Origin of the sequence: Algoriphagus vanfongensis DSM 17529, assembly GCF_000429465.1 — a bacterium.
GTDB lineage: Bacteria > Bacteroidota > Bacteroidia > Cytophagales > Cyclobacteriaceae > Algoriphagus > Algoriphagus vanfongensis.
The window spans coordinates 230,687-346,029 of record NZ_KE386906.1; the positions used below are offsets into that span (position 1 = coordinate 230,687).

At 43.3% G+C, this 115,343-nt stretch carries 101 protein-coding genes, 1 tRNA gene, 1 other RNA gene, 1 pseudogene and 1 riboswitch (1 of these 105 cut by a window edge); of the genes and pseudogenes, 48 read left to right on the forward strand and 56 right to left on the reverse strand.

What is annotated here, in order from left to right; all coding sequences use genetic code 11:
* The first annotated feature begins 82 nt into the window (after positions 1–82).
* Positions 83–1,423: pseudogene (locus tag G460_RS22335) on the forward strand (Gfo/Idh/MocA family protein).
* Positions 1,424–1,489: 66 nt separating this feature from the next.
* Positions 1,490–2,119 (forward strand): hypothetical protein, encoded by a 630-nt coding sequence (locus tag G460_RS22340; RefSeq protein WP_051316153.1) that lies wholly within the window; start codon positions 1,490–1,492, stop codon positions 2,117–2,119.
* 26 nt (positions 2,120–2,145) lie between these two features.
* Here the strand turns inward: G460_RS22340 and G460_RS0119890 are convergent, their stop codons facing one another.
* Positions 2,146–3,312: a serine hydrolase domain-containing protein gene (locus G460_RS0119890; RefSeq protein WP_026956982.1), complete on the reverse strand. Its 1,167-nt coding sequence runs from the start codon at positions 3,310–3,312 to the stop codon at positions 2,146–2,148.
* A gap of 150 nt (positions 3,313–3,462) precedes the next feature.
* Here G460_RS0119890 and G460_RS0119895 point away from each other — a divergent pair, with 150 nt between their 5' ends.
* The 11 genes from G460_RS0119895 (at position 3,463) to G460_RS0119950 (ending at position 17,221) form a co-directional block, all read left to right on the forward strand.
* The gene (locus G460_RS0119895; RefSeq protein ID WP_026956983.1) at positions 3,463–4,719 is read left to right on the forward strand and encodes a M14 family metallopeptidase; all 1,257 of its coding nucleotides are present in this window, start codon (positions 3,463–3,465) and stop codon (positions 4,717–4,719) included.
* 40 nt (positions 4,720–4,759) lie between these two features.
* Positions 4,760–5,800, forward strand: coding sequence for a zinc-binding alcohol dehydrogenase family protein (locus G460_RS0119900; protein ID WP_026956984.1), 1,041 nt, complete (start codon positions 4,760–4,762; stop codon positions 5,798–5,800).
* Positions 5,801–5,813: 13 nt separating this feature from the next.
* The gene (locus G460_RS0119905; protein WP_026956985.1) at positions 5,814–6,443 is read left to right on the forward strand and encodes a carbonic anhydrase; all 630 of its coding nucleotides are present in this window, start codon (positions 5,814–5,816) and stop codon (positions 6,441–6,443) included.
* 300 nt (positions 6,444–6,743) lie between these two features.
* The gene (locus tag G460_RS0119915) at positions 6,744–8,387 is read left to right on the forward strand and encodes a TldD/PmbA family protein (RefSeq protein ID WP_026956986.1); all 1,644 of its coding nucleotides are present in this window, start codon (positions 6,744–6,746) and stop codon (positions 8,385–8,387) included.
* 15 nt (positions 8,388–8,402) lie between these two features.
* Complete coding sequence (locus tag G460_RS0119920; protein ID WP_026956987.1) at positions 8,403–9,719, forward strand: TldD/PmbA family protein; 1,317 nt, start codon at positions 8,403–8,405, stop codon at positions 9,717–9,719.
* Between the two features lie 111 nt (positions 9,720–9,830).
* Entirely contained in the window at positions 9,831–10,448 is a 618-nt protein-coding gene (locus G460_RS0119925; protein ID WP_026956988.1) for a DUF4159 domain-containing protein, read from the forward strand.
* A 7-nt stretch (positions 10,449–10,455) separates the two neighbouring features.
* On the forward strand, positions 10,456–11,448 hold the full coding sequence (locus tag G460_RS0119930) for an AAA family ATPase (RefSeq protein WP_026956989.1): 993 nt from the start codon (positions 10,456–10,458) through the stop codon (positions 11,446–11,448).
* A complete protein-coding gene (locus tag G460_RS0119935) occupies positions 11,438–12,304 on the forward strand; it encodes a DUF58 domain-containing protein (RefSeq protein ID WP_026956990.1) in 867 nt (288 codons plus the stop codon). The genes G460_RS0119930 and G460_RS0119935 overlap by 11 nt, the downstream gene beginning before the upstream one ends.
* Complete coding sequence (locus G460_RS0119940) at positions 12,304–13,434, forward strand: BatA domain-containing protein (RefSeq protein WP_026956991.1); 1,131 nt, start codon at positions 12,304–12,306, stop codon at positions 13,432–13,434. Before G460_RS0119935 ends, G460_RS0119940 begins: the two co-directional genes overlap by 1 nt.
* Complete coding sequence (locus G460_RS0119945) at positions 13,431–15,611, forward strand: hypothetical protein (RefSeq protein ID WP_026956992.1); 2,181 nt, start codon at positions 13,431–13,433, stop codon at positions 15,609–15,611. The genes G460_RS0119940 and G460_RS0119945 overlap by 4 nt, the downstream gene beginning before the upstream one ends.
* Positions 15,611–17,221 (forward strand): hypothetical protein, encoded by a 1,611-nt coding sequence (locus G460_RS0119950; RefSeq protein ID WP_026956993.1) that lies wholly within the window; start codon positions 15,611–15,613, stop codon positions 17,219–17,221. Before G460_RS0119945 ends, G460_RS0119950 begins: the two co-directional genes overlap by 1 nt.
* Here the strand turns inward: G460_RS0119950 and G460_RS0119955 are convergent.
* The 16 genes from G460_RS0119955 to G460_RS0120025 form a co-directional block, all read right to left on the reverse strand.
* Entirely contained in the window at positions 17,218–17,622 is a 405-nt protein-coding gene (locus G460_RS0119955) for an acyl-CoA thioesterase (protein WP_026956994.1), read from the reverse strand. The genes G460_RS0119950 and G460_RS0119955 overlap by 4 nt on opposite strands.
* 3 nt (positions 17,623–17,625) lie before the next feature.
* A complete protein-coding gene (locus G460_RS22785) occupies positions 17,626–18,150 on the reverse strand; it encodes a PAS domain-containing protein (RefSeq protein ID WP_051316154.1) in 525 nt (174 codons plus the stop codon).
* Positions 18,151–18,166: 16 nt separating this feature from the next.
* Complete coding sequence (locus G460_RS23115; RefSeq protein ID WP_084421468.1) at positions 18,167–18,304, reverse strand: hypothetical protein; 138 nt, start codon at positions 18,302–18,304, stop codon at positions 18,167–18,169.
* 151 nt (positions 18,305–18,455) lie between these two features.
* Positions 18,456–18,669, reverse strand: a riboswitch (cobalamin riboswitch).
* A 158-nt stretch (positions 18,670–18,827) separates the two neighbouring features.
* Positions 18,828–19,217, reverse strand: a complete 390-nt coding sequence (locus tag G460_RS0119965) for a hypothetical protein (protein WP_026956995.1) — start codon at positions 19,215–19,217, stop codon at positions 18,828–18,830.
* The gene (locus tag G460_RS0119970; protein WP_026956996.1) at positions 19,214–19,606 is read right to left on the reverse strand and encodes a hypothetical protein; all 393 of its coding nucleotides are present in this window, start codon (positions 19,604–19,606) and stop codon (positions 19,214–19,216) included. Before G460_RS0119970 ends, G460_RS0119965 begins: the two co-directional genes overlap by 4 nt.
* Positions 19,607–19,613: 7 nt before the next feature.
* Positions 19,614–20,120: a hypothetical protein gene (locus tag G460_RS0119975; RefSeq protein ID WP_026956997.1), complete on the reverse strand. Its 507-nt coding sequence runs from the start codon at positions 20,118–20,120 to the stop codon at positions 19,614–19,616.
* A 101-nt stretch (positions 20,121–20,221) separates the two neighbouring features.
* Entirely contained in the window at positions 20,222–21,772 is a 1,551-nt protein-coding gene (locus G460_RS22350; protein ID WP_051316155.1) for a glycoside hydrolase family 99-like domain-containing protein, read from the reverse strand.
* Positions 21,773–21,813: 41 nt separating this feature from the next.
* On the reverse strand, positions 21,814–22,365 hold the full coding sequence (locus G460_RS0119985) for a GNAT family N-acetyltransferase (protein WP_051316156.1): 552 nt from the start codon (positions 22,363–22,365) through the stop codon (positions 21,814–21,816).
* Between the two features lie 63 nt (positions 22,366–22,428).
* Positions 22,429–23,391 carry a transketolase family protein gene (locus G460_RS0119990; protein WP_026956999.1) on the reverse strand — a complete coding sequence of 321 codons (963 nt, stop codon included), beginning with the start codon at positions 23,389–23,391 and terminating at the stop codon, positions 22,429–22,431.
* Between the two features lie 23 nt (positions 23,392–23,414).
* On the reverse strand, positions 23,415–24,266 hold the full coding sequence (locus tag G460_RS0119995; protein ID WP_026957000.1) for a transketolase: 852 nt from the start codon (positions 24,264–24,266) through the stop codon (positions 23,415–23,417).
* Between the two features lie 7 nt (positions 24,267–24,273).
* Positions 24,274–24,723 (reverse strand): thioredoxin-dependent thiol peroxidase, encoded by a 450-nt coding sequence (bcp, locus tag G460_RS0120000; protein WP_026957001.1) that lies wholly within the window; start codon positions 24,721–24,723, stop codon positions 24,274–24,276.
* Between the two features lie 27 nt (positions 24,724–24,750).
* On the reverse strand, positions 24,751–26,628 hold the full coding sequence (locus tag G460_RS0120005; RefSeq protein ID WP_026957002.1) for a M23 family metallopeptidase: 1,878 nt from the start codon (positions 26,626–26,628) through the stop codon (positions 24,751–24,753).
* Entirely contained in the window at positions 26,615–27,226 is a 612-nt protein-coding gene (locus G460_RS0120010; protein WP_026957003.1) for a fumarylacetoacetate hydrolase family protein, read from the reverse strand. The genes G460_RS0120005 and G460_RS0120010 overlap by 14 nt, the downstream gene beginning before the upstream one ends.
* A 125-nt stretch (positions 27,227–27,351) precedes the next feature.
* On the reverse strand, positions 27,352–28,035 hold the full coding sequence (locus G460_RS22790) for a DUF4377 domain-containing protein (protein WP_051316157.1): 684 nt from the start codon (positions 28,033–28,035) through the stop codon (positions 27,352–27,354).
* The gene (locus G460_RS22360; RefSeq protein WP_051316179.1) at positions 28,032–28,664 is read right to left on the reverse strand and encodes an SGNH/GDSL hydrolase family protein; all 633 of its coding nucleotides are present in this window, start codon (positions 28,662–28,664) and stop codon (positions 28,032–28,034) included. Before G460_RS22360 ends, G460_RS22790 begins: the two co-directional genes overlap by 4 nt.
* An 83-nt stretch (positions 28,665–28,747) precedes the next feature.
* A complete protein-coding gene (locus tag G460_RS0120025; RefSeq protein WP_026957005.1) occupies positions 28,748–29,788 on the reverse strand; it encodes a S66 peptidase family protein in 1,041 nt (346 codons plus the stop codon).
* Positions 29,789–30,162: 374 nt separating this feature from the next.
* Here G460_RS0120025 and G460_RS0120035 point away from each other — a divergent pair, with 374 nt between their 5' ends.
* Entirely contained in the window at positions 30,163–30,684 is a 522-nt protein-coding gene (locus tag G460_RS0120035) for a hypothetical protein (protein ID WP_026957006.1), read from the forward strand.
* A 189-nt stretch (positions 30,685–30,873) separates the two neighbouring features.
* Positions 30,874–31,455 (forward strand): hypothetical protein, encoded by a 582-nt coding sequence (locus tag G460_RS0120045; protein ID WP_157366984.1) that lies wholly within the window; start codon positions 30,874–30,876, stop codon positions 31,453–31,455.
* Positions 31,456–31,976: 521 nt separating this feature from the next.
* Here the strand turns inward: G460_RS0120045 and G460_RS22795 are convergent.
* From G460_RS22795 to G460_RS0120070, 4 genes are all read right to left on the reverse strand, one after another.
* Complete coding sequence (locus G460_RS22795; RefSeq protein WP_051316158.1) at positions 31,977–32,441, reverse strand: hypothetical protein; 465 nt, start codon at positions 32,439–32,441, stop codon at positions 31,977–31,979.
* A 547-nt stretch (positions 32,442–32,988) separates the two neighbouring features.
* On the reverse strand, positions 32,989–34,194 hold the full coding sequence (locus G460_RS0120060; RefSeq protein WP_245578771.1) for a D-alanyl-D-alanine carboxypeptidase: 1,206 nt from the start codon (positions 34,192–34,194) through the stop codon (positions 32,989–32,991).
* A 76-nt stretch (positions 34,195–34,270) separates the two neighbouring features.
* Entirely contained in the window at positions 34,271–34,666 is a 396-nt protein-coding gene (locus G460_RS0120065) for a DUF423 domain-containing protein (protein ID WP_026957009.1), read from the reverse strand.
* A gap of 164 nt (positions 34,667–34,830) precedes the next feature.
* On the reverse strand, positions 34,831–35,505 hold the full coding sequence (locus tag G460_RS0120070) for a YggS family pyridoxal phosphate-dependent enzyme (RefSeq protein ID WP_026957010.1): 675 nt from the start codon (positions 35,503–35,505) through the stop codon (positions 34,831–34,833).
* A 48-nt stretch (positions 35,506–35,553) separates the two neighbouring features.
* Here G460_RS0120070 and G460_RS0120075 point away from each other — a divergent pair, with 48 nt between their 5' ends.
* Together G460_RS0120075 and G460_RS0120080 are read left to right on the forward strand one after the other, a co-directional pair.
* Positions 35,554–37,104: a GH3 family acyl-acid amido synthetase gene (locus G460_RS0120075; protein ID WP_026957011.1), complete on the forward strand. Its 1,551-nt coding sequence runs from the start codon at positions 35,554–35,556 to the stop codon at positions 37,102–37,104.
* Entirely contained in the window at positions 37,104–37,724 is a 621-nt protein-coding gene (locus G460_RS0120080) for a LysE family transporter (RefSeq protein WP_035464816.1), read from the forward strand. Before G460_RS0120075 ends, G460_RS0120080 begins: the two co-directional genes overlap by 1 nt.
* 21 nt (positions 37,725–37,745) lie before the next feature.
* Here the strand turns inward: G460_RS0120080 and G460_RS0120085 are convergent, their stop codons facing one another.
* Entirely contained in the window at positions 37,746–38,432 is a 687-nt protein-coding gene (locus G460_RS0120085; RefSeq protein WP_026957013.1) for a DUF502 domain-containing protein, read from the reverse strand.
* Positions 38,433–38,685: 253 nt separating this feature from the next.
* Between G460_RS0120085 and G460_RS0120090 the strand changes: the two genes are divergently transcribed.
* Positions 38,686–39,675: an SH3 domain-containing protein gene (locus G460_RS0120090; RefSeq protein WP_026957014.1), complete on the forward strand. Its 990-nt coding sequence runs from the start codon at positions 38,686–38,688 to the stop codon at positions 39,673–39,675.
* A 2-nt stretch (positions 39,676–39,677) separates the two neighbouring features.
* Here the strand turns inward: G460_RS0120090 and G460_RS0120095 are convergent, their stop codons facing one another.
* Positions 39,678–40,523, reverse strand: coding sequence for a DUF2490 domain-containing protein (locus tag G460_RS0120095; protein ID WP_157366985.1), 846 nt, complete (start codon positions 40,521–40,523; stop codon positions 39,678–39,680).
* Between the two features lie 224 nt (positions 40,524–40,747).
* Complete coding sequence (gene ald, locus G460_RS0120100) at positions 40,748–41,860, reverse strand: alanine dehydrogenase (RefSeq protein ID WP_026957016.1); 1,113 nt, start codon at positions 41,858–41,860, stop codon at positions 40,748–40,750.
* A 431-nt stretch (positions 41,861–42,291) separates the two neighbouring features.
* Here ald and G460_RS0120105 point away from each other — a divergent pair, with 431 nt between their 5' ends.
* Positions 42,292–44,706 (forward strand): alpha-ketoacid dehydrogenase subunit alpha/beta, encoded by a 2,415-nt coding sequence (locus G460_RS0120105; RefSeq protein WP_026957017.1) that lies wholly within the window; start codon positions 42,292–42,294, stop codon positions 44,704–44,706.
* A gap of 60 nt (positions 44,707–44,766) precedes the next feature.
* On the opposite strand, the gene G460_RS0120110 is transcribed toward G460_RS0120105, so the two are convergent.
* Positions 44,767–45,447, reverse strand: coding sequence for a hypothetical protein (locus G460_RS0120110; RefSeq protein ID WP_035464818.1), 681 nt, complete (start codon positions 45,445–45,447; stop codon positions 44,767–44,769).
* Between the two features lie 64 nt (positions 45,448–45,511).
* On the opposite strand from G460_RS0120110, the gene G460_RS0120115 reads away from it, so the two are divergent.
* Positions 45,512–46,507 carry an acyltransferase gene (locus G460_RS0120115; protein ID WP_026957019.1) on the forward strand — a complete coding sequence of 332 codons (996 nt, stop codon included), beginning with the start codon at positions 45,512–45,514 and terminating at the stop codon, positions 46,505–46,507.
* A gap of 186 nt (positions 46,508–46,693) precedes the next feature.
* Here the strand turns inward: G460_RS0120115 and G460_RS0120125 are convergent, their stop codons facing one another.
* The gene (locus tag G460_RS0120125; RefSeq protein WP_026957020.1) at positions 46,694–47,851 is read right to left on the reverse strand and encodes a sigma-54-dependent transcriptional regulator; all 1,158 of its coding nucleotides are present in this window, start codon (positions 47,849–47,851) and stop codon (positions 46,694–46,696) included.
* Between the two features lie 16 nt (positions 47,852–47,867).
* An RNA gene (rnpB, locus tag G460_RS22825) (RNase P RNA component class A) lies at positions 47,868–48,270 on the reverse strand.
* Positions 48,271–48,525: 255 nt separating this feature from the next.
* Between rnpB and G460_RS0120135 the strand changes: the two genes are divergently transcribed.
* Positions 48,526–49,089, forward strand: coding sequence for a DUF3109 family protein (locus G460_RS0120135; RefSeq protein WP_026957021.1), 564 nt, complete (start codon positions 48,526–48,528; stop codon positions 49,087–49,089).
* Between the two features lie 10 nt (positions 49,090–49,099).
* Here G460_RS0120135 and G460_RS0120140 read toward each other — a convergent pair whose 3' ends face one another.
* From G460_RS0120140 to G460_RS0120155, 4 genes are all read right to left on the reverse strand, one after another.
* On the reverse strand, positions 49,100–51,376 hold the full coding sequence (locus tag G460_RS0120140) for a S9 family peptidase (protein WP_026957022.1): 2,277 nt from the start codon (positions 51,374–51,376) through the stop codon (positions 49,100–49,102).
* Between the two features lie 102 nt (positions 51,377–51,478).
* Positions 51,479–52,012: a DUF5655 domain-containing protein gene (locus G460_RS0120145; RefSeq protein WP_342667621.1), complete on the reverse strand. Its 534-nt coding sequence runs from the start codon at positions 52,010–52,012 to the stop codon at positions 51,479–51,481.
* Between the two features lie 32 nt (positions 52,013–52,044).
* Positions 52,045–53,037, reverse strand: coding sequence for an endonuclease/exonuclease/phosphatase family protein (locus tag G460_RS0120150; protein WP_026957024.1), 993 nt, complete (start codon positions 53,035–53,037; stop codon positions 52,045–52,047).
* A gap of 71 nt (positions 53,038–53,108) precedes the next feature.
* On the reverse strand, positions 53,109–54,242 hold the full coding sequence (locus G460_RS0120155) for an acyltransferase family protein (RefSeq protein ID WP_051316159.1): 1,134 nt from the start codon (positions 54,240–54,242) through the stop codon (positions 53,109–53,111).
* An 89-nt stretch (positions 54,243–54,331) separates the two neighbouring features.
* Between G460_RS0120155 and G460_RS0120160 the strand changes: the two genes are divergently transcribed.
* From G460_RS0120160 to G460_RS22800, 4 genes are all read left to right on the forward strand, one after another.
* Entirely contained in the window at positions 54,332–55,213 is an 882-nt protein-coding gene (locus G460_RS0120160; RefSeq protein WP_026957026.1) for a PPK2 family polyphosphate kinase, read from the forward strand.
* Positions 55,214–55,527: 314 nt separating this feature from the next.
* Entirely contained in the window at positions 55,528–60,504 is a 4,977-nt protein-coding gene (locus G460_RS0120165; protein ID WP_245578772.1) for a translocation/assembly module TamB domain-containing protein, read from the forward strand.
* Positions 60,485–62,776 (forward strand): translocation and assembly module lipoprotein TamL, encoded by a 2,292-nt coding sequence (gene tamL / locus G460_RS0120170; RefSeq protein WP_245578773.1) that lies wholly within the window; start codon positions 60,485–60,487, stop codon positions 62,774–62,776. The genes G460_RS0120165 and tamL overlap by 20 nt, the downstream gene beginning before the upstream one ends.
* A 142-nt stretch (positions 62,777–62,918) precedes the next feature.
* Positions 62,919–63,725 (forward strand): helix-turn-helix domain-containing protein, encoded by an 807-nt coding sequence (locus tag G460_RS22800; RefSeq protein ID WP_084421493.1) that lies wholly within the window; start codon positions 62,919–62,921, stop codon positions 63,723–63,725.
* Here G460_RS22800 and menD read toward each other — a convergent pair.
* The 3 genes from menD to G460_RS0120190 are packed head-to-tail and all read right to left on the reverse strand — an operon-like array spanning position 63,703 to position 67,015.
* Positions 63,703–65,388 carry a 2-succinyl-5-enolpyruvyl-6-hydroxy-3-cyclohexene-1-carboxylic-acid synthase gene (gene menD, locus G460_RS0120180; protein ID WP_026957029.1) on the reverse strand — a complete coding sequence of 562 codons (1,686 nt, stop codon included), beginning with the start codon at positions 65,386–65,388 and terminating at the stop codon, positions 63,703–63,705. The genes G460_RS22800 and menD overlap by 23 nt on opposite strands.
* Complete coding sequence (locus G460_RS0120185; RefSeq protein ID WP_035464821.1) at positions 65,385–66,596, reverse strand: chorismate-binding protein; 1,212 nt, start codon at positions 66,594–66,596, stop codon at positions 65,385–65,387. Before G460_RS0120185 ends, menD begins: the two co-directional genes overlap by 4 nt.
* Positions 66,593–67,015 (reverse strand): hotdog fold thioesterase, encoded by a 423-nt coding sequence (locus G460_RS0120190; RefSeq protein ID WP_026957031.1) that lies wholly within the window; start codon positions 67,013–67,015, stop codon positions 66,593–66,595. The genes G460_RS0120185 and G460_RS0120190 overlap by 4 nt, the downstream gene beginning before the upstream one ends.
* Positions 67,016–67,067: 52 nt before the next feature.
* On the opposite strand from G460_RS0120190, the gene G460_RS0120195 reads away from it, so the two are divergent.
* Positions 67,068–67,691 (forward strand): histidine phosphatase family protein, encoded by a 624-nt coding sequence (locus G460_RS0120195; protein ID WP_026957032.1) that lies wholly within the window; start codon positions 67,068–67,070, stop codon positions 67,689–67,691.
* Position 67,692: 1 nt separating this feature from the next.
* On the opposite strand, the gene G460_RS0120200 is transcribed toward G460_RS0120195, so the two are convergent.
* The 3 genes from G460_RS0120200 to G460_RS0120210 form a co-directional block, all read right to left on the reverse strand.
* Positions 67,693–68,094, reverse strand: coding sequence for a hypothetical protein (locus G460_RS0120200; RefSeq protein ID WP_026957033.1), 402 nt, complete (start codon positions 68,092–68,094; stop codon positions 67,693–67,695).
* A gap of 89 nt (positions 68,095–68,183) precedes the next feature.
* Positions 68,184–68,954, reverse strand: coding sequence for a zinc ribbon domain-containing protein (locus G460_RS0120205; protein WP_026957034.1), 771 nt, complete (start codon positions 68,952–68,954; stop codon positions 68,184–68,186).
* A gap of 3 nt (positions 68,955–68,957) precedes the next feature.
* On the reverse strand, positions 68,958–70,058 hold the full coding sequence (locus G460_RS0120210) for a Nif3-like dinuclear metal center hexameric protein (protein ID WP_026957035.1): 1,101 nt from the start codon (positions 70,056–70,058) through the stop codon (positions 68,958–68,960).
* 41 nt (positions 70,059–70,099) lie between these two features.
* Here G460_RS0120210 and lpxK point away from each other — a divergent pair, with 41 nt between their 5' ends.
* From lpxK to G460_RS0120230, 4 genes are all read left to right on the forward strand, one after another.
* Complete coding sequence (gene lpxK / locus G460_RS0120215) at positions 70,100–71,158, forward strand: tetraacyldisaccharide 4'-kinase (protein ID WP_026957036.1); 1,059 nt, start codon at positions 70,100–70,102, stop codon at positions 71,156–71,158.
* Entirely contained in the window at positions 71,151–73,094 is a 1,944-nt protein-coding gene (locus tag G460_RS0120220) for a putative porin (protein WP_245578774.1), read from the forward strand. Before lpxK ends, G460_RS0120220 begins: the two co-directional genes overlap by 8 nt.
* Before the next feature lie 2 nt (positions 73,095–73,096).
* Positions 73,097–73,708: a MiaE family protein gene (locus G460_RS0120225; RefSeq protein ID WP_026957038.1), complete on the forward strand. Its 612-nt coding sequence runs from the start codon at positions 73,097–73,099 to the stop codon at positions 73,706–73,708.
* A gap of 119 nt (positions 73,709–73,827) precedes the next feature.
* The gene (locus G460_RS0120230; protein WP_026957039.1) at positions 73,828–75,072 is read left to right on the forward strand and encodes an ABC transporter permease; all 1,245 of its coding nucleotides are present in this window, start codon (positions 73,828–73,830) and stop codon (positions 75,070–75,072) included.
* A gap of 21 nt (positions 75,073–75,093) precedes the next feature.
* Here the strand turns inward: G460_RS0120230 and G460_RS22375 are convergent, their stop codons facing one another.
* On the reverse strand, positions 75,094–75,930 hold the full coding sequence (locus G460_RS22375) for a glycerophosphodiester phosphodiesterase (protein ID WP_035464822.1): 837 nt from the start codon (positions 75,928–75,930) through the stop codon (positions 75,094–75,096).
* A 127-nt stretch (positions 75,931–76,057) separates the two neighbouring features.
* Here G460_RS22375 and G460_RS0120240 point away from each other — a divergent pair, with 127 nt between their 5' ends.
* Entirely contained in the window at positions 76,058–77,749 is a 1,692-nt protein-coding gene (locus tag G460_RS0120240) for a GMC oxidoreductase (protein ID WP_035464823.1), read from the forward strand.
* A gap of 108 nt (positions 77,750–77,857) precedes the next feature.
* Positions 77,858–79,153 (forward strand): prolyl oligopeptidase family serine peptidase, encoded by a 1,296-nt coding sequence (locus tag G460_RS0120245; RefSeq protein ID WP_035464824.1) that lies wholly within the window; start codon positions 77,858–77,860, stop codon positions 79,151–79,153.
* Between the two features lie 29 nt (positions 79,154–79,182).
* Here G460_RS0120245 and G460_RS0120250 read toward each other — a convergent pair whose 3' ends face one another.
* Together G460_RS0120250 and G460_RS0120255 are read right to left on the reverse strand one after the other, a co-directional pair.
* Positions 79,183–79,389: a helix-turn-helix domain-containing protein gene (locus G460_RS0120250; protein WP_026957042.1), complete on the reverse strand. Its 207-nt coding sequence runs from the start codon at positions 79,387–79,389 to the stop codon at positions 79,183–79,185.
* Positions 79,390–79,392: 3 nt separating this feature from the next.
* A complete protein-coding gene (locus G460_RS0120255) occupies positions 79,393–79,926 on the reverse strand; it encodes a DUF2975 domain-containing protein (protein WP_157366986.1) in 534 nt (177 codons plus the stop codon).
* A gap of 167 nt (positions 79,927–80,093) precedes the next feature.
* On the opposite strand from G460_RS0120255, the gene G460_RS0120260 reads away from it, so the two are divergent.
* Together G460_RS0120260 and G460_RS22380 are read left to right on the forward strand one after the other, a co-directional pair.
* The gene (locus tag G460_RS0120260) at positions 80,094–81,149 is read left to right on the forward strand and encodes a PA0069 family radical SAM protein (RefSeq protein WP_026957044.1); all 1,056 of its coding nucleotides are present in this window, start codon (positions 80,094–80,096) and stop codon (positions 81,147–81,149) included.
* Positions 81,150–81,236: 87 nt separating this feature from the next.
* Positions 81,237–82,790 carry a M61 family metallopeptidase gene (locus G460_RS22380; RefSeq protein ID WP_051316161.1) on the forward strand — a complete coding sequence of 518 codons (1,554 nt, stop codon included), beginning with the start codon at positions 81,237–81,239 and terminating at the stop codon, positions 82,788–82,790.
* A 16-nt stretch (positions 82,791–82,806) separates the two neighbouring features.
* Here G460_RS22380 and G460_RS0120270 read toward each other — a convergent pair whose 3' ends face one another.
* The 3 genes from G460_RS0120270 to G460_RS0120280 form a co-directional block, all read right to left on the reverse strand.
* Positions 82,807–83,184 carry a hypothetical protein gene (locus G460_RS0120270; protein WP_157366987.1) on the reverse strand — a complete coding sequence of 126 codons (378 nt, stop codon included), beginning with the start codon at positions 83,182–83,184 and terminating at the stop codon, positions 82,807–82,809.
* 3 nt (positions 83,185–83,187) lie between these two features.
* A complete protein-coding gene (locus G460_RS0120275) occupies positions 83,188–83,520 on the reverse strand; it encodes a hypothetical protein (protein ID WP_026957046.1) in 333 nt (110 codons plus the stop codon).
* 142 nt (positions 83,521–83,662) lie between these two features.
* Complete coding sequence (locus G460_RS0120280; RefSeq protein WP_026957047.1) at positions 83,663–85,825, reverse strand: glutamine synthetase III family protein; 2,163 nt, start codon at positions 85,823–85,825, stop codon at positions 83,663–83,665.
* 233 nt (positions 85,826–86,058) lie between these two features.
* Between G460_RS0120280 and mtaB the strand changes: the two genes are divergently transcribed.
* The 8 genes from mtaB (at position 86,059) to G460_RS0120320 (ending at position 94,892) form a co-directional block, all read left to right on the forward strand.
* Positions 86,059–87,378 (forward strand): tRNA (N(6)-L-threonylcarbamoyladenosine(37)-C(2))-methylthiotransferase MtaB, encoded by a 1,320-nt coding sequence (gene mtaB, locus G460_RS0120285; protein WP_026957048.1) that lies wholly within the window; start codon positions 86,059–86,061, stop codon positions 87,376–87,378.
* Positions 87,379–87,509: 131 nt separating this feature from the next.
* Positions 87,510–89,525, forward strand: coding sequence for an alpha-amylase family glycosyl hydrolase (locus G460_RS0120290; protein ID WP_026957049.1), 2,016 nt, complete (start codon positions 87,510–87,512; stop codon positions 89,523–89,525).
* Positions 89,526–89,628: 103 nt separating this feature from the next.
* Entirely contained in the window at positions 89,629–90,192 is a 564-nt protein-coding gene (locus G460_RS0120295) for a Crp/Fnr family transcriptional regulator (protein WP_026957050.1), read from the forward strand.
* Positions 90,193–90,420: 228 nt separating this feature from the next.
* On the forward strand, positions 90,421–90,750 hold the full coding sequence (locus G460_RS0120300; protein WP_026957051.1) for a DMT family transporter: 330 nt from the start codon (positions 90,421–90,423) through the stop codon (positions 90,748–90,750).
* A gap of 11 nt (positions 90,751–90,761) precedes the next feature.
* Positions 90,762–91,283: a GNAT family N-acetyltransferase gene (locus G460_RS0120305; protein WP_035464826.1), complete on the forward strand. Its 522-nt coding sequence runs from the start codon at positions 90,762–90,764 to the stop codon at positions 91,281–91,283.
* A gap of 45 nt (positions 91,284–91,328) precedes the next feature.
* On the forward strand, positions 91,329–91,679 hold the full coding sequence (locus tag G460_RS0120310; protein WP_026957053.1) for a DUF2200 domain-containing protein: 351 nt from the start codon (positions 91,329–91,331) through the stop codon (positions 91,677–91,679).
* 17 nt (positions 91,680–91,696) lie between these two features.
* On the forward strand, positions 91,697–92,074 hold the full coding sequence (locus G460_RS0120315) for a nuclear transport factor 2 family protein (protein ID WP_035464827.1): 378 nt from the start codon (positions 91,697–91,699) through the stop codon (positions 92,072–92,074).
* Between the two features lie 163 nt (positions 92,075–92,237).
* A complete protein-coding gene (locus tag G460_RS0120320; protein ID WP_026957055.1) occupies positions 92,238–94,892 on the forward strand; it encodes a DUF7133 domain-containing protein in 2,655 nt (884 codons plus the stop codon).
* Positions 94,893–94,997: 105 nt separating this feature from the next.
* On the opposite strand, the gene G460_RS0120325 is transcribed toward G460_RS0120320, so the two are convergent.
* The 3 genes from G460_RS0120325 to G460_RS0120335 form a co-directional block, all read right to left on the reverse strand.
* On the reverse strand, positions 94,998–95,846 hold the full coding sequence (locus G460_RS0120325) for an OmpA family protein (protein ID WP_026957056.1): 849 nt from the start codon (positions 95,844–95,846) through the stop codon (positions 94,998–95,000).
* Between the two features lie 184 nt (positions 95,847–96,030).
* Entirely contained in the window at positions 96,031–96,621 is a 591-nt protein-coding gene (locus G460_RS0120330; RefSeq protein ID WP_026957057.1) for a DUF4136 domain-containing protein, read from the reverse strand.
* 181 nt (positions 96,622–96,802) lie between these two features.
* On the reverse strand, positions 96,803–97,489 hold the full coding sequence (locus tag G460_RS0120335) for a DUF2490 domain-containing protein (RefSeq protein WP_026957058.1): 687 nt from the start codon (positions 97,487–97,489) through the stop codon (positions 96,803–96,805).
* Positions 97,490–97,517: 28 nt separating this feature from the next.
* On the opposite strand from G460_RS0120335, the gene G460_RS0120340 reads away from it, so the two are divergent.
* Complete coding sequence (locus G460_RS0120340) at positions 97,518–98,114, forward strand: uracil-DNA glycosylase family protein (protein WP_035464828.1); 597 nt, start codon at positions 97,518–97,520, stop codon at positions 98,112–98,114.
* Between the two features lie 80 nt (positions 98,115–98,194).
* Positions 98,195–99,346 carry a hypothetical protein gene (locus tag G460_RS0120345; protein WP_026957060.1) on the forward strand — a complete coding sequence of 384 codons (1,152 nt, stop codon included), beginning with the start codon at positions 98,195–98,197 and terminating at the stop codon, positions 99,344–99,346.
* A gap of 7 nt (positions 99,347–99,353) precedes the next feature.
* On the opposite strand, the gene G460_RS0120350 is transcribed toward G460_RS0120345, so the two are convergent.
* The gene (locus G460_RS0120350; protein WP_026957061.1) at positions 99,354–100,277 is read right to left on the reverse strand and encodes a cation diffusion facilitator family transporter; all 924 of its coding nucleotides are present in this window, start codon (positions 100,275–100,277) and stop codon (positions 99,354–99,356) included.
* A 67-nt stretch (positions 100,278–100,344) separates the two neighbouring features.
* Positions 100,345–101,256, reverse strand: a complete 912-nt coding sequence (locus G460_RS0120355) for a DMT family transporter (RefSeq protein ID WP_026957062.1) — start codon at positions 101,254–101,256, stop codon at positions 100,345–100,347.
* A gap of 117 nt (positions 101,257–101,373) precedes the next feature.
* Between G460_RS0120355 and G460_RS0120360 the strand changes: the two genes are divergently transcribed.
* Entirely contained in the window at positions 101,374–103,947 is a 2,574-nt protein-coding gene (locus tag G460_RS0120360; RefSeq protein WP_026957063.1) for an alkaline phosphatase D family protein, read from the forward strand.
* A gap of 171 nt (positions 103,948–104,118) precedes the next feature.
* Entirely contained in the window at positions 104,119–105,027 is a 909-nt protein-coding gene (locus G460_RS0120365; RefSeq protein WP_026957064.1) for an NAD(P)/FAD-dependent oxidoreductase, read from the forward strand.
* Between the two features lie 7 nt (positions 105,028–105,034).
* Here the strand turns inward: G460_RS0120365 and G460_RS0120370 are convergent, their stop codons facing one another.
* Positions 105,035–106,147, reverse strand: a complete 1,113-nt coding sequence (locus G460_RS0120370; protein WP_026957065.1) for a site-2 protease family protein — start codon at positions 106,145–106,147, stop codon at positions 105,035–105,037.
* Positions 106,137–106,769, reverse strand: coding sequence for an HAD family hydrolase (locus G460_RS0120375; protein WP_026957066.1), 633 nt, complete (start codon positions 106,767–106,769; stop codon positions 106,137–106,139). Before G460_RS0120375 ends, G460_RS0120370 begins: the two co-directional genes overlap by 11 nt.
* Before the next feature lie 139 nt (positions 106,770–106,908).
* Between G460_RS0120375 and G460_RS0120380 the strand changes: the two genes are divergently transcribed.
* Positions 106,909–106,982 (forward strand) — tRNA-Ile (locus tag G460_RS0120380).
* Between the two features lie 199 nt (positions 106,983–107,181).
* Complete coding sequence (locus G460_RS0120385) at positions 107,182–108,108, forward strand: hypothetical protein (protein ID WP_157366988.1); 927 nt, start codon at positions 107,182–107,184, stop codon at positions 108,106–108,108.
* A 62-nt stretch (positions 108,109–108,170) separates the two neighbouring features.
* Here the strand turns inward: G460_RS0120385 and G460_RS0120390 are convergent, their stop codons facing one another.
* From G460_RS0120390 to G460_RS0120415, 6 genes are all read right to left on the reverse strand, one after another.
* Positions 108,171–108,467, reverse strand: coding sequence for a rhodanese-like domain-containing protein (locus G460_RS0120390; protein WP_026957068.1), 297 nt, complete (start codon positions 108,465–108,467; stop codon positions 108,171–108,173).
* A 2-nt stretch (positions 108,468–108,469) separates the two neighbouring features.
* Positions 108,470–110,305, reverse strand: coding sequence for a T9SS type A sorting domain-containing protein (locus G460_RS0120395; RefSeq protein ID WP_026957069.1), 1,836 nt, complete (start codon positions 110,303–110,305; stop codon positions 108,470–108,472).
* Between the two features lie 6 nt (positions 110,306–110,311).
* Positions 110,312–111,076, reverse strand: a complete 765-nt coding sequence (locus G460_RS0120400; protein WP_026957070.1) for a PASTA domain-containing protein — start codon at positions 111,074–111,076, stop codon at positions 110,312–110,314.
* 117 nt (positions 111,077–111,193) lie between these two features.
* The gene (locus G460_RS0120405) at positions 111,194–114,268 is read right to left on the reverse strand and encodes a T9SS-dependent choice-of-anchor J family protein (RefSeq protein ID WP_245578775.1); all 3,075 of its coding nucleotides are present in this window, start codon (positions 114,266–114,268) and stop codon (positions 111,194–111,196) included.
* 12 nt (positions 114,269–114,280) lie between these two features.
* The gene (locus tag G460_RS0120410) at positions 114,281–114,529 is read right to left on the reverse strand and encodes a NifU family protein (RefSeq protein ID WP_026957072.1); all 249 of its coding nucleotides are present in this window, start codon (positions 114,527–114,529) and stop codon (positions 114,281–114,283) included.
* A gap of 3 nt (positions 114,530–114,532) precedes the next feature.
* Positions 114,533–115,343, reverse strand: partial view of an Mrp/NBP35 family ATP-binding protein gene (locus G460_RS0120415; protein ID WP_026957073.1) — the 3' portion only. Its footprint extends 284 nt past the window's final position; 811 of the gene's 1,095 nt are visible here — the last part of the coding sequence; its start codon lies beyond the right edge, outside the window; its stop codon occupies positions 114,533–114,535.

Consider the following 115,343-nt stretch of genomic DNA (forward strand, 5'->3'; position numbering starts at 1 on the left):
TGTCCACAGTCCACAGCCCACGGTCGTCCGTCGTCAGTGGGCTGTGGACCTTTTAACCAATAACCCAAAAACCATTCGAAAGATGTCTTCACGAAGAAAATTTATCCAAAACACCATGTTGCTGGGGGCGGGACTGAGCATGCCTTCTGTACTAACAGCATCAGATTTCGGGACTTTTACCCGGAAAATTAAGCCCTCAGACCAGATCAATTATGGCCTTATTGGTTGTAAGGGGATGGGGTGGTCCAATATGAATGCGCATCTCAAAATTCCCAATGTCAACTGTGTTGCTTTGGCGGATATCGATCAATCTGTACTCGATCAGCGCAGTGAAGATGTGTTTAAAATCAGGGGTACAAGACCCAAGTAATACAAAGATTACCGCAAGCTCCTCGAAGATCCTGACATCGATGTAGTAATCATCGGAACACCGGATCACTGGCATTGTCTCAATATGGTGGATGCAGTATCTGCCGGCAAGCATGTCTATGTCGAAAAGCCCATCGCCAACACCATCGAGGAATGCCAAATTATGGTTAAGGCTCAGGAGCGCTATGGCAAAGTCGTGCAGGTAGGACAGTGGCAGCGCTCAGGGTCCCAATACGATCAAGCCATCCAATATGTCAAATCAGGACAATTGGGTCAGATTCGTCTGGTAAAATGCTGGGCTTATCAGGGCTGGATGAAGCCAGTTCCGGTTTTGCCGGATGGTACTCCTCCGGCTGGAGTCGATTACGATATGTGGTTGGGTCCAGCTCCAAAACGACCTTTCAATGCCAATCGCTTTCACTTCAACTTCCGATGGTTTTGGGACTATGCGGGTGGCTTGATGACTGACTGGGGAGTACACGAAATAGATATTGCATTGTATGCAATGGGTGTGAGCGCTCCAAAGTCTGTAATGGCTTCCGGTGGGAAATTTGCCTATCCTGATGATGCCTCAGAAACTCCTGATACCTTGCAGACAGTCTATGAATACGAGGGTTTCAATATGCTTTGGGAGCATGCCACAGGCATAGATGGAGGCAACTATGGTACCACGGAAGGGATTGCTTTCATCGGAAACAATGCCACTTTGGTGGTGAACAGAGGAGGTTGGAAAGTGATACCTGAAACCGAAACAGTCGATGGAGCGAGAAGAAACAAGGTAGAGGAAGTGGCCCATATCAAGCCCGAGGGCAATGCGCTGGATCATCACGCTACGAATTTTGTGGAATCTGTCATGGCCAACGATCCAAGTAAGCTCAAGTGCGCGATTCAAACCGGTTCTGTAGCTGCGATCAATGCTCAGATGGGGAATATAGCCTATAAGACAGGTAAGAAGGTTTATTGGGATGCGACGAAGAATCAGTTTACGGATTCAGAAGCAAATCAGTTGATGAGAGCGCATTATCATAATGGCTGGCAAGTGCCGAAGGTTTGAGGAGATTAGAAATTTGAAGTTTGAGATTTGAAATTGCCCTCCGAAGAGATTTGGAGGGTTTTGTTTATGAAAAAAGTAGAATTTTTATTGTTTATTCCTAAATCAAATGGTCAAATAGATAGAGATCTTTTGCTTTTTACATTTTTGGCTATAGGAGGGACAATGGTTGGTTTAGGTGGAAATGAATATTTGGCTTGGGGAGCCTTCGAAATTATTGGAGAAGTAATTTTAGCTTGTGCAGGATTAGCTTGTTTGGTGTTCAGTTTTAATTCTGTAGGTGATAAAGAGAAATTGAATGGAAGTTTTAAAGGTAATTTGATTTTTTCTGAATCGTTGATTTCTGTTGAAGACAAAGAATTCCGCTTAAATGATGTTTTAAAAATGGAATTTTTTCTCCATGATTATGATGGAATGGATCGTGGTTATGCTAGATATCATTCTATACCTTATATTTCAAATGGAGTAGGGAATTCCATTAGTTTGAAAATGAATGACGGAACTGAGGAGAAATTCAATTTTCAATTGAACTATAAAAATGAATTTCAGAAGAAAATGAGAGACATTTTGATTTCTTATCACCTTCAGGACAAAATCTCCTTTCTGGCCTTAATCCAATACATTGGGATTTCAGATAGCTATGAGCTGATTCAGGAGTTTAAAAAGGAACTTGAGGTCTTGAAACGAAACGGCGCATAATTCAATAATCATGCGCCGTTTCAATTCTAAAACTGATCTATATCCTGAAAAACAGGGTTTTTTGCTAAGATATTCCACATCATCGCATCGAGATCATTGGTCTCAGTGCCAGTTCGGGTGTTGGTGATGATTGCCCATGAGTAGCCATTGCTGGCTCTGACCCAGATTGACGAGGTGCCTGGCAAAGAACCCAAGTGCCACCAATTGTTAGCATCGTTGACTCCCCAGCCGGCAGCATAATAGCTCCTCACGGCTAGGTTGGGTTCATTGGTCATTTGCTGGATTGCGGATGCGCTCAATAAATCAGATTTGGAAGCAAATCCATCTACATAGACAAGCAATTTTAAGAGTTCTGACGGGCTGGCAATCCATCCTCCATGGGCATCCATTCTGGCTATCTGATAGGCATAGGGATCAGATCCACCTGTGGAAGTGCCATAGTATTTGCTTTCCATAGTCTTCCGTTGCGCGAGTGTGTTTCCTCCGATTTTCATCTGAGTGATTCCGATGGGATTCAAGATTTCCTCTTTGACGAAGTTCTCATAAGTTTTACCAGTGATTTCTTCGATAACTCTACCAAGGATGCAATAGCCAAAGTTTGAGTAGGCGTAGGTATTGCCGGGTGTAGATGTCACTGGATAGGTGTCCAGTGTCCAAGTCATCAGTTCATCAGCAGTCATGTTGGGATTGGAAAACATCGGATCATTTGCGGAATTTGCCCATGCTCCAACAGTATGGTTGAGTAAGTGGCGGACGGTAATGGCCTGAAGATGGGAAGAGTAAGGTTTGGTACCATAGGTGGTGCCCAAGATGGCACCTTCACCGAAAACTTTGTCATCCATATTGACCTGACCATTATCCAGCAGCTTCATCATGGCTATACCCGTAATGGATTTGGAAATACTGGCTATGCGGAAAAGTGTTTCTGTCGAGACAGCTTCATTTGCCTCCTTGTCCGCCAGACCATAACCTTTGGCATAGACCAGTTTTTCGTTTTTGGAGATGGCTAGAGAAAGTCCTGGGACATTGTATTTGCTCATAAAGGCCTGTGCCGCATCGTCAATGATAGAAATGTCCTCCTGCAAATCTGAAGGAGGAAAAACTGGATCAGGATCGCTTTCAGAACCACAACTGGAACCAATGGAAACTAAAAGGGCAAATATGCCAACTTGTAAAAGTTTGTTCAATTTCATAATGATTAGGATTAAAGTGTAGTAAATCATTATCAAGGCAATTGGGAAAAGTGAACAGGATAGGAGTGTTTTTTTTCGATACACTAGGGCTTTTCCAAATTTGAAAAAAATGTGCTTCAGAATTGGACTCAGATTACTTTATCTTTCACCATGAAATCATTCCTGCCACGTATCCTGATTTTGCTCTTTACTATCCTGATGGCATGCAAGTCCGTCTCTCAATGGGAAGGGCAAGGCCCAATTCAGATCATTGAAACCACAGACAAGCCCATTGCCATCCAAACCAAGCAGACTTTTGATGCTGGAGATGGTGTGTTTTTCTCAAATGAACTCGAAGGAGCTCGGTTAAATGAAGTAGAAAGACTCAATGATACGCTGATTCAGGTGAGCATTTTGCCAGAGAATCAGCCAATCAACCCCAGTCCATGGTATGGGTTTAAGCTTTGGTCAGAGCAAGCCAAGGAGTTTTGGATTCAGTTCAGCTATGGGGGAATTGGCTTTCATCGCTACTTTCCAAAAACCAGCAAAGATGGAGTTGACTTTGTGAATGTTGACTCGGCGAATTTTTTCCAACCTAAGACCGAAGAAAGAAGACCTGAAATGGGCTTTTTGAAAGTGAAGAGTTCGAAAGATACACTGTGGATTGCGGCTCAGGATAGAATCGGCACAGCACATGTTCAGAACTGGAAAGAGGAGCTTTTGAAAAAGGATTTTGTGTCCAAAATAGCAATTGGAGAAAGTAAGCAGGGAAGGCCACTGGAAGTTTTGAAAATAGGAGAGGCTGATGATCGTCAAATGTTGATGGTGATTTCTATGCAGCATCCGCCTGAGTTAACTGGCTTTTTGGCGATGGAAGCTTTTGTGGAGGAGCTAGTCAAGGATAGTCCAGAAGCGAGGAAGTTTCGTGAGAAATACAATCTCTATGTCATGCCTCAGATGAATCCGGATGGTGTTGCCAATGGACACTGGAGACATAATGCAAGAGGGATAGATCTCAATCGGGATTGGGTGAATTTCAATCAACCAGAAACGAAAGCCCTTTCTGACTTTATGGAGCAAAAAGTCGCTGAATCAGGAGGGAAGTTCGTTTTTGCAGCTGACTTCCATTCCACTTGGGAAGATATTTTTTATACCAATAATGAAGAGTTGGAAGGAAACTTTCCGGGCTTGATTCCCAAGGTCATCAAGCGATCTTCCAAGCGAATCCCAGATTATATTCCCAATATCCGTCCCAATGAGGGGAATCAACGAAGTGTTACTTCCAATTCCTATTTTTTCTTTGTTCATCAGGCAGAATCTATGACTTTTGAGGTAGGTGACAATACACCGAGGGAAGTCATCCAGATGAAAGGGCAGTATTTGGCTCAGGAACTGATGAAGATTCTCAATAAGAAGAAATGGAAGTGAATATGGACCTAAAGCAGGTAAACCAATAAAATCTGATTACATGAATGCATTGTTTTTGACCGATGTGGGTCAGGCAGAAGTACGCGAAACCGAAAGACCTTTCCTCCAATCTGGTGAGGTCTTGCTAGAAGTAAAACGAGTAGGTTTTTGTGGTTCGGATCTGAATGGCTTTAAGGGGCTTTTTCCACTTCAGGAATATCCCATTATCCTAGGCCATGAAGTGGGAGCACAAGTAGTGAGCGTAGGAGAGGGAGTGCCTTCAGCTATAAAGGTAGGGGACAAAGTGACCCTGTACCCTTATCAAAACTGCGGAACATGCATTGCATGTCGCAAGGATAGACCTCATGCCTGCCAATCCAATAAAACAATGGGTGTGCGGAGATCAGGGGCAATGACCGAATATGTTGCGGCTCCTTGGCAGGACGTTTTTCCATCAGATAAACTGACTTACGAAGAATTGGCTCTGGTCGAACCTCTCACAGTAGGCTTTCATGCAGTAGATCGTGGTAGAGTTGGGGCCAAAGATATAGTGGCAGTTTTGGGTTGCGGAATCGTGGGCTTGGGAGCCGTCGCCTCTGCGGTGGATCGTGGAGCGGAGGTGATCGCTGTGGATTTGGATAATGCTAAGCTGGAAATTGCCAAACAGATCGGGGTGAAGCATACCATCAATCCATTGGAAGTGGATCTGGCGGAGCGCTTGAGAAAATTGACTGATGGAGACGGGCCGAATGTGATCATCGAAGCTGCCGGAACTCAAGTTACTTATAGGGCAGCAGTGGATGAAGTTGCATTTTTGGGACGTGTGGTTTGTATTGGTTATGCAAAATCAGAAGTAGGCTTCAATACCTCACTTTTTGTACAAAAGGAAATAGAAATCCTGGGCTCGAGAAATTCCGTAGGAAGGAAGGATTTTCCAGCAGTGATTGCTTATCTTGAGTCAGGTAGTTTTCCGGTTCAGGAAGTGATTACAAAGAGAATCTCACTGGAGAAAGCTCCCAAGGCTCTGGAAGATTGGGCCATGCAACCAAAAGGAACTATCAAGATCATGCTAGATCTCACTCAAACTGAAAGAAACAATTAACAAAACCAATACTATGGACTTATCAAAAATCTTTGAAAACAATGAAAAGTGGATCCAATCCAAAACCCAAAATGATCCTGCTTATTTCGAGAATCTAAATAAAGGCCAAAAACCAGAAGTGCTGTACATCGGCTGCTCTGATTCACGTGTGACAGCTGAGGACCTGATGGGGATGCAGCCAGGAGAGCTTTTTGTCCACCGTAATGTTGCCAACGTGGTCAATGCCATTGATCTCAATGCACAAAGTGTGATCAACTATGCCGTTACTCATCTGGAGGTCAATCACGTCGTTGTCTGCGGTCACTATTCCTGTGGAGGTGTCAAAGCTGCGATGCAAGCTCAGGATTTAGGGATTCTGAACCCTTGGCTTCGCAATATTCGCGATGTGTACCGTTCGCACAAGGATGAACTCAATGCGATCTCCGATGAAGATAAGCGCTATGACCGCTTGGTGGAGCTCAATGTCAAGGAGCAGGCAATCAATGTGGTCAAAATGGCTGCTGTACAAAGAGCTATGCGAAAAAGAGGGATGCAGATCCATGGCTGGGTATTTGACATCAAGTCGGGGAAATTGATTGATTTGGAGATTGACTTCCAAAAAGCCCTCAGCGATATTATGGAAATTTATCGCTTGGAGGATTAGTAGCAATTCGAGCAATTTGATGAAAAAGCCCATTTTGGAATAAATGGGCTTTTTTTATGGTTCGAGAATTTCGGTCTATTATGTAGTCTTAAAAAGCCAATGTATCCAAAATCGGACATTATTATTGGAGAATATGGAGTTTTTTAAACCTAAAAATCAGGGATTGCTGGTTTCAAATCGAAAAAGCTCCCCAAAAACAACCAATTGACCACAACTGTAAGATTCAGGTTGAATCAACCGAAATATCCTCTTACATTTAAAAGAGAAAGAAATTTCCCATCACTATAAACCAAAAATCCATTGAAACGAAGAGATTTTATTCATCTATCGGGTCTGGGACTAGGAGCCATGATGGTTCCGGGACTAGCAGCCCATAGCAGGCCCGTTTCGGAGGAGCACTTGCTGTCACCGGGAATCGATGTGGCAGCCAAGAAGTTGCTCGCTGATGTGGCACTCAACACCTCCAAATCTTTGGGAGCTACCTATACAGATGTGAGAATCGGTAGATATCTCCAGCAGTTCCTTTTTACCAGAGAGCGCAATGTCCAAGGGATCACCAATGCCGAATCTTTTGGAGTCGGTATCAGGGTGATTGCCAATGGCACCTGGGGCTTTTCGGCCACTTCCGATGTGACTCCTGAAGGGATCAAAAAATGTGCGGAGACCGCCGTGGCTATCGCCAAAGCAAATTCCAAATTGCAAAAAGAACCTGTTGTACTCGCTCCAGTAGCGGCCTACGGCGAAGTAAGTTGGAAGACGCCTATCCAAAAGAACTCCATGGAGGTGCCAGTCAAAGAGAAAATCGATCTTTTGCTGGATGTAAACAATGCTGCTTTGGAAAACGGAGCTGCCTTTGTCAATTCCAACCTTTTCATGGTCAATGAGCAGAAATACTTTGCTTCCTCCGATGGATCCTACATCGATCAGGATGTGCATAGGATTTGGCCTACATTCAACGTGACTGCGGTCAATCGGGAAGAAGGACTTTTCCGTTCCCGTCAGGCACTAAGTGCGCCGATGGGCATGGGATATGAATACATGGATGGCTTGGAGTCTGAGAAATACCTCAACCCAGCCGGCTTCAATAGCTACAGAAATAGCTACGACATGGTAGAAGATGCCATTGCAGCTGCCAATCATGCCAAAGAAAAACTATCTGCCAAATCGGTATTGCCGGGTAAATATGACCTGATGCTGGATCCGGATCACCTAGGTCTGACTATTCATGAGTCTGTGGGCCACCCGCTAGAGCTTGATCGTGTCTTGGGTTATGAGGCCAACTATGCAGGTACCAGCTTTGCCACTATTGACAAGTGGGAAACCAAGTCTTTCCAATATGGCTCAGACAAAGTGAATATCGTGGCAGATAAAACTCAGCCACATTCATTAGGCTATGTAGGCTGGGATGACGAAGGGGTACAAACCAAAGAGTGGGATCTGATCAAAGACGGAGTTTTGGTCAACTATCAGGCTATCCGAGATCAAGCGCAGATCATCGGTGAAAAAGAGTCTCATGGATGCTGCTATGCGGACAACTGGGCTTCTGTACAGTTTCAGCGCATGGCTAATGTTTCTCTCAAGCCAGGGCCGGACAAACTGAGTCCTCATGATATGATCAAGGACATTGAAAAAGGAATCTATATCATTGGTCGAGGATCTTATTCTATTGATCAGCAGCGATACAACTTCCAGTTCGGGGGGCAGGTTTTCTACGAAATCAAAAATGGCGAAATCGCTGGGATGCTCGAAGACGTAGCCTACCAGTCCAATACCCAAGAGTTTTGGAATAGCTGCTCAGCAGTTTGTGACAAGGATGATTACCGTTTGTTCGGAACTTTCTTTGACGGAAAAGGCCAGCCTTCTCAGGTGAGTGCTGTGTCTCATGGTAGCTCGACTACCCGTTTTGACGGAGTCAATGTAATCAATACCGGTAGATCCATTTAATTCTAAATCAACATCATGGCTATACTAACGAAAGAAGAAGCGAAGGCAATCATAGACAAAGTATTGTCCTTTGCGACAGCAGATGAAACAGAAGTCTCCGTCCGTGGAGGCCGTACTGGTAATATTCGCTACGCCAGAAATACGGTCAATACGAGTGGGGAAACCAACGAAATCGGATTGAGCATTACTTCTGTATTTGGTAAAAAATCAGGTTCCACCACCATCAATGAACTGGACGATGAATCTCTGAAAAAAGCAGTAGCAAGAGCTGAGGAAATCGCAAGATTGGCACCGGAAAACCCGGAATACATGCCGATGCTTGGGCCTCAGACTTATGCTGAATCCAAGACTTTTGCTTCGGCTACGGACCAGATTGATCCGGAATATAGAGCTCAGGTGGCTATGGATTCCATCGCTCCCTGTGAGGAAAATGACCTGACTGCAGCTGGATACCTGGAGGATTTCTCCGGATTTGTGGCTACTGGGAACAGCAAAGGTCTTTTTGGATACAATCAATCGACATCTGTCGATTTCACTGTGACTGTCCGTACCAATGACGGAACAGGCTCAGGCTATGCGGGCAAGGATTTCAACGATGCCAGCCTTCTCAAAGCAGGCCCTGTGACGAATATTGCAGCGCAAAAAGCTAAAGCCTCTAGTAATGCCCAGGCAATTGAGCCCGGAAAATACACGGTCATCCTAGAGCCAATGGCTGCCAATGACCTATTGAGACTCTTGGCATTTGGTATGGATGCTCGTAGTGCAGATGAGGGACGTAGCTTCCTCAGCAAAAAAGGTGGCGGCACCAAGGTAGGAGAGAAGCTCTTCGATGAGCGAGTGAAGATTTATTCTGATCCCAGTCATCCAGATATCCCTGGCAACCCTTGGTCCGGAGACGGTCTTCCTACCGAAAAGACCACTTGGGTCGAAAATGGAGTAGTTAAAAATATGTTCTATTCCCGCTATTGGGCGGAAAAGCAAGGTGTGAAGCCTGTACCAAGAGCAGGAGGATTTATTTTCGAAGGAGGAAATGAATCCCTACTGGACATGATCCGCAATACCGAAAGAGGTGTTTTGGTGACTCGTTTTTGGTACATCCGATCTGTAGATCCTCAGACCTTGCTTTATACAGGGTTGACTCGGGATGGTACTTTCTACATCGAAAACGGTCAGATCAAATTCCCGGTGAAAAATTTCCGCTTTAATGAAAGTCCAATCATCATGCTTAATAACATCGAAGCGATGGGCAAGCCGGAAAGAACCAATGGAAATATGGTGCCTCCGATGAAAATCAGAGATTTTACCTTCTCCAGTTTGTCAGACGCTGTTTAATTTGATAGCACGTCTGTACCAGTAAAATGTAAGTGGTAAGTAGTGAGGAGTAAATTGGTACAACTTACTTTTTACCACTTACTACTTGCTACTCATTGAAAACTTTCAGCTTTGACTGCCAACTTCTTTTTCACCCGAATCAAATACAGCTCAGGCAATTGGGATACAGATCAGCGTATGCCTTCCAATCTGCTTCATAGTCTGGTGGAATACACGACGATTCCGGTGGATGAAAAGGAGAGAGTGATCGAGCTGAGCAGTGAGGAGCTTTTCAAAAGTCCCTTTTGCTACCTCAGTGGACACAAGCTGGTGGAGTTTACGCAAGAGGAAAGAAAGATCTTCAAAAAGTACGTGGAAGGGGGCGGATTCGTCTTTGTGGATGATTGCAACCATGATATTGACGGTCTCTTTGCTAAGTCATTTGAGGAAGAAATGACCAGAACCTTTGGTGCAGATTCGCTCCAAAAAATCCCAAACGACCACTGGATTTACCGCTGCTTTTTTGAGTTTGAAGATGGGCCACCAGCCACTTCTTTTGAACTCAATGGCTGGGGTGATGATCTGGTTCATGATTACCTGAAGGCCATCGAGGTCAATGGAAGAATCGGAGTTCTTTACAGCAACAAAGACTATGGCTGTGAGTGGGACTATGACTTTCGAAACAAAAGATTCAATAAAATCGACAATACCCGCTTTGGAGTGAATATCGTCGTGTATGCCTTAACCTAAACCAACCTTGGAAACAGAACTGATTAAATATCAACAGGTAGTGGATAAGATTCCCCTGTTGAAAAAAGAAATTGCCAAAGTGATTGTCGGTCAAGAGGAAGTGCTCGATGAAGTGATCATCACGCTTTTGGCTGGAGGACATTGTTTGCTAGAAGGAGTTCCGGGTTTGGCGAAGACGCTGATGGTCAAAACAATCTCAGAAGTGATGGAATTGAGTTTCAAAAGGATTCAATTCACGCCGGATTTGATGCCTGGTGATATTCTGGGGACAGAGATCCTGGAAGAGGATCATAGTACCGGGAAGAAATTTTTTCAATTTAATCAAGGTCCCATCTTTGCCAATATGGTTTTGGCGGATGAGATCAATAGAACTCCTCCCAAAACTCAGGCAGCTCTATTGGAAGCCATGCAGGAAAAGCTGGTCACTTATGGAGGGAAAAACTACAAGCTTCCGAGTCCTTTTCTGATCATCGCTACACAAAATCCGATCGAGCAAAGTGGGACCTATCCTTTGCCAGAGGCGCAGTTGGATCGTTTTCTTTTGTATATCAAGCTTGGCTACCCAAGTGAGCAGGAGGAGGCAGAGGTCTTGGAGAAAACTACCGGAACCTATCGTGCCCAGCCAGAGAAGGTGCTTTCCGGTGAGGAAGTTCAGCAATTGCAGCAGTTAACGCGGGAGGTGCATTTGGATTCTTCCCTGTTGGGGTATATCACACGACTGATTCGTGCCACGCGACTCGAAAATACCGATGTAGAGGAAGTCAAAACCTATGTGGAATGGGGAGCTGGAACTCGTGCCGGACAGGCCTTGGTGCTTTGTGCCAAAGCTAGGGCTATCATCAAGGGACGGTATTCGGTGATCCCAGAAGATATCCAGACACTGATTTACCCGGTTTTGAGACATCGGATTTCTTTGCATTTCCGAGCTGAAGCAGAGCAGTTGGATACCGATTTTATTATTTCCAAGATACTAGCCAGAGTGCCTGTTCATGCCAAGTAATCTCGAGATCATCAAGCTCAATGACCTTCGGCTGTCTGCTCGACTGATTTCGGAGCAGTTGCGGCAAGGGATACACTCGGGCATCCGGGTGGGAGTGGGAAGTGAATTTGAGCAATACAGGCATTATCGCCCCGGAGATGATCTCAAACGGATAGATTGGAAGTATTTTTCCAGATCAGGAAAATACATGGTCAAGGAATCCACTACGGAAAGTAATCTTCACATTCGAATGATGCTGGACCTTTCTGGCTCAATGAACTATGAAGAGTCGGGTTTTACCCGGCTGGATTATGCCAAAAATCTGCTCGCTTCCCTTTCTTATTTGGGATACTTGCAGGGAGATGCGATGAGCTATTACACCTTGCATGCTGGGCAGATTGATCAAAAGGTGTCTCCAACGCCGAAGAGTTTTCAGAGGATTTTGTACTATTTGGAAGATGAAAAAGCGCATGGAGACTGGCCTATTGGTGCCTTTCCTGAAGCTTTGACCCAAGGTCGAAATCGGGAGTTAATCATTTGGGTGTCAGATTTTTTGCAGAAAGATACCGAATGGGAAAGCTTGGTCAAGAGCTTTCTTCATCCTAGAAAAGAGCTGATTTTGATTCAGATTTTGGGAGAGCAGGAACTCAATTTTCAGCTGGATGGCAATTTTATTTTCAAGGATTTGGAGTCTGGTGCTGAATATATTCAGAATGGAAAATCTGTGCAAAAGGACTTCAAATCCCGTTTTGACACCTATCTGAAACAACTGGACCAGGCGATGCTATTGCCGAAAGTGAAGCTAATGCGCGTCAGTATGCAGCAACCCTTGACCGAGGTAGTAAGGCAGATTCTCAACCGCAAACACCTGAGCTGATGGACTGGATTCAACCTACCATGCTTTGGGGCCTTTTGGGACTTTCTGTTCCGGTGATGATACACCTTTGGAATGGGAGGCAAGGAAAAGTCATTCATTGGGCGGCTACGGCTTGGCTCAATCCACAAGAATCTCAATCCAGTAGATCTGTCAAACTGGAAGAAAAATTACTATTACTGCTCAGAATACTACTTTGGATTTGCCTCGTGATCCTCCTGGTTGGACTGTGGTGGAAGGCATTTGCTGAAGATACTTTTTCAGAAACTGTCCATTTGGTGCTGCCGCATCAAGAGTTGGAATCGGAGTTTCGTTTCGAACTTGAGCAGGCACAGGAAAGAGGTGAGACCGTGCTTTGGCTGGCAGATGGATTACCTGAGTTGGAGACCGGAGCCGCTCTTCCCGATTTGGATTTTGAGCCTGTATCTATTCAGGCTTATCTTGATCAATTGGACTCTCAAGTGGATTCTGTTCATCTGTATGTGCCGGGTTTGATGTCTGACTTTCCAGACGAAATGTATTGGTTGCCCAAGAAGCCTCTGCTTCACCTCAGTGAGCATGCTGATTTTTCAGCTACAGCTTCTGTTTTTCAGCTGGACTCAGGGGTGTATCTGGGAAAAGATCAAAATGGGCTTTTGAATTTTATTGAAGAGAAAGAATCTAGGACAAAGGTCATTGAAATGCCTATTCGATATGCATTTGAACAAGAGGGAATTCCCGAGCAACAAGATTTTTTGGCGGCGATGGATGCCATTCATTCCGTTTATCAGCTTGATTTTTTAGAATCTGACTCCAGTCAGGTAGCTCTTCTTTTTACTTCCAGTTCACTTGCTATTGGAAATGGTAATTATCAGATTATCAGTAAGAAGAATTATGAAAGGGAGACCGGCTTGTCATGGCAAAACTTGGTCTCGGAAGGAATAGTACCCGAATTGATTTTGGAAGATATTCTGAAGAAATTTGAAATAGATGCAGATAAGACTAAGATCTCTGAAATGAGTTTGTCAAGTAAGTTTCGTCAGATTCCTGAGGCTCAACTTTCCAAAGTGCCAAACACGACTGAGTTGTGGTTGGTTTTATTGCTATTGATTTTCGGAGGAGAGCGCTTTCTAACTTATCGTAAAAACCTGTGAACAAGATCCAGAAACATATCGCCTCAGTGGAAGGACAATTGTCTCTCAATCTTTGGTTGAAAGGTTTTCTATTGGCTTTATGTTTTCTTCCATTCATGTTTTTGATGGAGGATAGGACATGGTGGAAAGCATTGTTTGGTGCATTGCCTGTGATCTTTGCTGCCAGTTTGGGAGCTTTCAAAAGTCAGAAAAAAAAGGCAGTTCAAATGCTTCATGAGCGGTCTGGCAATATGGAGTTTAGCTTGGAGCTTTTGGAGAAAACAAACTATTCGATCGGTGAACGACTCCAACTGGAGCGGATTTCATCCCGACTTCCTCAGAAAATCACCGTTTTTTCACAAGGGTTGATTCCGTATTTGATTGCTGTAGGTGTTGTGATTTTGGCGACTGCATTGGTTTTTCAAATCAAGGAAACTTCTTCCGGAATGGCTGAAAACACAAATTTCTCTCAAATGGAAAATTTGATGCCTTCGGAGGAAATTCCGGTTTTGTTAAGTGATTTTGAGGTGAGAATTCAATCGCCTGCTTATACTGGGATTGCGGCTACATCGCAGCAAAATCTTGAAATCGAAGCGTACAAAGGATCACAGGTTTCTTGGGAGCTCAATTTTGAGAATTCCTCTGATTTAGCTGTTTTTTGGGTGAATAGCCTAGGAGAGAAACAGTCATTTGAGAAATCAGACAAAGCTTTTTTATTGAAACAGGAGCTGATTCATTCAGGGGTTTATTCCATTCAAGCTTTCAAAGATTCTCTACAGGTTTTCCAGTCCGATTTTTACCGAATGAATTCACTGGAAGACAAGGCTCCGGAGATTATCCCTACTGAGAAGGAAAACTACAAATACTTTTTTCCGGGCAATAATCCGAAGCTTGTCTTGAAAGCGCAGATTTCTGATGATTTCAAAGTAAATCAGGTCGCTATCGTAGCTACTTTGGCAAGAGGGAAAGGTGAAAATGTCAAGTTCCGCGAGACTCGGATTGCCGTTGAAAATTCTCCTTTTCAATCCAAAAACTCCTCCTTGGTGCTGGATGTGTCAGAAATGGATTTTCAGCCCGGAGATGAGCTGTATTACTATTGGACGGCGATAGATAATCAAAGACCAGAAGCTAATTCTTCCCGAACGGATACTTTTTTCATCAAGTATTTTGATGAAAATGATGACAGTGAGGAAGCCATGGCCGGGATGGCAATCAATGTCTTACCAGAATATTTCCGCAGTCAGAGACAGATCATCATCGATACAGAAAAGCTGATCGCTGAGCGAAAAGCCAAGAAGAAGGAGGATTTCAACTACACCTCCAATGAAATCGGCTATGATCAGAAGTTGCTCCGACTTCGCTATGGGCAATACTTGGGAGAGGAGTTTGAATCTGATGCTGGGGGAGGAGAACTGGACGCTGAAGGAGGAGATTTATTGACGGGTTTTATGCATTTGCATGATCAAGAAGGGGAGCATGATCCTGATTTTCATCCTGCCGAATCACATGAGGAAGAACAGGGTCACTCGCATGGCGAAGAGGTAGATCCAGCCCAAGAGGGTGGAATCGAAAGCCTCCTGAGTGAGTACATGCATGCCCATGATTCGGAGGATATGAATACCTATTTCGAAGCGAGTACACGCGGCGCTTTGAAATCAGCCTTGGAACAAATGTGGCAAGCGGAGCTTTATTTGAGGCTTTTTGAGCCGGAGACTTCTCTACCATATCAGTATAAAGCACTGGAATATCTGAAAACTGTGCAGCAAAAATCAAGAGTCTATATCAAAAAGACCGGCTACGATCCGCCGCCAATCAAAGAAGAAGAAAAGCGACTGACGGGTGATTTGGATGAGATTGGGCAACGAATCAGCAGAGAGCAGCAAGAGTTGAATCGACGGATGGAGCCATTGGTTTCCCAGGTTTTGGGATATCTGAATCGACCAAACTTAGGAGAATCTGAGAAGCAGGTAATCCGGGATTTGGGACAGCTATGGACAGAGCGACTGCAAAAGTCCGGCTTGGATGACTGGTCTGTTTTAGTAGAGTTGCAGCAACTGGAAGTAGGAAAATTGGATGCCAAGGGAAGTGAAATTCTTCAGGAGAAGCTCTATCCTATCGCCAAAAGCTATAAAAGTGTGGAGGCTTCCTATCCCACTGCAGCTAAATTGAAAAATGCCTTTAGAGAGAATTTGAAATGATGTTTGAACTCAATCCGATAGTTTCAATCCCTTTTCTTTTGGTGATTCTAGGCCTTATTCTGCTGGTAGGTGCTGCACCTATTTTTCTTTTGGCTCGAAAAAATCATGATCCCAAGCGTTTACTTCTCAAAGCTGGCCTGTTTTTGGGCTTTTGGATTTGTTTGGCTTTGGCTCTACTCAGGCCGCAACTGGGGATTGACTCTGATGAGTCTAGAATTCTAGTATATTCCAGCAGTTTAGATAAGGCTGAGATTGATTTTTGGAAAGATAGTCTTCAAATGAAAAAAGCGATTCCACTTCAGCGCTTTTCTTCGGGCGAAAATGATATTTTTCTTTTGGGAGCAGATTTTTCTGAAGAGGATTTATTTCCCATTCGAAAGAAGAAAATTACCTGGATTCTTCCTCGAAAACACGGTCAGTTGCAAGATATTTCCTGGAAAGGAGCCATCAGAAAAGGGGAGTTGCAGCGATTGACCTATACTGTTTTTTCGGATAGAGACAGTGCCTATTTGAAGGTTTTGTCTGTCGGTTCGGATTCGATTCAGCTTCAAAAAGGATGGAATCAGGGAACATTGGAGTTTTATAATGCTGGTGTAGGAGAAACCAATTTGCCACTGATTTTGGATGGGGATACCTTGACGTCAGTTCGTTATTTTACTGCTGCTTCCTCGCCGAAGCAATACTTTTTCAAGTTGGGATTTCCGAGTGGAGAGACTCGTACTCTTACTAATTGGCTGAGGGAGAAAGGAGAGCATGTAAACGAATCTATCCAGCTCTCCCGATCTTCCTATCTCCAAAGTGGTGCTGAAGATTCCCTGCAAGTATTGATAGCTGATCCCTCTCAGGTGGCGCAAAAGCAAGTTCAGGAATGGGTGAAAGAAGAAAATACAGCGCTACTTCTTGTTCAGTTGAGCGACCCTAGATCAATCAGTCAGGAAGTAAATAGGCTCTTTGGGACGGACTTTCAAGCTGAAGCGACAGCTGATGCTACGTCTAGGACACTTGCTAATGGGATGGAAGCCCTGCCTTTTCGCTGGAAAGAGCAATCCGGGCAAAAAACCTTTCATGAAGGGAGTGTAGCCATTCAAGATACGGACTTTGGAAAGATTGCAATTTCAATGGTACAGGCTAGTTTTCCCTTGCTTTTGGAAGGAAAAGAAAAGACTTATGAAGAATTTTGGGGTGATGTGATCGGTGCTTTGGAACCAGATGAAGCCCAAAGTTTCAACTTTTCCGCACCGGTTTTGATAGGCTTTGAAAGCCAAATTCAGCTTTTCAATCGGGATAGTTTGTCATCTGAATTGAGCTTTGGGAATGAACTGGTTTTTGTAAGTCAAAGTCTTGTCAATCCTTCCAAAGCTAGCGGAAAGTGGACTTCGGCAATTGCAGGTTGGAATAGGAGGGAAAACGGCCCTGCTTATTACAGTTATACCTCGGAAGAATTGCCAAACATTTTTTCTGGGCAGTTAATCCAAGCCATCAATCAAGGCCAAGTTTCTACAGATGGGAATGATCTGAGAAGATACCAACCTGTTTCACCATGGATTTGGATACTGGGAATGCTTTTATTTTTAGGTGCAATGTGGCTGGAACCTAAGTTGAAAGGTTAAAATTCAACTTGCCTCTCCTTTGGCTCCAAAATACTAATCGGTTTTTTGTTTTCGTCAATTGCGACAAAAGTAAAACTGCCTGAAATCGCCTTTTCCCGTGAGTCAGAATACATTTCTTCCACAAAGATATCGACTGAAACCTGCATGCTAGTTTTGCCTACCTGAGATACTTTTCCCACCAATTCTATTATAGTTCCTGCTGGAATGGGATGTGTGAAATCGATTCGATTGGAAGAGACCGTAACTACTCTTTTTCTGGAAAACCGTGTGGCAGTAATGAACGCAACTTCATCCATGAGTTGCATGGCTGTCCCTCCAAATAGCGTATCATAGTGATTGGTAGTACTAGGAAATACTGCCTTGAATATTCGTGTGATGGATTGCTGGATTTTATCTTCCATAGTTTAGATGCTTGATTCGACGGCTAAAAAGTGGGTGACTTGTTGGTTTTCTCTGTGAAGTGGGATGATTCGAATGTGACAGAGATATTCTGTTCCGTCTTTTTTATAGTTGATAAGGGCGGTTTCAAGTCCCTTTAGGTTAGAAATAGCCTTTTTGATTTTCCTTTTTGTCGAGGGCTCGGTCTTAGCGCCTTGAAGCAAAGATGGTTTAAGGCCTATGACTTCTGCAGGTTTATATCCGGTCATTCGCTCAAATCCAATGCTCGCCCAAAGTATTTTTTGGTTCAGATCCGTGACGACCAGCGCATCGAATTTTGATTTTACAAGTGTTGCCGTATCAAAACTCCATTGATATTCTTGGCTGAGTGATTTGAGTTTTCGCAGGGATTCTATCTTTTCTTCTTTCAAAGTCATGGATATCATATCCCATGCTAGCAATGGATGGCGACACGTCTTTGCGCTCTTTTGCTTTTGTAAGCTGTCTGGTAAATCATTGAGGTTTTCCAAGACAATATCTAAACTCATCATGCTTTTGATTTTAAGGTTAGTATGCCGCACGGGTTTTTCTGCCCTCGATGAGTAATTGCTGGAGACTGATCTGATCGGACCAGTAGGACTCACAGGCTTTTTTCAGTTGTCGGTGGCTACCAATTCGCGGATAGCCGAGGTTGTGCGTCAGCATAGTTTTGCTTGTTAAATGAAGAATTATTTAAAATTCTTGATCATCTAATCGCTATGCTTTCGGAGCTTAAAAATCAGGAATAGACACACTAATCCCGTGAAGAGTGGGAGAGGGAGTACATGGCCTGACATCTACTTCAGATCGCGAAAGCAATGTCAATGCGTTGTAGGCAAGTCTCCTGACTCTCCTGACTTTTACCGCCTTCTCAAGCTGTACCGATCACTATCGGTTCTGCTCAATGGCATGATTGGTAAAAGCTGATACCGGATTTTCCGGCACAGGATCACAGTTGCGCGACAGTCCATGATTTGCACATGGTTCCTTATTAATTCCCCTTAGAGGAAACCTTCAACGGCTATGAATAAATCAGATTCAAAAGAACGAGGCGCTAAAGTAAGAAGAATACTCTTTATCTCTTTCATAAAAACTAATTCTATGAGAGATTGTTTGGTGAAGCAGGCTATTGCATGAAAAAAGCCCCGGTTTTCACCGAGGCTTCATAATGGACAATAAAATCAAAAAATTAAAATGCCAATGCAGCAAGGCCGAGCTTGGATTTCAGGGGATTGATTCCCTTAAGTACTTTTCCAGAATATTTTTTGAATAAATCACTTCCGAGTAGATCTGTCAAAAACTTGGTTCTGCTGTTTTTGAGCCCTAAAATACTGGCTTTTTTATCATCATCAGAAGCACTGCTCCCGGTGATTTTCATCAGGTCGTCGACAAAGCTCTTGTTGTTTGTCTTAAGTTTGCTAGTCTGATCTGCGGTCAGATCCAGGCCGCTGGTGTCATCCAAAATGCCGAGTACCTGAGAGGACAGATCGAGCTTGGGGACTTTGAGACCTTGTGCATTGGCGGCAGTACCGATCAGAAAAAACACTCCTAATAGAGCGAAGATTTTTAGATTTTTCATAGAATGAATGTAGCTAGTTTATACTTGGTTTTAAATGGTCTGATTTTCTTTTTGACGCTTTTTTTGTAAGATTTTGCTTTGTCCTCACCGAGGATTTTCTCAAATGCAGAGGATTGTTTTTTACCGAGATTGAGAATGGACTTTTTCTTTTCTTCATCCGAATCCGATCCTCCGGCTATTTTGAGCACATCATTGAGGAAACTCTCATTGGATTGTTTCAGTTCTGATTTTTGGGAATCTGAGAGGGAAACGTCAGACCCGGGAGTCAAGGCCCCCAACATGTCTTTTTTGAAATCCGGAGATGGAAGAGAGATTTTTTGTGCATTTGCATGCGACACGAATCCTAATCCCAAAAAGAAAATAACTGCTAGTGATAAGATGTTTTTCATAGCTTTATTACTTAAATAGTCCTTTGCCTAAATCCATCAATCCTCCAAGATCCATTCCGCCTTTCCCTCCGGAATTTCCTCCGAGTAGCCCACCCAGAAGATCCGCAGCGCCTGAGGAGTTTCCTTTGCCAGAAAGGGCATCCGCTACTGAATTCATGATGTCATTGTTTGCGCCGGGAGCTTGATCCACCTTTTTATTGAAAAAATTCATCAGCAAAGGGAGAACAGTCATAGCCAAACTCAGAGCTTGCTCTTTGCTGATGCCCAATTTGTCCATCAATCCAGATGAGAGATCTCCAGCAAGATTATTGACCACCGGGCTATCATGCTGTGTCTCACTTCCTGAAAACATCTCTTTGATCGCAGAAAGATCTCCATTCGAAGCTTTGTTTTGAAGGAGGGATGCCAAAGTCTCTTCGATTGCATCCGCAGTGCCGGGGCCTTCGCTCATCCCCGAATTTCTAAGAACCTCTTTGAGAGGTCCATCTGCCATTTTTAAAAGTTGATCAATCATGATTTTATTAAATTATTTAGACTTTAAGTTTGTCATTTTGGTTAGCTAATCCTAATTAATTCAACTTTATCTGGGTTTGTTTCTAATAGGGTTTACAATAATTAATCAGCTCCAAAAACCTCCTGAATAGCTTCCAAGTAGTCATAGCCATGACCTTCGGTTGGTTCGATGTAGTTGCCTTCTAGGTACTCGTTCCAGCAGCAAACCATGACAGTGTTTCCATTGTTGGGTCTGTATTTGCGAGAAGATTCCATGGCATCGCGGAGCATGGCGGAAAAAGACTTTTTGTCGCTGTGCACGAGGTCTTTGTAAGGCTCAGAAGGAAAACCAGTCTGCTGCGGCCAAGTGCCTCCCGCAGGGCGCATATCCCAACCCATAGCCACTGGGACCTGATATTCAAATTGCGGATCTGATTTGAATTTTTCTCCCCACATATTCCAGTGACTTCGGTACGTCTCACGCATATCTGCAAAGGATCGATTGTCCTTTTCCATGAAATTATGATAGATGTAAGTGGTCATGCCTTCAAAGCCCATGCTTTTGAGCCGAGGTACATATTCTTGAAGTAGCAGTCTTTTCTGATACTCGCCTCCTTCCCACGGTCGAGCTGGATTATTTGCTTTCCAAACTGTCGGGAGTCCATACATCCTCTCTCTCTCCAGCATGGGACCTGCCATGACAGCGATGAATTTGATTCCTGGAAAGCCTTGTTCTTTTGCTATTTTTTGGGACAAATCGAGGAGGTCATTGAGTTTCAACCCATAGTATGCTGCTCTTGATTCTGAGTCCTGAGGAAAGTAGAAATAAACGATAGGTCTCCCATCTTTGTCTTTGAGGTAATCTTTTCTATTGAAATAGGAATCTGTCCACTGCCGGGTGATTTTCTCATGAACTTGAAGATAAAGTGCTTTGTCAGGTTTTTCTCCTTCGTAGTTGGCCTTACGGGCCATTTCATCCGGAGAGCCGATTTTGAGCCAAGCCATCCACCGCTCATGACTATCGTCGCACCAGTTGATTGCCCATTTCATATGTTCTTTTTCTGGCAATTGGGAATTAACCTCCAGTAAGACTTTCAGTTGCTCATTCCATTCTTCCAGACCAGGGACAGCCACCCTGCCATCTCTTTGGGTATCTATTTTCCAACCTTTGGGGTAGTAGATCTTGGACTGAGGGCCAAAATATAAATGGTAGTAGTAATTTCTGCCATAAAACCAGTCGTAGGCAAAAAAGTCAATCCCATACTTTTTCATCAGCTGCAGCTGCTTTTTGAGTACTTCCGGGTCATCTCTTTTATAAAATCCCTTTAATTCTTTTACTGGTTTTCTATCCAAGTAAGGGCCTTCGTATGGGTAGCGCTTGTTGTAAACTCTTCCTTTTGGTCCCCAGGTCGCAGTGTTTGTCAGGTGAGCACAATTGGCTGGATCCTGTAGGCAAGACCAGAAACTATCCTTGTCTACATTGGGATCAGGATCGGTGTCCCAAGAAGGCATGTAATAGACCCCTACCAGTTCGTCTTGGGGAGGTTGTGCAGCTGTGGGTGCATCTACTGAGAATATACCCAATGAGGCTGATTGCTGCGAAGTCTGAGTGGGCTGACAGGCAAAAAGTGAGATCAGGCAAACACTCGTAAAAAGGGAAAGTAGCTTTTTCATGGCTCTTTTTTTTAAAAATAAGGAGGAGAACGTAGATTTCCTCAAATCGGATTGATTTCCTTTTTGAGGATATGGATTTGTCTATATTCTTGCTTGAGAAGGTCAAAGGGTAAAATGTAGCTATAGGTGTGCTTAAAGCCATTTTTGATATAAAATCTCATAGCCTGTGGCTTGCAGTCCATAGCCTCTAGCCAGATCCAGTCCAATTTTTCAAGCCTAGCGACATCTTCAATATGCCTCATCAAATGAGCTGCGATTCCCTGGCCTTGGGCTTTTGCAGCTAGGTAGAGTCTATGAAGTTTCATGGCATTTGGGATTTCTATTTCTCTCGGAGAAAAAGGAAAGTCGTATTTTAATATTCCTACTTTCTCTCCCAGATGAATCACAAAAAAATAATGACTGCGATTTCGACCAAGTTCTTTTAGAATATTGGCTTCATTGTAGATCAGGTCCACATACCAGTTGCCTCCGTCCTCCCAATATTCCGAATAGGCATCTTTGTAAATGAAATCCATGAGTTGCCTGAGTTCTTGCCATTGACTTGCTTGCACTGATATCAGTTCGAGACTGTCTGTGAGTTTGATTTTTTCCATAGCAAACTAAAAAACCGCAAACTCGAAAGCTTGCGGTTTTTAAATTAATTAGTCCTAAAGTGCTTATTTTCTCTCCAAAGCTCTTTTCGCAGCTTTGACAATGTTTTCTGCATTCAATCCGTATTTCTCGAGCAACTGGGTAGGTGCTCCAGACTCCCCAAAGCTGTCATTGACACCGACATACTCCAGCGGCGCAGGATTGTGGCGGATCAAAGTCTGAGCCACACTATCTCCCAAACCTCCATTGATCTGATGCTCTTCGGCAGTCACAGCACAGCCTGTTTTGGCGACTGATTCTAGAATAGCTTCTTCGTCCAAAGGTTTAATAGTATGGATGTTGATCACCTCAGCAGAGATGCCTTCCTCTCGTAGCATCGCTTCTGCTACCACCGCTTCCCATACCAAATGTCCAGTAGCGAAGATGGTCACATCTTTTCCGTCGATCATTTTCCAGGCTTTGCCGATTTCAAATTTCTGATCGGCAGGAGTGAAGATTGGCCAGCTTGGACGACCAAAACGCAAGTAAACCGGTCCTTCGTATTCTGCGATAGCTAGAGTAGCTGCCTTGGTCTGGTTATAGTCACATGGGTTGATGACAGTCATGTGCGGGAGCATTTTCATCATGCCCAAGTCTTCCAAAATCTGGTGAGTGGCACCATCTTCTCCCAAAGTCAAGCCTGCGTGAGACGCACAGATTTTCACATTTTTGTTGGAATAAGCGACTGACTGACGGATCTGATCATAGACACGTCCCGTGGCAAAGTTGGCAAAGGTACCTGCAAAAGGGATTTTTCCTCCCAAAGCCAAACCTGCGGAAAGTCCGATCATATTGGCTTCAGCAATCCCGGTTTGGAAAAATCTCTCAGGAAATTCTTTCTGGAAAGCTCCCATTTTCAAGGATCCGATCAAGTCAGCACATAGGCCGACAACATTTGGATTTTTGCGTCCAGCTTCCAAGAATCCGTCCCCAAATCCAGAACGGGTGTCTTTTTTCTCTGTATATGTGAATTTTAAGTCTAAGCTCATTTCTTTTCTGTTAGTAGGGTGGATTAATAGTCGCCTAGGGTTTCTTCCAATTGTCCCAAAGCATTGGCCAGCTGCTCGTCATTCGGAGGAGAACCGTGCCACTTGTGCGTACCTACCATGAAGTCCACACCATAGCCCATTTCGGTATAGAGTAGATTCAAGATCGGCTTGCCTTTTCCTGTGAGGGATTTCGCTTTTTCCAACCCTTCCAAAACAGCCTTCAAGTCATTGCCATCTTTGGTCTCGATCACTTCCCAGCCGAATGCTTCCCATTTTGCTTTTAGGTTTTTGAGATCCATTACTTTGTCAGTAGGACCGTCGATCTGCTGACCATTGTAATCTACGGTAGCGATCAGATTGTCCACCCCGAAGTGAGCTCCATACATCGCAGCTTCCCAAACTTGTCCTTCCTGAAGCTCTCCATCGCCCATCAAGACATAAACAAGGCTGTCGTCTTTATCGATTTTTTTGGCTTGAGCAGCTCCGATAGCCACTGAAAGCCCCTGTCCCAAAGATCCGGAAGCTACCCTGATACCCGGGAGGTGCTCATGAGTAGCCGGGTGGCCTTGTAGTCTAGAATTCAATTTTCTGAAAGTCTTCAACTCTTCCACCGGAAAATATCCAGAGCGTGCCAAGACGGAGTACCATCCTGCAGAAAGGTGACCATTGGAAAGGAAAAATAAGTCTTCTCCTTTGCCGTCCATCTGAAAATCTGGATTGTGGTGCAACTGATCAAAATACAGTGCGACAAAAAATTCGGCACAGCCCAACGGTGCACCTGGGTGACCGGATTGTACCGCATGTACCATTCTCAATACATCCCGTCTGAGCTGGGTACATATCTTCTGGAGTTGTTCAATAGGTTGTTTTTCCATTGCGGATTTATTTAAGAATTTGAGCAGTATGCTCTTTGGTTTTTACTTTAGCTATGATCTCTTCGATTTTTCCTTCTTCGTCAATGACAAAAGTAGATCGGGCTGTGCCCATGTATTTTCTGCCATACATTTGTTTTTCGACCCAGGTGCCATACAGATTGTGTACAGTGAGATCTGGATCAGCGATCAAAGAAAAGGGAAGCGATTGTTTTTCGATAAACTTTTGATGTGATTTTTCAGAATCGGAACTGATCCCCAGTACGACATAGCCAGCTTTTTGGAGAGCTTCATAGTTATCTCTCAGATTGCAAGCTTGCGCTGTACATCCCGGTGTATTGTCTTTTGGGTAAAAATACAGGATGACTTTTTTTCCTTTAAAATCAGAAAGTTTGATGCTTTCTCCTGTTTCGATCTTCGCTTCAAAGTCGGGGGCCTGTTGGCCTACTTCTACTGCCATGATTGGTTATTTTCGTTCAAAATCGGTTTATCCTATAGTTCCTTTCCACTCGGTCACGTTTCCAGCCTGATCGGTCACGCGCAGGATCACTGCACCTTTGAAAGGTTTGTCGACCAGCTTATCTGACCAGATGAGGGCTTTTTTATGCTCGTATCGCATCAGTACCCATTCTCCATCTACTTGGGCTTCAAATTTCTGAATCCCAGAGAGATCGTCCCGGATCGTAAATCGGATCTCTGAGCTATTGACCCTCACAGGTGCGACCGTCGGTGGCTTGGAATCTACAGCGAGCATAAAAGTACCAAAATTTCTGGTTTTGAAGCGGATTCCTCCAGCTTCCCATTTGCCTCCTACGAATGACTTGGAGCCTCGACTGTTGACTTGATAGACTTGAGCTTTGCTCGGGTCCATTCCAGTAGGGGAGACGTCCCAGAGAATCTCCATAGAATTCCATAGATATTCTGACGGGTCATTGATCTGGAGACGAGCAGAGCTGCCATTTCCACTTTCTTCAATTCTCAAGTAGAGATCTTCCAAAAGCGTATTCTCTTCAAATTTGATTTGGACTTTTTGTGCGGCAAAAAGTTTTTCTTTTCCAGCAGGAATGATGCCTTTAAGCGGAGTTTGAATCACTTCGGAGCAGATATCAATCTGATCCGGAACCCCAAAACGCATGTCCCAAAGATAAGTGCGTGATTGGGTGTCCTGATAGGCCGGGAGCATTTCATAAGTGCTGGTCCCGATGTAATATTTTGCAAGTCCGCCTTCCTTACTTACAGGCGCTTTGATTTTTAGAATGTTTCCGAGATAGTCCACCTGTGCTTTGCTAGGAGCAGATCCGTCAGCTACTTCAAATTCCTGATCTCGCCCTTCCAGTGAGAAATTGATTCTGCTGGTATTTCCATAGGCATCTTTCAGCCTAAGCTGATAGTCTCGCTTTATCCCATGATCTAAAGATAGATGTCCTGTAGTGGGTGTATTTGGCTGGAGGTAGTCAAATTTTAACTTGTCCTGAAAGTAAAGCTTGGTGAATTTGTTTTGGTATGTATGTAGTAGAAACTGTCTGGAAAAATTGAAATCAACTTGATCCACAGTTAGTTTGTATAGCATGGAGTCTTGCTGATACAGCTCAAAATAGGGGAAGCCATTTCTGTTGCTGGCGCCGTCTAGCTGATCAAAGCATTGGATTTCCAAACCTACTTTTCCCGTGATTTTCACCGTTTGACCGATTCCATATCCTCCTGTGATTGGATTAAGCGAAAGCTCTAGTCGTTGGTATTTCCCATTGATACGCGAGGCTACATCCAATGGCACGAAGGCAATTTTCTGAGGACTAGGGGCAGTTTTGTCGATGATTTCTGGGAAGCCAAACAACAAAGGATCCATCGCCCGGTCCAGACTGTCGCGAATCTCAAAATGCAAATGCGGTCCTCCTGAACTCCCGGTATTTCCCCCATCAGCGATTCGTTGCCCTTTTTTCACCGACAACTCTCCTGGCTCAGGATAAACTTCCAATTCGTTGACCTTTGCTTCATACATTTTGCGGATCATGTATTGCTGCAGTTCTGGGCTGAAATTGCGTAGGTGGCCATACAATGTGATATGGCCCGTCGGATGCTTCAGATAGATGACATTTCCGTAGCCATAGGTGGAGATTTTGATGCGATGCACCCAGCCGTCTGCAGCTGCATAGATCGGTTCTCCTTCCACTCCTCCAAACTTGTAGTCGAGCCCCGTATGGAAATGGTTGGGACGCAACTCAGAGAAATTTCCGGATAAATAGTTTCTCCCGCCTGGTTTGACAGCTGAGCGAAAGTGATTTTGGATCACTCCTTGACCATACACAGTCATGGAGCAAGCAATCACCAAAAGAAATGAAATGGGGAGAAGCTTATTTAACTTCAAAGTCAAGCATTTTTTGGGTACCGATAAAACCTTCCATGTGATCTCCTATCTGTACAGGACCCACGCCTGCGGGAGTACCGGTGTATATCAAATCACCGATTTTGAGCGTGAAAAACTGTGAGACATATTCGATGATAGTCCCAAAATCAAAGAGCATCAGGCTGGTGTTCCCTTTTTGGCGCGTTTCCCCATTGATTGTGAGATGAAAGTCGATATTTTTCAAATCTTCAAGTTCTTCCACTTTTACAAAATCACCGATAGGAGCGGAGCCATTAAATGCTTTTGCGATTTCCCAGGGAAGACCCTTGGCCTTGCATTGGTCCTGTAGGTCCCGAGCAGTAAAGTCTATCCCCAATCCGATCTCTTGAAAATATCGATGTGCAAATTCCTTTTGGATGTATTTTCCTTCTTTTGAAATCTTCAGCACCAATTCTGCTTCGTGGTGGATGTTTTTAGAAAACTCCGGGTAATAAAATGGAGCTCCGTCTTTCAGCTGCGCAGTGTCAGGTTTCAAAAATACTACCGGATTGCCGGGAGTTTCATTATGTAGCTCTTCTATGTGCGCAGCGTAATTTCGGCCGATGCAGATTATTTTCATGTGGGGTCTGGGATAGCAATTGGGTGGTAAAAATAAAAGATTTGATTCGCAGAAAACACAGAAAGCACCCATTTTTCACAAACTGGTGCTTTCCAATTAGCTGTTGATAAGAGAAGTCGTAGAACTCAATCTACCGCTAAAAACTCCATCAGGATCGCTCCTGATGCATCTTTCAACAGAAGTTTCCTCTCTGCAATCGTATAGCTCGATACTTGGGGCAAGGCTTGAGTGACGGCATTTTCTACAGTCATATCCATGCAGGCCATTCTCGTCATGGCTCCCGCTCCCAAAGTGAGTTTTTCTCCATCATTTTGAGTGATCTCACCACGCACTGTGTTGCAACCTGCATTTCCGAAATAGGTGCCTTCAGAAGCATTAAACTCAAAGGTCAGTGCTTCCTGATTTCTTGGGTGAGTGGGGTTTTCGATTTCTCCTACCTTGGTCAGCTTCCACACATTGGTTAGCCGCAGTTTTGGGTCACTTTCTTGAGAAATCACCTCGATGAGTTCATAGTTTTTTGAAGAGGCATCAGCTGGAATGGGCTCCTGCTTGTCTGTTACTTTTACTTTGATCTGATAGATAGATCCGGGTTGGTAGTCAAAGCCTTCGATTTGGTCGTAGAAGAGGAGCCACTTGTCGGGTTCCAATTCTTCAGATTTTTGGATTTGGAGACATTGCATCGGACCTACTCCGGTGCATTCTACTTTTGCACTATTGATCCACCAGGTTTCTATCATTTCATCTTTGGTTTCTTGGCAGGAAAAAGCACTGCAAAGTATTACAGCACATAGAAAAGCTAGCATTCTCATGATTCTTCAAGGTTTAATTGATCCATGTGCTGGTACAAAGCCTGTGCCCATCTTTGGTAGACCAGTCCGCTTGGATGCAGTTGATCCTCGACCAGCATTTCAGGGGAAGCGCCTATTTGTCTGTAGTCCTCAGTGATATCGATGAAGGCGACGCCATATTTTTCACAAGTTTCCTTTTTGGCAAGATTGTAAGCGTCTATTTCCGCAGCTACTTTTTCAGAGTGGCTTCCTTTTTCTACAGCAAAAGGTGTGATGCCCCAATCAGGAATGGATAAAACGACGACATGATTGGGCAAATTGCCAGCAAAGCCAATCGCCCTCAAAAGCATCTGCTCAAACTCCAATTGAAAGTCCTCGACAGATCTTCCTCTGTATTGGTTGTTGACCCCAATCAGTAGAGTCACCAGATCATATGGCTCGCCTTTAGGAGCTGCCGAGTTGATTCCTTCTTCCAATTCATCCACAGTCCAACCTGTTTTGGCGATGATCTCAGCTTCAGCCCATTGGGTGTCGGTAGATTGATTAAGTTTCTCCACCAAAATAGCAGGATATCGATCTTTTTCAGCTACACCTTCACCGATCGTATAGCTATCGCCCAAGGCTAGGTAAGTCATTGGTATATCTGCCATAGTAGTTTCGTCAGTCGTGTTTTTTAACTTATTTGGTTGACAGGCCAAAAGAGAAATGAGAAAAAGGAAGCTAGATAATGTTTTCATTGGAACACTTTTTCAAGCAATTGAAAACTACCTCTGTCGGCATCCAATTGGACTTTGGCGCCATTGGGAATGATAAACTGCTTGGAAACGTGTCCAAACATCGCTCCTGAATAGGCTGGAATCTTCAATGGTAAAATGTAATCATCCAATACCTGATCCAATGACAAAGAACCGTATCCTCCGCCTGGTTCGCAGTCAGTGCATTGCCCAAAAACGAATCCGTTGAGTTGGTCCAATGTGCCATTTAGCTTGAGGGTACTCATCATCCGATCGATGCGATAGGGGTCTTCACCTACATCTTCGATGTACAGGATAGCATTCTTAAAATCAGGGTAATAAGGAGATCCACTTAATGCTGTCAGTACAGTCAGGTTTCCACCGAGAAGTTTTCCCTCGACCTTTCCAGGGAAAAGCGTCTGAATTCGGTTTGACTTGATCACCAGGTCGTCTCCCTGGATTTGTTCATTTTCGAAAGTGACCAATTCCTGAGAGAAATAAAGATCTTCAAATCGCTTCACATTGAAACTGTTCCAGCTTCCAGTTCCGTTGGGACCGTGGAAGGTAATCAGTCCAGTTTGAGAATAAATCGCACAATGCAAAGCAGTGATGTCCGAATAACCCATCAGAGGTTTGGGATTCTTTTTGATCATGTCATAATCGATCAAAGGAAGGATTCGAGCTGCGCCGGAACCTCCGCGGATACACACGATTCCTTTCACCTCTTGGTCAGCAAACATGGCATTGAGATCGCCGGCACGCTCGGCATCAGTTCCAGCGAGATGGCCTCTGCGATTTTTGAGATTTTCTCCCAGCTTTACCTGAAAACCCAGCGCTTCCAATGCCTCTTTTGCAAAAGTGAATTGCATCCTGTCAGCTGTCGCCGCAGATGGGCTGATCAGTCCGACAGTATCTCCTTTTTGAAGAGCTTTTGGAAGTAATGTTGAGTTTTTAGGATAGGAAGCCGAACTGCTAAATGCCATAAAAGGAGTGACGCCAGCAAGAAGGCCCAAGGATTTGAGGAATTCTCTTTTCTGCATTGATTCTAATTTTTCTTGAAAATAGGGACTTTTTAGAAAGGAATCGAAGCAGAAATCAATCCATTTGATCACCGGAGAATCAATTTTTTGATATCCTTGGAAATTCTTTCTGAGGATTAGCAAGTTCGGACTCTATATGCTTTTTGAATAAAAAAATCTGCTTTTAGTTTTCGGGTGAAATGATATCTTTATGGGAATTACTATTTTTGATAGGATATGGTGGCAATTTGCTGGATTAATATAAATGATAGAATTTTGAGGTTTTCAAAGAAATGGGAAGTCGAAATTAGGGAAAGAGCAAAAAGGATACTTTTTTCGAAATTTTCGAAAAATCCCAATATCTACCATTGTTTAAAGGAAAAAGGGAATAAGGAATGTTGGATTTAAGTTTGGCTGATTGGCTTGGGATAGGTGGATTTTTTTTATCTCTATTTTCAATTGGTTTATCCTTTTATTTTGAAAATAGAAGAACTAAAGGCAAAATTAAGGTTAAAATAAAATCTCTTCAAAAAAGAACGGCCAAAGAAAATTGCGTAGTTATGTGTCAAATTGAAATAGTTAATTCTAGTCTTGAAAAGAGATATATAAAATCAATATTTCAACATAACTCAAGAGGTAGATTTGGTCTATATTTTATTAAAACTGAAAAGAACCAAAATCAAATTAAAAAATGGTGTCAAAAGGAAGAATTTTCAAAACCAATAGCCCTTGATCGTGGTGAATTGACTCTTTTGAGTTATGAATTATTTTATAAATCGGAATGGTCTAGAAACAAAGTGTATTTCAAGTTTTTAGTTAATGATTCATTAGGTAAAAAATATCAAAGTTCTGGAATCTACTTCATTCCTAATCAACTCCCAGAAGCTCCATTAAAACCTGGTGTCATGTATTTATAAACTTGTTTAATAGGTTTTTGCCGAATAATAATATAAAGTCCTTGTCCTCCAATTCGACTTCAATTGCATCGATACTGAAATCGACCAGCTATTTTATAATCTATATCGATTGACAAAGGAGGAGATAAGGATAGTGGAAGGTGGAAGAAAGGTGAAGGAGGATAATCCAAAAAAAATGACCAAAGTGCCATGGGAAAAAATGAGGATATTAAGTCGGACATCTTTGACAATATTGATCAAACCTACTGTGTAAAACTTGTGGGAGGTGAAAATACCTCAAAAGAAAGTTTTTGGGCAATTGATGAGATAGATACTGCTTATTATATATGTCGGGGTTTAGTTATAGAGAACTTTGATAAAATTGAAAATCTCAAGAACAAGAAAGAAGAGTATTGGGCTTTGATACAGGATGTAGTTTGGGGAGGAAAATGGAAAGACAAACCTGTAAGAGAAGTTAAGATGATAACTTGGAATAAGTTTTCTTGTGAAAATTTCAAACTTACTTTATTCATTTTTTGGAGAATAAAATTTCAAATTTCAGAAGCTGAAGAAAAAGAAGATAAATTAATAGATAGTATACATGATTTACAAATGAACCAATTAATCCCAAGTTCTCTACCTGAAATTAGCTTTAGAGCAAAACTTAAAGAATTAGAAAATGATGAAAAGGAATGTAGAGCAGAAGTTGAAAGGCTGTCTGAAGAATTAAGTAAAATAAAATCATATTTGAATTTATTTAAAGGTTGGTTAGATATTGTTATAATAAGGTGATAAAGTATATTTTTTGATAGTATATAAAAGATGTTTTTTTACAAATCGATTTGTTATTTGTCCCCCACTAAGCGTAGATTGAATCTACGCTTTTTTATTTCTTGGGATTTGCAATCCCCATCTAAGCCTAGTTTACCTCCCTCAACCAAAACCAGTTCAGCAAATCCCTAAACCAGTTTAGTAAAAAGGAGAATCAGTTTTGTCCCAGGGAGAACTAGTTTACCAAAATCTAAAACCAGTTTAGCAAAACAGAGAACTAGTTTAGCTAAAAACAGAATGAGTTCAGCTCCTGACAAACTGAGTTCTGTAAAAGACAAAACTTGTTTTGTTGGGGGTAGCTTTATTCTCCTGTAGGTGAATTCACTCACTTGTAGCTAAATATTTTTCTATTTTTCGAAATAATATTTTGATTTCCGGGTGCTTGTATGGTGGTGTACTTTACCATGTCTGAACTTTTATCCACAAAAAAGCCGAACCCAGATGGGCTCGGCTTGGGATCTTAAGCAGCTTTTTTTCTAAGCTTACCCTTGTTTTTTACGACCGTTGTTTTCAAAAAGAATCCGTAAGGCATCGTAGATAGGTTTGGCCGAGGCCAGTCCCACCTTGACAGCTTGCTTGACGGTGTTGTAGAAAGTAAGGGAAGCACCATAAGCCTCCGAACCGGCAGCGGTATAGGCGACTTTGACCCGATTGGTGATCTGCTCCAGTTCGTAATAGATGGGAGTCAGATCTCGGTATGCTTGCAGATCGACTCTCAGCTCGGCCACATCCAGATAGGGTGGGTTGAGTTGAGGATTGGATTCTGCGAAGTCCAGAGCTTTTCCGGTGAAAGGCTCCCGACCATCAGCCATCCGAGGCATTCCATCTAGCAGCTCCGGTGAAATATCCGGCAGATAGGGATTGAGTTCGTTATTGATGGCCTCCAAGTGCGCCCGGACGCTTTGTTTGACAGGTTCCGGGATTTGTACAGAAATCAAATTGCTCATAAAAATGAAGATTATGTGAAACAAAAATTTAAAAACTTACCATAAGTTAGGTTATTTAGTTGAAATCAGCAATAGGCTAGAATTCAGGTGTTTAGAAAGGATGTATTGCAGGGGCTAAAGCCTAGGATCAAGAGACAAGAACCTAGAGCCAAGAGCCAAGAATCTAGAATCAAGTGTCTAGTATCAAGATTTTAGAACCTAGATTCAAGAACCAATAAAAAGGACTTCGCATCGCCAATGACCGTGTCTTCACGGTCATTAAGGTTATAATGTCTCGTGACCCGAGACAGGGCAATGATTTTTGTAGCCCCATGTTTTAACATGAGGATGCCAATGATTCGATTTTTTCCATGTTTTGGCTGGGTGAAGGTTTGTGATGAAGAGGGCGCTTCGCCAAAACGAATTCAGGATAAGACGATTGCAAATCCTGAATAGCCGAATTATGGTTCGGGATTACAAATCCCGAACAGCTGGTCTTTGCGGTTGAAAAAATAGAAACCTTCGAGGTTTAGAAAACCTCAAAGGTTAGACACATTCAAATCTCAGCTCAAAACATATCCCGGACCAGTAGCAGTACTTTTTCCATTTCCCTTCGGATCAGACTGGCTTTATGCGGATAGTTAGAGTTCATAAATGCAAAGCAATAGGTCTTTCCACTTTTTGTTTTGATCAGACCGACCAGACTATGATTGTTACTCATGGTACCGGTTTTTGCAAAAATGTAAGGCGAAGCCGCTTGATAGTTGTTTTGAATAGTGCCAGATACTCCACCCGTCGGGAGCAGTTCATAGAGCATATCATCAGGAACGATTCGGAATATTTTTTCAAAGAGTCCTACCATGGTTCTAGGGGTGAAAAGATTGTAGCGACTGAGGCCAGAGCCATCCACCCAGATAGGTTCGTCTGGGAGATCGTAGAGGTAGGTTTTGATCATGTACTCTATCGCCCGCTCCGAATCCAGCTCTCCAAATAGTCGGTCCGAAACCATCATGAGCAATTGTTCTGCTAGGAAATTATCACTTTCCAGCATCATTTCTTTCAGAAAAGGGAAAAGTGCGTTTCCCCTCCAGAGATAGTGCTCTTCAGGAAGCGAATCAGGTTGATAAATCCATGTTTTGCCCGTTTCCGTTGCCGCTAATTCTACCAAAAGTTCGGGAGAGGTGATAAAAGGCAGGTAATCTTCTCTTCCTCTATAGGTCAGTGGGTTGTAGAGAAATTCATTTTCATGAAAATCCCGTTCCATGTCCTTGAGTTCTTTGGTGCTTTTGAAAATAGCATCTTGAAATCTGAAAGGAAATACTCTTGGATTGCTTTTGCCGGGGAAGACATGCATCAAATTGCCATAAATAGGAAGAGAACTCCTCTCAGCAGAATAATAATAAGCATAATCATCCCATTGCCAACCGTCGCCAAAAGGAGTAGATTTCATATTGGCATCCGAAAACTGGATGACAGAATAAGGAGCAAACATTTTTTGGAAGTCTGGAGACGGTAGGTCCAAATATTTCCAGGAAGGATCACCTGCTCCCCAGATTTTCAAGGTGTCACCTGCAGGCACATAGCGCAGGGTCTGCGTGCTGTCGTTGAGGATAAGGATACTGGAGAAAAGCGTAAAAAGCTTGGTAACCGAGGCTGGGGTAAAGCGGATTTGGGAGTTTTTTTCATACATCACTCGCTGGGAATCCAGATCGTAAAGCATAAAGCCTGTCAAGTGACCAGAAAAAAAGCTTCCATCACCCAGTGCGGATTCCATTTGGGAATATTGGGTTTTGGTAATCTGGGACTGGGCTCCCAGGCTGAGAAATAAAAAGGATAAAAGAAGGAGAGTCTTAGTTGGTTTCAATTTGATCATTTTTCAATGCTGAATAAAACAAGCCTAACCATCCCAAAATGAAGCCAACTCCACCAAGGGGAGTGACAGCCCCCCACCATGTAATCCCAGAAAGTGAAAGAATGTAGAGTGATCCTGAGAATATCAGGATGCCAAAAATCATGCACCAGGTAGCAAATGCCAAGCTTTTCCACTGAGGTTTCACAAGCTTTAGTACACCAATCAGAAAAATAGCCAAAGTGTGATAGAAATGGTATTTCACGGCTGTTTCAAAAGTTTCGGTTCTTCCCGTTTCGGCAAGTATAGCGGCCAATCCGTGCGCCCCAAATGCTCCAAGACCTACTGCTAATGCGCCAAATAGGCCTGCCGCCATGATGATTTGTTTTCCGTTCATTTATTTATTGTTGAAAAGTTTAAAGTTGTAATGTGCCAAGGTTTAAAGTTTTGATTTTTACCAAATTCTGTTTTGCTCTACTTTCTTTTTCAATTTTCAGAAAACTGATCACTGAGACTGATCACTGAGACTGATTACTCAAGCCTTAATTGTTCAATTAGTTCTTATTGATAATTTCTCGCTCCGAAAATCGCCGAACCGATCCGCACCATGGTGCTTCCTTCTTCTTGAGCGATCAGATAGTCTCCGCTCATTCCCATTGACAGCTCTTCCATTTTCATGAAATCCGGCAAAGACTGTGATTTCAACTCCTCAAACTGCGACTTGAGTCCCCGAAATTCTTTTCTCACCTGGTCCTGATTTTCAGTAAAAGTGGCCATTCCCATGAGGCCTCGAACTTCCACGTTTTTCATCGCCTGAAATTCAGGATTGCTCAGCATCTCTTCCAATTCTGATCTGTCAAAGCCAAACTTGCTTTCCTCTTCTGCAATGTGAATTTGAAGCAAGACCGGAATTTGTCGGTTCACTTTTGCTCCTTGTTTATCGATCTCCTTGAGCAGCTTGAATGAGTCCACTCCGTGGATCAAGTGAACGTAGGAAGCGATGTATTTGACTTTGTTGCGCTGAAGATGCCCGATCATATGCCATCTCACATCTTCCGGCATTTGAGGCTGCTTGTCCTGAAGTTCCTGTACTTTGTTTTCTCCAAAGTCCCGAATGCCAGCTTCATAGGCTTCTTTCAGGTCTTCCAAAGGCTTGGTTTTGCTCACTGCCACGAGGAGACAAGCTGAATTTTTAAAGGTTTTTTTTACCGTTTCAAGATTCGCTTTGATTTCCATTTTCTATTTTTAGTCAAACAATTTTTCTATCAGAGCCAAGACAAAGATATGGCGATCATCAGTACTTTACTAAAGAAAGGCATTCGCTTGCGTGAAAGTTTGGAGCAGGAGCATTCTCAGCCTTTGGAACTCCAAAAGCACGAGTTGAAAAAGCTGCTAATTCAAGCCAATAGAACCCAAATAGCCAGTAAATACGGCTTTCATGAAATTCTGAAGTCCTTCAGGAAGGATGATCAGACTTTTTATGAGCGGTTCAAAGAGCAAGTACCAATCTACGATTATGACAGTATCCACGAGGAGTGGTGGTTTCAGACGCTGGAGGGGAAAAGTGACGTGACTTGGCCGGGCAAGGTCAAGTACTTTGCCTTGAGTTCGGGCACATCGGGAGCGGCTTCGAAATATATTCCGATCACCAAGGATATGGTCAGGGCTATTCGGAGAACAGGCGTCCGGCAGATTCTAAGTTTGTCCAAGTATGATCTGCCCACTTCTCTTTTTACCAAGGGAATCCTAATGCTTGGTGGGAGTACGGATTTGGAGTTTAACGGAACTTACTTTTCTGGAGACCTCAGCGGTATCACCGCGGGGAAATTGCCCATATGGTTTCAGCGTTTTTATAAGCCTGGTAAAAAAATATCCCGCAATAAAAACTGGGGAGACAAGCTCGAGCAAATTGTGGAAAATGCGCGAAAATGGGATATAGGCATCATCGTGGGAGTGCCTGCTTGGCTTCAGATCTTGCTGGAGAAAATCATCGAGCGATATCAGGTCGAGCATATTCATGAGATCTGGCCCAACCTTCAGATTTTCGTTCATGGAGGTGTTTCCTTTGAGCCTTATAAGAAAGGCTTCGAAAAGCTACTGGGCAAGCCATTGACTTACATAGAAACTTACCTAGCCTCTGAGGGATTTTTGGCTTTTCAGGCCTTGCCCCATCGCAAATCCATGAGGCTGGTGCTCAATAATGGGATATTTCATGAGTTTGTTCCTTTCAATGATCAGAATTTTGATGAAAATGGAACTCTAAGATCCGGAGCAGAAACATTGAAAATAGATGAAGTGGAGGAGGGGAAGGATTATGCACTATTGATTACGACTTGTGCGGGGGCCTGGCGTTATTTGATCGGGGACACCGTGAGGTTTGTGTCCAAAGAAGAATCAGAGATCGTCATCACTGGACGTACGAAGCACTTTTTAAGTCTTTGCGGGGAACATCTTTCGGTGGATAATATGAATCGTGCGATAGAACTGGCAGCCGAAAAGCTAGACATCGATGTCAAAGAATTCACTGTCTTGGGTATTCCACATGGGAGTCTTTTTGCGCATCAGTGGTATGTGGGAACTAAGGATCTGGTAGATGCCAAGAAATTGGGGAAACTGATCGATGGATACCTGAAAGATCTCAACGACGACTATGCAGTAGAGCGGAGACACGCACTGAAGAAAGTCTTTTGTGAGGTGTTGCCTGCCGAGACATTTTATGATTGGATGAAAAATCAAGGCAAAGAAGGTGGTCAAAATAAATTTCCCAGAGTTTTGAAAGGACAAAAAGCCCAAGACTGGCAAGCTTATATCCAAGAGAAGGGAGCTGGTAGCTGATGGGGGCTTGGCTGGAAGGGGTCAGTATGGGACTTTTGCTTTCTGCGATGATAGGTCCAGTATTTTTCACCCTGATCCAAAGCAGTTTAGAACATGGTTTTCGCTATGCGATGGCTTTGGCTTTTGGGATTTTGATTTCTGATACTGTATATGTTTTACTGACTTATTTTGGTATTAGCCTGTTGGTCAAATTTCCTTCTTTTGAACAGACATTGGGCTATGGGGGAGGCTTGATTCTGATCGGGTTTGGAATTGGGAGTTTGGTCAAGCAAGCCAAAGCTAGGCCTAATTCGGGTGGTTTTCCTGTCGCAAAAGGAAGGAAGAAAACAGCTTTCCTAAAAGGATTTAGCATCAACGGAATCAATCCTTTTGTGCTTCTATTTTGGATTTCGATCGCCAGTTTGGTCGGTTCAAAAAAAAGTTTCACTACCTCCAGCGTGATGTTGTATTACTCTGGGATTCTTGGAACTGTCTTCCTTATTGATTTGCTAAAAGCGTACATCGCCAAGAAACTCTCGAGGTTCATCACCCCGCAAATTACATTTTACATGAATAAAGCCGTGGGGATTATCCTGATCGCATTTGGGCTGAGGATGCTTTATTTCACTTGGTTTTCTTAAGACTGGTCGCGGTTGACTTTTTTATTCTTTCAGCAGTTGATTTTTGGATTCTTCAGAGCAATTGGTGTTGAAAACATCCTGATTTTCTGCAAGCATGCTACAAGACCCGGTCCCCATCCCCATAATTGTCTTCATGGCATCTTGAGTAGTGACGTCTAGCAGGATCAATTTGTCCTTTGGAACGTGATAAATATTGCCGTTGGCGGGGTTGGGAGCGGTAGGTACAAAGACTGTGATCAAATTTTCATTGATCCGATCTGTGATGAAGCCGGTCATCAACGTTCCGGATTGAAATGGATCTATCAAAACCACTTCTGAAAATGGAAGTTTTTTAAGTCCGACAAACTGCAACACCGTCTGCTGGATCATGCTATATAGCGGAACTTTGGAAAGGTATTTTTTCTCAAGAATCGAAAAATAGAATTTGCCCAATCTGTTTCGGATGATAGCTCCGATGAGGAAGATGAAAAGAATTAAAATCCCAAGCGAAAGGAAATTGATAGACCAATGCGGCTCGCCGGTACTCGAGTCCAGCATCGAGCTGATGGGAGATACAATTTTGAAAATGAAATTGAAAACGAAGGATAAGAGAAGTAAAATGATGCTCAAAGGGAGCAAGATGATAAATCCTTGAATCAAGGTGTCGAGCAAAAAACCTCGTTTGCTTAGTTGAATGGGTTCTTCATCGATTTTGGGTTCGGTTTTCATGAGTGTGGATTTTTGGAGAAAGAAAATGAGTTGATGACCTATTTAGAGTCAATATTGTGCCAGCGGCATTTTGCCGATAGGAGGTCCTTTTTGAAAATCTTACTGTGTAAAAAATGTGTTGAATTGGGTATTTTCTTCCCTAGTCTTCAGTTGTCTGGATGTTTTTGATTTTGTTGCTTTCCCTGTATATGATGCATCATTTTTAGTAAATTGAATGCATTCATTTTGTTTATAATTTTTATACACGTTAGTTATGGAATCGAAATACGGCTTTTTGAAAATGGATATTCAGGAATTTGAAAGTTGGTTGTCGGCTCAGCGGGTAGCCAGAACCATACTCACGGTGCAGCAGCATCATACCTGGGTTCCTAATTATTCCCACTTTAGCGGAAGCAATCATTTTGAACGACAACAGGCAATGAAAAATCATCATGTTGGTTCAAATGGATGGAGTGATATCGGGCAGCATTTTACGGTTTTTCCAGACGGCATGATTCTTACAGGGCGATCCTTGGAAGCAACTCCAGCTTGCATTTTTGGGAATAATCAACATTCGATCTGCTTTGAGCATTTTGGGAATTTTGATACTGGGGGAGATCAGATGCGTCAAGAGCAATTGCTCACTATTGTAAAAGCAACGGCATTGATTTGTTCCAAATTCAATCTTCCGGTCAATCAGTTTGGTATTGTCTATCATCACTGGTTTGATCTCAGTACCGGGAAAAGAAACAATGGAACTGGAACCAATAAATCCTGTCCTGGAACGAATTTTTTTGGAGGAAACAAAGTGGAGGATTTCTTGCAGCATTTTGCTCCGCTGGTAGCTGCCGAAGTAGGAGGGAGTATGGTGACTGATATTCCTAAGGACTTGGGCTATGCTGTTGTGACTGCTAATAGGCTAAATGTCCGGGTCGGGGCTTCCAGTACTTTTGGCAAAGCCAATGATAGACTTCCTGTAGAGAGAGGGGCTGTTTTGAGGATTTATGAGGAATCAAATGGCTGGCTTAAAATCTCCAAAAGTCAATCCCATTGGGTGTATGGACGCTATACCGAGTCGGTAAGACGAGCTACCATCAATGCCTCTGTACTCAACGTGAGAAGTGGTCCGGGAACACAATTTTCCGTTGTGGGCACACTTCCTAAGTCTGAAGAGGTTTTTATCATTGCAGAAGAGGGAGACTGGTGCCGTCTTGCATTGGAAGAAAAGTGGCTCAGCAAATCCTACCTTGATTTCGTCAACTAGACTCAAAGCTCAGTGCCACTATTGACCATGTCAAATGTCTCCCGGTGTTTAGGAGTGAAGTTCCATTTGAGAGCTATGGTAGGACCATAGTAGACGTCAAATTGACTACCGCTGGTTCTAAGTTGCATCTGTGCAATAATGCCGGTCAGGACAGTAAGGTTTTGGGTCAGACTAGCCGAATAGTAAATGGACTGTCTGAGGATGTCAAACCTGTTTTTTGCGTAATCTTTGTCCGGAAATTTGAACATGATCTCTGTGTAATAGGAGAGGTTATGAGACCGAAAGATTGGATTATCCCCTTGAGGTAAAAAGTGGTTGACGCCTACACGTCCGCGGAGTCTTGGAATGGTGCGGGCTATCCCATCTTTATCATCAAAGAATTTGGTTTCGAACCTGAACTGTTGAAAAATACTTCCTCGCCGCATAGTCTGCATGTAAGTTCCCATGATGATCAAGCGTCGCTCAAGGATTTCTGGATTTCCGGCTTCCTCTATTTCATATTTTTTATTTCGGGCATATCCTACATAAAGTTTCATATGCTTGAAACCCGAATAGATCAGCCAAGGTCTCATGACAAATCGCTGGACATAGGCATAGGGATTAGAGTTGGTATAAGCACCTTGAGTCACCACTTGAATATCCATCTGACCGGACAGATTCCACTTGTCTTTAATGGGAAAAGCCACATCTACTTCCCCGATGGAGGCGGGGATAAAACCGAGTTTGTAATCTGGGTCGGACTGGGCCTGTAGGGAGAAAGAATATAAAAATAGCGACAGTGTCCAGGCTAGGATCAGAGATGCAGTTCTTTTTGATCCAGTAGACTGGGAAGAAATCTTGATTTTCACGGATATCTGGTGAAGATGAACCTCTAAAAATAGGGAAAGCCTTTGGTATATTTCTCTTTTTGGTGTTTTAGTTAAACATCAAATCAGGAAGACCTGCTCAGGAGATTCTTAGGCTGGATCGGTTTTATTGGTTTTCTACTCATGACAAGCTATTGGCAAGAAGTTCTAAAAAAAAAGGTTGCCTTATGACTAAGACAACCTTTTCGGACTGGTATGATTACCGATTATAGGTATTTTTCAACTGGAACATAAGGCATATCGAAAGCCTCAGCTACTGCTTGGTAGACAATATCTCCATGGATGACATTGAGACCAGGAACCAATTCTTTGTTTTCCTGAGCTGCTTTTTTCCATCCTTTGTCAGCTAGTTGGATCGCATAAGGAAGAGTCGCATTAGTGAGTGCCAAAGTAGAGGTGTAAGGTACAGCTCCTGGCATATTGGCTACGCAATAATGTACTACATCATCGATGATGAATGTAGGGTTTTCATGCGTTGTTGGTTTGCATGTTTCGATACATCCACCTTGATCTACAGCCACGTCTACCAATACCGTTCCTGGCTTCATGTCCTTCAGCATGTCACGTGTGATTAGGTGAGGTGCTTTCGCTCCAGGGATCAAAACTGCTCCGATGATCAAGTCTGCAGATTTGATCATTTCACGAATATTGTATTCGTTGGACATCATGGTGTTTACATTGGCAGGCATCACATCTTCCAGGTATCTCATACGAGGAAGTGATACATCCATGATAGTGACGTCCGCACCGAGTCCGGCAGCCATCCAAGCAGCCTGAGTACCGACAATACCGCCTCCGAGAATCACCACTTTGGCAGGAAGTACACCTGGTACACCACCTAAAAGAATCCCACGACCTTTAAGCGGTTTCTCAAGATAGTTGGCACCTTTCTGAACAGACATTCTACCTGCTACCTCAGACATAGGGATAAGCAAAGGAAGACTTCTATCTGCTTTCTCCACTGTTTCATATGCAAGACAGATTGATTTGCTTTCTACCATTGCTTTGGTCAATGGCTCGTATGAAGCGAAGTGGAAGTAAGTGAACAATAGCTGGTCTTCTTTGATCAGCTTGTATTCCGGCTCGATAGGTTCTTTGACCTTCATGATCATCTCCGCGATTTCGTAGGTCGCTTCGATAGTCGGAAGGATTTTAGCACCAGCTTCTTCGTAGGCCTCATCAGAGAATCCACTTCCTTCACCTGCAGTATGTTGTACATAGACGGTATGGCCTCTTTTGACCAATTCTTTGGCACCGGCAGGAGTCAGAGCGACCCTGTTTTCGTTGTTTTTGATTTCCTTAGGGACACCTATAATCATGGCAAGTCTATTTGGATTTACATTTTGTGTGGGCAAAGATACTAAGGGGGACTGTTTCAAAAGCAATTTTTAGAATAGTATTTGGTCTCATTTTGAAAAAAGTCAATAATCAGCATAATATTCTGATTTTTATTCTGAGGATTATGAATCTTTCAAAAATCAAATTTTAAAAGTTGAAAATTCTGAAAATTAAATTTGGATAAAAAGCTGGTTTACAGTAGAATATAGGTTTGTATTTTTCAAATAAATTTAAAGAAATAAATGGAATATCAGAATAAAATTTTGATAACGTGTTTTAAATTGTTGGATTGCCAAATTTTAGTCTGAAAATATCTATTGATTAAATTTGCAAAAAAAAAGTATTTGGCTATTTTTGGTCTGCATAGAAAAAGTGCTCTTATAGACCCAAATAACTTTAGCAAACAAATCAAATGGCAGAAGTAGAACTTAGTAAAAAAAGTCGCCCCGGCTATCTCAATGACCCTGAGGCAATTCTGGAAGATTTCAGAGTGGCCATGATCAGTAGACATGCTTCCCTGATGGGAAGAAAAGAGGTTTTCATGGGAAAGGCCAAGTTTGGGATTTTTGGAGATGGCAAAGAGCTCGCCCAGATTGCTATGGCCCGTGCCTTCCAGATTGGAGACTTTAGATCCGGATATTATCGGGATCAGACCTTTATGATGGCTTTGGGCGAACTTAGCGTGCAGCAGTATTTTGCGCAGCTCTATGCGCATACGGATGTCAAAGCGGAGCCTGCCAGTGCAGGTAGACTGATGAATGGTCACTTTGCTACCCGTTCCTTGAATGAGGACGGTACTTGGAAAGAATTGACCAAAATGTATAATTCTGCGGCGGATATCTCTCCGACAGCAGCACAGATGCCAAAACTTCTAGGATTGGCCTATGCATCCAAAGTATATCGGGAGAATAAGGGATTGAAGCACCTGACTCAGTTTTCTATTCAAGGAAATGAAGTCGCTTGGGGTTCTATAGGCAATGCTTCTACCTCTGAAGGGATGTTTTTTGAAAGCATCAATGCTGCGGGTGTGATGCAAGTGCCAATGGTCATCGCTATATGGGATGATGGATTCGGTATTTCTGTGCCGCAGGAGTACCATACCACGAAGGGAAGTATTTCGGAAGTGTTGGCTGGATTTCAGCGAACAGAAGAAAAAGCTGGCATAGAGATTATCAATGTGAAAGGATGGGACTATGAAGGTCTTTTGGAGGCTTTCATGGAAGCGGGGCAACTAGCAAGAAAGTCCCACATACCGGTGATGATCCATGTGGAAGAGATGACGCAGCCACAAGGACACAGTACTTCCGGATCCCATGAGCGCTACAAGTCAGCAGAGCGACTGGCCTGGGAGGCGGAATGGGATTGTAATAAGAAATTCAGAGAGTATATTCTCAAAAACAATATTGCAACGGCAGATGCTTTGGATGAAATAGAAGCCGAAGCCAAAGCACAGGTAAGAAAGGAAAAAGATGCAGCTTGGCAGGCTTTCAGTAGTCAGATTAAATCTGAACTGCAGGAAGTGGTCGGTCTCATCCGAGAGGCAGCACAGAGTTCCACGCGAAAAGTAGTGCTTGAGCAGATGCTGCATGAGTTGCAAAAGACCATCAACCCTATCCGAAAGGATGTGGTGTCCACCGTGAGGAAAACCTTGCTGATTTTGCGAAATGAGCAAAATCAAGCCAAGGATGCTTTGAAAGTTTGGTATGCAGCTCAGCAAGAGCTGAATTACGATCGCTACAATAGCCATCTATATGCTGAGACAGAAGGATCGGTGCTGAATGTGGAGGAAGTTCCGGCTCAGTTTGGAGAGCACAGTCCCACAGTAGATGGTCGTGAAATTCTTCAGGCTTATTTTGATAAAAAGTTAGAGAATGATCCACGATTCTTTGCGTTTGGAGAAGATGTAGGGAAGATCGGGGATGTCAACCAAGCATTTGCAGGATTACAGGCCAAGCATGGCGAATGGAGAGTTTCCGATACTGGTATCCGGGAATGTACGATCGTAGGACAGGGAATCGGAGCAGCACTTAGAGGGCTTCGACCAGTGGCAGAGATTCAGTATTTGGATTATTTGCTTTATGGATTGCAGATGCTATCTGATGATTTGGCGTCACTTCATTATCGCACCAAGGGAGGGCAAAAAGCACCTTTGATTATTCGTACTCGAGGTCATAGACTGGAAGGAGTATGGCATTCGGGTTCTCCGATGGGGATGATTTTGTCCTCACTTCAAGGAATGGTCGTCTGTGTTCCGAGAGACATGACTCAGGCAGCAGGGATGTACAATACACTGTTGCTGTCGGATGATCCTGCTATTATGATCGAGTGTCTCAATGGCTACCGATTGAAAGAGCAATTGCCTGAAAACCTCAATGAATTCACCGTGCCTCTTGGAAAACCAGAGGTACTTCGTGAAGGCTCTGCTATCACAGTAGTGACGTATGGCTCCATGTGTAGAATAGTGATGGAAGCAGCGGCTGAACTGGCAGAAATAGGAATCGATGTAGAGGTGATAGATGTCCAGACTTTGTTGCCATTTGATGTGCATGGAGTAATCGGACAATCTGTGAAAAAAACCAGCAGAGTTTTGTTTGCAGATGAAGATGTACCTGGTGGGGCTAGTGCATTTATGATGCAGCAGGCAATGGACGTTCAGAAAATCTTCAAATCCTTGGATTCTGAGCCGCAGACACTCACTGCCAAAGCCCATAGGCCTGCATATTCATCAGATGGGGATTATTTCTCCAAGCCTAGCGTAGATGATGTGGTAGAGAAAGTCTACGGATTGATTCATGAATCAGACCCTAAGAGATTTCCCGCTTTATGATTCTTTGAGAAGATATATTAAAATGAAAAAAGGCGGTGAATATTCACCGCCTTTTTCGTTTTATTGGGATGTGGACCTGGTGATCTGCCTTAATGTAACCTCACTGCTGGAAACTTCATTGCTTCGATTGAGCTGACGGTCTTGAATTTGCACATCCACACGGATAGTGTCATTTCTAAAGATTGCTTCCCATCCAGACGAAAGCATTCCATATTTGATATTTCCTTCTACTGATTGACCCTCTTCTGAAGTGAGGATTCGTGGAAAACGACCGTTAAAAGTGGTGTAGTAGGGAGGATCTTGCCATCTGAACTCAGTGAATTGTCCGTTCCTCTTAATAAAGAACTTGATGAAAATATTGTATTGATTTGGGTTTTGCTCTACCCAAATTGTGTCTTTGACAGTTTGATTGTTGACAATTGGGTCGATCGCCCAGTCTATCGGGTTGTAGCTGGGAGCTTCCGGGGGACGATTACTATAGGTGATCAGATTGCCTGCAGCATCCCGCTGGAAATTGACAGAGTTGAATGGTGGATCGTCATCTGTCGCGCTCAGGCCTAGATCTCCCTCGGCATCTTGAAAGTCTATGCCGACTATGAGCGAATCAGCACCAGAGGTTGGGACGTATTCCAGCGACTCAAAAGTAATGGAAGGAACTGTTGGGAAATTATCCGGAGGGTTGACACAGCTCGCTGCCGTGGCACTTAAAAAGATTATTCCTAAATAACTTTTGAAACGCATAAGGGATTTTAATTTTACAACCAGAATCGAAAAGTGTCTGGCCATTGATGCAAAATATAAAACGATGCAGGAATTTAAAAGTTTTTCTGATAGACTGAGCAAATTAAAGCCAGAGGAGTTTGAGGACTTCGCGTTGGATGTTTTTAGGTTTCAAGCTCAAGAAAACCCAGTTTATCGCTCTTACCTAGCGGCTAGAAAAATCAATCCCTTGACTATCAGTGAGCTGAAAAGTATTCCCTTTCTGCCGATTCGCTTTTTCAAGGATTTCGATGTGATAGCAGGAAAAATCACAGATTACGAAGGATTTTATTCCAGTTCGGGCACTACGGGGATGATCACCAGCAAGCATTACTTCTGGTCTCAAAGCGGGTATTTGGAGCATGCACAGCAAATTTTCGAGGAGAGTTTTGGTTCACTTCAAGACTATCATGTGCTGGCTCTGCTTCCTGCATATCTGGAGAGAAAAGGCAGTAGCTTGGTGGCGATGGCGGATCATTTTATTCAGGTTTCACAATCCGAGCATTCTGGATTTTATCTATACAATGAAGAGGAGCTTTTGGCTAAGCTGGATTTGCTCAAATCTGATTCTAAGAAAGTATTGCTTTTAGGGGTGACGTTTGCATTATTGGATCTGGCTGAATCTGGTAGGGCTTTTTCTCCCATGAAAAACCTAATCGTCATGGAGACGGGAGGGATGAAAGGACGTCGAAAAGAAATGATTCGAGAGGAAGTTCATGAGGTTCTTTGTGACTTCTTTCATGTGGATATGATCCATTCTGAATACGGAATGACAGAAATGATGTCTCAAGCGTATTCAAAAGGGAGGGGCGTCTATACCTTACCGAAGAGTATGCGCGTTTTATTGAGAGATATCAATGATCCGCTATCTTGGTCGAGTAGATCTCAGGGTGGGATCAACGTGATTGACCTGGGAAATTTTCACTCTTGTGCGTTTCTGGAAACACAGGATTTGGGTAGGATGGGGGAGGATGGGACGCTGGAGGTACTCGGTAGATTTGACAACTCAGAGATCAGAGGTTGCAATCTTCTGGTTCAGTAATTGCTTAAAAAATATTAATTGGACATATTTGAACAGCCTAAAGACAAATTCATGAAAAAATTAGCCACTATCGCACTTTTGATCGGAGTTTTAGCATTGGGAGCCTGTGCTTCCAGCAAGCCTTGTCCTGCATACGCTAAGGCATCTGTAGATCAAAGAGCAAACGGATAAAAAATATGCTGACTATCAATAGTCAGCATATTTTTTTATGTCTTCTAGGCTGATGGTGGGTTCTCCCAAAATCACCAGTCTTTCCACTACATTTCTTAATTCCCGGATGTTGCCTGTCCAAGGGTATTCTTGGAGCTTGGCAATGGCATCTTTGGTAATGCCTTTTTTTGCATCTCCATTTTCGGCAGAAATATCCTGAAGAAACTTATCCACTAATAGCGGGATGTCGTCTTTTCTATCTTTCAAGGCAGGTACTTGGATCAAAATCACACTTAGACGATGGTACAGATCTTCTCTAAATTTGCCCTCTTCAATTTCTTTCTTTAGATCCTTATTGGTCGCTGCCAGTACGCGCACATCCACCTTGATGTCTTTGTCGCTACCGACTCGATTGATGAGATTTTCCTGAAGGGCACGGAGTACTTTGGACTGGGCCGATAAGGACATGTCTCCGATTTCATCCAAAAATAGAGTGCCGCCTTGCGCCTGTTCAAATTTTCCTGCGCGCTGCTTGTGAGCTGATGTGAAAGCGCCTTTTTCATGACCAAAAAGCTCTGATTCGATCAGTTCTGATGGGATGGCCGCGCAATTGACAGCCACAAATGGTGCAGACGAGCGATTACTTTTTTGATGGATCCAATGAGCCACGAGTTCCTTGCCTGTACCATTAGGTCCAGTGATCAGTACTCGGGCATCTGTCGGTGCTACTTTCTCAATGGTTTCTTTGACTTGAAGGATAGGCTTGGACTCACCGACCATGTCAAATTTCTTGGAAAGCTTCTTTTTAAGAACTTTAGTTTCCGTGACCAGATTTTTCTTGTCCAGAGCATTGCGCACAGTTAGAAGCAGACGATTGAGGTCTGGCGGCTTGGGTATGAAATCAAAAGCTCCTTTTTTGGTGGCTTCCACGGCAGTTTCGATGCTGCCATGGGCAGATATCATGATGAATTGCGGAGATTTTTCCAGTGATTTGGCATGATCCAATACTTCAATGCCATCCATTTTAGGCATTTTGACATCACAGAGGACCAGATCAAAATCTTCATCTTTGAGTTTATTGAGTCCTTCTTCACCATCTTGGGCTTCGCTGACATCGTATTTTTCGTATTCGAGTATTTCTCTAAGGGTGGCTCTGATGACTTTTTCGTCATCGATGATCAGGATTTTTGGCATAGGGCTAAGTTAAAAGAAAAAGTGCAAGTCTATAAGCCGGGTTCTGTATTCCAATGGAATGCCTGTCATTTATCTAGCCCTGACCTTGCGATCAGGATCTATCGATCTACCCACCCCGGATTCCCGTCTAGCGGGAGTCGAACGAGCAGCTCTTTGCCCGAGGCCTATTTGATCTTTCAACCCATAAGGTTTGCCATGCTCCCGATGTCACCATCGGGACGGTGGGCTCTTACCCCACCTTTTCACCCTTACCCCATCCCGATAGCTATCGGGGGCGGGGCGGTATATTTTCTGTGGCACTAGCTGTATGCCTGCCGTCACCAGCAGACACCCTTCCCGTTAGGAAGTATGGCGCTCTATGTTGCCCGGACTTTCCTCCCCAAATCATAAAGATCTGGAGCGACAAGCCGACTTGCACCTTGCAAATTACGTGATTTTGAAGGATTCGGTTCGGGATTTTTTAAACTCTCCAGCGAATTGTAAAAAAATCTAAAAAAATCTCCGAATAGTAAACTTTTTCCGCCAGCTTCTGTTTGACATATCGAAGGCTAGCAAAAGCTTTTCTTCATAGTGCTGGGTTGAACCGCTTCTTCATAAGGAGGCGGTTCTTTTTTTATGCCCTCAGCGAGGCCTTGCATTCCGAGTGGCTTCCTTACCTTTGCAAAAAAAAGCATATGATTCTGGTAGGTAATGCGGTGCTCTCCGATGATATCAAGGAGAATTTTTTCGTTTGTGATTTGGAAGCTTGCAAGGGTGCATGCTGCGTGGAAGGTGATGCAGGAGCTCCTTTGGAGGATGATGAAACCAAGATCTTGGAAGAGATCTATCCAGTGGTCAAAGACTACCTCACTCCTGAAGGACGTGCGGTCATAGAAAAGCAAGGTACTTGGGTCATTGACAAAGACGGAGACAAAGGTACTCCTACCATTGGGGACAATAGGGAGTGTGCCTATGCCCTCTATGACGAAAGGGGAATCCTCAAATGCGGAATAGAGGAGGCCTACTTAGATGGTAAGATTTCCTGGAAAAAGCCCATTTCCTGTCATATGTACCCGATCCGTGTGACCAAATACGATGAATTTGAAGCGCTGAACTATGACAGATGGCATATCTGTGATCCTGCTTGTCATCTGGGCAAAAGCCTTCAGGTGCCCCTTTACAAATTCCTCAAAGATGCACTGGTAAGGAAATACGGGGAAGCTTGGTATCAAGAATTGCTACAAGAAATAGAAGGCTAGAGGAGATGGTTTAGTCTGTTTTGATCTGATAATGTCTGATAGGCTCTTGATCCAAAAGATGCTCAATGAAATAATCCCAGCGTTTTTTGGTGAAATAATCTCCGTTGGTCCTTCCGAAACTATGATTTCTGCTCGGCCAGATAAACAAGTCAAAATCTTTTCCTGCTGCAATAAGCGCCTCGGCGAGTTTGTAAGTAGCAGAAGGGTTTACATTTTCATCAATTCCTCCATGAGCCAGCAATAGATGTCCTTGGAGATTAGCAGCATTGGTGACATTGCTTTGATTGTGGTAGAAATCGCCAACTGGATAGCCCATGTACATCTCTGGCCACCAGGCTTTTTCCATGCGATGATCGTGATCTCCTGCGGATGCCACGCCCACCTTGTAAAACTCAGGATGAAGAAGCATGGCCCTGGCAGCATCATAGCCTCCTGCAGAATGGCCAAAAATCCCCACTTTGTCTATATCCAAAAAGTCTACTTGACTGGCTAATTGCTGAATGGCTAGCACATGGTCTGTCGTGCCATCGCCTAGATTGTTATAGGAGAAATCATGAAAAGCCTTGCCTCTCCCTGCTGTACCCAAGCCATCCACAGTAATGACGACCATGCCCAGTTCGGCCATCGATTGTTGAAGCCCGATGAGAGCTGATTTGAAGGTTTTGGGAGTAATATCGATATGAGGACCCGTATAGGTGTAGTCTACGACCGGATATTTTTTATTAGGATCAAATGTTGTCGGAACGTAATAGATTCCATAAATGGGGGTTTTAGAATCCTTCCCGATGGCAGTAAAAGGTTTGGGGAAATCATAGCCTCTTTTTTTCAAATTGGAAATATCAGCTTCAGATATCTTTTGCAGGATTTTTCCTGTTTCCAATTCCCGAATGACCGAAATGGTCGGTTGGTCTACACGGGAATAATTATCTACAAAATAATCCTTTCCATCCTGATAGGAAATGCCATGAAATGACTTTTCTGGCGTCAACAGCTGCAGATCGCTTCCGTCTAGATTGATCTTGTAGAGCATGTTGTAGTAAGGATTGACATCTTTCTCCCTTCCTGTAGCTTCAAAGTAGATCACCCCTTTTGCCTCATCTATATAGGTGATGTTTTTGACTACAAATTCTCCCTGAGTGATGCTTTGTAGTTCCCTTCCACTATCCCAATCGTATAGGTATAGCTGATTCCAGCCGGATTTTTCCGAACTGATTATAAACTGACCATTCTCCAGTCTTCGGAGAATTGGGTTTGTATTGATGTTTGTTTTGGAAGCTTCAGAGTAGATTTTTCTAAGACTGCCGGTGCTGCGATCCATTTCCAAAAGGTTGATTTCTTTAAAGCCTCTCGGAACAAAAAAACCATTTAAAGTTTGGCTATCTGGAGACCAGCGGAGATTGAGACTATTGAAATGTGTGCCACGGAGTGCAGGGTACTTACTTTCTTTTTTATGTTCTATGTCAAAAAGCACAGGAGTGTAAGTGACTACTGTACTGTCTCCAGGAGAGCCCCGATAGTAAGATTGCAACTGAGGTCGAAATTTATCTTCTTGGCTGTAGTCTAACAAAAACATTTTTTCTGCCAACCGTAGATCGACTACTTGAGTCAATAAAAACTTGGAATCAGGTGACCATCTGGCCATAAAGTGGGCAGGACGTTCGCCATTTTCTCCATACATCATATCTGACCAGCCCCAGTAGGAAGCGTATTCATACCCCTTTTTACCGTCAAAACTCAATTGGTTGACCTCTCCAGTTTCCAGGTTTTCGACAAAAAGATTAAAGTTTTGGGTGTAGGCTTTCCACTTGCCATCCGGTGAAACTGAATAATCATAGTTTCCACGGTCCGGTTTTTTTTCAGAGGTCAATGACTCCGTTTTTGGATCGAATTTCCATTGCTGATTTCTCCATTCAAATTCGATCAACCCATCTTTGTCAACTTGAATTCTATCAAATGGAAGATTTCTCGCATCTACAGAAGCTCCTGTTTTTTCGGATAGAAGCCGAGCAAGTTTTTGATGATCAAAGAGTTCTTTTGTTTTAGAACTACTTCCATCAGTAATAAAAAATCGCTTGCCTGCAGGTGTGTAGGCTTGATGCCAAAAGTCAGCTGATCCCCGAATCCAGTTTGGGTCTACTTCTAGGTGATAGACCTCCCGCTGGATAGAGTTGCTCAGAAAATATTCTGCCCGATGGTAGGTGTCTTCAGTGATTTGTGCTTGTAGAGGTGTGCTTATGAAGCTAGTGAGAATCACCAGAACTGCTGAAAATTGATAAAGCTTTGACATACTTGGGGATGATTTGAATCAGAAAATCAAATTATCCCCAAAAGCTGGAAAATATGCACTCGAAATTGACCGAAAGTGGTGGAATTTTGTAAATGGTTCTATTTATCCAGCAGCTTCGTAAGCTTTGCGAAGCCAATCGATCATTTCTGATGAGTATTGTTCTTCGTGATTGATGACTATCCGATGGCTGACCATTCCGCTTGATTTGGTGTCAGCTTCAAGTAATCCACTGGGTTCTTGGCCTTTTAGATTGATGCCAATGTCAAACCTAGTTTTCGTGGCAGGGATAAGCATGGCAAATTGCTTTTTGCGGCGAACGCTGACATAGGCGTTTTTTGGAGCAAATTCAACATCCTTTCCAAAGGCAGCTATTTCTTTTTTGAGGCTTTCGAAGGTAGGAAGCCAATGTTCCTTGCCTTTGTATTGTTTTTGGATCAGATCATCAGAGTCGGTGGCTGACCCGGCATCTGACTGGAGTGCTTTGTGGGCCACGAGGTTGGCAAAACCATGAGTGAATTCATGGTTTGTTTTCAGGTATTTGACGATTTCCCCATGCTTGAGCAGTTTCTCTTTCTGAACAATGGAAATCCAATCTTCCAGACTTTTACCAGTATTCTTCTGGAGATTGTTAATCATGGTTTGGGTGGCTGCATCCATAGTAGCTTTTTTTAGACAGTGAATGTGACAGAAATAGGGAAATGATCTGAGGCCCGAATGAGCGAATCTTTGATTCCTTGGACGATAGTATCATCTTTTTCAGTATAAGGATTCCAGACTTTTCCATATTGGAAAGTGATTTGCTGACTGACGAGAATATGATCGATCAGGACGTTGAATTCATCTCCGGTGATTCGATCCCGATATCTTCCCGAATTCGGTACCCATCCGTAAGCATTTAGTTTGGGTTTGGGAAGCACAGACTTCAAGATCCATTCAGGTTTCCAAGGATCTCCGAGCAGAATCTCGACAGCACTTTTATTGAATTTATTTTCGTAGAAATCCAGCTCAAAACCATCATTGATATCGCCCATCACCACTACAGCTTGGTCTTTTGCCAGATAGTCGTCGCATCGGGATCGGATATGTGTGCACTCTGCAAATAGCCTCAGACGGTCTCGGTGAGAGAGTTGCTCAAATCTCGCATAATCTACCCGGTCAAAAATCCCCTTTGATTTGGTGTGTGCGATGATGATGCGCGTGATGAGTTGGTCATCCAGTCCCAAAACACTGAGCTCCAAGGGTGGTCGGTAGTGCTTGTATTGCTCATGCACTAGTCGATTTAGTGTGTCTACCAGGAATGGTTCTTTAAAACTTTTCTTGGGATCGTTTTCGGGAGTGAAGAGCACTTTCATTTTGTCCGGACGATATAGGGCGCAAAGCTCCTGCTGTCCAGGTGAAGGAAATCCGTGAATCGCTTTATAGGTACTGCCGGGCATGAAAGTTTGTGCCCAAACCTCCAACTGTTTGGAAGCAGTTTTGGACTGATCGACCAAGGTATTGGGACCCTCGACTATCCCGATGAAATCCGGATTGATTGTCTGGATGACTTCCGCTAATTGTTCACTGCGTTTTTTTTCGGCTGCTGTCATTCTAGGGATTCCGTCCAGGTCAAAGAGATCCCTCATCCATTCTACATTGTATACGCTAAAAGTAAGATCCATAAAAAAGCATTTGAGGTAAGAGCTTTAAGATAAGCAAATTGCCTCAAATGCCAGATGGGAAGTCTTGATTATCAGACTTTGATGTAGATTTTCCTTTTGTCCATCCAAAGCCCGATCAGCCAAATCAGCAGCATGTAACTGATGGCAAATAGAAAGGAGGCATTTTTAGGACTTAGCCAAGATGTATAGAGGTTGGTATAGATGCTTCCTTTCAGAGTCGTATCTCCCACGGGAATCATCGAAAGTAAGGTGACGACCACTCCTGAAAGGATGTACAAAATCAGTGGGTTTCTCCCAAAAACCTGAAAGAAATAGGTCCAAGATTGAATTTTTCGGACTTCGATGAGAAAAATCAAGCCAGCCAAAAGCAGCAAGTCCCATCCTACGGTGATCAGCACATAGGAACTTGTCCAGATTTTCTTATTGATAGGGAATACCAAATCCCAGAGATAGCTGCCTGCGATCAGCACGACTCCGGAAACCATGAGAGTTCTCACAGTCACTACCGTATTTCCTTTTTTCTGGATGTATTTGCCTGCCAGATAGCCACCTATGACATTCACAATGGCTGGCAGTGTACTCAGGATTCCTTCTGGGTCAAATGGAATTCCTTCACCTCCATACATTCTCTCAGGGCCGATTAGCTGCAGATCGAGTAAAATGGCAGCATTCCCTTCCAAGGAATAGTCTCCAAATAGTGCCATGATCAGCCAATAGGCGAGCAAAGCTATCGCGGAAAAAATCCAACCAAATCGCTCTCCTCCGTAGTATAGCACGACTGCGGCAAAGAAATATGCCAGGGCAATTCGCTGGAGAACTCCAAATAGCCGGACTTCCGCAAGGTCAATAAAAGCCCATTGTCCGACTTCATTCGGCTCAAAAAAAGGAAAAGCATTGAGTAACCAGCCGATGAGGAAAATCAAGAAAGTCCTTTTACCTACTTTTTTGAAAAAATCAGAGGCCGACATGTCAGAAAGCTTCCTCATGGCAAAGCTCATAGCATTGCCTACCACAAATAGAAATGTAGGAAAAACCAGGTCAGTGGGTGTGAATCCATGCCAGTCTGCATGGGCCAATGGGGGGTAAAGATTGGACCAAGAGCCAGGTGTATTGACTATGATCATGAAGGCAATGGTCATACCTCTCAGGACATCCAAGGCCAGATAGCGGTTGCCTAGCCCTGTTTGTTGGGGGATTTGTGTCATGGATGGTGGTTTTAAATTCAATATATTCTATCGCCTGAAGATAAAATATTATCTTGTTTCTGTCTCTTGATGCAAACGAATGTACTCCTATGAAAAAAGTCGATCTAAAAACCCTTCTCGCAGATACTACCGTCAACTTATCAAAAAGGCCTACTGCCATTGATTTGGAAACTTCAGAAAAGAAGAAAAAACAAAAGTTGAACGATCTGAGAGAAGATTTGAGCAAGCATCAAGATATCTTATATGCTCATGGCAAATATGGGGTTTTGATTTGTCTTCAGGGAATGGATACTGCGGGCAAGGACAGTCTGATCCGCGAGGTCTTTCAGGAATTCAATCCGAGAGGAGTGGTTGTCCATAGTTTCAAGACTCCGAGCACCTTGGAGCTGAAGCATGACTATCTCTGGAGGCATTACCTCCGATTGCCTGAGCGGGGTAAGTATGCTGTTTTCAACAGGACTCACTATGAAAATGTCCTCGTGACCAGAGTTCATCCCGAATACATTTTGGCCGAAAATATCCCTGGGATCAATCAAGTGGAGGATATTCCGGAGGATTTTTGGAAGAAGCGCTTTGAGCAGATTCGGAATTTTGAAAAACATGTAACTGAAAACGGTACGATCATATTGAAGTTTTTTCTCCATTTGGGGAAAGAAGAGCAGAGAAAAAGACTCCTGAGAAGACTCGAACACGAAAAGCACAATTGGAAGTTTTCGCCTGGTGATCTGAAGGAGCGAGCTCTTTGGGATCAATACCAGCAATATTATGAAGAAGCTATCAATGAGACTTCTGCCCCGCATGCCCCTTGGTATATCATCCCTTCAGACAATAAAGAAACGGCTCGATTACTTGTAGCCAAGGTGATTTACGAAACGATGATGAAACTGGAAGGAGTACAGGAACCAGAGCTGGATTCGGACGTCAAGGAGCATTTGTCCAAGTATCGGGAGATGCTTGCGAAAGAAGAATAATAGGAGTCTTTGAAATTGGGGAATTCCACCTCAGAAGTGGGGAGATTTTTCCTCATTAATCTTCTTGTAATAGTAGATTATGGAAAAAAACGCGGCTAATCGACAAATTGGCGTAAACTTTTAGTCAGTTTGGAGGGTTCTTTTTTCCGGTCAATCAATAAACTGGCTTTCCTTGTTTTTTTGAAGCAATTGGCTTGTTTATTGAGTCTGTTTTTACCTAAATTCTATTCACAAATTCTCTTTTAGCCATTACTACCAAGCGGATCCTTTCGAAAATTTTTAAGATCCTGGGCATTGTCTTAGGAGTCCTTCTTGTGATTTTGATCGCAGTGGTTCTTTTTATCCGTAGCCCATGGGGTCAGGCAGTAGTTGTAGAAAAAGCGAGTGCATTTATCCGTGAAAAAACTGATACTGAGTTTCATATCGGTCGTCTCTATGTTACGTTTTCTGGAAATGTCTATTTGGAGGATTTTTATCTGGAAGACCAAAATCAAGATACCTTGCTGTATTCCAAAAAGCTGGAAGCGGGGCTGGCTTTGGCTCCTTTTTTTTCTACGGGGAAAATCCACGTCACCAAATTACACTGGGAAGACCTAATGGCAAGAGTGAGTCGGCGTGAGGAGACCGGAAAATTTAACTTCGATTTTTTGCTGGAAGCATTTGCGGCAGATAGCAGTGCCGCGGACACTCCTACAGACACCACAGGCTCTGATCCTCTGATCATAGAGATTTCATCTACCAGACTGCGAAATTTTGATCTCAGCTATCAGGATGAAGAGCTCGGGATAGATGCATTATTGAAAATGGGTGAGTTGGAAGTGGATATTCCAGAAATCAATTTGGAAACATATTTTTTTGAAGTTGAAGAGGTAGCGCTACGCAATACTCAGGTGAAATACCACCAAACCAAAGCTTTCCCACCCTCAGAAGAGGAGGCTGAGGAAGCTCCTTTGCCAATTTTGGAACTTGGATCCTTGAGTCTCAGTCAGGTCTCGGTGGACTATCAGAGTGTGCCTGATCAAATGGAAGCTCAGGCAGACTTAGGATGGTTGGAAATCCAACTGCCTGAAGCGAATCTAGCCGAGCAATTGGTGCATCTGAAATTAGCTGAAGTGCAGGAAACTAAGATTCGATACGCTGATTATTCGACGACTCCGATTCAAGATTCTTCTTCAGAGAGTGAAAGTGCAGAGTTTACCTGGCCAGAGTGGGATGTCCGTCTGGACAAAATCTCAATAGAAGGCACCGAACTCGCATATCAGACGACTGGATCGGTTGGACGAGATGGAGTTTTTGACCCGAATAATATCCTGATTCAGGATTTGCTTTTGGATCTGGAGGACTTGCAACTGGATGAGTCCGCTTTTGAGGCTGATTTGAATGATTTTCGATTCAAGGAAAGAAGTGGGTTTGAATTGGAGACGTTGACACTCGGATTGGAGGTCAGCTCTACAGAGACCCGTATCAACGATCTGGAGGTGAAAACGAACCGAAGTCAATTGGAGCTAGAATCACTCTTTGAATACTCCTCTATTTCTCAATTGATAAATCAGCCAGATTTGCTTCAGGTAGAACTAGCTATTTCAGATACCTATCTGGATCTGAGGGATGCTTACTTTTTCTCCCCAGAACTTGCGCAGGATACTTTACTTAGCAAACTAGCTCAGGCTCCTATCAGGCTTGAAGGAACAGTCTCCGGAGATACTGAGGCTTTGGATTTGGACCAATTGGACTTGGCATGGTCAGAGACAAGGCTGACTGCGAATGGAAGATTGCTAGATTGGATGGATCCAGATAGGATTGTGGTAGACTTGCCGGAGATTCATATCGCTTCTGTGCGTCAGGATTTGGTAAAGTGGGTAGATGAGCAAGCAATGGGAATCAAGCTACCAGAGGAATTGGAAGTGAATTCCCAAATCCGCGGAAGTCTGCAAGATATTTGGGCTAAAGTGGAGGTAGAGTCAAGTTTGGGAGAGATATTCTTGGATGCTACATATCAGGATTCGGAGCAACTCGCTTTCGATGCCAAACTCGATGTTCAAAACTTCCAATTGGGGAACTTGCTTCAAACTCCTGAGCTGGACACGCTTAGTTTTCAGGTTTTGGCCAAAGGCTCTGGAAGAGATTTATATGCTCTGAATGCAGAATTGACCTCGGTCTTTGAGAGGCTTCCTGTCTATGGGGGAGACTATAGCGGACTCTTGCTGGAAGGGAAACTGGTCGATGGAGCCGGAGATGTGCAGATGGCACTGGATCAGGAGTTTTTGAAGTTTGACCTGTCGACACATTTGGATTTGGATTCTGTCAATTCCAAGATCAATCTTGTCCTCAACTTAGAGGGGGCGGATTTCAAAGAAATGGGATTGACGGGAGAAAATAGCCGTGCAAAGCTTCAACTGGAAGCTGATTTTGAAGGAAATCCAGAGAGCTTTGATTTGAAAGCTTTTTTGCATGATGGGAATGTGTTTTACAAAGACAGAAACTATCAGACCGGTGATCTTCAAGTGGATGCCAGTTTGAGGCCCGATAGCACCAGTGTGACCATCGATAGCAAAGTGGTGAACGGTTACGTTCGTACCAATACCGATCCTAGTCAGCTTCAGCAGGCACTTTCTGAATTGTTTACTCATTATTTGGACTCGAGTTCTCAAGCAAGAGAAACACAAGATTCTCTGGTGATGCAGCTGGATCTGAGTATTTCTGATGATCCTTTGCTCAGCGAAGTATTGCTTGGTGGACTGGAAGATTTTGACAGTGCCAAGATCAAAGTGGACTTCGTGCAGGCCAGAGACTCTTTGGTGGCTTCTGTCGATTTCCCTTATATCAATTATGCCGGGACAGAGTTAGATAGCTTGAGGGTTAGGATCAATGCTGACAGAACAGATTTAGATCTGGAGTTAGGCTTTTTGGCATTGAATACAGGACCTATTGCGATGCAAAAAACTTCGTTTTCGGGTGTCTTGGAAAACTCGATGATGAATATGGATTTTTACACCTATCATGAGGAAGAAGTTCTGGCTCATGTGCCATTTCAGATAGGGATCCATGGGGACTCGGTAGAAGTGCACCTGGTACCGGAAGATCTTATTTTGGACAATTCCCCATGGCAGATACCCGAAAGCAATTTGGTGGTGTATTCTACCGGAAATCTAGAGTTTCGAGAGTTTGATCTAAGTAGTGAGAGCCAGCGTCTTCAGATTCAGAATGATATTCCTGGCTTTACCGAAAAGAACCTTGCAGTGGATTTCAGCGATTTTAGACTGGAGACATTGACTGGCTTGCTGAATGCTACGGATACTTTGGCAGGAGGAGCTCTACAGGGGCAGTTGGTGGTGGAAAATCCTTTCGGTGCGACCGGAATCATGGGCAAGCTACGGGTAGAAGATTTGATTGTGATGGACACCCATTTGGGTAATTTGGACTTAGAGGCAACTGCCAAAAGCTTGGGGAATTATTTGTTGAATCTAGGACTGCAGGATGAAGGTGTGGAGCTTGGATTAGAGGGGAGTTTCGTGGCGGATGAAGCAGGTGGGACTTTTGACCTGAACCTAGATTTGGACAGGATCGATATGGAAAAAATAGCTTCTCTTTCTCAAGGACAATTGACCGAAGGAAAAGGATACATCAGTGGCACGGTCAAAGCCAGCGGAAGTACCAATGATCCTAGATATGAAGGAGAATTTCAATTCCAAGAGGCATCTGTCATTCCTACGCAGTTGAGTACCACCTACGTTTTGTCGGATGAGGTGATTAGGTTGGACAACGAAGGAGTGTATTTGGATCAGTTTACTATTCGGGATGGGGAAGGAAATACTTTCGCGATCGACGGGACAGTGCTGACGGAAAGCTATACCAATCCATCTTTTGACCTCCAGATCACGGCAAAAAATTTCTTGGCTATCAATTCTTCCAATGAAGATAATGAGTTGGTGTATGGCAAGGCAAGTTTGGACGCAGATGTCACTGTTGAGGGAGATTTGACTCTTCCTGTCGTCCGGGCCAATCTTAAAGTACGGGACAATACAGATCTGACGGTGATCATCCCCGAATCTGAGTTGGATGTGGTGGAGAGACAGGGTGTCGTGACTTTTGTCAATAAGTCTGACCCGGATGATATTTTGACGAGGCCGCTTGATCAGACTAGCAGTGGATTTTCCGGTTATGATATTCAAGCAAGTTTGGCAGTAGATTCCGAAGCTAATTTCAAGATTGTCATCGACCCGTATACCGGGGATAATTTGACCATTGCGGGTGATTCGGAACTCAGATTGGAAATCAATCCCAATGGAAGGATGACCATGATGGGCGACTATGAAGTTAATGATGGGTTCTACGAAATGACTTTGTATAATCTGATCAGTAAAAAGTTTGAGATCAACTCAGGGAGTCGCATCACTTGGAATGGGGATCCTATGGATGCAAGTATGGATATTCAGGCAATATACGAAGTAGAAACAAGCGCTTCCGACTTGATGGCTTCCCAGCTTACAGGCTCCAATACGGAAGTCAAGAGCCAGTACCAACAACGCCTCACTTTTCTGGTGTATCTCAATGTCAAAGGAGAACTCCTCAAACCTGAGATTACATTTGCTTTGGACATGCCCGAAAACCAGCGTGGAGCTTTTGGGGGAAATGTCTATTCGCGTGTCCTACAGCTCAATGGACAGGAAGATGAGCTAAACAAGCAGGTGTTTTCCCTGTTGGTTTTGGATCGCTTTTTCCCATCGCAGGGAAGCGACGGTTCCAATGGAGGAGCTGAAGCAATTGCCCGGAATAGTGCCAGCCAGATACTGTCCGATCAGATGAATGCACTCTCCAGCAAGCTTTTCGGAGACACTGGATTTTCGCTTGGCTTTGATGTGGATAGCTACCAAGACTATCAGACTGGAACTGCCCAAAATAGGACTGATTTGAATATCAACGCTCAGCAGAAACTCTTTGATGATCGTGTGATTGTCAAGGTGGGTAGCCAAGTAGGAATAGAAGGCAACTCTCAATCTCAGGAAGAAGAAGCCAATGCTTTGCTGGCCAATATCAGTTTTGAATACCTGCTGACAGAAGATGGGCGCTGGAGAATCAGGGCATTTCGCGAAAATCAATTTGAGTCTATCATTGATGGACAGCTGTTTGTGACTGGATTGGGCTTGATTTTCAACCGGGACTTCAATGAATTTAGTGAGCTGTGGAGGCCTCCAGTTAAGGATGAAGAGGATTCTGAGGAGCAGTCGGATTCTTCAAAGAAAAATCAGCAGGGAACCAAAAAAGAAGAAAATGAAAATGAGAAAGAATAGCCCCATATTTTCTCTGGCAGTCCTGCTACTTCTGGTTGGTTGTAGTGTCAAAAAGTTTATTCCAGAGGAGGAGATGCTGTACAAAGGCGCTGAGCTGGAAGCTCAATACAGCGAAAAAGTAAGGGGTAGAAAGCAGATTACTGAAGAACTCGAAGGGCTGATGAGACCGGATCCCAATCGAAAGATTCTTGGCATGTACGTAGGACTCTGGGCCCACTATAAGAGTCAAGAGGATAGCCCCGGGTTTATTCCCAAGTTTCTGAATAAAAAAATAGGAGAAAAGCCTGTTTATTTTTCTCAAGTAGATCCGGCCAGAACCGAAGAGCTGATTATCAATCGACTGGAAAATAGAGGGTTTTTCTATAGCCAGGCTACATCAGAAGTGAAGATGAAAAATCAATTTGCTTCTGTAAAATACACGGCGGAGATCACCGAGCCCTACAAAATGGATACTCTGATTCTTGAGAGGGATTCTTTGGAAATCGAACATGAAATGCTCCTTGCTCAAGAAGAGAGCTTTTTGCAAAAAGGAGATCGATTTGATCTGGACCGGTTCAAAAAGGAAAGGGATCGAATAGACTCTTTGCTCAAATCTAAGGGGTACTATAATTTTAATTCGGACTATTTGATTTTCGAAGCGGATACCAATGATACGGATTCACTGAGGAATTTCAGGCTCTATCTGAGGTTGAAGAATAATGTACCGGACAATGGGCTTGTTCCCTATGTGGTCGATAGCATCTTGGTGTTTCCCAATTATTCTGTAGAAGAACAGGCTAGCGATGCTGACACCGTACGATATAATGAAAAACAATACATCCAAGAGGGCACAGTTTTCAAAGAAGAACTATTGGATCAGTACATCCTCATTGAAAACGGCAAACGCTATGATCCGCACAAATCAAGGCTGAGTAGTAACAGGTTGAGTGCAATAGGCAATTACAAATTTGTCAACCTGAGGTATAAAGATTTAAACAAATTTGACTCGACAGGGCATTTGAGAGCAGATTTTCAGCTTTCTCCGATGACCAAGCGATCTGTTCGAACGGAGTTGCTGGGTGTGTCCAAGTCCAACAGTTTTGCCGGTCCGGCAGTGACATTGAGCTATAAAAACAGAAATCTATTTCATGGGGGCGAGATGCTCAATCTCAGCGCCCGGGCTGGATATGAATTCCAAGTTGCCAAAGGGGATCGGACGGGACTTCAGTCCTTCGAGTTGGGGCTACAGGGAGATTTGGTCTTTCCTCGGATTATCTTTTTTGTGCCAATCAGGGAGAGGTTTAGCTATTCGGTGCCAAAGACCAAGGCCAGCCTGGGTGTGGAATACCTGAGTAGGGGGGGCTTGTATCGCTTAAATTCTTTCTATTCTTCCTTTGGGTACTTCTGGAATGCAAATCGCTTTGCCTATCATGAGTTTAATCCGATCAGTGTCAATTTGGTCAATTTGACCCAAACTTCTCCTGAGTTTGAGGAGATTCTTGACAACAATCCATTTTTGAGAAGAAGTTTTGAACAAAATTTTATCCTTGGAATCAATTATCTATTCAATTACAATAAGCTGAATGATAGATTTCGAACTCACGCCTATTTTTTAGGCTTTGGGGTAGATTTTGCAGGCAATCTAGCTCATGGGCTTGAGTCACTTTTCAATTCGGATGATGGGAAGGTTTTTGGCCTGGAATACGCACAGTATGGGAAGTTTGACTTGGATTTGCGCTATCATCTCAATTTTGGGAAAGAGCAGACGATCGCTACTAGACTATTTGCTGGTTGGGGCATCCCCTTAGGAAGAAGTGTTTCTTTGCCTTACTCCAAACAGTTTTTCTCAGGAGGGCCTCACAGCATCCGGGCCTTTCGGATCCGTTCCATTGGTCCTGGTAGTTATCGCCCAGAGGCCTCGGATGTGAATTCGTATTTTGATCAGGCAGGGGATATTCGGCTGGAAGGGAATATTGAGTATCGGTTTCCGATATTCTCGTTTTTGAAGGGGGCGCTATTCATGGATGCCGGTAATATTTGGCTTCAAAATGAAAATGAAGCTTTGCCAGGAGGAAAGTTCAGTTCGAATTGGTGGAAAGAGATTGCTGTCGGAACAGGAGTTGGGATGCGGATAGATATTCAGTTTTTCGTTTTGCGGTTTGATTTGGCCATTCCAGTACGCTTTCCATATTTGCCGGATGGAGAGCAATGGGGCAATAGTTTTGATATAGGAAGCAAATCCTGGAGAAGAGAAAACCTTATTTTCAATTTTGCGATAGGGTATCCGTTTTAATCTATCAACCTTGTGTTTTGGGCTATTTAAGCACTTTTTCTACATTGTCGGGTAAATGTCGGGTCAAATCCGAGTGTTTTTCGCCCTTTGTCTCGACCTAAAAAGAGAAATTGCCATGGTTAAATCAAAATCACAATTCACAATGAAACAACCAGAATTAGGCAAAAGAATCTCTGAAATGAGAAAAGCAAAAGGACTGACGCAAGAGCAGTTGGTCGAGATGTGCAATCTGAATGTGCGGACTATCCAACGGATCGAAGCAGGGGAGGTGACTCCAAGAAGCTATACGGTCAAGGCTTTGTTTGAAGCCTTGGGAATTGAAGGTAAAGAGGTGGAACCTACAGAATCCGAGCTCCCCCACTCATCCAAACTACCGTGGCTATACGCAGGCTTGGTGGGCGGTCTTGTTTACTTTTTTCTATCATACTTTGAAATCAGTATGGAGATAGAATGGGTGGAAGGAGTTCTTCTCAATGAGACATCCTTAGCTTGGGTCAAAGCAGGAGTCTTAGTTACATTCTCTCTGTTTCTATTAGGCTTGAAACAAATGGCAGTGGTCTTCCCAAATAAGCTATTAAAAATTGCACTTCTCTTGATGCTGATATTTAATGCTTTTTGGATTGGAGTGGATCTGATTTGCTTGATGAGCGATGCTTATGCTATTGAAGATTATTACTTTGTCAAGCTGGCCTCGTTTGGTTTGGCTTATGGCCTGATGGGGGTTGGATATCTATCCTATAAAAACCTCTGGTCTACAATCCCTCAAATCATCGGAGCACTGGGCATCGTCGCGGGAGTAATGATTTTTTCTGTCATCGGAGCTTTGTTTGGACTGATTCCGCTGACTTTGTTTGAATTGGGAGAAATTGGATTTTTAATCTGGGGCATTACTAAAATCGGGAGAACTTCTTCTCCCGATTCTATTTTTAGCTCTCAAGTATCTGCTTAATTTTTTCCTTTACTGATTTGAGTATCTCAGCATTTTTTGGACTTGAAGTTTCGATTTCCAAGATTTTAGGATGAATCCCGGGACTGTAAAAATCAGAAAGTGCTGTGCTGAGCTCATCTTGAGTGGTGACTTTGCTGTAGAAAAATCCAAATTCGGTAGCTAGATGGTCGGCAGTCAGACTTTGCTTAGTTTCAAAAAACTCTTCAAGTTCTGGTTGATTGGCTGGTCCCTCGATCAATCGGAAAATTCCCCCAGCATGATTGTTCAGTAGGATTATCCGTAGATTTGGCATAGTATAGTTGTGCCAAAAAGCATTGCGATCGTAGAAAAATGCCAAATCTCCTGTAATCAAAGTGACCGGGTCTTTGGTTGTAAAAGTGCAGCCTACAGCAGTGCTTGAGGACCCATCTATCCCACTGGTGCCGCGGTTGCAGTATAGTTCCTGCTCACGCTTTCCCAGTTGATTGATGTAGCGTACGGACATCGAATTGGCCAGATGAATCTTTCCTATTCTAGGGATATGTTTTACGACACAGTCTAAGGCTGCATATTCTCCAAATGGCAGACTTTGAAGGATTGGAGTCAAATTGGCTGCAACTAAATTTTCCAGCGCTACCCAAGAGCTTTTGAACTCGATGTCTTGATCTCCTAGATTTTGAGTAAGCCAAGTCAGAAACAAAGTAGGTGAACTAGGCAGGATTTGTGTCAAACTCTGGAATGTGTCTCTTGTTTTTCCCTCTTCCTGTATATGCCAATGAGGAACCTTACATTTCCTCAGAAATAATTTCAGGGGTTTTGAAATAATGGATTTTCCAAAGCTTAAGATCAGGTCAGGCTTGAGTGTAGCAGCGATAGCATCATTGCCTAACCAGTGATCATGTAGGCTGATGGTGTGCTCAGATTGCAAATTAGATATAGTATCCGTCACGACTACCACATGTTTTTCTTGAGCGAGTTGGTCCAATAGCTGTTGTATTGCTTTATTGGGATCCTGCTGACCAACTATGACTAAGATTTTTTTCGTCAGTTGGAGCCTACTGCTGAGCTGGGTGTAGGTAGTCGGATCCAGATCTGCAATACGCGCGATGCGGTTGAAAACTTTTGGGTTCTCCGGAAATACGATGACTTCTTCCTTGGGAGGATAGAATGGCTCCCGGAGAGGAATATTGATATGAACAGGTCCCAATGGTGCCTGCATGGCCACATTTAGCGCTTCATTGACTAATCTGCTGCTATGCCACGCCAAGTCGGCTTGATTAGTTTGGTCTGGAAGTTCGTAGCTCGCTTTGACATGCTTTCCATAGACATCCTGCTGAAAAATAGTCTGCCCGTCAAATTGATCTATCCATTCGCAAGGTCGATCAGCGGTTAAGATGAGTAAGGGGATTTCTTGAAAGAATGCTTCAGCAATCGCCGGATAATAATTCAGCGCAGCAGAACCGCTCGTGCAGACCAGAGCTACTGGTTTTTTGAGTTGCTGCGCCATGCCCAAAGCAATGAATGCAGCCGAACGTTCATCAGAGATGGTTCTGGCTTGAATATCCGGGTGTCTGGCAAAAGCCAGCGTCAAAGGAGCACACCTGGAACCTGGCGAAAGAATCACATGGTGAACGCCTTTTTTGGCACAGATTGCGACCAGATCAATAATAGAAGAAGGGATCAAGCTTGTGAGTTTTGGATGAATTTACCGATGATTTCGCATTTCATTTCGGTTTCCTCCCATTCTTTGGCAGGATCGGAATCTTCAGTGACTCCAGCTCCGGCATAAAGTGTGACTTTTCCATCCTGAAATGAAGCTGTTCTCAAGTTTACAAAGATCGAAGTAGAATCCGCGATATTCACTGGGCCGATGAACCCTGCAAAAAAGGAACGATCAAACCCTTCATTTTTCTTGAGGAAATCATGGGATTCTTTTCTAGGCATGCCACAGACAGCAGAGGTAGGATGCAGGAGATCTAGCATTACAGTACCTAGTTGAGGGAAGTTGGTCTCCTTCATATTGACACGGAAGTCGGACCGAAGGTGAAGAAGGCTTCCGGCCATGACGGTTTTGGGACCATGCTCATCGTATTCTCTGAGACGGATTCTTTTGAAACAATCCACGATATAGCGACTTACTAGTGCCTGCTCTTCAATTTCTTTTTGGGTCCAAGCTGCAGTTTTGAGAGGATTTTCTCCTTTGGCTGCCTGTGTCCCTGCCAATGACATAGTGTAAAACTCATCGCCTTTGGTTTCGATCAGTACTTCTGGACTTGCTCCAAGCCAGGTGCCTATTTGAGGGAGATGAAAGAAATTGACAAAGGAGTTGGGAGATGCTTGCAGTAGACGATGGATCGCTATGGCCAAATCAAAATTCTCAGGAATATCCATACTCTTGGTGCGGGCGGGCACCACTTTTTCTAGAAAGCCATCTTGAATAGATCGAATACCTTTTTCTACCAATTCAATAAAATGATCTCTGGAGTCTCCTTCGGCTTCTTTGGTACTGCCGCTAGTCAGAGATTGGGTTTTAGAAATTGATTTGAGTGCTTTCTGTGGCGACGTATCAGAATTGATCCGAACCCATTCTGGCAGCTCTTGCTCATCGAGATCCTGGTCCAGTTCCAAACTGAAATAGTTGGATGCCTGAATGAAGTAGGCTTCTTTATCTTTTTGGTCTTCAAAAGGATGGGCGATGAATCCTGCAGGCAATTCTTCTAGCTGAAGTGACACTTTTTTGACGTGCTCATCTCCGTCTAATGCAAATTCCAATAGATTGGATTTGGGTTTTCTCCATATGGCAAAGGACCCTCCGGAACCAAAGCCTGCTCGAAGGAATCGGTCCAAGACCTGGGTAATTGTAAGCGAATTTAGTTGGATAGATTCGATCATTTTCTATCTAAAATAGCTAGGGTGATTCTACTGATGCAGCACAGCGCTTTGGCTTCATTGAAGATTTTGATTTCCCATACTTGAGTGGATTTTCCCACGTGGATAGGACTGGCTTTGCCTGTGACTTTGCCTTCAGTGACGGATTTTAAGTGATTGGCATTGATCTCCAAGCCTACGCATAGCTGCTTTTGACTATCTACAGTCATAGCACCGGCGACAGAACCTAAAGTCTCGGCCAGCACTACGCTTGCACCTCCATGTAACAGACCAAAGGGCTGTTTGGTTCGAGAATCGACCGGCATAGTCGCTTCAATAAAATCATCTCCAATGGCGGTAAACTCAATCCCGAGATGCTCCACCATATTTCCTTTGCTCATCAAGTTGAGCTGATCCAAATCAGGCTTTGAACGAAAGACCATGTATTTCTAAAAGGATTTGTTTTTCTTTGGGCTTGGACAAAAATAGAGAAACTTGAATCGAAAAAAAATTTACTTAGTTAGGCACGGTCAGACAGATTTCAATTTGAAGGGAGTCGTACAAGGCTCCGGTATCGATGCTCCGATTAATGATACGGGTAGGGCACAAGCCAAGTCATTTTTTGAGGCGTATCAGCAAGTGCCTTTTGATCAAATCTATCACACTGCTTTGATCCGCACAAGGCAGTCAATCGAGTCATTTATTGAAAAAGGAATCCCTACCGGAGTCCTTCCCGAACTGAATGAAATATCCTGGGGTGACTATGAAGGCACTCCGATGACTCCGGAGGAGAGCCAGTACTATCAGCATATGCTTAGCCAGTGGCAGCAGGGTAATCTGGATTATGCGATCGCTGGTGGTGAAAGCCCCAATCAAGTGGCCGTAAGAATGCGTCAAGGGATTAAGAAAATAATGGATGGACCGGGAGAGACAGTACTGGTATGCATGCACGGCCGGGCTATGCGAATTTTTCTGAGCTTGATTTTTGGGTTTGATCTTTCAGAAATGGATCAGTTTGAGCATAGTAATTTATGCTTGTATCTGCTGGAGCAGCAGAGTGATGGATCATTTGTAATGCAAAAAGGAAACGACAGAGCACATCTTGCACCAGGGCTTTAACTCAGAGTCCTGCTCTCAGGTGTTTCTTTTTGTCCGACTGCTCTGCAAAAGCTTGGAGGTAATGCGCCAGGTTTTTTTCGCTTTCGGTCAGGTCAAATACGCGGAAAGCAATCTCTTGGAGCTTGACTCTTTTTTCTTCGCCTATTTCGATCACCAAATCGCCTACAAAGCACTCGTCAAAATCACCAGGTGGTAATTCGATCAGCAGAGCAAGCTCAGAATTGCCGGTATAGATTTTTGTGTCAAAAGCAGAAAATTGGGTTTCGATGCTTTTTAGATTCGTTTTGTGCTGCTTGAGTTCTTTGTTTTTGAAGAGGACCAAAAATGTTTTGGTTTCTACTTCATTGGCAGAAGCGGATAGCAGTAAAAGGAATGAAAACAGGGTGAATAAAGCTCTTCGCATAGCTACCAATATAAAAAATTAAATCACTGGAAAGCAAGGACTCCAAGCTAAAGACATAAAAAAACCCCGAATAAATCGGGGTTGAAAATTTATGATTTTGAAGCTCTCTTCCTTTTTGGAGTTGGTTCTTCGACGATTTCGTCTTCTACTCCGGCGAGGATTCTACCACAATGCTCACATACGATCAGTTTTTTCTTTTCGCGGATGTCAGCTTGTCTCTGAGGTGGTACGGTGTTGAAGCAACCTCCGCAAGCTCCTCTTTTGACCATGACCACAGCGAGACCGTTTTTGGCATTTGCTCTGATCTTGGTGTAGGACTTCAAGAGTCTTTCTTCTACTTTTTTGACGGCTTTGTCTCGATCGTTGTTCAGTTTGCTCTCTTCATTTTCACTTTCGGAAATGATAGTAGAAAGCTCTTCGTTTTTCAGATCCAGATCTTTTTGTCTATCCTTCATCACGTCGGTCAGCTCTTCAAGATCTTTCTTTTTCTGATCGATTTTGAAACCAGCTTCTCCGATTTTCTTTTTGGCTACCTGGATTTCCAGATCTTGCAGCTCCAGTTCTTTGGTGATGGCGTCGTACTCACGGTTGTTTCGTACGTTCATCTGCTGGTCCTGATATTTTTTGATCAGTTTTTCAGATTCCTTGATGCTGTCTTTAAGAGCCTTGATTTCGTCTTCGAAAGACTGAATTTCAGAGTTGAATTTTTCGAGTCTTGTTTCGTAGCCGGCGATTTCATCCTCTAGATCCTGGACTTCTTCAGGAAGTGCTCCTCGGACTTTGATGATGGAATCTAATCTGGAATCTATAAGCTGAAGATTGTGAATAGCTTCGAGTTTTTGTGCTACTGTACTTTCCATGTACTATCGGTAGGATGTGGGATTTGTAACTACTTTTGTCAAATAGAGTGCAATATTAGGAAAATTTTGTGACAATCGTTCTCCTAACAATTCTTTTGTGAAAATTTCACTTTCATAATGCCCTATGTCACAAAGTATCAACTGCCCGTCTGCATCGAAAAACTCGTGGTATTTCACGTCAGAGGTAATAAATACATCTGCTCCCGATCTTTTGGCATCATTCAAAAGAAAAATTCCAGCACCCCCACAAACCGCTACTTTTTGGATTGGTTTGCCCAAGAATGAAGTGGATTTGAAGGTTTTTAAATTCATTTTTTCTTTGAGGTAGGTGACAAAGTCCTCCTCGCTAAGTGCTTGGGGAAGTTCTCCAATCATACCTGCTCCGACTTCTTGGTTCGCATTCTCCAAGGACTGAAGATAGTAAGCTACCTCTTCGTATGGATGCGCTTTTTTCATGGCTTGGACCACCGCTCCACTCAAATGGGTAGGAAGAATTACTTCCACACGAATTTCAGATACGTACTCTGGTTGGCCTTTTTGGCCAAGATATGGCTTGGCATTTTCCGAAGGAGTGAAGGTTCCCATTCCTTTGACTTGAAAAGAGCAATCCTTGTATTCTCCGATCTGACCTGCTCCTGCATGATGTACTGCGTCTATTACTTCCTGTTTGTATTCTTCAGGCACGAAGAATACCAGCTTTTGAAGTAGTTGTTTTTTGGGTTGTAAGATGCGGGTAGAGGTCAGTTCCAGCCGGTCTGCGATTCTTTTATTGACACCATGTGCGACATGGTCCAGATTGGTATGGATAGCATAAATAGCGATATCATGCTTGATGGCTTTGATGATCGTTCGCTCTACATAGGATTTACCAGTCAGGCTTTTCAGTCCTTTGAATACGATAGGGTGATGCGCTACTATCAGGTTGGCTCCCAGCTGAATGGCCTCCTCTACGATGTCCTCCGTACAGTCCAAACTGCATACTATGCCTGTCAACTCATCTGCGCTATTTCCAGTGATCAGTCGGGCATTGTCATAGGATTCTTGATAGGCTGGAGGAGCCAACTGCTCTAAAAATGAAATTACTTCCCGAATCTTATATCCCATATTTTTTTGGTTTATTTGGTCAAAAATACAAATTCTGAGGAATGCATCCTTTGGCTTTTTTGCTCTTTCCATTTGCACTTTTGTTTGACGGAATCACCCGGTTGCGCAACTTTCTCTATGACCTGGGAATCTTCAAATCCTATAAGTCCCAGATTCCCAGTATTCTCGTGGGGAATCTAAGAGTAGGAGGTACAGGTAAAACTCCTATGGTGGAGTATCTTATTCGGATGCTGAAAGAAGAACAGGCAATTGCCACACTTTCCCGGGGATATGGGAGAAAAAGCAAAGGATTTATCCAAGCCAAGGAGGGAACAAATTCTCAGGAAATCGGAGACGAGCCATTTCAGATTTTTCAAAAGTTTCAAAATGAAATACGGGTGTTTGTGGGCGAGGATAGGAGCAAAGCATGCCAGCGGATCGAAAGGTCCAGCATCCAGCCGGATCTGTTGATTTTGGATGATGCCTTTCAGCATCGTGCTTTTCAGGCTCATTTTTCCATCCTTTTGAGCACTTGGTCTCATCCTTTTTATGAAGATTACCTGCTACCGATGGGGAGGCTTAGAGAAAGTCGAGCTGGCGCAAAGCGCGCAGATGTGGTGATAGTGACCAAATGTCCTGCGGGATTAACTTCCTCAGAAAAAGAAGCTGCGATTCACCATGTAAGGAAGTATTCTAGTAGACAAATGCCAGTGCTTTTTTCGACCATTGATTACGGACTTCCTCAAGCGATGGGGGAGGCTGTTCCTTTCAGTTCAAAAGTGATTTTATTTAGCGGGATAGCCAATTCTGAGGCGTTGAAGCACTATTGTGATAGAAATTTTGACGTGTTGGATTTTGTGGAGTTTGGTGATCATCACGAGTATGATGAAGAAGATTTGGATAAACTCAGAAGGCTTGGAGCCAACTATTCCTCGGATGATTTCGTATTTCTCTGCACAGAAAAAGACGGAGTTAAAGTAAAAAACTTGCTTCCAAATGGTTTTTTGGGAGAAATTCCGATTTTTGTCCTGCCAATTCAGGTGATGTTTTCTACTGAAGATGAGCAAAAACTAAAAAAACTGATCCAACAAAAAGTCTTGGAAGACTCTGCAAGTGCGTAAAATTCTAGTTGCTTTATTCTTTTTGATGATTTTGGTTTCGGGCAATAGCGCCTGGAGTCAGGTGACACGCACCCAAAATGGACGACAGGTCCAAGATCCCAATCAGCAGGTAAGGCCGGGAGAGCTGGAGGAAGAAGGGGAAGAAGGTCGGCGTAGAACTCTGTTGGATGACAGTACCAAGATGGTTTTTGGACCGAAAACAGCCCTGTTTTATTTCGAAAAAGACATCAAGCGGAATAGCTTGACGCTTTATCCGCAGGACACTTCTCTGACTAATTTTCACAATTATGATCCAGTGGCTAAAAGTGGCTGGAAATATCAGGATTTAGGGAATATTGGAAGTGCGGCTATTCCGGTTTACTACGAAATCCCCAAGCTAATCGGTACTACATCGGGCTTTCATGCGTATGATCTCTATTACACTGATCCTTCAGAAAACCGCTATTTTGACACCAAATCACCCTTTACGGAGATGTCGGCGTTCTTTGGGGGAGGGCATAGGAATATGCTGGATATCAAGTTTGCCCGGAATATCAATTCCCGCTGGAATGTAGGCTTTGACTTTCATACCATCAAAGCGAGGAAGACACTCAACCCGAACGCACGGGATGATCAAATGGTCAACCAAACCAAATATTCCCTCCATACCAATTATAGATCTGAAAATGGGAGGTACTGGTTTTTGGGTAATTTCTCCCGAATGCGTCATATCGTCAATGAAATCGGGGGCATTATTCCACCTGAGGAAGATTCGACTTCCGTCTATTTTACCTATGAGGACGCCAAAGTCTGGCTACGCTATTCCCAAGCGAGGGACTTGCGACAGGACTATCATTTTTATCATGAATACAAGGTTCGGGATGGACTCCAAGTGTACCATGTGTTCGATAGGAGAAAACAAGACTTGGTTTTCGACGCTGATCTGACTACCACAGACTCGCTTTACTATCCGTCTACTCGGCTCAACCAACCTGATACCACGAGGAATTTCAATGATTTTGCTGAGTGGAGAAATGAAATGGGTTTCAAGGGTACTTTTGGTGGATTCTACTACAATGCTTTTGTGCGGCTGAGAAACGGCCGGATGAAAAGCACTTTTTTTGAGTCCGACAATACTTTCGATGAAGTCTATATCGGGGGAGAGCTGATCGGTAAACTATCAGAAAAATGGAGTCTAAGTGCTGATGGGGAATATCTAATTCCCGGCGCTTTTAGGCTGCACGGCTACCTCCAGTCTCCTTGGCTAGATGTAGAATATACCAAGGCGCTCTACAAACCGACCAGTTTACAGCAGGTCTACGCCGGTAATCATTATGCCTGGCAAAATAATTTTGACAACACAGGAGTAGATCAGGTCAAGGGGACGTTTAAGCTGGATTTTGGTAAAATCAGACTTCGGCCCAAACTGACCATCAACCGGGTCAATGGATATGTTTATTTCAACGAAGAAAGATTGCCAGAACAATCTAGCGGCGATGCATTTATCCTGATGCCAGGCCTGGAGGCTTCAATTCCTGTCGGGAAGAAATTCAAATGGGATACCGAGTTGATCTACAGCAATGTGTCAGGAACTGGCTCGGATGCTTTTCGGATTCCGGAATTTTACGCCAATACGCGATTTTACTTTGACAGTCCGGCGTTTAATGAGAATGTATTTGTCCAACTCGGAGTGGATCTACGGTACAAGTCGAGTTACTATGCAAATGCCTATTTTACAGCTACTCAGCAGTTCAATTTGCAAAACTCCTTTGATGTCTATGCTTATCCTGTAGCGGACATTTTCCTGAATTTCAGAATCAACCGAACTAGAGTTTTACTTAAGTACAATCATCTCAATGCCGGTATGATGGAGCAGGAAGGATACTTCGTGACGCCAGATTATACAGGATATAAGTCTTTCATCGATTTGGGGATCACTTGGTATTTATTTGACTGATCATGAACTGGGAAGAAAGCACAAAGCAAAAAATGCTGCATCTGAAATTGCCCACCGATCCGAGATGGGTAGGTATTGCGGAAATGCAGATCGAGGATGTTCTGACTGACCATGCTTATTGTGAGCAAAAAGCAGCTTCTTCCTGTATTTCTCTGATTGTGAGATTTAATGATCTGGACGAACTAGTCGATACGCTGACTCCCATAGTGGCCGAAGAGTGGGGACATTTTGAGCGGGTGATGGATCAGATCCGTAAAAGGGGCCTGAAGTTTGGGATGGCCAGAAAAGACGAATATGTGACCAAACTCAATGGTTTTGTCAAAAAGGGTGGTTCGAGAATGCAGCAATTGACCGAGCACCTTCTCCTCAATGCGCTGATAGAAGCTCGAAGCTGTGAGCGATTCAAGCTGCTGTCTACTCATATTCAGGATGATGAATTGAAGAAGTTTTATTACGAATTGATGATTTCTGAGGCGGGGCATTATGTCACCTTTATTGAAATGGCCCGCAAATATCAGGATCCTGACAAAGTCAATAAGCGCTGGCAGGAATGGCTTGATTTCGAAGCCTCCATTTTGAAAGAAATGGAAATCCGGGGAGATAGAATGCATTGATAGGAATGTCGTGAGGTCTGGATTTTTTCAAAATCCTATAGCCATATCAAGTGTATTTGTTTATTATTAGGCTTGTTTCTAGCCATTTTTCTTAAAATCTGTTCCAATCCGAACACTCTATGAATCTGATCGAAAATATAAGGGAAGCTTTGAAGTCTGTACAGGTGAATATCCTGAGGACGATCCTGACAGGTGCGATTATCGCTGTAGGTATTTCCTCTTTGGTGGGGATGCTGACTGCGATTGACGGGATCAAAAGCCAGATTGCAGAAAGCTTTTCAGGATTAGGTGCCAATTCCTTCGATGTGAGAAATAAGGGCTTTAGTGGTGGACGGGCTATCCAGGATGGCAAGCAGGAAAAAACTTACCCCAAACTCAAATTCAGGGAAGTTCAGGCTTTCAAACAAAAATATTCTTCGATTGGACTCTCTACAGTCTATGTGAGTGTTTCGGGTACAGCAGAAATTAAAAGAGGCTCCAAGACTACCAATCCCAATACCAGAATCAGGGGTGGAGATGAAAACTACCTTGCAATCAAAGCGATTCAATTGGAAAGTGGAAGGAATTTTTCCAATGTAGAGGTCCAGTATGGCAATAATGTCTGCATCATCGGAAAAGAACTACAGGAGACACTTTTTGAACCTAATGAGGATCCTATTACTAAGAAAATCAGTTTTTTTGGTAGACCCTATACCATCGTGGGTGTGATGGAAAAACAAGGAGGAGTTGGGCAAGATCAAGGCGCCGATCGACAGATTTTGATCCCCGTAGAAAACGCTGCCAGGCTGGATGGGAGAGGGACGTTCAACTATAATGTCACCGCTTGGGCATCAGGTCCAGAGACAGTAGAATACGAGATGGGTCAGGCTACAGGAATGATGAGAGAAATCCGTCAAGATCGACTGACGGAAGAGGATTCGTTTGATTTGACCAAAAGCCAATCTGTGGCAGAAAGTTTAGAAGAAGTGGCCAGCTATCTACGGATAGGTGGATTTGGGATCGGCTTTATCACGCTTTTGGGAGCATCCATAGGATTGATGAATATTATGCTTGTCTCTGTGACTGAGCGAACGCGCGAAATCGGAATCAGAAAAGCTCTGGGAGCCACTCCACTTAGAATCCGCCAGCAGTTTTTGATAGAAGCCATCATGATTTGTGTTTTGGGAGGGATTTTCGGAGTGATTCTCGGAATTGCCATCGGGAACGTTATCGCCAATGCTATTGGCCCAGGAGGATTTTTGGTGCCTTGGTTGTGGATGATTGTTGCTTTTATGATTTGTGTGGTGGTAGGATTGCTTTCCGGTGTTGTTCCGGCATTCAAAGCAAGCAAGCTTGATCCGATCGAAGCATTGAGATACGAATAAGATATTCGTATTATTCCCTATTCAAAAAATAGGTTTCACTGGCGTGATGCCTATTTTTTTTGCTTCCTGAGTGAATATTTCCAGTTCATTTACCAAAATGAAACCCATCCCTTGATTCCAAAGATCTTCTAATTCAGAAGGGTTTTTAGCATAGAAATAATTGATTATGATTCCCTTTTTTCGAAGGATTTCTATCGCTTTTTCTGGAATTTTCCCCTCGTTCGGTATTCGGAATTGGAGCCCATTGGCGCCTAAGTCTAGAGTAGATTCTGCATAGACAAGTGGCATATTCCTATACGAACCTTCTACATTGGAGACTAGGATATTTTGATCATAGGCTTTTGCTGCCCGGATAGCTTGCTCTTCTGCAGTCAATAGAACCTGATGCTCGCGATTTTGCTTCAAAATCTCTTTGGCTACGGCTACTGCCAAGGCCTCTCCGCCTTTCAAGTGACAGTTGATCCAGATGTTTTGAGGCATGAGTCGAAGCGTCTCTTCCAGGGTCGGGATTTGAGTGCCGATGTATTCAGAACCGAACCATGAGCCAGCATCCAAGGCTTTGAGCTCAGCTAGTGTGAGATCTTCGACTTTTCCTTTACCATTGGTCGTTCTGTCCACGGTATCGTCATGTATGATGACCAAAGCACTGTCTTTGGAAAACTGTACATCAAACTCAATCATTTGGACTCCTTTTTCGATCGAATACTCAAATGCCGGGAGGGTATTTTCTGGTCTATTATCCATCCCGCCTCGATGCGCACAGAGTCCCTTCTCGGGAAGAGCGGGCTTTACTTGACAAATCCCTGAATAGAAAATACCGATTATAAAAAACGCGCTTAGCAAGATGATCTTTCTCATAAAATTCACTGAAATTCAAACTAAACTTAGGTACTTAAAACTAACTTCACGATAAGAAAAAGTGAAGTTTTGATGATCTATCCTTGCTGATCAAGCAGATCGAAAGGAGAAAATGCTAGTTTCAACAATGGAATCAAACGAATACGATGCGATAGTAGTAGGCTCTGGAATCTCCGGTGGATGGGCTGCAAAGGAACTTTGTGAAAAAGGGTTGAAAACGCTGGTGTTGGAAAGAGGCAGAGATGTGCAGCATCTCAAGGACTATCCGACCATGACGGCCTCACCTTGGGAAATGCCCCACCACAATCAGATTCCCAAAGCGGATAAGCTACAAAATCCGGTGGTCAATCGCTGCTATGCTTACAAAGAGGATACGGCTCATTTTTTTGTGAAAGATTCTGAGCATCCCTATGTGCAAGAGAAACCCTTTGATTGGGTCAGGGGCTATCAATTAGGGGGCAAGTCGTTGATTTGGGCGAGACAAACCCAGCGTTGGAGTAAGTATGATTTTGAAGGTCCCGGACGGGACGGGTTTGCCGTAGACTGGCCGATTCAATATGAGGATGTGGCGCCATGGTATAGTCATGTAGAGCGATTTGTAGGGATATCGGGTAGTTATGAAGGATTGGATACACTTCCCGACGGAGAGTTTCTCAAGGCGTGGGAGATGAACTGTGTGGAAAATGAACTCAAAGACCGTGTCAATGCACATTATAAAGACAGGAAGTTTATCATCGGAAGATGTGCCCATCTGACCTCTCCGAAAGACGAACATCTAGCACAGGGAAGAGGACAATGCATGGCAAGAAATCAATGCTATAGAGGCTGTCCATTTGGAGCCTACTTTAGTAGCAATTCTTCGACCTTGCCTTGTGCAGCCAAGACGGGAAACCTTACTGTGAGGCCCGATTCTGTGGTGCACTCTGTGATTTGGGATGAAGAGAAAGGAAAAGCTACAGGAGTGCGGGTGATCGATCGAATTACCAAAGAGGAGCGGGAGTTTTTTGCGAAGGTCATTTTTCTCAATGCTGCTGCACTCAATACCAATCTGATCCTGCTGAATAGTAAATCGAGACGTTTTCCCAATGGCTTGGGAAATGATTCTGGTATTTTGGGTAAGTATATCGCTTTTCATAATTATCGTGGGACCATTGCTGCCAATTATGAAGGTTTCGAGGATAAGTATTATTTCGGAAGAAGGCCGACAGCTATCATGATGCCTAACTTTCGAAATGTCAAAAAGCAGGAAATGGAATTTCTTCGTGGTTATATGACTTTTTATTCCGCAGGGAGAGCAGGATTTGGTCATGCCGCTACGGATGGGTTTGGAGCTGATTTCAAAGCCGCTAATTCTGAGCCGGGGCCTTGGGGTGTATATATGATGATTCAGGCTGAGACTATACCCAAGTTGAGCAATCAGGTAAGTTTGAGTCCAGACCAGACAGACCCTTGGGGAGTTCCATTGCTGCAGATAGATGTCAGCTATGATGACAATGATGAGAAGATTCTTCAGGATTTCTTTGAGCAGGGAGAGGAGATGCTCAAAGTGGGAGGCTGCACCAATATCCGTAAGTCAGACAGCAAGCAAGCTCCCGGATTGGATATACATGAGATGGGAGGAGTCCGTATGGGCAGAGATCCAGAGACCTCTCTTTTGAATGGTTTCAATCAAATGCATTTGGCTCCCAATGTATTTGTGACTGATGGAGCATGTATGACTTCGACTGGTACGCAGAATCCATCGATAACCTACATGGCCCTCACCGCAAGAGCTGTGGATTATGCTGTAAAGGAACTTAAAAAAGGGACGATCTCCTGATGATTAGAGAGCGGAGGGGATTTGCCTCCGCTTATCAAATAGTATTTACTTTATTCTTTGGTTATTTTTAAATAGGCTTGTATAAAATTTTATAAACCTATCATAACCATGAAAAAAATCACCTCATTTCTAGCCTTGCTGCTGATGTTTCAGCTAGCTTGGGCTACTAAACCCGCTTCACTACCTGAGTCTTCCCGATCATATACCCTCATCGTAGAAGGATACGATTGGGGGCCTGCAGTGAGCAAAGTTGTGTTAAATAACCAAGAAGGAATCAAGAATTTCAGATTCTCAGACTTTTCAGTGTTTGTAAGCAGAAGTTCTCAGGATGGAGAGATTCCCGAAAGTCAACAATTTGGTGAAAGAAGGGTGGTGTTTGCCTACACCTCTGATGGAGATGGAAATCGCGCAGATGCAGGAGAGTTTATCACTTTGGTACTGGAGGTAAGTCCGGTAATCCCAATAGGGTCTCCCTTCCAATACATGCGATCTGGCGGTCGGGGTGGTAATTTTTGGGTGGATTATTCCATGAATATTATCCATCATCAAACCAATCAGATCTGGGATCAAAAAGCTGGCAAAATCATGCCTTTGGTAGATGAATTTAATCTTGATGGAAAGTTTTCGCATGGAGAGATTACCATGTCTTACGCGGCTTTCAAACCCAAATCAATCCAATCAAAGGTTCCTTTGATCATTTGGCTCCATGGCGGAGGAGAAGGTGGAATGGATCCAACAGTTCCTCTATTGGGCAATCGAGCTGCCAACTATGCCTCACCGGAGATTCAGGCATTATTTGGGGAAAGTGGTGCTTTCGTTTTGGCACCCCAAGCCCCTACTTTTTGGATGCAGGCTGCAGAAGGTATGACGAGAGGCAATACAGAGGATATTTATCATGAAGCTTTATTTGCCCTGTTTGAAGATTTCGTAAAAAACAATCCTGAAATCGATCCGGATCGAATCTATGTGGGTGGCTGCTCCAATGGGGGTTATATGTCGCTTAAGTTGATTTTGGAGCATCCTGATTATTTTGCAGCTGCTTACATTTCGGCTTTGGCTTATAACAATGAGTTTGTGTCCGAGGATCAGGTCAAGTCGATCAAAAACGTGCCGATCTGGTTTGTTCACTCTGCGGATGATACGACCACGAAACCCGATGAAACTGTCGTTCCGCTATACCGACGATTGATAGATGCGGGAGCCAAAAATGTTCATTTTTCCTACTACGATCACGTGATTGATATCACAGGTTTTTATGGAGGAGAAAACTATCACCATCCGGGCCATTGGTCTTGGATCTATAGCCATGCTAACACGGCCAGAACGGGATTTGATGGAAAGCAGGTATACTATGAAGGGAGACCTGTGACTATCCTAGAATGGCTGGCGGAACAAGAGAAATAGAAAAAGGAGGGGCACAAAGCTCCTCTTTTTTATTCCTCCCTAAATTCCAAAATATCACCTGGCTGGCAGTCCAAAGCTTTGCAGATTGATTCTAAGGTGCTGAATCTTATTGCTTTGGCTTTTCCTGTTTTGAGAATCGATAGATTTGAAAGTGTGACTTCTACTTTTTCTGATAGCTCATTGAGTGACATTTTTCGTTTTGCCATCATCACATCCAAATTGACAATAATAGGCATAACTCAAATGGTTAAATCGCTTTCGGATTGAATTTCAATTCCTCGTTTAAATACCTGGGAAATTACATACAGAATAGCTGCCATAAATAAAATCTCAGTTCTTCCGCTGAGGTATTCCTGAAGATTGGAAAGTTCTACATCCAGCTTCCAAAGCCATCTGTAATACATAAATGCCCCATAAGAAAGCAAACCGGTCGCCAAAGCCAATTGGCTCATTTTGTATATATGAGCATATATTTCTTGGGTAAACGGCTGAACCAATTTTAGTTTTTTGAAAACTAGGATTACTTGGTACATGATGCTTGCCTTTAGCATCCAGATCCCTATCACCAAAGAGAGCATCAAGTGATAATAAATTGGCTTGAATTCGAGTAAAGAGGATAGGTTTAATCCCAGCTCCAAATCAGCGGCTGCTTGTGGATTACTAAAAATACTGATCAGGTAGGCAATCATGATTGTTCCGGTTTTGATGCAGATTCCGATGTAGATTATCCAGGAAATTACCTGAAGAAGAGGAAGTGTTTTTTCAGCTTTCATCTGATAATTGTTTTTCAAATAAAGGTAATAATTTATTGAAAAACAATAAATAAATATTGAATTGTATAAAGAGAGCTAATCATAAAACTGACAACTTGTGCCTTTGAGTGTCTGTTTTGTAAAATAATACTTAACTATACTCTAGAGTTTCGATAGACGGTATGGACATGGAAAAGGCTTATTTCAAAGGAAGGGGATCTCAAATTCAAACTGGAAATAAATTTCTGGAAAGGCGTGTGGTTTTTGAGCATGTAGAAGGCTTGGATGAAGACTTGCTTTCAGTACCCAAAACGGAGATATTTCTTGAGCACCCCAAGACCATCGTGAATCCTGTCAAAAGCCCTGATCTTCCCATGGCTTTTTCCCTCAATCCATATCAAGGGTGTGAGCATGGTTGTAGCTATTGCTATGCTCGAAATACGCATGAATTTTATGGTTTTACGGCTGGATTGGATTTCGAGACGAAGTTGATGGCCAAACCTGAAGCTCCGATGCTGCTAGAAAAATTCCTGCTTAATCCCCGCTGGAAAGTAGCTCCGATTTCACTTTCAGGAAATACGGATTGTTATCAGCCTTTGGAAAAGAAGATGGAAATTACCCGGAGGCTTTTGGAGGTTTTTGTGAAATATCGTCATCCTGTCGGTTTGATCACGAAGAATAGTCTTATTCTGCGTGATCTGGATTTGCTTCAAGACCTAGCGAAGGAGAGCTTGGTGCGGGTCTACATTTCTATCACTACTTTGAATGAGGACCTGAGAAGGAAAATGGAACCCCGTACGGCCAGTGCCAGCAAGAGGCTGGATACAATCAGGCAATTGACGGAGGCAGGAGTACCGGTAGGTGTAATGAGCGCGCCTATTATTCCTGGTCTCAATCACCATGAAATTCCCCAAATTCTCAAGGAATCGGCCGCAAATGGTGCTGTGGGCGCAGGAATGACTGCTGTCCGTCTGAATGGGAAGGTGGGAGATGTTTTTGGGGATTGGCTGCGAAAGAATTTTCCTGATCGCTATCAAAAAGTCATGCATCAAGTAGCTGAGATGCATGGAGGAACGATCAATGATAGTCAATTTGGGCGTCGGATGAGAGGTGAGGGGCCTATTGCTGGCATGATCCAACAGCTATTCCGCCATTCTCGCAGTAAGTATTTTAGAGACAGAGAGTTTCCCGAGTTTAACTTGATGGCATTTCGAAGAGGAGGGAATTTGAGTCTTGATTTTTGATTGTCTCGCATAGAAGATTGGCCGTCTGACAGAAAAATGTAGTTTGGAATAGAAGAAAGACTGATATTTGATTGATCTATTTTTCCTATGAAGTATTTAAATAAAATCAATTCAATAGTAGTCAGCATAGTATTGCTTTGGAGTTTAGCCGGCTTGCCTTCTAACCTTTTGGCGCAGAGTCAGGTAAGTTATTCGATTTCTTTTCCAGATCCGCAATCCGGCTCATATCAGGTTGAGATGAGTCTGGATGGGTTGACGGAATCAGAATTGACACTGCAGATGCCTCGCTGGATGCCTGGATACTATCAATTGATGGATTATGGCAAAACAGTCAAGAACCTGAAGGCTTTTTCAGATCAATCTGAGGCCTTGGAGGTTTCTCAACCTGATTTTTCTACATGGAAGATTTCCGGAATTCGTTCTGGTTCGGTCAAAGTTCAGTACGAAATTCAAACCGAAAGAAAGTTTGTGGCAACCAGTTTCGTAGACGAAGCGCATGCCTATATAGTACCTACCAATTCTTGGCTATACCCTGTAGGGAAACTTCAAATGCAAGCTGAAGTAAAGGTAGATCTTCCTGATGCCTGGACTGATGTAGCTACAGGGCTGAAGAAGGAAGGAAATCTTACTTATTCTGCCTCAGATATGGATGTTTTGTTTGACAGCCCTCTGTTGCTGGGTATTTTGGAGGAGCTGCCGAGTTTTGAAGTGGCAGGAGTGAAGCATCGCTTTCTTGGCTATCAACTGGGAGATTTTGATAAGCTTGATTTCATCAAGAGACTTCAAAATTCTCTTCATGCTTCAGTCGATTTGATGGGCGATATTCCTTTTGATGAATATACATTTATTGCGATCGGACCTGGTAGAGGAGGGATAGAGCATTTGAATAATACCACATTTAGTCTAGATGGAAATCAACTAAAAAGCGAATCTGCTGTCAATGGGACTATTGCTTTTTTGACACATGAGTATTTTCATCATTACAATGCCAAGCGTATCCGCCCGGTAGAATTGGGGCCTTTTGACTACCAAAAGGCAAACCGAACTACACAACTGTGGGTCAGTGAAGGATTGACGGTTTACTATGAATACCTGCTGATGCGGAGATCTGACGTGATCGATGATGCTCAGCTGCTCAGCTACTTTTCAGGTTTGATTACGAGCTATGAAAATGATGCTGGAAAAGCTTTCCAATCCTTAGAAGAGTCGAGTTACAGAACTTGGGATGAGGGGCCATTTGGACAGCAAGGAACTGCTCAGGACACGACTATTACCTATTACGAAAAGGGACCTGTGGTAGGGTTGCTGCTTGATTTTGCTATTCGAAATGCAAGCAAAAATGAGCAATCCCTGGACGATGTCATGCGGTATATGTACCGTCATTATTATCAAAAATTGGGAAGAGGGTTTACAGATGCTGAGATCCGGGAAGCTTCTGAAAATGCAGCTGGAATTCCTTTGGGTGAACTCTTTGATTATTTGCAGACCACTGCGCCGCTTGACTATAAAAAATACCTGGGAATGGCGGGCCTAAGCCTGGCGAAAGTTTCAAAGGATGATAGGGAGGTTTTTCAAATAGAGATGATTTCTAACCCGGATCAATATCAGAAAGCGATTTTTGATTCTTGGACCGGAAAATAATGATGGTAGCTCTTGGCTATTCAGACCTGCCAGTCTTGATTTGGGTGATGAGTTGGTTGGCTTGGTCTCTGTAAAATGCTATAGGGCAGTGCGATTCAAAGTCTTCTAAAGCCTGTCTGCGCTCCTCTTGACTTCCCTCCATGAGTTGGATGGCTGCATACTTTTTATTCCAAAGTTTATTCTCGGCATACATCCAGCGGACAGTTTCTGCTGGATTTTTCTTAGTAGATTCAAATCCCATCTCTTCGCTTATTTGGAGAATGATAGGCTCATATTTCCTCTCAAAAGATTTGCTCAAATCATTAAGTAGAAGGACATATTCCGATAGAATGGGGAGCGAATAAGTAAAGTTGCTAAGGTGAATCTGATCCAACGCAAGGTGAAAATAATCCAATGCTTACCCCATGTTCTGGTTCTTTCTGAGGTACTTTAAGGTACTGAGCATGGCCAAAAAGTAAATTGTACTACTGTCGGAGGCTGTTAGTAGGGAGAGTATTTTGAGGTTTTCAAGGTAGGCAGCTTGCTCATGATTGGCTAACTGATATATGTGAGACCGGAATTGGGCTGATTTTATTTCATATACATTTGGATCAAAGAGTTGGCGAACCTTCTCTGATTCTTCATTGAAAAAGTGGAGTGTTTCTTTTAGGTTGTCAGGGTTCGCCTGGAGAAGGATTTTTCTTTCAGACTCAGTCCGTAAAAAGTTGGTATGAAGTTGATCTGAGTTCATTGAGCTGCCATAGTTTGGTCAAGAAAGTTGATTTTAGAAGGATGTAGGGCTCGCGTTGAATTGCTTGCTTTGTTAAAAATAAAAAAGCTAGCCGATTTCTCGACTAGCTTTGATGATTAGCTATTAGAATCAGACCGGATAATTATCTGATAAAAAGCATTTCTCTATATTTTACCAAAGGCCAAGACTCATCGTCTACCAATAGTTCCAATTTGTCTACTGCATATCTGATTTTGTCAAAGTAAGCTTCTTTGACTTCTTTCTGATAGCCTTTAGCTCTCTTCACGATATCTTCTTCTTTGTTGAGAGTTCTACGGGCATCGATCATTGCAGTCACGTTGGTTTTCAATGATTCGATGTGCTTGGATACTTGCTTGATTGTTTCGACAGCAGCAGAGTTGTCCAAACCTAGACCCTGAAGACCGTTAGCGTTTTGGATCACTTTGTTTTGGTACAAAATGGCAGTAGGAATCACGTGGTTCAATGCCAAATCACCCATTACACGGCTTTCGATTTGTACTTTTTTCAAGAAGTTTTCCAATTGGATTTCATGACGCGCATGGATTTCCAATTCGTTCATCACATTGTGTTTTGCGAAAAGCTCTTTCGTTGCTTTTTTGCTGAATACGTCCAATGCTTCTGGAGTAGCTTTTAAGTTGGAAAGGCCTCTTTTTGCAGCTTCTTTTTCCCACTCTTCAGAGTAACCATCTCCTTCGAATCTGATTTTCTTAGATTCTTTGATGCACTTTCTCAATACATTGACGATAGCGATCTTTTTCTCTTTTCCAGCTTCGATTTCTTTTTCGATGTCTTTGTACATCGTTCTCAAAGATTCAGCTACGATCACATTGAGGATAGACATAGGACCTGCAGAGTTGGAGCTGGATCCTACCGCTCTAAACTCAAACTTATTACCTGTGAAGGCAAAAGGAGAAGTTCTGTTTCTATCAGTATTATCAAGGATGATTTCTGGGATCTTAGAGATACCCAGCTTCATGTACATGTTGTCACCCTTCTCGATTTTGATGTTTCCGTTTTTCTCCAACTCATCCAATACTCCGGTCAAAGTTTCACCCAAGAATACGGACATGATCGCTGGAGGTGCTTCATTAGCTCCAAGACGGAAATCATTGGAAGCAGAAGCAATACTCGCTCTAAGTAGATCGGCATTGTCATAAACAGCCTTAACTGTAGCTACCAAGAAAGTCAAGAATTGAAGGTTTTCTCTGGCAGAGTTGCTTGGCTGAAACAAGTTGACACCTGTGTCAGTGATCAAAGACCAGTTGTTGTGCTTACCAGATCCATTGACTGCTGCAAATGGCTTCTCATGGAACAATACTTTCAGACCATGTCTTTCAGCTACTTTGTCCATCATATCCATAAGCAACTGGTTGTGATCCACAGCCTTGTTGATCTCTTCGAATACTGGAGCCACTTCAAACTGACCTGGAGCTACCTCATTGTGACGGGTTGATACTGGAATTCCCAATTTGTGAGCTTCGATCTCAAAGTCGACCATGAAGTCTTTTACTCTAGTAGGAATAGATCCGAAGTAGTGATCTTCCAATTGCTGACCTCTTGCTGGGTTGTGACCGAAGACAGTACGTCCGGACATAACCAAGTCAGGTCTCGCTGCAAACAATGCTTTGTCAATCACAAAGTACTCTTGCTCCACGCCCAAAGATGGAGATACTTTTTTTACGTTTCTGTCAAACAGTTGGCAAACCTGAATAGCTGCTTCATTGACTGCTTCAAGAGACTTCAACAAAGGAGTTTTGTAATCCAACGCTTCTCCTGTATAAGATACGAAGATGGTAGGGATACAAAGCGTATTGTCAAAAATGAAAATCGGAGAAGATGGATCCCAAGCAGTATAACCTCTCGCTTCAAAAGTAGAACGGATACCACCATTTGGGAAGGAAGATGCATCTGGCTCTTGCTGAACCAAAGCAGATCCTTTGAATTTTTCTAAACCTGCATGTGCATCGAAGAATGAATCATGCTTCTCTGCAGTAGATCCTGTCAATGGCTGAAACCAGTGCGTATAATGCGTTACACCTTTGGACAATGCCCAGGTTTTTACAGCTGACGCCACTTCTTCTGCTGTGGATACATCGATTTTGCTACCCTTATCGACAGCTTCCATCACCTTCTTATAGACAGAAGGAGCCAAAGATTGCTTCATTTGGCTAGTGCCAAAGACATTGGTACCGAAGAAGTCCGATATCTTAGAAGAAGGAGGAGTGACTTTCACTCGAGGTCTGGCCTGAACCATGGCCAAGGCTTGTTGTCTTAATGTTGCCATATCTACAATTTGCGGTTTAAATTTACCCTAGCAAAAATAGAAAAATACTTGTTCTAAAAAGCTTTTGATCAAAATTTGAGCTGATTTTTTGAAATTTTTACACATTTTTTAAAAAAACATGATCTTTTTGGACCCAAGACCCCAAAAAAGAGGTGTTTTTACTCGAATTTTTGGAAAATTGAAAACAACTGAAGATTGCTTAACTTTGCAAACTCATAAACAGGAGGAAATTTGTGAAAAAAGTAGCCTTTTATACACTGGGATGTAAGCTGAATTTCTCAGAAACATCTACTATCAGCCGGCAATTTGAGGAAAAGGGCTTTCTGAAAGTGGAATTTCAGGAAAATCCCGACATTTTCATCATCAATACCTGCTCGGTGACCGAAAACGCCGATAAGAAGTGTAAGAAGATCGTCAAGGAAGCGAAAAAGATCTCTCCCAACTCCTTTGTGGCGATCATAGGCTGCTATGCACAGCTTAAGCCACGTGAGATTTCCGAAATCAAGGGAGTCGATGCGGTCTTGGGAGCTGCTGAGAAATTCAGACTGATAGAGCTCCTGGGAGACTTTGCCAAAGAGCAAGAAGCAAAAGTACTTGCTAGCGAAATCACAGAAGTCAAATCCTTCAATAATGCCTATTCGATCAATGATCGTACACGTACCTTTCTTAAGGTACAGGATGGCTGTAATTATGGTTGCGCATTTTGTACGATTCCATTAGCCAGAGGCAAAAGCCGAAGCAATACCATTGAGTCAGTCTTAGAATCTGCCCGAGAAATCGCAGCAACTGATGTCAAAGAAGTAGTGCTGACGGGTGTCAATATCGGAGATTTTGGAATTGTGGATGGTAAAAGGAATGAGCGTTTTGCGGACTTGGTCTTTGCGCTAGACGAGGTGGAAGGTATCGATCGGTTTCGAATTTCTTCTATCGAGCCCAATCTGTTGACTAATGAGATCATCAGCTTTGCAGCTCAATCCAATCGTTTTGTTCCTCATTTTCACGTGCCTCTTCAGTCTGGCTCCAATACTATTTTGAGACGAATGGGCAGAAGATACCTGAGAGAGCTATATGAAGACCGTGTCTCCAAAATCAAAACATTGATGCCTCATGCATGCATCGGTGTAGATGTGATTGTTGGTTTCCCAGGCGAGACGGATGAGTTGTTTTTGGAAACGTATAACTTTCTCAATGATCTTGATATTTCCTACCTGCACGTATTTACCTATTCTGAGCGCGCCAATACACGGGCTACGGAAATGGATGGAGTCGTGCCGATGAAAAAGAGAAATGAGCGATCCAAAATGCTACGGATTCTTTCTGAAAAGAAAAGGAGGAAATTTTATGAAGAGAACTTAGGTAAAACCTACACTGTACTCTTTGAGGAAGATGTGGAAGATGGCAAAATGCACGGATTCACTGAAAACTACATCCGCGTCGCTGCAAAATACGACCCCATGCTGATCAATGAGACCAAACTGGTCACATTGGATCAAATCAATGAAGTGGGGAATGTGGAAGTCTTAGAGCCGGAATTTGTCTACGAGAAGCATTGAGAAGACAGCCATAAATCATAATAGGGAAAAGGAAATGTGAAGCTTACATTTCCTTTTTTTAATTCTTAGGTAGTATCATCTCCTTTGCCCTCAATTTTTCCTATATTCAGCAGCAGGTAAATTGCAATTTCGTGAGCCAAAACACCACCCCCAAATTGATTCAGGATGAAGCTTGGCTACAAGGCTTCGAACAGGAAATTCAAGGTAGAATCGACCGGTTTCACTCATCTCTGCAACAGATCGAGTCAGAATATGGGAGTATTCTGGAGTTTGCAAACTTCCATCAGTATTATGGGATTCACTTTGATCCGATTCGCAAAGGCTGGATCTATCGAGAGTGGGCCCCTGCGGCACAGCAACTTTACCTGACGGGTGATTTCAATCTGTGGGATCGCTATTCCCATCCCTTGAAAAAAAACAGAAGAGGGGACTGGGAGATTTTTTTGCCTCAGGTGGAATACAAAGAATCCTTCGTCCATGGCAGCAAAGTCAAAGTGCATGTCATCAATGAGAAAAATGAAGCAATAGATCGCATTCCGGCCTATATCCAGCGGGTGATTCAGGATGAGTCTACCCTTGATTTTTCAGGGAAGTTGTGGTTTACCAGCGGAGAATTTGCTTGGACAGACGCGGGTTTTGATCTCTCACCTATCTCTGCGATGCCATTGATCTATGAGTGTCATGTGGGTATGGCTTTGGAAAAAGAAGGAGTCGGGACTTATAAAGAGTTTGAAAAAGAAATCCTGCCTAGGATCAAGAAGGGCGGATACAATGCCATCCAATTGATGGCTGTGATGGAACATCCTTATTATGGTTCATTTGGCTATCACGTATCCAATTTCTTTGCTGCGTCATCACGGTTTGGTACCCCGGAGGATCTCAAAAGCCTAATCAATCAAGCCCACGATATGGGAATAGCTGTGATCATGGATATTGTCCATTCACATGCCGTGAAGAATATCAATGAGGGGCTAAATGAATTTGACGGAAGTGATCATCAATATTTCCATCCGGGTGATAGAGGCTATCACGAAGGATGGGACTCCAAATTGTTTGACTATGGCAAGTGGGAAGTTCAGCAGTTTCTACTTTCCAATATTCGCTATTGGTTGGAAGAATTTCACTTTGATGGATTTCGATTTGACGGAGCTACTTCTATGCTCTATCATCATCATGGACATAGGACTTTTGATCAGCCAGGGGCTTACTTTGATGAGGGAGTTGACGCGGATGCAGTCTTGTACTTTCAATTAGCCAATACATTGATCCATCAACTCAAACCCGAGGCTATGTCAATAGCAGAGGAAGTATCCGGAATGCCGGGACTTTGTAGGCTAATAGAAGATGGAGGATTAGGTTTTGATTTTCGCCTGGCAATGGGTATCCCTGACTATTGGATCAAAACACTCAAGCATAAGCAAGATGAAGAGTGGGATATGTTTGAGCTTTGGGGCGAGCTGACCAATCGCCCCGAAAAGGAAAAATCGATTGCTTATGCCGAAAGTCATGATCAAGCATTGGTAGGGGATAAAAGTTTAGCTTTTTGGCTGATGGATCAGGAGATGTATCACTCTATGTCTGCCCTGCAGCCAAATATGATCATAGACCGGGGGATCTCCCTTCACAAGATGATCCGGATGATTACCTTGACGCTAGGAGGAGAGGGCTATCTGAATTTCATAGGAAATGAATTTGGCCATCCGGAGTGGGTAGATTTTCCCAGAGAGGGCAATGACTGGAGCTACCTGCATGCGCGACGACAATGGTCTTTGGTAGACACAGAGCACCTTCGCTACCGTCAAATGGACGCCTGGGACAAAGCTATGATCCGACTTGCCAAAAAACATAGTATAGGTATGGCAGCTCATGCGCATCAACTTTATTTGGAGCCGGATAAAAAAATCCTAGCCTATGAAAGAGCAGGCTTAATTTTCGTTTTCTCATTTCATCCGACAGAGTCATTTTTTGGATACAAGATTCCTGTAGGCCAAAGCGGAAATTATCAAGTTGTCCTTCACTCTGATGAGCAGGAGTTTGGAGGATTTCAAAGGTTGGAAAAGGAAACTCTTTATCCTACAGATGAGCAGAATGAACTGCATCTTTACATCCCTAATCGAGTCGTGATGGTCCTGGAAAAGACTAACTAGACTTACAAACAAATTCAAGCAATTAGCTTTGGAAGAAAATCATGAAAGGAGCAGATTTTCTGAAATAGAATCTTAAAGCGCGATTTGTTAGACTTATTGAGAAATGAATATTGATCAAATACTGGATCAGATATACCTTATCAACCATGCCTCCAAGCAGAAATTTATCGACTGCTTTGAAGAAATCAGATTGCCTAAAAATCACTTGATTATCCGTTCGGACAAGGTAGAAAGGAGTGTTTTCTTTATCAAGAAAGGAATAGCCCGAGCATTCTCCACTTTTGATGATGCGGAAGTTACGATTGCATTTGGGGAAGAAGGGGATACCATCATTTCGCTCAATAGCTATATTCTCAATCAGGCAGGATATGAAAATATCGAATTGCTGGAAGAATGTGACTTGTACAAAATCAGTGTGAAAGACCTCCAATCACTTTTTGAAAAGGATATTGATATCGCTAATTGGGGAAGGAAATTCGCAGAACAGGAACTGATCAAGGCAGAACATAGATTCATATCCAATCAGCTCGGGACAGCAACTGAGCGCTACATGGAGCTTTTGAAAAAACATCCTACCCTCATCCAGCGAGTGCCTTTGGGGCTAGTGGCCTCTTATTTGGGAATCACACAGGTGAGCCTGAGCCGAATCAGAGCCAGTATCAAATAAATTCTTTTTTATGGATAGCCACTTTCCTGTCAGCAGATCTTTTTGAAGGCCTAAAAAAGGCATTGGGGTTCAATTCAAGCAAACTTCCGACTTCGGTCCTCTGTCTTCTAGCCTGTTTGTCAAAAGAAAAAGGTTACTGGCATCATTGAGGAAAATCAGATCCCTTTTTATCATTTGTTAATTTTTTCCTCAGTCCTGAGACGGAACTTTGTCCAAAATCTAAAAATCATGAATTGGATACTATTAGTCATCGCAGGTTTGTTTGAGGTAGCTTTTGCATTTTGTCTGGGAAAGGCAAAATCAGCAACAGGAAATGAAATGTACCTTTGGTATGTTGGGTTTTTAGTGACTCTTGGCGTGAGTATGGGACTTTTGGTCAAAGCCACTCAAACTTTACCCATCGGAACAGCCTATGCCGTGTGGACTGGAATAGGGGCAGTCGGGACGGTACTCGTGGGGATTTTTGTTTTCAAAGAGCCCGCCACTTTCTTGAGAATCTTATTTCTCGCCACTCTGATTGGCTCTATCATCGGACTTAAAGCAGTTTCAGCTCATTAAACAAGATTAAAATGAATATAACTCTTAGGTTGACTTCCGTTGAAGATCTAGACGAACTGCAGAAAATAGGAAGACTCACATTTGCTGAAACTTTCGCATCAGAGAATAGCGAAGAAAATATGAGGGAGTATTTGGAGAATGGGTTTTCAAGGGAAAAATTGACTACTGAACTGTACGATCCGAATGCTGAAATTTACTTTGCTGAAGCGGAAGGGAGAGTCATCGGGTATTTGAAAGTAAATGTCGGTAGTTCTCAGACAGAAATGAAGTATGAAAATTCTTTGGAAATTGAGAGGATTTATGTCTTGAGCGAATTTCACGGTAAAAAAGTGGGACAATTACTCTATGAGAAAGCATTGGAGTTGGCGAAAGCAAAGCACATGCGCTATGTTTGGCTAGGAGTCTGGGAGCATAATTCCCGAGCTATTCGCTTTTATGAGAAAAATGGTTTTGTGCAGTTTGATCAGCATATTTTCATGCTGGGAGATGATAAGCAAGTTGATTTGATGATGAAGCTGGATTTGAACGAGTAATAAGCTAACCATAGTAAATTAGTAACTTAGAGCAAAATTCACCCCATGGAAAATCACCGAATCTACAAAATGGCCTTTGCCGGCGTTTATCCCCACTACATCACCAAAGCGGAGAAAAAAGGAAGAACCAAGGCCGAAGTCGATGAAATCATCTTTTGGCTGACCGGTTATTCGGCTAGTGATTTGACCAGAATTTTGGATGAGAGGACAGATTTCCAGACTTTTTTTGATGAAGCACCTCAGCTCAATCCCAACGTCACCAAAATCACCGGAGTTATTTGCGGCTATAGAGTGGAGGACATCGAGCATCAATTGATGCAGAAAATCCGCTATCTGGACAAATTGATCGATGAGCTTGCCAAAGGCAAAAAGATGGAGAAAATCCTTCGGCAATAAGTTTTTATTCGATCAGTATGAAAGTCTATCTCCCCAAAGATTGCGGAAATTCTCCCAAAAGAATCTTGGTTTCTAAGTTGACAGAGGCATTTGCAGCCTATGATTTGGAAAAAATTGAGCCTTTTCTAGACGAGAAGGTATCCTGGCAGCTTGAGGGGGATGAACCCATAACGGGAAAAGCCGCTTTTTTGGAAGCATTAAATGGGATGAAGCAAAACCCCACTAAAGAACTGCATATTTCACAAGTCCTGACACACGGCAAAGAAGCGGCAGTAAGGGGTCGAATGACACTTTCCGATGGCTCTGTTTTCTCATTTGCAGATTTTTATGTGTTCAAAAGTGCCAAATCAGAATTGATAGCCTCTATCTTTTCATTTGTGCAACAGATCAAGTAAAAGGGTTTTCCGGACTATAGCTTTATTCTGTCACATCTTCCATTTATCCAGTTTTTTGACCATAAAGGCAAAGCAATCCATAAAAATTAGCCTCTTGCCCTAGGATTCCAATATATTTGCTGTTCTACAGTTCAATCTATTATTCAAATTCTTTTCTGTTTCGATGTTTCAAATCAAACCTAAATCCTTACTGGCAGGAGCGGCTTTGCTTGCTTTTGGCTGTACGGGAAACAACAAACCTAAAACTGCTGATTTGGATGAATTGAAAGCCTATTTCAATTCAGGAATCAGCTCAACCACCGACAGTACAGACTTAGTTTTCACCGAACTAGCAGGCCCAGATCTCGTCCCAAGCCCAGCGGCTTTGGCAGTTTCGGCTAATGGAGAAGTATTCGTAGGAGTCGATATGATCGGTTCCTTGGGCAAAGAGCCAGGTAAAGGCTCTATCGTCAAGCTTGTGGATTCTGACAATGACGGTCAGTTAGATGCTCATACTACTTTTGCCATGGCGGACAATCCTCGTGGGATCATTGCCATGAGAGATCAGGTTTTTGTTCTGCATACTGTCTTCAATCCCGAAACAGGCATCGCTTCAGGAATGGACTTGGTAGTTTTTGAAGATAAAGATCAAGATGGAGTGGCTGATGGTCCTTCCAAGCCTTTGATCAAAAATATATGCTCTCTCGAGCCATTGACTTCCCGTGGTACCGATCATGCTACCAATGGTATCAGAATGGGAATCGATGGTTGGATTTATATCGCCGTGGGTGACTTTGGATTTCATGAGGCAGAAGACCGTACCGGCAAAAAAATGACCATGCTGGGTGGAGGGATTGTCCGAGTTCGGCCAGATGGCACTGGGATGGAAATCTACGCGCACGGAACCAGAAATATCTACGATGTGGCGATTGACCCTTTCATGAACATCTACACACGAGGCAATACCAATGATGGTGGTGGCTGGAACGTGAGATTCATCCACTACACGCAGTCTGGAGAATATGGCTATCCGAATTATTTTAAGCATTTCACCAATGAGACTATCCCTGCATTGATCGACGTGGGAGGTGGATCTGGCACAGGTAGCTACTTTATGGATGACAGCAGATGGCCAGAGAAATACAACCACACGCCAATGATGGCCGACTGGGGTAAGAGCCAGCTTTATATTCACCGTGTGACTATGGACGGGCCTGGATTTACGCAATCCATGGAGGAGTTTATCAAAATCCCTCAAATCACTGATATTGATCTGGATGCTAGTGGCAGAATGTACCTTGCTGCTTGGGATGGAGCAGGATATAAAGGTTCCCCTGAAAAAGGATATGTAGTCAAAGTCGAGCCAAAAGGTTTTGTCTATGAGCCGGCAATTGATTTTGGATCTGCTAGCTTGGAAGAGTTGGCTGGACAGTTGAAAGCTTCTAACTCCGTATCGAGACTGGCAGCGCAGCAAGAATTATTGGCAAGATTCCCTGCTGAAGCTGGAGATGCAGCTTTGGCGATCGCACAAGATCAGACTTTGCCATTGGAAAACAGAGTGGCAGCCATCTATACTTATGCTCAGGCTACTTGCCAGGATGGGCAAAGCGAGCTCCTCAAGCTGGCTGAGGAAGATAAAATCCGTGAATTTGCCCTTCGTGCACTGACTGACCGGAAGACCTGTCTGGATGGGCTATCCATTGATCCTTTTGAGGAGGGAGTCACTGATCCAAATGATCGTGTGAAATCAGCTGCTATTGTGGCTTTGGGGAGAATCGGAAACCCAGATGCTGCTGAGACGCTTTTAAGTGTGGCGGTGCCTAGTTCATTTGTAGAACCAGAAAAAGGAACCGAAGGTCCACATGCCACTCCAAATTCAGCAATCATTCTTCCTCACATAGCTGTTCAGTCTTTGGTACAGATCGGAGCAGTGGATGCAGCGGTGGAGGCAATCGGATCGGATGAGTCTAAAATCGCTCTTTGGGCATTGAAATACATGCATGACCCCAAAGCTGTCGATGGCTTGATCGCTGCGTATCAAGACACGGATGATAAAGCTTTGAGAGCCGAAATCCTCGGAACAATTTCAAGACTTTACAAAAAAGAAGCTCCTTACAAAGGCGATTGGTGGTGGGGTACTCGCCCTGACACGCATGGACCTTACTACAAAGGAATCGACTGGGAAGCTTCTCCAAAAATCAAAGAATTTTTGACAGCTGAATATGCTATTTTGGAAGACAATCAAGGCAAGCAATATTTTGCAGATCTCAATGAAAAAAACAGAATGGAAATCGCCGAATTTGGAAATGTTTCCATGGAGTTGGCTGTAAATGAGACTACGATTGATCTTGAGAAAATCAAAAACAAAAAAGGTCAAGTAGGCGAAAGCTCTATTGAGGATGTGATTTTGGCAGTGGATGAATTGAAAGGCGATCCTGCTTTGGGTAAAACATTGTTTAATAGCCAAGGATGTATCGCATGTCATAGCATCGAAAAAGGTCAGCCTCTCAAAGGACCATTTATGGGCCAGATCGGATCTATCATGAACCGACAGCAAATCACTGAATCCATCATGAAGCCTAATGCTTCTATTTCCCAAGGTTTCTCTACAGTTCAGGTTGAAACCAAGGATGGTAAATTCTACATGGGTTTCGTGACCGGTGAAAATGCCAATGAAATCGTGCTACAGGATATCACTGGAAATGCAACTAAATTGACTAAAACCAACATCAAAGAGCGGAAAGAACTGGAAAACTCAATGATGCCTCCAGGCCTTGCAAACTCTCTTTCATTCGAGGAACTGGCGTCCTTGGTGACTTATCTTCAGCAACAGAAATAAGTCTTAGATTTTAGCAAATCATTAGTTGAGTGATTAGCAATAAAAAAAGCAAGCCCGAATCAGGCTTGCTTTTTCTGTTTTATGGTTGTGTGGTAGTTTGAAATATTAAAGCATCGCAAAGAACATGTCCAAATCTGGAATCAAGACAATTCTTGTCCTTCTGTTGATGGCCATGTTTTCAGGAGTGTCATTGGTGACGATCGGCATGTAAGAAGCTCTACCAGCAGCAATCATTTTCTCTGGCGCTACTCCGAAGTCATTCTGAAGCGTTCTCACGATTGATGTAGCTCTTTTGACTGACAGGTCCCAATTATCCTGCAAAACGGCTGTTTGAATGGTACGAGGATCAGTGTGTCCCTCGATCATTACCTGAAGACTAGGTTCTGAATTAATGACTTCTGATAGTTTTTTCAATAGAGGCTCTGCTTTGCTGTTGATTCTGTATGAACCTGTGTTGAAAAGCAATTTATCAGAAACTGAAATCATCACTACCGTCTGGTCAATGTCGATTTGAACGTCATCTTCCTCACCATCGATGGTTGATTCAGTGATATTTTGCTTAAGGTTATACTCTACTGCTAGGTTTACAGAGTCTTCCAAAGTTCTCGCTTGAGCAAGTTTGTCGGGATCCACTTTAGCCAAAGTCTCATTCATTTTAGCTTTGGAGTTTTTGGAAATCACCGTTCCTTCCTGAATAGAGTAAAGCGAGCTGTTGGTTTCGTTCAAGGCATCATTGGTATCACGAAGTGAATTGATTCGTGCATTGTACTCAGCTACACGAGCTTCGATAGCCGCCATCTTTTCTTCTAGTTCAGCTTTTTCTTGATTGGTGGTGGCCAGTTCGGTTTGAGTTCTAAAAAGATTGCTTTCCAATTCGGTATATTTCTTTTTAGAGACGCAGGAAACAAGAACAGATGCACTGATGATTCCTGTTACGATCAAAGAATTTTTCATAATGTTTTGTTTTTCTAGGTGTGATATCCTTGATCCAAATGAATTGCCAAATCTGAACGAATATCGACTGGCGTGATTGTAACGTGTTGAAAAACAGTATTTTGATTCTTTTTTAACGAAAAAAGCCCCACATCAATGTGAGGCTTTTGCTGATAGAATCTGTGGACAATCTCCACAAACTGTCTTATTCCATGTACCTGTTTACCACTTTGAACTCATTCATGACGCGGTAGGCCGCTCGGGTGATGTCTGATTGGAAATTGGGAGAATCAAAATCGAAGTTGGCGGCTGTGTAGCCTTGCCAGATCGTATTGCCTCTTTTGGAGTCAATCACATAGATCACCAACATTCCGCTATTTTCTTTGTACTTGACAGAGTTGTAGGTTTCATCTTTTTCCAATTCTTTTTCCCTTTCCTCCTCCTCATCTACTTCGATTACTTGGGCTCCGGTTCGTTTGAGCCAATAATCAAACTCTGGCTGAACGTAGCCCCTGTAGCGGATGGAGTCGGTGAATATTTTGTAGCTGACGAGGAGATCCGGCTTCTCAGTTTTCTCCCTGAAGCCCTGAGAGCCCAAGCGGGCGCCGATCGTAGCAGTCAATACCGGAGTCAAAAGTGTGGTGTCCGGAATGGTGGGTTCTACAAAAGCAAAAGTCTTGTATCTTTTGAAAGATCCCTGATAATTGTAATCATACTCTGTGACATAATCTTTTTGCGAAAAGCAACCTGTCACAGCCAATAGAAGGATGAATAAGAGATAGAATGGGGTTTTCATGGCTGGCTGATTTTGGATTTTTTTTATGAAAATAGAAAGACTCATAATCAACTCGTATCCTAATCGAATGTTTCAAATAGTTGAAATTCAATAAAGTGTGGATATAATTTATTAAAAAGTACGAAGAAAAAATAGTGATTGGATTAGCAAATCATTGTGTTTTTTTCAGAATTGCATCAAATCAGCGATTGTACAATTGATGGAAGACCGAAAACTGCAACTGATTTTTACTGATTCGATTTGTTTTTTGCTCCATGAAACCCACCTGCAAGGCCAATTTGGGGTTTATTCTTCTCCCCAGTCCCAGATAAATCCTGTTTCTATCGAAATATTCTACCAGTCCATCCAGAGTCTCTCCGTTGATGAATATTTCATCATAAACCTGGATGTACCAGCTACCTTTCTCATTCAATTCCTTAGAGTTCAGCGGTACATTGACAAAAATCGCATATCGAAAGCGAGTTCGGAAGGGACTGGAGTCTACCCATCGCTGCTCGTATCGGAATCGATGCATCAATCCTACCCGATAGACTTTTTGACGGAGAATAGCTTCTTGATAGATTCGGCTTTCACCTATAGAAAGATCAGAATCTCCAGCAGGCTGGCTGGTGATGTTGCCATATCCAAGTGTAAAGCTAGCCGAACCGTCCTGTAGGTTATACTGGAGGCCTGTTCTGAGTAGTAGCTGCTCGAGATCACCTAGGATGTTGTGATTTCGGTATTGCACTTCGCCATGGATGGCCCAGGGGCTTTCTTTCCATCGGAAGTTACCAAAGTACATATACCAAGAACCTAAGTCTGGATTATCTTGGGCTTGGCTAGCTATGGCTACTAGCCAGATACAAAGAGAAAGTAAGATTTTCTTCATAGGTTTAAGATAAGATAGAATTAGGAAGATGACGAATGATTTGAATCTCTTATCCCCACTTTTGCAGCAAGTTAGGGCTTGTACTATCTGCGAATCTTCGCTTCCATTAGGCCCAAGGCCGGTGGTGTCGGTGCATCCACAAAGTAAAATTTTAGTGATAGGGCAGGCCCCAGGGACCAAAGTGCATGCTACAGGAATCCCATGGAACGATCCCAGCGGAGACCAGCTCAGACGCTGGCTAGATGTGGATAGAGAGACCTTTTATGATTCTCGGCTATTTGGGATCATGCCGATGGGATTTTGCTATCCGGGAAGGGGAGCAGGTGGAGATTTGCCTCCACGCAAAGAATGTGCACCTCAATGGCATATTTTACTACGTAGACAGATGCCTGAGGTCAAACTGGTCCTCTTAATAGGAAGCTATGCGCAGGCCTATTATCTCAAAAATAGAATGAAAACTTTGACCGAGACCGTTCGCAATTTTCAGGCTTATTTGCCGATGTATTTTCCGCTGGTCCATCCATCGCCACGCAATAGGATGTGGATGAGAAGAAACCCTTGGTTTGAAGAGGAAGTGATCCCTGTTTTGAGAGATAGGGTACAAGCTCTCCTAGATAACGGATGAGTAGCGTCAAATTTGGTTAAACAGAACGGTTCCATCGCAGGAATTCCCTATTTTCCTATTCAAGTTTTTTAAAAGAAAATATGAAGTGGATTTATCGAAGTATGGCATTTTTGGTGTTGATCTCATGCCAAGAAAAGGAGACTGAGAATGGAGAGGTTCAAAACTTTTCTATTGTACTGAAAGATTCAATTGTTGTTGATTTCTTGGGAGATTATGAACTCAAGGATTACGAGCCTGGGTCTGACCGCTATCTTTTGAGAGATTACAGGGAGGGATCAAGCTATCTAGAGGTGGATGGCAAAGGGACTTTGGTACATCAGGATCAGTTTACTAGCGACGGAGTCGATGCAGTCGGATACGTATTGGGTATGGGCTATTTCCAAGGGGCTGTCACAGTCCTGTCCGAAACAAAAGGATACTTGAAATTTAAGGACTCGAAGAAAGTAGGAGAGATCCCTTTTCACCACCCATTTATCCCATACCTGAATTATCCAAAATTGGGTGTTTTTGAATATGGGGACTATGTGTATTATCCTAATTTGATTTCAGAATCCATTCTTGACAAACGAAAAGATGGGAGTTCTTTTTTTGAAGCTGTGTATCACATGCCTGTGCTGCAGGGGCAAAATCTGGCAACAGGAGATACACTGAGTGCTATGAAAATCCCTGATGAATCTGAATTACTGGATGGAAAAGTACATGGGATGGTGTTTCCAGTTTACTCTGTTTCCGATACGCATGTGGTTTTTAGTCCTTGGATTGGGAATCGGTTGTATGTTTACAGAAAAGATGCTGGTCGCCTAGTCTATGAAACGAGGATAGTCTTAGAAGATCCCGACTTTGTACACTATGAGCCCTTGGATACAGAGGACCCTGGGGAATTTTTTATAAGAAATCAAAAACATAGCCCCGGAGTGATTGAGGATGTTTTGATCCTAGAGGATTATTATTTGGCAGTGTATAAAAAGGGAATAGAGGAGATCCGAATGCCGCAACGGGAAGAGGGCAAGGAGAGGGAGTTCTTTATGCAGATCGAGCAGATGAATCCCTACTTTGCGGCAGTTTTTGATCGGGAATTCAAGCAACTAGCCAGTGGTATTCCATTTCCTGAGAATATCCGGGTTCCACGTGTAGTCAATGCTAGCAATGAGATAGTCGTCTCCAAAAATCCAAATCTATCAGAGACAGAAGATGATGGAATCGTCCTTTACAAATTGACATTGGAGAACTAGCGCAAACTCAATGACTATGGGTGTGCTCGGAATGCTGGTGTTCCAGATCTTTCAGTGCACATTCTTCCGTGGGCAATTCCCATTCTATAGTGAAGTGTCCTAGAGGATAGCTTTTTAGAATTTTTTGCACAGTCGATTTGGTGGCGGTGAGCTCAGCGAGATCATGGATTTCCTTGAGTCGAATATGGGCAGTGAATACATGGTTGGCTCCCTCCAACGACCAAATGTGTACATGATGCAGGGAATCCACCTTGGGTTGGGATAGGATGTCAGATTTTATTTTTTCCAAAGAGATATCCGCCGGAACAGCCTGCAGGAAAATATATAATGTGTCTTTCAGATTTCGGAAGACATTCCAAAGGATGAATACAGCTATAGCAAGCGAGAGGACAGGGTCTATCCATGGGATATCAAAGAAGTACAATAGTACACCTGCAATCAGTACAGCCACCCATCCCAGGACATCTTCTATCAGGTGCCAACTGATCACTTTTTCATTTTGGGAAGCGCCATGGCTGACCTTCCATGCAGCATAGCCATTGACTGCTACTCCCACGATGGCAAACAGAATCATTCCTGTAGCATCACTGGGCTCAGGCTCTAGCAATCTTTGGATAGCTTCTCTCACTACAAAAACAGATCCGACGATCAGCACGAGGCCGTTGATCAGAGCGCCAAGTAAGGAGAAGCGACCATAGCCAAAGGAAAAATTGTCATTGGCCTTCTGTTTTGATTTCTTATCCAATATCCAGGCTAGTCCCAGAGATAGGGAGTCTCCCAGATCATGGATAGCATCAGAAAGGATCGCAACCGAATTGACATAAAACCCTCCAATCAATTCCAGAATGGTAAAACCAAGATTGAGGAAAAATGCAAGTTTCAGATTGCTGCTACCATGCGTATGGTCATGGTGATGATGGGAATGGGCCATAGGCTTTCATTGATCTTCAAAAATAGAAAAAAGAGGCCTGCAAGGGAATTGCAGAAATGAATGAAAATCAAATTGTAAGGTTTTTTATTTTGGTACCCAAAGTCAACAGTGCGATCGTCGATAGGATCATGCTGGTGCCTATCCAATCGATAGCGCTAAAGCTGACTCCCAACCATATCACGGCCATGATGGCTGCCGAAAGTGGCTCGACACTACAGAGCAGTGAGGCTGTCTGGGCACCGATCTTGGGTACTGCTGTGAGAAAAAAGTAAAAGGCTAACAGACTCCCGAAAAGGATGATGTAGGCGAAAGCCGCTACGGCTTCGAGATCCCAAATGCCGTGAATTTCCCAAGGCTGTAAGTAGATGGAAAGGATAGCTCCTCCCAGCAGCATTCCCCATCCACTGATACTGGCAGCGGAGTGCTTTTGAAGCATTTGTACGGGATAGATGGTATAAAAAGCCAAGGATAAAGCAGAGAAAATTCCCCAGAAAAATGCTTGCTGAGAGATGACCAATTCATCAAAACTCCCATGCGTTACCAGCAGAAAGGTGCCTGAAACAGCCAAAATCATAGATGCAAACTCTGATAGCACAGGCCATTTTCTAAACTTGAGTGCGTAAAATCCAACGACAAATACCGGCCCGATGTACTGAAGAATGGTAGCCGTAGCTGCATTGGAGTGGCGAATTGCAATAAAGTAGGAATACTGCACGGCCAGCATGCCGAGAATGCTGAATAGCGTGAGCTGAATGATTGATTTGGGGCTTTTCCAAATGGAAAAAGTTTCTTTTCCTGTTTGGTATCCATCAAATAGTACCAAAAGAAACCCCGCCAACATCAAGCGCCAACAGACCAGCCATTCCGGATCAATTCCTTTCTGCTCAAAAAGAAATTGGGCACAATTGCCAGAAATGCCCCAAAAGATAGCCGCTGCTAATGCGAGAAAAATTCCTGTATGCGATTGGTTTCCTTTCATTTTTGACGAAAAATTCCCCGAAAATAGAGGATGTTCCATTAATTTTTAGAGTTTATTTTAAAGGTTAGTAAGATTTAGGTTGTTTGCCCTATTTTTAAAATTCAATTAAATGAGATAATGAAGAGACGATCCGCAGTCAAAACTTTGGCACTTTCTACCTTGGGAAGTGTAGTTGCATTCCCGACCCAGGCTTTTTCAGCTTTGCTGCCCAAGAATGGGGAACTGGCCGACTCCTATAAAAGTAACTGGGAAAATTGGCCGGACATGAAGTGGATAGGACCGGAGTATTGGGGTAACCGTCTTCAAGATTGGGAGATAAAATCTGGCAGAGCAGTCTGCAATCTGAGTGGTCCCAATCGCAGTTTGCACATTCTCACGCATCAGTTGGGCAAGAAGCAAGTTGGCTTCAAGCAATCCGTCAGAGTAAAGTGGCTAAATGATGAGTTGAAAGGTAACGCCGATGCTTTTGTGGGCTTTCGAGTAGGAGCCAAAGGTCATTTTGAGGATTATCGCTCGGCAGCAGTTTTTGGGAAAGGAATAGATATCGGTATCAATGGCGCTGGACATTTGGTGGGAGAGGGGAAAAGCTCATCTGGTAGCTTGAGTTTGGAAGAGGAGATTTTGCTTCATTGCAGAGGGGACATTCAGGGTGAGACCTATGCGATCAGTATCACCGCGAGTCAGCAATCGGGTCGTGCTGTAAGTCTAAAATTAGAAACTATATCTCCCGAAAAAGTCGTCGGAAATCTCAGCATTCTTGCTGATTGTCCTAAAGAATTGGAATCCGCAGTCAGTCCTATGGCTTCTTTTTCGGATTGGTTTTTTGAGGGAGAAAAGTTGGAGTTTCAACCGCAGCAGTTCCTTGGGCCGATTTGCTTTGCTCATTATACCTTGCACCAGAATACACTCAAGCTCACTGCCCAGTTGGCACCTGTAGAACAGATCGCTGACTTGCATGTTACCCTTGAAATCCAAGAACAGAATACTTGGACGCAGATCGCACAGTCGGAAATCCAAGCTATGGCGCGTACCGCCAAGTTCCGAATTGAGAATTGGAATAAGGGAAAAGTCCCCTATCGGGTTGGCGTGAAAATTCCTTTGAAGAGCGGGGATCAGGATTTCTATTACTACGGCGAAATCGCCCAAGAACCTGGTGTCATGGAGCCATTGAAAACAGCCGTTTTTAGTTGCAATGCAGATTTTGGCTTTCCAGATCAGGAGGTGCCTACTCACGTGATGAAGCATCAGCCCGATATGGCGCTATTTCTGGGAGATCAATTTTATGAATCCACCGGAGGCTTTGGCATTCAGACAGGTCCATTTGATAAGTCAAGTCTGGATTATTTGAGGAAATGGTACATGTTTGGGTGGTCTTATCGGGAGATTTTCAGAACTATTCCATCCGCTTTCATTCCTGATGATCATGATGTATACCATGGCAATGTATGGGGTGAAGGAGGAAAAGTAGCCCCAACGGACAAAGGCTGGGGTGCGATAGCCCAAGATCAAGGAGGATTTAAGATGCCAGGGGAGTGGGTCAACATGGTCCAGGAGACTCAAACGAGTCATTTGCCGGACCCTTTTGATCCGAAACCGGTGAAGCAAAATATTCAGGTTTATTTCACCGATTGGGAATATGGAGGAGTGAGTTTTGCGATTCTGGAAGATCGCAAGTTCAAATCAGCACCTAAAAATGTACTTCCGCCCCAAGCTGAGATCCAAAATGGATTCGTTCAAAATCCGGATTTTGATATCAAGAAGCATAGGGATGTGGACGCAGTGCTGCTGGGTGATAGACAATTGAAATTTTTGGAATCATGGGTGGAAAACTGGTCTCCATCTACTCAAATGAAGGCAGTTTTGTCCCAGACTAATTTCTGTACCGTCGCGACTCTGCCTGTCGGAAGTATGACTGACTCTGTGGTGCCGAGTCTAAAAATCCCTGAGAAAGGTGAATACATCAAGGGGGATGCGCCTACTGTAGATATGGATTCCAATGGATGGCCTCAAAAAGGTCGTGACGAGGCAGTCAAAATCATCAGAAAAAGCCATGCGCTACATATCGCAGGAGACCAGCATCTGGCGAGTACAGTTCAGTACGGTGTGGAGGAATACCGGGATTCAGGTTTCGCATTTGCAGGTCCTGCTCTTAATAATATCTGGCCTCGAAGATGGTGGCCAGACGTACATGCAGCGCATGAGCACATTCCTGGGAAGCCTGCTTACACAGGAGATTTTGAGGATGGTTTTGGGAATAAAATGACCGTCCATGCTATCGGCAATCCACACTTGACCGGTATGGAGCCGGCCAGGGTGTATGATAGGGCTACAGGCTATGGTATAGTCACTTTTGACAAGGAGCAGCAAAGTATGAAGATCGAATGCTGGCCACGCTATGTCGATCCTGTAGAAAATCCAGAAGGGCAATATGCGGACTGGCCGCTGACAGTCACCGTAGATGAGGGCTATGGACGCAAGGCGCTGGGGTATTTACCCGAGATCAAGGTTCCTAATGGACATCTTCCTTTGCTCACTGTGATCAATGAAACGACTGAGGAATTGGAGTATAAAAGACGGATTCCTGCGTCAGGGTTTCGTCCCAAGGTTTTCTCTGATGATTCTTTCACCCTGATCGTCGAAGATCACGAGACCGGAGTGCTTATAGAAAAGAACGGTGTGAAAGCAGTCTAAATTTTCACCTCTTCAAAAGAAGCTATCTCTTTTCCATTTGTATTCAAAAGTGGCAAAAGGGATAGCTTTTTTTATGATTTACTTTTTTACCTGAACTTTTTTAAATGCAACATAGTTGCTTTAAAATCTGGATTACAAATTGATTTTTATTCAACTTTACACCAATATCTTATGCAATCAGATCAACTATACGATGTCATCATCATCGGCGGAAGTTACGCGGGGCTGTCAGCCGCCATGGCATTGGGACGATCATTACGCGACGTTTTGATTATCGACAGTGGGCAGCCTTGCAATGCTCAAACGCCACATTCTCATAATTTCCTAACTCAGGATGGCGCACGTCCAGCAGACATCAATACAATAGCGCTAGACCAAGTTTTAGCCTATTCCACTGTGAAGTATCATCAAGCCTGGGCCACTCATGCCGAAAAAGTGGAGGAAGGTTTTCAGGTGTTCACGGAAGCTGAGGAAGGGTTTCGAGCTCGCAAACTGATTTTTGCCACCGGGATCCGTGACCAATTTCCAGAAATCCCTGGTTTCAAAGAAAGCTGGGGCAAGACGATTGTGCACTGTCCCTATTGCCATGGGTATGAATTTCGAGGAAAAAAGACAGCCTTGCTTGCCAATGGACCGAAGGCTTTTCACTTGGCTGGCTTGATTCATAATTTGAGTCAAGACCTAGCTATTATCACAGGAGGAAAGGCGGATTTTTCTCCGGAACAACTGAATATATTGAGCAAGAAAAACATTCGCCTGATCGAGAAATCAGTTTCATGCATCAGCAATGAGAAAGGTATTTTAAAGAAACTGGTTTTGGAAGATCAGACTTCCGAAGAATTTGAGGTGGCTTATGCTGCGGTTCCATTTTATCAGCATTCTGCAATCCCGGAGTCTTTGGGCTGTCTACTAGATGAACATGGGTATATTCAGACTAATCAGATGCGGGAGACTACCGTGCCGGGAATCTACGCTTGTGGTGATAATAGTTCCATGATACGCTCTGTCGCCAATGCGGTTTATACAGGCAATTTCGCTGGTGCCATCGTCAACATGGCCTTGGTGGAAGGGAGTCGGTAAGCGCTGATCATTCGGAGAAAATAAAAGGCTGGGGAGAAAAGCAAAGTGCAAAAATCAGGATGGCAAGCCAGCCGATCAATTGCCTTTTTCTGTCCAGCTTTTTAAATCCAGATACTTCTGGATGACGGATTCCCATCACTCTCCCCAAGAGGAATCCATAAAATAGCCAGCCTTGATAGCCTTGAATAGCGGGGAAGAAAAAAGCAATCAGGTATTGCACAGCAGCCATGCAGAGGATCAGAGTCAGTCTCGTCTGGAGTTCCAGACCGGATTTTTGGTAGCAGATATACAAAAAGCCCAAGTAAATAGGAATTCGAAGGATCAAATCCTCCAAGGGAAGCATGGGGCTGATCATTCCCAAACCTGCATAAAACAGAAAACCAGTGAATGTGACCAAGGAGATTTCCCGATGATGTCTTGGGAAGAGCCCAAAAATCACGTGTCCTCCGTCCAGCTGGCCAATGGGAAGGAGATTGAGAGCTGTGAAAAACAAAGCCAAATAGCCGGCAAATAAGAACGGATAATGGATCAATTCTGACATGGCAGGCATCCGCTCCGGATCTGCCAAAGTTTGGCTCAGAAATGAGAAAAGCAAATTGCTTCCCAATTCAAAATCCAAGACATCTTCGCCGTAGCCTTGGAAATCGGGATCGGCATATTCAGGATGAATTTCGTAGATGTAGTCTGCTGGAGGTAGGGTCGAGAAACCATAAACCAACACAGCCAAAGCTATGACGAAACCTGCCAAAGGTCCTGCTACGCCTATATCAAAGAATTTTTTACGCGAATTGACAAAACCTTTCATGCGGATGAGAGCACCAAAAGTCCCTATGGAAGGAATGCCTATAAATCCGAACCAAGCAGGGATGAAAAATGGAAGGGAGCATTTGACCTTATGGTAAATAGAGGTGAACAAATGACCCAATTCGTGTATGAGTAGAATACCTATAAACGGGATAGAGAATGAGAGGGATTTTAGAAAATACTCCCAAGTCATTGCAGATTCTCCCTCTCCCAATACAGATTTGCCATAAACCCACTCTGCTCCAGCCAGAGTAGTCGTGATCAAAGTAAGTAGGAAAAAGAGGAGGTGCTTGAGGTATTCTTTGCTACTGTACATTCTGTAAATAATCAAAAATCACATCTGGTCCAGTGACCTGAATGGCCTGAATGCCTATTTCATTTGCGGCTTCTACATTTGCGGCCAAATCGTCAAAGAAAACAACTCGCTCCGGAGATGTCCCCAGATCAGTGAGCATTTTCTCATAGATTTCCGGCTGAGGTTTCGCATAGCCCATTTCATGGCTTAAAAATACCCAGTCAAAGATAGGGTCAAAGTTTTTGATGCCATGATCTCTCTGAAGGATATCATTGACGGCATGGATGTGAATCAGATTGGTATTGCTCAGAACTCCGACTTGATAGTGCTCCCGTACTTTTTTGACTAGAGCGAGTCTTTCTGCAGGGATTTTCCCCAAAAGGGAATTCCAGAGATAATCCACGTGTGCATCTTCCCAATCTTGCCCGAAATAGGAGTTGACTTCTTGACGAAATGTAGCTGAATCAATTTTTCCTTTCTCATAATTGTAATGAAACTCCGTCCTGTAAAAATCATCCAATTTGGAGTGGAGAGAGGAGGGAAGTTGCTGACGGATAAGGTTTAATGAGTGTTGGTAGTCTATATCGATGATTACATTTCCGAGGTCAAATATCAAAAAGTCAGCATCAGGTGTTTTTTTCATCCGAAAGATAGGTTGTGAATCTGATATCAAATATGTAACATTGCACTCCCAAAACCAAGGTATTTGACAAATAGGGAGGATTTTGGGAGTTGTAAAAGGCAATATTTTCCCGAGTTGGGAAATCATCTGATAAATTCTTGGGCCTATAGCTCAGTTGGTTAGAGCTTCTGACTCATAATCAGGAGGTCGCTGGTTCGAGCCCAGCTGGGCCCACTTCAGGCTGAAACATTCGTTTCAGCCTTTTTTTATTTTATAGAATTCCATCGATTTACTCTTTCCCATCAGCTATATCTGAGCTCTCTTGTGAGCAAGCTGTTATTATAGAGAATAGGATACTATGTTTTTTCAAAACTTATTTGCTAATTGATTTACTAAAAATATTGTCAAAATAACTAAACCCTATATTAACTGGATGAATAAGTGTCTTTTTTCAATTTTCGCCTGCGCATTGGTTACATTGAGTGGATGTAGTGATGATCCTGCTGTACCTATCGATTCTTCTATTCCTGTGATTTCTAAGTTGGAAACTTCAGATCAAATCCAACCATCTTCAGGTCAAGTTATTTCTCATTTAGTAGATGGTATTTCGTTTTATCTTAAAGTTGAGGATCCAGAGGGGGTGTCAGAAGTGGAACTGGAAATAGCTGGGAAGTATCCATTTATTGCCGACAATGAAATCAGTGATCAATTTGAGCTATTGAATTATACTCGGGTTCTGGATAAGCACTACGAGGATCCTTTTAAGCATTTTCCGTTTGGATTGAGCGAATTGAAATTTGATCCTTATCCCATTTCTTGGGGTCTTGGTGAATATTCGGTGGCGGAAAAGCCTATTTTATCGGGACCTTATGATATTTCTATTCATGCAGCTGATATCAATGGCAATCAAACCAAATCTCAAGAAGGAGCTAGCTACCAAACGACGGTTTTTGTCGAAAGGAGTTATTCGCCAAATATATGGTTTGAAGGCCAGTCTAAGTTTGGTCCAATAATTCCAGGGGAAGAGCTTTTGCTGAAAGGGGCTATTTTCAAAAGTAACAATGTACTCTCAACTCCTTTGAAATTTGTATGGGCGAGGCTGCAGGAAAGTGATAATTTATCCGATTCTCCTGAAGGGATTAAGCAGTTGGTATTGGAGGAAAGAGCTTGGGGCGAATCTCGTAGAGTATCAAAATCAGGCCCTGCTTTGCCCTCTGAGGTGGAGTTTACCTTTGATCAATTGTTCGAGGAAAATCCTATCTTGATTCCTTCCCAAGGTTCAAGTATGGTGTTGATCATTTGGGCGGAAGATCAAGTAGGTAATGTCACACGAAAATCTATTCCTCTAGAAGTGGATTGATCCTAAAAAGGAAAAGGGTCATTAAATTCATAATGACCCTTTTTTAATTTGTATCTATAATCTTAAAGCTCTCGGTAAGCCATAATTCCTCCCGGTACATTTCTTACTTTGCTGAAGCCCTTGCTTTCAAGAAATTTTTTGGCATTGCCACTACGGGCTCCACTTCGGCAGTGAACGACTATTTCCTCGTCTTTATAGTCTTCCAGTTCATCCAATTGGTGAGGAAGGTTAGCCAATGGGATATTTTTAGCTCCCAAATTGTCATCTTCATATTCCCACTCTTCCCGTACGTCTAGGAAAAAGAATTTTTCATTGTTGTCCAGCCTTTGTTTCAGCTCTTGTACTGTGATATCTTCCATAATTATCTGACTAAAATTCTAAATGATTCTGCTCCGGTTTTGGTCAGGAGCCGGATTACATACACTCCTGGTCTCTGACCGCTAAAGTTAAGGATTTCTCCTTTTTCCATTCCTTCTCTTTCCAGGAAAATCTCCCTTCCAAAGGAGTCAAACACTTTCAAATCTTCAAACTTCCCATCTATCGAGAGTCTATTGATGACTGGATTGGGGTAAAGCTTAAACCCGAGCGTTTCCTCCTCTGTTTGCTCAAATGGAGGGCTAAAACTGATATGAGGACGAATCATCAAAGCGCCTCTCACTTGTTCATTTTGAGCCCAGGCTCCATTGATATTATAGTAGATCTTGTCAGCTTGATCATTGCTTTTTCCAAGACCTACATGGATAAAGTCATTGGTGAATTGCGCAAAACCTACATAAAACTGTCCGGTAACCTGGATATTGGTGTCCAGAGAAAAATACTGAAGCTCTTCCAGACTTTCTTTGGCCGGAATCAACACTTCTTTTTGAAAAATCGGTTCTCGATCCAGCTCTTGCCAAACCAAAATATCGATAGGCAAGTCGACCTGATTTGCATTGGTGAAATTGAAGGAAATACCTTTGAGGAACACCGCTTCTTCTATTTCATATTGCACTGCGATCCTTCCTGATTTTTGATTAATGCCAGCAGCATAATCAGCCCTTCCGTGATCATAAGCAAAGAAATCCCGAAGGGGTACGACGGTTCTCACGGTGTCATTCAGTCTATAGTCCAGCTGTGAATAGCTGGTGGTGTCATTTTGACCGGAAACAGTGAATAGCTCTCTGTCGCCAGTGGTCAAGTAGGTCAGAATCTCGTAATCGGATTCCTCTGATACCTGTGGCAGAGCATTGATCTCTCTGCTTTCAAAACCTCTTCTCTCCAAAGCCAAAGGAACAGGATTGAAAGGTGTATTTAGATTCAATATTTCACTAGCTCCTGATTGAAGATGCGAGACAGCGATGGAATATTCCATAGCCCGAAAGCGATTTTCGAGATTGTAGAATTCGTTCTGTATGGTACTGGCATCCGCTGCATCAAAAGAGGCTAAAAAGCCCGCCGGAATACTGGAGTAATTGCCAAATTGAAAATAATTGGGCTGAGTCAAGGCTCTGTCCAAATAGGTGAGATCGCTAGCTGTACGTCCCGAATTGAAATAGACATAATCAATGAGCCAAGAATCAAAAGGTCCAGCCAATCTGCCCATGTTGACAAATCTAAACTGAAATGCCTCATGGATAAACTCTGAGTCTACAGAGATGATTTCTTGATTAAACTCTTCCGGATTTTTATCAATTCCTCCAGCTATTTCATTGACAGTGATCCATTGGCCAGATGCATTGAGAAATTGAAGAGTTAGCTTGTCATTTTCATCCGGTCTTTCAGCTTTGCCTCCAGCCTGCCAAAAGAAACTCAAATACAGGGAAGATTGCTCTGCTGGACTGAGGGTGCTCAGGTCAAATTCCCGGGAGGTGATATAGTCGCCAGCCCCCTGATCTCTCACTTCTCTGGAATAGGGCGTGCCCAGCGCATCTACTCCATCCATCAAGATCACACCTAAGGAAGGTGCTGAATTGCCGACGCTCTCACTATAGGTCGCGCCTTCAAAGGTCCATTTCAAAGTGTCCAAACCTTGACTAAAATCATCCCAAAAGGGAAGTGAGTTCAGTTGGGATGTCCTGAAATTGGCTTGGTACTTAGAGTCTTGAACTTTGATTTTATGATGGGGAACAGCCGAAAATTGCACAAACTGAGCCTTAACCACTCCTGTTTGGATCAGGAGCAATGCAAAAATCAGATAAATGCGGGCTTTATTTCCCATGTATTTTTAAAAGTCTCTTTCGCCGGAAATCCAAAGATCGATGATTTCTCCGGTTTTTACTTGCATCTCTGCTTCAGGAGTTTGCCTGAATACTCGTCCTGACGGGATGGTGTCATTCTTAAAATAATTTTTCTGACCCACACGAAGCCCTGATCCCAAAATCAAAAACTCTGCGTCGATTTCATCCATTCCTACAAAATTAGGCACGCTCAAAATCTGATTGCCCAGTCCATCTCCGACGACTAGATCGATTCTGGCACCTTTGGGTACTTCAAAGCCTTCATCGATGGACACGCCTCTATAGCGCTGCTCCAGAACGACGTTGATACCAATATCTGGGACGTATATGATTTCCCCTCTTTCCAAACCGATATTTGCCAAAATCTCCTGGACATTTTTCAGAGGCATATTGACCAATTTAGGCATTTTAATCAAAGGAGCGTTTCGGGCATTCAGTGTCAAATAGATTTTTCTGCCATTTTTCACCTGTTCTTCTGCTGCGGGCATTTGCTTGAGTACCGCAAGTGGTTTCTCATCTGTACTAAATCCCGAATCGAGGGACACTTCATAGTTCAGACCTGCATTTTCCAAAATGTCTGTGCTTTCGTCAAAAGTGTATCCAGAGAGATCCGGTACGGAGACGGTTTCCCCATGATTGGTGTACATCGGTAGGTACAGTTTCAAAAACAGGAATCCCAGCAAAAAGGAGATTGCGATGATGACGATAAGGTTAATCAGTACTTTTTTCAATGAATAGGAGAAGCCGCTCATGAACGAAAATTACAATTGCTAAAGATAATCGGGAAATCCCATCCCTCCAATGTTTTGGGCTGGGAGCTTTTAGCCAGACAAAAAATAAGCCGAAGTGAAAAGCTTCGGCTTATTTTATCAATTAATGATCAGTTTTTTGGTTTCACTGATCGAATTGCTTGTGATCTTGACAATATAAAGGCCAGCTGGGAATAGCTCTCTGCTGAAAGAATAGGTTTGGTTGAGAGTCTCTGGATAGACTACCTCATGCAAAAGGCTCCCGCTGGCAGATACGATCTGGATGGTCACGTCTTCGTATTGGGGGAGATTGAATGCGATGTTGAAAAACGCAGTAGCTGGATTTGGGAAAAGCAGTGCCTTTCCTTCTCCTGGTATCACTGGATTTGGATTAGCTGTCAAGAACAGTTCAATATTATCCAGATAGACAGGACTGTTTTGACCGTCAGCTACCTCCAGCACAAAAGCAAGGCGCACCGATTCGCTTCCTGTGCCGGTATAATCAGAGATGTCGATATAGTTTCTTACGAAATCCGAAGTACTGTTAGGACTGGCACTTCCAGTGCTGACTGTACTCAGGCTTGCGCCGGTTCCTTCCCAGATGATGTAGTAGTTTTCTCCTGCATCTCCGCTGATCAGGACTTTGAGAGAGGTGTTGGCACCTACTTGTCCAGCGGCCACATCGAAGAAGACAGATGCCTGGGTGCGATCTGAAAGATCAAATATCGGAGACCCTAGCCAATAGGTGAACCCGCTCTCTGGCTCTAGGACTGCTGATACATTATTTGATTCCGAGCCCAAAGCCAATACTTCCCAAGCAGGTCTGTTCTCACGTGGATTGACAGCGGTCCAAGGCGATATGCTGCTTGAGTTATCGAAATTTTGTCTCCAAGGAACCAATGTCGTCTCTCCATCCACTACGACATAGCGGGTAAGCGTACTTACAGTTCCTCCATTCTGATCAAAATTTGGCATGCTCACTTCGAAATCCAAGCGATTGAGGCCATCGACAGTTGTATTGGAGCCAGTCATATTGATTGCTTGCCCTGGCGCTATCGCATTTCCACTTGCCAAATATTCTATTGGAGTACCTGAATTGGTGCTTTTTGTAAATACAAATTTGGAGACTGGGAGATTGCCTGTATTTCTGACCGTCAAGATCTCAGACTCAAATCGCCCATCAGAAATCGGAAAAGGAGAAAGCAGTTCTTCAAGTTGTACCTCGTATCTGTACTCCTCAGATTCTAGGATGCGTATGTTTTTGAGATAAATATTATTGCCATAGGCGTTGAGATTGATAAAGGCTACCCGCACAGAGCCAAGTTCAGCAAAGGGGGCTAGGTTTACCAGTTCTGTTCTAAACTGACTGGATGTCGTCGGGATAAACTCATCCAAAGTAGCAGAAGAGGTTTCCAGACTCGTTCCTGACTTATTATAAGTAGCATTCGCTATTTCAAAAGTATTGCCGCAGTCTGTCGATACTGCTACGATCAAATTGTCCTGGAAGCCATCTTGATTGTATGGAGCATGAGCCATTTCAAATACTACCTGTGCATTGGGATATTGATGCAGGTCTATCACAGGGGAGATGAAATAATCCAAGGTGCCAGGTGCTTCATATTCGTAATTGCGCAGATAGATCAAGTCCTCTTGGGCTCCGGAAATAGTCAGACTGGTTTTTTCCCAAGTCATGGACTCATCAGGGTTTGAGATAGACCAGCTCGAAGGAATATTTCCAAGATCCAATTGGATAGGAAGGCTGACGGTGGTTTGCAATACAGGATTGGAAATAGCGCGATTGTTGGCAGCGTTTTCATCTGCTGCATCGTTGACTTGAGTGACTAGAAACTCAATTTCATTTTCACCTCCCTGAAGTGAGAAATTCTGGAATGTTAAGGTTTGGTTTTGTCCAGTTTGAAGGATTAGGGAAAATCTTCTGTTTTCGATCAGCGTGCCATTTCTTCTTAGCTCCAATCGCGCAGAAGTAATCGTGTTTTCCCCTGCATTAATCACTTCAATCTGTGGACTTACTAGGGGAGAGCACGTAAAGTCCCCAGGTGCTATGACTCTGGAAATAGCTAGGTCTCTATCTGCCAATACAGGATCTTGAGTAGCTCTGTTGTTGATCAGGGTGGTTCTTCGGGGGCTGTTTGCCAATACCACATTGAAACGCTCCACCTGACCTGCGGTAAATAAATTCATGCAGGCATCAGGAGTATAGTCCATGAAGTTTTGGATCATGTCATTGGAGTCGCAGCTAAAACGCGAAGCATTGGCGCTACAGGAATTGTTGGAATTGTCCTGCTCGGGCGTATCCGCTACATAATCATCGACTCCACATCCGCCATCACCCCAGATATGACGCAAACCGAAATAATGCCCCACTTCATGAGTAGCAGTCCGGCCCAAAGAAGCACCTGTAGCACTACCTCCGGTACCAAAATATCTGTAATCAATCGTCACACCATCGATGATAGCCGGTGTAGGACTGAAATTGAGTCCAGGTAAATCGGAAATAGGAAAGGAGGCGTAGCCTATATAGGGGCTGGTCAAAGGGACTACCCAAATATTGAGATATTCTTCTGGGTTCCACTGGGTGAGCTGCCCTATCATCGTGGCGTCGGTATCCACATAGGAAGTTTGAGGTCCCTGGATCCTCACTATGCCATCAGTAGGAAGTCCATCTGGATCCTGCTTGGCGATGACAAACTCAATCATCGCGTCTGCAGCTACAGGCAGAAACTCCGCCGGAGTCTGGCTGGCATCTGCATTGAGTCTACGAAAATCCTCATTGAGAATACGGAGCTGTGATTCGATCTGTGAAACAGGAATATTGCTTCCAGTCCCGACAGCTTCTCCATTGTGGACAATATGAAAAACTACGGGGATTTTTCTGACCTCTTCCTGAGCTCTGGAAAGGATTTGAGGCTGGTTTCTCCTCTGTTCTAGCTTGGTGTCTATCCAATTTTCAAAAAAGTCCTTCGTACCAAAGTATCCCATTTCTTTTTCCATCAATTCTTGCAAATGGCCATGGGCACATTTTTCATTGTGGGTATGGGAATCTTTGCTCCCGGAGTCATAGGATTTGTGAAGGGGCTGGAGTGTAAACTCCTGAGAAAAGGCAAGGCTAGAAGTAAAAATTGCTCCATAAAGGAGCATAGAGACTTTGTATAAAAATCCAGAATTTATTTTCATCCAAATAGTAGCTTAAGCCTCTGTCAGGTTTACAGCTTCCACTCTGATGATTTCAGGTATAGCTCTTTTGATGGCGTCTTCTATTCCCGCCTTCAATGTCATAGATGACATGGGGCAAGAACCGCAAGAACCCAGCATTTCTATTCTCAATACTTTTTCGTCCGTCAACTCTACCACTCTGACATTGCCTCCATCAGCCTCCAAATAGGGCCTGATGCTTTCCAATGCCTTTTCTATCTGCTCACTCAATACTGCGTCCATCTTTTATCCTTTTATTTCTACGATTTCTGTTTTACTCTGTGAGGCATTGCGGATGGCAACCTGCCTTGCTACCGACTCAGCCAATTCCATATACGCTTCCTTGGTGATTCCGTTTTTCAGGACTGCCGGATAGCCAGTGTCACCGCTTTCTCGGATACTCTGTACGATCGGTACTTCTCCCAAGAATGGAACCTCGTATTTATCAGCTAATTTTTTGCCCCCGTCTTTCCCGAAAATATAGTATTTGTTTTCAGGTAATTCCTCGGGTGTAAAGTAAGCCATATTTTCAATAACACCTAAGATAGGCACGTTAATTTGTGGCTGTCTAAACATAGAAACACCCTTATTGGCGTCTGCCAGCGCTACTTTTTGTGGGGTGGTCACGATCACGGCTCCAGTCACTGGCACTGTCTGCACCATAGTCAGATGAATATCGGAGGTCCCCGGAGGCAAGTCGATCAATAAATAGTCCAGTTCTCCCCAGTCTACATCTGAGATAAACTGCTTCAACGCGGAGCTAGCCATCGGTCCACGCCATACTACTGCTGAGTCCGAAGGTGTCAAAAATCCTATGGAAATCAATTTGACTCCATACTGATTGACAGGTACAATGATGTTTTTATCACCTACCTTTTTGACTGTAGGCTGCTCTCCTTCGACATTGAACATGGTGGGGATAGAAGGTCCTGAAATGTCCGCATCGATTAGGCCGACTTTGGCTCCGAGCTCTGCCAAAGAAACGGCAAGGTTTACAGCAGTGGTAGATTTTCCGACACCGCCTTTGCCAGAAGCTACGGCGATGATGTTTTTGACC

Excerpts from the sequence above, each read along its gene's own strand:
- G460_RS22340 (WP_051316153.1), top strand. The coding sequence starts at position 1,490 with ATGAAAAAAGTAGAATTTTTATTGTTTATTCCTAAATCAAATGGTCAA.
- G460_RS0119890 (WP_026956982.1), bottom strand. The coding sequence starts at position 3,312 with ATGAAATTGAACAAACTTTTACAAGTTGGCATATTTGCCCTTTTAGTT.
- G460_RS0119895 (WP_026956983.1), top strand. The coding sequence starts at position 3,463 with ATGAAATCATTCCTGCCACGTATCCTGATTTTGCTCTTTACTATCCTG.
- G460_RS0119900 (WP_026956984.1), top strand. The coding sequence starts at position 4,760 with ATGAATGCATTGTTTTTGACCGATGTGGGTCAGGCAGAAGTACGCGAA.
- G460_RS0119905 (WP_026956985.1), top strand. The coding sequence starts at position 5,814 with ATGGACTTATCAAAAATCTTTGAAAACAATGAAAAGTGGATCCAATCC.
- G460_RS0119920 (WP_026956987.1), top strand. The coding sequence starts at position 8,403 with ATGGCTATACTAACGAAAGAAGAAGCGAAGGCAATCATAGACAAAGTA.
- G460_RS0119935 (WP_026956990.1), top strand. The coding sequence starts at position 11,438 with ATGCCAAGTAATCTCGAGATCATCAAGCTCAATGACCTTCGGCTGTCT.
- G460_RS0119940 (WP_026956991.1), top strand. The coding sequence starts at position 12,304 with ATGGACTGGATTCAACCTACCATGCTTTGGGGCCTTTTGGGACTTTCT.
- G460_RS0119950 (WP_026956993.1), top strand. The coding sequence starts at position 15,611 with ATGTTTGAACTCAATCCGATAGTTTCAATCCCTTTTCTTTTGGTGATT.
- G460_RS0119955 (WP_026956994.1), bottom strand. The coding sequence starts at position 17,622 with ATGGAAGATAAAATCCAGCAATCCATCACACGAATATTCAAGGCAGTA.
- G460_RS22785 (WP_051316154.1), bottom strand. The coding sequence starts at position 18,150 with ATGATGAGTTTAGATATTGTCTTGGAAAACCTCAATGATTTACCAGAC.
- G460_RS23115 (WP_084421468.1), bottom strand. The coding sequence starts at position 18,304 with ATGCTGACGCACAACCTCGGCTATCCGCGAATTGGTAGCCACCGACAA.
- G460_RS0119965 (WP_026956995.1), bottom strand. The coding sequence starts at position 19,217 with ATGAAAAATCTAAAAATCTTCGCTCTATTAGGAGTGTTTTTTCTGATC.
- G460_RS0119970 (WP_026956996.1), bottom strand. The coding sequence starts at position 19,606 with ATGAAAAACATCTTATCACTAGCAGTTATTTTCTTTTTGGGATTAGGA.
- G460_RS0119975 (WP_026956997.1), bottom strand. The coding sequence starts at position 20,120 with ATGATTGATCAACTTTTAAAAATGGCAGATGGACCTCTCAAAGAGGTT.
- G460_RS22350 (WP_051316155.1), bottom strand. The coding sequence starts at position 21,772 with ATGAAAAAGCTACTTTCCCTTTTTACGAGTGTTTGCCTGATCTCACTT.
- G460_RS0119985 (WP_051316156.1), bottom strand. The coding sequence starts at position 22,365 with ATGGAAAAAATCAAACTCACAGACAGTCTCGAACTGATATCAGTGCAA.
- G460_RS0119990 (WP_026956999.1), bottom strand. The coding sequence starts at position 23,391 with ATGAGCTTAGACTTAAAATTCACATATACAGAGAAAAAAGACACCCGT.
- G460_RS0119995 (WP_026957000.1), bottom strand. The coding sequence starts at position 24,266 with ATGGAAAAACAACCTATTGAACAACTCCAGAAGATATGTACCCAGCTC.
- bcp (WP_026957001.1), bottom strand. The coding sequence starts at position 24,723 with ATGGCAGTAGAAGTAGGCCAACAGGCCCCCGACTTTGAAGCGAAGATC.
- G460_RS0120010 (WP_026957003.1), bottom strand. The coding sequence starts at position 27,226 with ATGAAAATAATCTGCATCGGCCGAAATTACGCTGCGCACATAGAAGAG.
- G460_RS22790 (WP_051316157.1), bottom strand. The coding sequence starts at position 28,035 with ATGAGAATGCTAGCTTTTCTATGTGCTGTAATACTTTGCAGTGCTTTT.
- G460_RS22360 (WP_051316179.1), bottom strand. The coding sequence starts at position 28,664 with ATGGCAGATATACCAATGACTTACCTAGCCTTGGGCGATAGCTATACG.
- G460_RS0120025 (WP_026957005.1), bottom strand. The coding sequence starts at position 29,788 with ATGCAGAAAAGAGAATTCCTCAAATCCTTGGGCCTTCTTGCTGGCGTC.
- G460_RS0120035 (WP_026957006.1), top strand. The coding sequence starts at position 30,163 with ATGTTGGATTTAAGTTTGGCTGATTGGCTTGGGATAGGTGGATTTTTT.
- G460_RS0120045 (WP_157366984.1), top strand. The coding sequence starts at position 30,874 with ATGGGAAAAAATGAGGATATTAAGTCGGACATCTTTGACAATATTGAT.
- G460_RS22795 (WP_051316158.1), bottom strand. The coding sequence starts at position 32,441 with ATGAGCAATTTGATTTCTGTACAAATCCCGGAACCTGTCAAACAAAGC.
- G460_RS0120060 (WP_245578771.1), bottom strand. The coding sequence starts at position 34,194 with ATGGAATCCGCACTGGGTGATGGAAGCTTTTTTTCTGGTCACTTGACA.
- G460_RS0120065 (WP_026957009.1), bottom strand. The coding sequence starts at position 34,666 with ATGAACGGAAAACAAATCATCATGGCGGCAGGCCTATTTGGCGCATTA.
- G460_RS0120070 (WP_026957010.1), bottom strand. The coding sequence starts at position 35,505 with ATGGAAATCAAAGCGAATCTTGAAACGGTAAAAAAAACCTTTAAAAAT.
- G460_RS0120075 (WP_026957011.1), top strand. The coding sequence starts at position 35,554 with ATGGCGATCATCAGTACTTTACTAAAGAAAGGCATTCGCTTGCGTGAA.
- G460_RS0120080 (WP_035464816.1), top strand. The coding sequence starts at position 37,104 with ATGGGGGCTTGGCTGGAAGGGGTCAGTATGGGACTTTTGCTTTCTGCG.
- G460_RS0120085 (WP_026957013.1), bottom strand. The coding sequence starts at position 38,432 with ATGAAAACCGAACCCAAAATCGATGAAGAACCCATTCAACTAAGCAAA.
- G460_RS0120090 (WP_026957014.1), top strand. The coding sequence starts at position 38,686 with ATGGAATCGAAATACGGCTTTTTGAAAATGGATATTCAGGAATTTGAA.
- ald (WP_026957016.1), bottom strand. The coding sequence starts at position 41,860 with ATGATTATAGGTGTCCCTAAGGAAATCAAAAACAACGAAAACAGGGTC.
- G460_RS0120105 (WP_026957017.1), top strand. The coding sequence starts at position 42,292 with ATGGCAGAAGTAGAACTTAGTAAAAAAAGTCGCCCCGGCTATCTCAAT.
- G460_RS0120110 (WP_035464818.1), bottom strand. The coding sequence starts at position 45,447 with ATGCGTTTCAAAAGTTATTTAGGAATAATCTTTTTAAGTGCCACGGCA.
- G460_RS0120115 (WP_026957019.1), top strand. The coding sequence starts at position 45,512 with ATGCAGGAATTTAAAAGTTTTTCTGATAGACTGAGCAAATTAAAGCCA.
- G460_RS0120125 (WP_026957020.1), bottom strand. The coding sequence starts at position 47,851 with ATGCCAAAAATCCTGATCATCGATGACGAAAAAGTCATCAGAGCCACC.
- G460_RS0120135 (WP_026957021.1), top strand. The coding sequence starts at position 48,526 with ATGATTCTGGTAGGTAATGCGGTGCTCTCCGATGATATCAAGGAGAAT.
- G460_RS0120140 (WP_026957022.1), bottom strand. The coding sequence starts at position 51,376 with ATGTCAAAGCTTTATCAATTTTCAGCAGTTCTGGTGATTCTCACTAGC.
- G460_RS0120145 (WP_342667621.1), bottom strand. The coding sequence starts at position 52,012 with ATGATTAACAATCTCCAGAAGAATACTGGTAAAAGTCTGGAAGATTGG.
- G460_RS0120150 (WP_026957024.1), bottom strand. The coding sequence starts at position 53,037 with ATGGATCTTACTTTTAGCGTATACAATGTAGAATGGATGAGGGATCTC.
- G460_RS0120155 (WP_051316159.1), bottom strand. The coding sequence starts at position 54,242 with ATGACACAAATCCCCCAACAAACAGGGCTAGGCAACCGCTATCTGGCC.
- G460_RS0120160 (WP_026957026.1), top strand. The coding sequence starts at position 54,332 with ATGAAAAAAGTCGATCTAAAAACCCTTCTCGCAGATACTACCGTCAAC.
- tamL (WP_245578773.1), top strand. The coding sequence starts at position 60,485 with ATGAAAATGAGAAAGAATAGCCCCATATTTTCTCTGGCAGTCCTGCTA.
- G460_RS22800 (WP_084421493.1), top strand. The coding sequence starts at position 62,919 with ATGAAACAACCAGAATTAGGCAAAAGAATCTCTGAAATGAGAAAAGCA.
- G460_RS0120185 (WP_035464821.1), bottom strand. The coding sequence starts at position 66,596 with ATGATCGAATCTATCCAACTAAATTCGCTTACAATTACCCAGGTCTTG.
- G460_RS0120190 (WP_026957031.1), bottom strand. The coding sequence starts at position 67,015 with ATGGTCTTTCGTTCAAAGCCTGATTTGGATCAGCTCAACTTGATGAGC.
- G460_RS0120200 (WP_026957033.1), bottom strand. The coding sequence starts at position 68,094 with ATGCGAAGAGCTTTATTCACCCTGTTTTCATTCCTTTTACTGCTATCC.
- G460_RS0120205 (WP_026957034.1), bottom strand. The coding sequence starts at position 68,954 with ATGGAAAGTACAGTAGCACAAAAACTCGAAGCTATTCACAATCTTCAG.
- G460_RS0120210 (WP_026957035.1), bottom strand. The coding sequence starts at position 70,058 with ATGGGATATAAGATTCGGGAAGTAATTTCATTTTTAGAGCAGTTGGCT.
- lpxK (WP_026957036.1), top strand. The coding sequence starts at position 70,100 with ATGCATCCTTTGGCTTTTTTGCTCTTTCCATTTGCACTTTTGTTTGAC.
- G460_RS0120225 (WP_026957038.1), top strand. The coding sequence starts at position 73,097 with ATGAACTGGGAAGAAAGCACAAAGCAAAAAATGCTGCATCTGAAATTG.
- G460_RS0120230 (WP_026957039.1), top strand. The coding sequence starts at position 73,828 with ATGAATCTGATCGAAAATATAAGGGAAGCTTTGAAGTCTGTACAGGTG.
- G460_RS22375 (WP_035464822.1), bottom strand. The coding sequence starts at position 75,930 with ATGAGAAAGATCATCTTGCTAAGCGCGTTTTTTATAATCGGTATTTTC.
- G460_RS0120240 (WP_035464823.1), top strand. The coding sequence starts at position 76,058 with ATGGAATCAAACGAATACGATGCGATAGTAGTAGGCTCTGGAATCTCC.
- G460_RS0120245 (WP_035464824.1), top strand. The coding sequence starts at position 77,858 with ATGAAAAAAATCACCTCATTTCTAGCCTTGCTGCTGATGTTTCAGCTA.
- G460_RS0120250 (WP_026957042.1), bottom strand. The coding sequence starts at position 79,389 with ATGCCTATTATTGTCAATTTGGATGTGATGATGGCAAAACGAAAAATG.
- G460_RS0120255 (WP_157366986.1), bottom strand. The coding sequence starts at position 79,926 with ATGAAAGCTGAAAAAACACTTCCTCTTCTTCAGGTAATTTCCTGGATA.
- G460_RS0120260 (WP_026957044.1), top strand. The coding sequence starts at position 80,094 with ATGGAAAAGGCTTATTTCAAAGGAAGGGGATCTCAAATTCAAACTGGA.
- G460_RS22380 (WP_051316161.1), top strand. The coding sequence starts at position 81,237 with ATGAAGTATTTAAATAAAATCAATTCAATAGTAGTCAGCATAGTATTG.
- G460_RS0120275 (WP_026957046.1), bottom strand. The coding sequence starts at position 83,520 with ATGAACTCAGATCAACTTCATACCAACTTTTTACGGACTGAGTCTGAA.
- G460_RS0120280 (WP_026957047.1), bottom strand. The coding sequence starts at position 85,825 with ATGGCAACATTAAGACAACAAGCCTTGGCCATGGTTCAGGCCAGACCT.
- G460_RS0120295 (WP_026957050.1), top strand. The coding sequence starts at position 89,629 with ATGAATATTGATCAAATACTGGATCAGATATACCTTATCAACCATGCC.
- G460_RS0120300 (WP_026957051.1), top strand. The coding sequence starts at position 90,421 with ATGAATTGGATACTATTAGTCATCGCAGGTTTGTTTGAGGTAGCTTTT.
- G460_RS0120305 (WP_035464826.1), top strand. The coding sequence starts at position 90,762 with ATGAATATAACTCTTAGGTTGACTTCCGTTGAAGATCTAGACGAACTG.
- G460_RS0120310 (WP_026957053.1), top strand. The coding sequence starts at position 91,329 with ATGGAAAATCACCGAATCTACAAAATGGCCTTTGCCGGCGTTTATCCC.
- G460_RS0120315 (WP_035464827.1), top strand. The coding sequence starts at position 91,697 with ATGAAAGTCTATCTCCCCAAAGATTGCGGAAATTCTCCCAAAAGAATC.
- G460_RS0120320 (WP_026957055.1), top strand. The coding sequence starts at position 92,238 with ATGTTTCAAATCAAACCTAAATCCTTACTGGCAGGAGCGGCTTTGCTT.
- G460_RS0120325 (WP_026957056.1), bottom strand. The coding sequence starts at position 95,846 with ATGAAAAATTCTTTGATCGTAACAGGAATCATCAGTGCATCTGTTCTT.
- G460_RS0120330 (WP_026957057.1), bottom strand. The coding sequence starts at position 96,621 with ATGAAAACCCCATTCTATCTCTTATTCATCCTTCTATTGGCTGTGACA.
- G460_RS0120335 (WP_026957058.1), bottom strand. The coding sequence starts at position 97,489 with ATGAAGAAAATCTTACTTTCTCTTTGTATCTGGCTAGTAGCCATAGCT.
- G460_RS0120340 (WP_035464828.1), top strand. The coding sequence starts at position 97,518 with ATGACGAATGATTTGAATCTCTTATCCCCACTTTTGCAGCAAGTTAGG.
- G460_RS0120345 (WP_026957060.1), top strand. The coding sequence starts at position 98,195 with ATGAAGTGGATTTATCGAAGTATGGCATTTTTGGTGTTGATCTCATGC.
- G460_RS0120350 (WP_026957061.1), bottom strand. The coding sequence starts at position 100,277 with ATGGCCCATTCCCATCATCACCATGACCATACGCATGGTAGCAGCAAT.
- G460_RS0120355 (WP_026957062.1), bottom strand. The coding sequence starts at position 101,256 with ATGAAAGGAAACCAATCGCATACAGGAATTTTTCTCGCATTAGCAGCG.
- G460_RS0120360 (WP_026957063.1), top strand. The coding sequence starts at position 101,374 with ATGAAGAGACGATCCGCAGTCAAAACTTTGGCACTTTCTACCTTGGGA.
- G460_RS0120365 (WP_026957064.1), top strand. The coding sequence starts at position 104,119 with ATGCAATCAGATCAACTATACGATGTCATCATCATCGGCGGAAGTTAC.
- G460_RS0120370 (WP_026957065.1), bottom strand. The coding sequence starts at position 106,147 with ATGTACAGTAGCAAAGAATACCTCAAGCACCTCCTCTTTTTCCTACTT.
- G460_RS0120375 (WP_026957066.1), bottom strand. The coding sequence starts at position 106,769 with ATGAAAAAAACACCTGATGCTGACTTTTTGATATTTGACCTCGGAAAT.
- G460_RS0120385 (WP_157366988.1), top strand. The coding sequence starts at position 107,182 with ATGAATAAGTGTCTTTTTTCAATTTTCGCCTGCGCATTGGTTACATTG.
- G460_RS0120390 (WP_026957068.1), bottom strand. The coding sequence starts at position 108,467 with ATGGAAGATATCACAGTACAAGAGCTGAAACAAAGGCTGGACAACAAT.
- G460_RS0120395 (WP_026957069.1), bottom strand. The coding sequence starts at position 110,305 with ATGGGAAATAAAGCCCGCATTTATCTGATTTTTGCATTGCTCCTGATC.
- G460_RS0120400 (WP_026957070.1), bottom strand. The coding sequence starts at position 111,076 with ATGAGCGGCTTCTCCTATTCATTGAAAAAAGTACTGATTAACCTTATC.
- G460_RS0120405 (WP_245578775.1), bottom strand. The coding sequence starts at position 114,268 with ATGAAAATAAATTCTGGATTTTTATACAAAGTCTCTATGCTCCTTTAT.
- G460_RS0120410 (WP_026957072.1), bottom strand. The coding sequence starts at position 114,529 with ATGGACGCAGTATTGAGTGAGCAGATAGAAAAGGCATTGGAAAGCATC.